The 115,343-nt window shown below is 45.2% G+C and carries 91 protein-coding genes, 2 tRNA genes, 2 rRNA genes and 2 other annotated features (2 of these 97 only partly in view); of the genes, 36 read left to right on the forward strand and 59 right to left on the reverse strand.

Annotation, left to right across the window (positions count from 1 at the left end):
* The 7 genes from QMY49_RS12070 to rluD form a co-directional block, all read right to left on the reverse strand.
* Positions 1–2,514 (reverse strand): 23S ribosomal RNA (locus QMY49_RS12070); it reaches 376 nt to the left of the window's first position.
* Positions 2,515–2,779: 265 nt separating this feature from the next.
* Positions 2,780–2,855: transfer RNA gene (locus tag QMY49_RS12075), tRNA-Glu, on the reverse strand.
* Between the two features lie 40 nt (positions 2,856–2,895).
* Positions 2,896–2,971 (reverse strand) — tRNA-Ala (locus QMY49_RS12080).
* Between the two features lie 134 nt (positions 2,972–3,105).
* A 16S ribosomal RNA gene (locus QMY49_RS12085) occupies positions 3,106–4,657 on the reverse strand.
* The 16S and 23S rRNA genes sit together here with 2 tRNA genes alongside, the layout of an rRNA operon.
* Positions 4,658–5,219: 562 nt before the next feature.
* Entirely contained in the window at positions 5,220–7,793 is a 2,574-nt protein-coding gene (gene clpB / locus QMY49_RS12090; protein WP_005447963.1) for an ATP-dependent chaperone ClpB, read from the reverse strand.
* Positions 7,794–7,939: 146 nt separating this feature from the next.
* Positions 7,940–8,668 (reverse strand): peptidoglycan editing factor PgeF, encoded by a 729-nt coding sequence (gene pgeF, locus QMY49_RS12095; protein ID WP_017190120.1) that lies wholly within the window; start codon positions 8,666–8,668, stop codon positions 7,940–7,942.
* A gap of 1 nt (position 8,669) precedes the next feature.
* Entirely contained in the window at positions 8,670–9,647 is a 978-nt protein-coding gene (rluD, locus tag QMY49_RS12100; RefSeq protein ID WP_005447961.1) for a 23S rRNA pseudouridine(1911/1915/1917) synthase RluD, read from the reverse strand.
* Between the two features lie 136 nt (positions 9,648–9,783).
* Here rluD and QMY49_RS12105 point away from each other — a divergent pair, with 136 nt between their 5' ends.
* From QMY49_RS12105 to yjjX, 5 genes are all read left to right on the forward strand, one after another.
* Complete coding sequence (locus QMY49_RS12105) at positions 9,784–10,512, forward strand: outer membrane protein assembly factor BamD (protein WP_005447960.1); 729 nt, start codon at positions 9,784–9,786, stop codon at positions 10,510–10,512.
* Positions 10,513–10,633: 121 nt separating this feature from the next.
* Positions 10,634–12,118, forward strand: coding sequence for an MltF family protein (locus QMY49_RS12110; protein WP_009697650.1), 1,485 nt, complete (start codon positions 10,634–10,636; stop codon positions 12,116–12,118).
* A gap of 360 nt (positions 12,119–12,478) precedes the next feature.
* Complete coding sequence (gene hpf, locus QMY49_RS12115) at positions 12,479–12,805, forward strand: ribosome hibernation-promoting factor, HPF/YfiA family (protein WP_005447957.1); 327 nt, start codon at positions 12,479–12,481, stop codon at positions 12,803–12,805.
* Positions 12,806–12,913: 108 nt separating this feature from the next.
* Positions 12,914–13,035, forward strand: a sequence feature (Phe leader region).
* Positions 13,036–13,048: 13 nt separating this feature from the next.
* Positions 13,049–14,227: a prephenate dehydratase gene (pheA, locus tag QMY49_RS12120; protein WP_005447956.1), complete on the forward strand. Its 1,179-nt coding sequence runs from the start codon at positions 13,049–13,051 to the stop codon at positions 14,225–14,227.
* 24 nt (positions 14,228–14,251) lie between these two features.
* Positions 14,252–14,785: an inosine/xanthosine triphosphatase gene (gene yjjX, locus QMY49_RS12125; RefSeq protein WP_009697648.1), complete on the forward strand. Its 534-nt coding sequence runs from the start codon at positions 14,252–14,254 to the stop codon at positions 14,783–14,785.
* Positions 14,786–14,878: 93 nt separating this feature from the next.
* On the opposite strand, the gene trpR is transcribed toward yjjX, so the two are convergent.
* Both trpR and sltY read right to left on the reverse strand, forming a co-directional pair.
* Positions 14,879–15,181 (reverse strand): trp operon repressor, encoded by a 303-nt coding sequence (trpR, locus tag QMY49_RS12130; RefSeq protein ID WP_005447954.1) that lies wholly within the window; start codon positions 15,179–15,181, stop codon positions 14,879–14,881.
* A gap of 13 nt (positions 15,182–15,194) precedes the next feature.
* A complete protein-coding gene (sltY, locus tag QMY49_RS12135) occupies positions 15,195–17,141 on the reverse strand; it encodes a murein transglycosylase (RefSeq protein WP_017190117.1) in 1,947 nt (648 codons plus the stop codon).
* A gap of 375 nt (positions 17,142–17,516) precedes the next feature.
* Between sltY and ettA the strand changes: the two genes are divergently transcribed.
* The 3 genes from ettA to QMY49_RS12150 all read left to right on the forward strand — a co-directional run bounded on the left by ettA (position 17,517) and on the right by QMY49_RS12150 (position 20,841).
* A complete protein-coding gene (ettA, locus tag QMY49_RS12140) occupies positions 17,517–19,184 on the forward strand; it encodes an energy-dependent translational throttle protein EttA (RefSeq protein ID WP_005447952.1) in 1,668 nt (555 codons plus the stop codon).
* A 257-nt stretch (positions 19,185–19,441) separates the two neighbouring features.
* A complete protein-coding gene (locus QMY49_RS12145) occupies positions 19,442–19,810 on the forward strand; it encodes a PilZ domain-containing protein (protein WP_009697646.1) in 369 nt (122 codons plus the stop codon).
* 29 nt (positions 19,811–19,839) lie between these two features.
* Complete coding sequence (locus tag QMY49_RS12150; protein ID WP_009699373.1) at positions 19,840–20,841, forward strand: M23 family metallopeptidase; 1,002 nt, start codon at positions 19,840–19,842, stop codon at positions 20,839–20,841.
* A gap of 79 nt (positions 20,842–20,920) precedes the next feature.
* Here the strand turns inward: QMY49_RS12150 and tyrA are convergent, their stop codons facing one another.
* From tyrA to nagZ, 3 genes are all read right to left on the reverse strand, one after another.
* Positions 20,921–22,048 (reverse strand): bifunctional chorismate mutase/prephenate dehydrogenase, encoded by a 1,128-nt coding sequence (gene tyrA, locus QMY49_RS12155; RefSeq protein ID WP_005447947.1) that lies wholly within the window; start codon positions 22,046–22,048, stop codon positions 20,921–20,923.
* 24 nt (positions 22,049–22,072) lie between these two features.
* Positions 22,073–23,146 carry a 3-deoxy-7-phosphoheptulonate synthase gene (locus QMY49_RS12160; protein ID WP_005447945.1) on the reverse strand — a complete coding sequence of 358 codons (1,074 nt, stop codon included), beginning with the start codon at positions 23,144–23,146 and terminating at the stop codon, positions 22,073–22,075.
* 238 nt (positions 23,147–23,384) lie between these two features.
* A complete protein-coding gene (gene nagZ / locus QMY49_RS12165) occupies positions 23,385–24,368 on the reverse strand; it encodes a beta-N-acetylhexosaminidase (RefSeq protein WP_069218182.1) in 984 nt (327 codons plus the stop codon).
* Positions 24,369–24,468: 100 nt separating this feature from the next.
* Between nagZ and QMY49_RS12170 the strand changes: the two genes are divergently transcribed.
* On the forward strand, positions 24,469–25,581 hold the full coding sequence (locus QMY49_RS12170; protein ID WP_026138182.1) for an anhydro-N-acetylmuramic acid kinase: 1,113 nt from the start codon (positions 24,469–24,471) through the stop codon (positions 25,579–25,581).
* A gap of 64 nt (positions 25,582–25,645) precedes the next feature.
* Entirely contained in the window at positions 25,646–26,572 is a 927-nt protein-coding gene (murQ, locus tag QMY49_RS12175; protein WP_199479708.1) for an N-acetylmuramic acid 6-phosphate etherase, read from the forward strand.
* A gap of 86 nt (positions 26,573–26,658) precedes the next feature.
* Here the strand turns inward: murQ and QMY49_RS12180 are convergent, their stop codons facing one another.
* Positions 26,659–26,988 (reverse strand): hypothetical protein, encoded by a 330-nt coding sequence (locus tag QMY49_RS12180; RefSeq protein WP_005447939.1) that lies wholly within the window; start codon positions 26,986–26,988, stop codon positions 26,659–26,661.
* Between the two features lie 110 nt (positions 26,989–27,098).
* A complete protein-coding gene (locus QMY49_RS12185; RefSeq protein WP_005425322.1) occupies positions 27,099–27,440 on the reverse strand; it encodes a DUF2799 domain-containing protein in 342 nt (113 codons plus the stop codon).
* Between the two features lie 316 nt (positions 27,441–27,756).
* Between QMY49_RS12185 and QMY49_RS12190 the strand changes: the two genes are divergently transcribed.
* The 3 genes from QMY49_RS12190 to btsR all read left to right on the forward strand — a co-directional run bounded on the left by QMY49_RS12190 (position 27,757) and on the right by btsR (position 31,801).
* Positions 27,757–29,241, forward strand: a complete 1,485-nt coding sequence (locus tag QMY49_RS12190) for a carbon starvation CstA family protein (protein ID WP_009697641.1) — start codon at positions 27,757–27,759, stop codon at positions 29,239–29,241.
* A gap of 128 nt (positions 29,242–29,369) precedes the next feature.
* On the forward strand, positions 29,370–31,040 hold the full coding sequence (locus QMY49_RS12195) for a sensor histidine kinase (protein WP_009697640.1): 1,671 nt from the start codon (positions 29,370–29,372) through the stop codon (positions 31,038–31,040).
* A gap of 32 nt (positions 31,041–31,072) precedes the next feature.
* The gene (btsR, locus tag QMY49_RS12200) at positions 31,073–31,801 is read left to right on the forward strand and encodes a two-component system response regulator BtsR (RefSeq protein WP_005447935.1); all 729 of its coding nucleotides are present in this window, start codon (positions 31,073–31,075) and stop codon (positions 31,799–31,801) included.
* Positions 31,802–31,914: 113 nt separating this feature from the next.
* Here btsR and ispH read toward each other — a convergent pair whose 3' ends face one another.
* From ispH to murJ, 6 genes are all read right to left on the reverse strand, one after another.
* On the reverse strand, positions 31,915–32,880 hold the full coding sequence (ispH, locus tag QMY49_RS12205; RefSeq protein ID WP_017190109.1) for a 4-hydroxy-3-methylbut-2-enyl diphosphate reductase: 966 nt from the start codon (positions 32,878–32,880) through the stop codon (positions 31,915–31,917).
* Between the two features lie 24 nt (positions 32,881–32,904).
* Complete coding sequence (gene fkpB / locus QMY49_RS12210; protein WP_005447933.1) at positions 32,905–33,336, reverse strand: FKBP-type peptidyl-prolyl cis-trans isomerase; 432 nt, start codon at positions 33,334–33,336, stop codon at positions 32,905–32,907.
* Positions 33,337–33,496: 160 nt separating this feature from the next.
* Positions 33,497–34,003 carry a signal peptidase II gene (gene lspA / locus QMY49_RS12215; RefSeq protein WP_005440576.1) on the reverse strand — a complete coding sequence of 169 codons (507 nt, stop codon included), beginning with the start codon at positions 34,001–34,003 and terminating at the stop codon, positions 33,497–33,499.
* A 73-nt stretch (positions 34,004–34,076) separates the two neighbouring features.
* Entirely contained in the window at positions 34,077–36,905 is a 2,829-nt protein-coding gene (ileS, locus tag QMY49_RS12220; protein WP_050938492.1) for an isoleucine--tRNA ligase, read from the reverse strand.
* Positions 36,906–36,969: 64 nt separating this feature from the next.
* Positions 36,970–37,905, reverse strand: a complete 936-nt coding sequence (ribF, locus tag QMY49_RS12225) for a bifunctional riboflavin kinase/FAD synthetase (RefSeq protein WP_005447930.1) — start codon at positions 37,903–37,905, stop codon at positions 36,970–36,972.
* A 70-nt stretch (positions 37,906–37,975) separates the two neighbouring features.
* Positions 37,976–39,538 (reverse strand): murein biosynthesis integral membrane protein MurJ, encoded by a 1,563-nt coding sequence (murJ, locus tag QMY49_RS12230; protein ID WP_045490847.1) that lies wholly within the window; start codon positions 39,536–39,538, stop codon positions 37,976–37,978.
* Between the two features lie 294 nt (positions 39,539–39,832).
* On the opposite strand from murJ, the gene rpsT reads away from it, so the two are divergent.
* A complete protein-coding gene (gene rpsT, locus QMY49_RS12235; RefSeq protein WP_005447926.1) occupies positions 39,833–40,093 on the forward strand; it encodes a 30S ribosomal protein S20 in 261 nt (86 codons plus the stop codon).
* A 131-nt stretch (positions 40,094–40,224) separates the two neighbouring features.
* On the opposite strand, the gene QMY49_RS12240 is transcribed toward rpsT, so the two are convergent.
* Entirely contained in the window at positions 40,225–40,530 is a 306-nt protein-coding gene (locus QMY49_RS12240) for an ArsR/SmtB family transcription factor (protein WP_005447923.1), read from the reverse strand.
* A gap of 127 nt (positions 40,531–40,657) precedes the next feature.
* Positions 40,658–41,548, reverse strand: a complete 891-nt coding sequence (nhaR, locus tag QMY49_RS12245; RefSeq protein ID WP_005447920.1) for a transcriptional activator NhaR — start codon at positions 41,546–41,548, stop codon at positions 40,658–40,660.
* Between the two features lie 386 nt (positions 41,549–41,934).
* Here nhaR and QMY49_RS12250 point away from each other — a divergent pair, with 386 nt between their 5' ends.
* Positions 41,935–43,080, forward strand: a complete 1,146-nt coding sequence (locus tag QMY49_RS12250) for a Na/Pi symporter (protein ID WP_026000321.1) — start codon at positions 41,935–41,937, stop codon at positions 43,078–43,080.
* 373 nt (positions 43,081–43,453) lie between these two features.
* Here QMY49_RS12250 and QMY49_RS12255 read toward each other — a convergent pair whose 3' ends face one another.
* From QMY49_RS12255 to rppH, 5 genes are read right to left on the reverse strand one after another with little or no spacing between them, the layout of a single operon-like run.
* Entirely contained in the window at positions 43,454–44,305 is an 852-nt protein-coding gene (locus tag QMY49_RS12255; RefSeq protein ID WP_005434888.1) for a thymidylate synthase, read from the reverse strand.
* 9 nt (positions 44,306–44,314) lie between these two features.
* Complete coding sequence (gene lgt / locus QMY49_RS12260; RefSeq protein ID WP_005447915.1) at positions 44,315–45,136, reverse strand: prolipoprotein diacylglyceryl transferase; 822 nt, start codon at positions 45,134–45,136, stop codon at positions 44,315–44,317.
* Positions 45,137–45,175: 39 nt separating this feature from the next.
* Complete coding sequence (locus tag QMY49_RS12265) at positions 45,176–45,967, reverse strand: sulfite exporter TauE/SafE family protein (protein ID WP_005447912.1); 792 nt, start codon at positions 45,965–45,967, stop codon at positions 45,176–45,178.
* 7 nt (positions 45,968–45,974) lie between these two features.
* Positions 45,975–48,221: a phosphoenolpyruvate--protein phosphotransferase gene (gene ptsP, locus QMY49_RS12270; RefSeq protein ID WP_005447910.1), complete on the reverse strand. Its 2,247-nt coding sequence runs from the start codon at positions 48,219–48,221 to the stop codon at positions 45,975–45,977.
* Between the two features lie 9 nt (positions 48,222–48,230).
* Positions 48,231–48,749, reverse strand: coding sequence for an RNA pyrophosphohydrolase (gene rppH, locus QMY49_RS12275; RefSeq protein ID WP_005434895.1), 519 nt, complete (start codon positions 48,747–48,749; stop codon positions 48,231–48,233).
* A 618-nt stretch (positions 48,750–49,367) separates the two neighbouring features.
* Here rppH and mutH point away from each other — a divergent pair.
* On the forward strand, positions 49,368–50,048 hold the full coding sequence (gene mutH, locus QMY49_RS12280; protein ID WP_009697634.1) for a DNA mismatch repair endonuclease MutH: 681 nt from the start codon (positions 49,368–49,370) through the stop codon (positions 50,046–50,048).
* A gap of 139 nt (positions 50,049–50,187) precedes the next feature.
* On the opposite strand, the gene QMY49_RS12285 is transcribed toward mutH, so the two are convergent.
* Positions 50,188–50,499 carry a DUF6482 family protein gene (locus tag QMY49_RS12285; RefSeq protein ID WP_005447906.1) on the reverse strand — a complete coding sequence of 104 codons (312 nt, stop codon included), beginning with the start codon at positions 50,497–50,499 and terminating at the stop codon, positions 50,188–50,190.
* 154 nt (positions 50,500–50,653) lie between these two features.
* Between QMY49_RS12285 and QMY49_RS12290 the strand changes: the two genes are divergently transcribed.
* Positions 50,654–51,688, forward strand: a complete 1,035-nt coding sequence (locus QMY49_RS12290) for an NADP(H)-dependent aldo-keto reductase (protein WP_005447904.1) — start codon at positions 50,654–50,656, stop codon at positions 51,686–51,688.
* Positions 51,689–51,830: 142 nt separating this feature from the next.
* Here the strand turns inward: QMY49_RS12290 and QMY49_RS12295 are convergent, their stop codons facing one another.
* From QMY49_RS12295 to xerD, 7 genes are all read right to left on the reverse strand, one after another.
* Positions 51,831–52,082: a hypothetical protein gene (locus QMY49_RS12295; protein ID WP_005447902.1), complete on the reverse strand. Its 252-nt coding sequence runs from the start codon at positions 52,080–52,082 to the stop codon at positions 51,831–51,833.
* Between the two features lie 527 nt (positions 52,083–52,609).
* Positions 52,610–53,944 (reverse strand): cyclic-di-GMP-binding transcriptional regulator VpsR, encoded by a 1,335-nt coding sequence (gene vpsR / locus QMY49_RS12300; protein WP_283311760.1) that lies wholly within the window; start codon positions 53,942–53,944, stop codon positions 52,610–52,612.
* Between the two features lie 246 nt (positions 53,945–54,190).
* The gene (lysS, locus tag QMY49_RS12305; protein WP_005447896.1) at positions 54,191–55,708 is read right to left on the reverse strand and encodes a lysine--tRNA ligase; all 1,518 of its coding nucleotides are present in this window, start codon (positions 55,706–55,708) and stop codon (positions 54,191–54,193) included.
* Positions 55,709–55,742: 34 nt separating this feature from the next.
* Positions 55,743–56,841, reverse strand: a protein-coding gene (gene prfB / locus QMY49_RS12310) for a peptide chain release factor 2 (RefSeq protein ID WP_100208484.1) whose coding sequence is annotated in 2 segments (ribosomal slippage) — positions 55,743–56,765 and positions 56,767–56,841 — 1,098 coding nt in all. Because the reading frame shifts where the segments join, the coding sequence is not laid out codon by codon here.
* Positions 56,842–57,014: 173 nt separating this feature from the next.
* A complete protein-coding gene (gene recJ / locus QMY49_RS12315; protein ID WP_283311763.1) occupies positions 57,015–58,754 on the reverse strand; it encodes a single-stranded-DNA-specific exonuclease RecJ in 1,740 nt (579 codons plus the stop codon).
* Positions 58,755–58,800: 46 nt separating this feature from the next.
* Positions 58,801–59,589, reverse strand: coding sequence for a bifunctional protein-disulfide isomerase/oxidoreductase DsbC (gene dsbC / locus QMY49_RS12320; protein WP_009697631.1), 789 nt, complete (start codon positions 59,587–59,589; stop codon positions 58,801–58,803).
* Positions 59,590–59,650: 61 nt separating this feature from the next.
* Positions 59,651–60,568 (reverse strand): site-specific tyrosine recombinase XerD, encoded by a 918-nt coding sequence (xerD, locus tag QMY49_RS12325; RefSeq protein ID WP_005447892.1) that lies wholly within the window; start codon positions 60,566–60,568, stop codon positions 59,651–59,653.
* Between the two features lie 158 nt (positions 60,569–60,726).
* Here xerD and fldB point away from each other — a divergent pair, with 158 nt between their 5' ends.
* The gene (gene fldB / locus QMY49_RS12330) at positions 60,727–61,245 is read left to right on the forward strand and encodes a flavodoxin FldB (RefSeq protein WP_005447890.1); all 519 of its coding nucleotides are present in this window, start codon (positions 60,727–60,729) and stop codon (positions 61,243–61,245) included.
* Between the two features lie 92 nt (positions 61,246–61,337).
* On the opposite strand, the gene brnQ is transcribed toward fldB, so the two are convergent.
* On the reverse strand, positions 61,338–62,651 hold the full coding sequence (gene brnQ / locus QMY49_RS12335; protein WP_069687549.1) for a branched-chain amino acid transport system II carrier protein: 1,314 nt from the start codon (positions 62,649–62,651) through the stop codon (positions 61,338–61,340).
* 330 nt (positions 62,652–62,981) lie between these two features.
* Here brnQ and QMY49_RS12340 point away from each other — a divergent pair, with 330 nt between their 5' ends.
* Both QMY49_RS12340 and srmB read left to right on the forward strand, forming a co-directional pair.
* Positions 62,982–63,701 carry a tRNA1(Val) (adenine(37)-N6)-methyltransferase gene (locus QMY49_RS12340; protein ID WP_283311773.1) on the forward strand — a complete coding sequence of 240 codons (720 nt, stop codon included), beginning with the start codon at positions 62,982–62,984 and terminating at the stop codon, positions 63,699–63,701.
* A gap of 107 nt (positions 63,702–63,808) precedes the next feature.
* Positions 63,809–65,032 carry an ATP-dependent RNA helicase SrmB gene (srmB, locus tag QMY49_RS12345; protein WP_005447883.1) on the forward strand — a complete coding sequence of 408 codons (1,224 nt, stop codon included), beginning with the start codon at positions 63,809–63,811 and terminating at the stop codon, positions 65,030–65,032.
* Positions 65,033–65,092: 60 nt separating this feature from the next.
* On the opposite strand, the gene QMY49_RS12350 is transcribed toward srmB, so the two are convergent.
* The 3 genes from QMY49_RS12350 to QMY49_RS12360 form a co-directional block, all read right to left on the reverse strand.
* Complete coding sequence (locus tag QMY49_RS12350; protein WP_005447882.1) at positions 65,093–65,728, reverse strand: alternative oxidase; 636 nt, start codon at positions 65,726–65,728, stop codon at positions 65,093–65,095.
* Positions 65,729–65,930: 202 nt separating this feature from the next.
* Positions 65,931–66,707 carry a peroxide stress protein YaaA gene (gene yaaA, locus QMY49_RS12355; RefSeq protein WP_005447880.1) on the reverse strand — a complete coding sequence of 259 codons (777 nt, stop codon included), beginning with the start codon at positions 66,705–66,707 and terminating at the stop codon, positions 65,931–65,933.
* Positions 66,708–66,824: 117 nt separating this feature from the next.
* Entirely contained in the window at positions 66,825–68,261 is a 1,437-nt protein-coding gene (locus tag QMY49_RS12360) for an alanine/glycine:cation symporter family protein (protein ID WP_005447878.1), read from the reverse strand.
* A gap of 722 nt (positions 68,262–68,983) precedes the next feature.
* Here QMY49_RS12360 and QMY49_RS12365 point away from each other — a divergent pair.
* A complete protein-coding gene (locus QMY49_RS12365; RefSeq protein WP_005447876.1) occupies positions 68,984–69,169 on the forward strand; it encodes a DUF3545 family protein in 186 nt (61 codons plus the stop codon).
* A gap of 229 nt (positions 69,170–69,398) precedes the next feature.
* On the opposite strand, the gene QMY49_RS12370 is transcribed toward QMY49_RS12365, so the two are convergent.
* The 3 genes from QMY49_RS12370 to nfo form a co-directional block, all read right to left on the reverse strand.
* Complete coding sequence (locus tag QMY49_RS12370) at positions 69,399–69,950, reverse strand: hemerythrin domain-containing protein (protein WP_005434924.1); 552 nt, start codon at positions 69,948–69,950, stop codon at positions 69,399–69,401.
* Positions 69,951–70,092: 142 nt separating this feature from the next.
* Complete coding sequence (gene ung, locus QMY49_RS12375; RefSeq protein ID WP_009697626.1) at positions 70,093–70,773, reverse strand: uracil-DNA glycosylase; 681 nt, start codon at positions 70,771–70,773, stop codon at positions 70,093–70,095.
* Positions 70,774–71,177: 404 nt separating this feature from the next.
* Positions 71,178–72,065: a deoxyribonuclease IV gene (gene nfo / locus QMY49_RS12380; protein WP_005447864.1), complete on the reverse strand. Its 888-nt coding sequence runs from the start codon at positions 72,063–72,065 to the stop codon at positions 71,178–71,180.
* 326 nt (positions 72,066–72,391) lie between these two features.
* On the opposite strand from nfo, the gene grcA reads away from it, so the two are divergent.
* The gene (gene grcA / locus QMY49_RS12385; RefSeq protein ID WP_005434930.1) at positions 72,392–72,769 is read left to right on the forward strand and encodes an autonomous glycyl radical cofactor GrcA; all 378 of its coding nucleotides are present in this window, start codon (positions 72,392–72,394) and stop codon (positions 72,767–72,769) included.
* A gap of 111 nt (positions 72,770–72,880) precedes the next feature.
* Here the strand turns inward: grcA and QMY49_RS12390 are convergent, their stop codons facing one another.
* The 4 genes from QMY49_RS12390 to thrA all read right to left on the reverse strand — a co-directional run bounded on the left by QMY49_RS12390 (position 72,881) and on the right by thrA (position 78,394).
* The gene (locus tag QMY49_RS12390) at positions 72,881–73,540 is read right to left on the reverse strand and encodes an NADPH-dependent FMN reductase (RefSeq protein ID WP_283311779.1); all 660 of its coding nucleotides are present in this window, start codon (positions 73,538–73,540) and stop codon (positions 72,881–72,883) included.
* Positions 73,541–73,680: 140 nt separating this feature from the next.
* On the reverse strand, positions 73,681–74,961 hold the full coding sequence (gene thrC, locus QMY49_RS12395; protein ID WP_029789794.1) for a threonine synthase: 1,281 nt from the start codon (positions 74,959–74,961) through the stop codon (positions 73,681–73,683).
* Positions 74,958–75,914, reverse strand: a complete 957-nt coding sequence (gene thrB / locus QMY49_RS12400; RefSeq protein ID WP_152163862.1) for a homoserine kinase — start codon at positions 75,912–75,914, stop codon at positions 74,958–74,960. The genes thrC and thrB overlap by 4 nt, the downstream gene beginning before the upstream one ends.
* Before the next feature lie 20 nt (positions 75,915–75,934).
* Positions 75,935–78,394, reverse strand: a complete 2,460-nt coding sequence (thrA, locus tag QMY49_RS12405; protein ID WP_152163677.1) for a bifunctional aspartate kinase/homoserine dehydrogenase I — start codon at positions 78,392–78,394, stop codon at positions 75,935–75,937.
* A gap of 53 nt (positions 78,395–78,447) precedes the next feature.
* Positions 78,448–78,564, reverse strand: a sequence feature (Thr leader region).
* Positions 78,565–79,005: 441 nt separating this feature from the next.
* Here thrA and QMY49_RS12410 point away from each other — a divergent pair.
* Entirely contained in the window at positions 79,006–79,476 is a 471-nt protein-coding gene (locus tag QMY49_RS12410; protein WP_005447857.1) for a hypothetical protein, read from the forward strand.
* Here the strand turns inward: QMY49_RS12410 and QMY49_RS12415 are convergent.
* Together QMY49_RS12415 and QMY49_RS12420 are read right to left on the reverse strand one after the other, a co-directional pair.
* Positions 79,473–79,955: a putative 4-hydroxy-4-methyl-2-oxoglutarate aldolase gene (locus tag QMY49_RS12415; protein WP_005447855.1), complete on the reverse strand. Its 483-nt coding sequence runs from the start codon at positions 79,953–79,955 to the stop codon at positions 79,473–79,475. The genes QMY49_RS12410 and QMY49_RS12415 overlap by 4 nt on opposite strands.
* 54 nt (positions 79,956–80,009) lie before the next feature.
* Entirely contained in the window at positions 80,010–80,417 is a 408-nt protein-coding gene (locus QMY49_RS12420) for a DUF3293 domain-containing protein (RefSeq protein ID WP_005447853.1), read from the reverse strand.
* A 361-nt stretch (positions 80,418–80,778) separates the two neighbouring features.
* Between QMY49_RS12420 and arcA the strand changes: the two genes are divergently transcribed.
* A complete protein-coding gene (gene arcA / locus QMY49_RS12425; protein WP_005447851.1) occupies positions 80,779–81,495 on the forward strand; it encodes a two-component system response regulator ArcA in 717 nt (238 codons plus the stop codon).
* 104 nt (positions 81,496–81,599) lie between these two features.
* Here arcA and QMY49_RS12430 read toward each other — a convergent pair whose 3' ends face one another.
* Together QMY49_RS12430 and arcB are read right to left on the reverse strand one after the other, a co-directional pair.
* Positions 81,600–82,049 carry a hypothetical protein gene (locus QMY49_RS12430; RefSeq protein ID WP_005447850.1) on the reverse strand — a complete coding sequence of 150 codons (450 nt, stop codon included), beginning with the start codon at positions 82,047–82,049 and terminating at the stop codon, positions 81,600–81,602.
* 1 nt (position 82,050) lies between these two features.
* Positions 82,051–84,420, reverse strand: a complete 2,370-nt coding sequence (arcB, locus tag QMY49_RS12435) for an aerobic respiration two-component sensor histidine kinase ArcB (protein ID WP_283311783.1) — start codon at positions 84,418–84,420, stop codon at positions 82,051–82,053.
* Between arcB and QMY49_RS12440 the strand changes: the two genes are divergently transcribed.
* Positions 84,410–84,604 carry a hypothetical protein gene (locus QMY49_RS12440; protein WP_005447847.1) on the forward strand — a complete coding sequence of 65 codons (195 nt, stop codon included), beginning with the start codon at positions 84,410–84,412 and terminating at the stop codon, positions 84,602–84,604. The genes arcB and QMY49_RS12440 overlap by 11 nt on opposite strands.
* A gap of 39 nt (positions 84,605–84,643) precedes the next feature.
* Here QMY49_RS12440 and QMY49_RS12445 read toward each other — a convergent pair whose 3' ends face one another.
* Both QMY49_RS12445 and mnmL read right to left on the reverse strand, forming a co-directional pair.
* Positions 84,644–86,389: a sensor domain-containing diguanylate cyclase gene (locus QMY49_RS12445; protein WP_283311785.1), complete on the reverse strand. Its 1,746-nt coding sequence runs from the start codon at positions 86,387–86,389 to the stop codon at positions 84,644–84,646.
* A 50-nt stretch (positions 86,390–86,439) separates the two neighbouring features.
* Entirely contained in the window at positions 86,440–87,384 is a 945-nt protein-coding gene (mnmL, locus tag QMY49_RS12450) for a tRNA modification radical SAM protein MnmL/YtqA (protein WP_017190093.1), read from the reverse strand.
* 554 nt (positions 87,385–87,938) lie between these two features.
* On the opposite strand from mnmL, the gene gltB (QMY49_RS12455) reads away from it, so the two are divergent.
* The 10 genes from gltB (QMY49_RS12455) (at position 87,939) to QMY49_RS12500 (ending at position 105,064) form a co-directional block, all read left to right on the forward strand.
* Positions 87,939–92,489 (forward strand): glutamate synthase large subunit, encoded by a 4,551-nt coding sequence (gene gltB / locus QMY49_RS12455; RefSeq protein ID WP_283311787.1) that lies wholly within the window; start codon positions 87,939–87,941, stop codon positions 92,487–92,489.
* The gene (locus QMY49_RS12460) at positions 92,489–93,958 is read left to right on the forward strand and encodes a glutamate synthase subunit beta (protein WP_283311790.1); all 1,470 of its coding nucleotides are present in this window, start codon (positions 92,489–92,491) and stop codon (positions 93,956–93,958) included. Before gltB (QMY49_RS12455) ends, QMY49_RS12460 begins: the two co-directional genes overlap by 1 nt.
* 452 nt (positions 93,959–94,410) lie before the next feature.
* Positions 94,411–98,874, forward strand: coding sequence for a glutamate synthase large subunit (gltB, locus tag QMY49_RS12465; protein ID WP_017190091.1), 4,464 nt, complete (start codon positions 94,411–94,413; stop codon positions 98,872–98,874).
* A gap of 20 nt (positions 98,875–98,894) precedes the next feature.
* Positions 98,895–100,307, forward strand: coding sequence for an FAD-dependent oxidoreductase (locus QMY49_RS12470; RefSeq protein WP_009697616.1), 1,413 nt, complete (start codon positions 98,895–98,897; stop codon positions 100,305–100,307).
* A gap of 91 nt (positions 100,308–100,398) precedes the next feature.
* Positions 100,399–100,827: a DUF1499 domain-containing protein gene (locus QMY49_RS12475; protein WP_283311795.1), complete on the forward strand. Its 429-nt coding sequence runs from the start codon at positions 100,399–100,401 to the stop codon at positions 100,825–100,827.
* Positions 100,828–100,892: 65 nt separating this feature from the next.
* The gene (gene mtnN, locus QMY49_RS12480; RefSeq protein WP_005447825.1) at positions 100,893–101,588 is read left to right on the forward strand and encodes a 5'-methylthioadenosine/S-adenosylhomocysteine nucleosidase; all 696 of its coding nucleotides are present in this window, start codon (positions 100,893–100,895) and stop codon (positions 101,586–101,588) included.
* A 14-nt stretch (positions 101,589–101,602) separates the two neighbouring features.
* The gene (locus QMY49_RS12485; protein ID WP_009697615.1) at positions 101,603–102,556 is read left to right on the forward strand and encodes a cobalamin biosynthesis family protein; all 954 of its coding nucleotides are present in this window, start codon (positions 101,603–101,605) and stop codon (positions 102,554–102,556) included.
* Positions 102,556–103,380, forward strand: a complete 825-nt coding sequence (gene btuF / locus QMY49_RS12490; protein WP_283311797.1) for a vitamin B12 ABC transporter substrate-binding protein BtuF — start codon at positions 102,556–102,558, stop codon at positions 103,378–103,380. The genes QMY49_RS12485 and btuF overlap by 1 nt, the downstream gene beginning before the upstream one ends.
* Positions 103,381–103,457: 77 nt before the next feature.
* Positions 103,458–104,078 (forward strand): TRIC cation channel family protein, encoded by a 621-nt coding sequence (locus tag QMY49_RS12495; protein ID WP_283311800.1) that lies wholly within the window; start codon positions 103,458–103,460, stop codon positions 104,076–104,078.
* Between the two features lie 125 nt (positions 104,079–104,203).
* Positions 104,204–105,064: a LysR family transcriptional regulator gene (locus QMY49_RS12500; protein WP_283311802.1), complete on the forward strand. Its 861-nt coding sequence runs from the start codon at positions 104,204–104,206 to the stop codon at positions 105,062–105,064.
* Here QMY49_RS12500 and QMY49_RS12505 read toward each other — a convergent pair.
* On the reverse strand, positions 105,000–105,779 hold the full coding sequence (locus QMY49_RS12505; RefSeq protein WP_017190087.1) for a TSUP family transporter: 780 nt from the start codon (positions 105,777–105,779) through the stop codon (positions 105,000–105,002). The two genes, QMY49_RS12500 and QMY49_RS12505, sit on opposite strands and share 65 nt — an antisense overlap.
* A 424-nt stretch (positions 105,780–106,203) precedes the next feature.
* Between QMY49_RS12505 and QMY49_RS12510 the strand changes: the two genes are divergently transcribed.
* Positions 106,204–106,632, forward strand: coding sequence for a DUF1240 domain-containing protein (locus QMY49_RS12510; protein WP_152163681.1), 429 nt, complete (start codon positions 106,204–106,206; stop codon positions 106,630–106,632).
* A gap of 738 nt (positions 106,633–107,370) precedes the next feature.
* On the opposite strand, the gene QMY49_RS12515 is transcribed toward QMY49_RS12510, so the two are convergent.
* From QMY49_RS12515 to secA, 6 genes are all read right to left on the reverse strand, one after another.
* Complete coding sequence (locus QMY49_RS12515; protein ID WP_259344220.1) at positions 107,371–107,568, reverse strand: carbamoyl-phosphate synthase large subunit; 198 nt, start codon at positions 107,566–107,568, stop codon at positions 107,371–107,373.
* Positions 107,569–107,727: 159 nt separating this feature from the next.
* A complete protein-coding gene (gene carB, locus QMY49_RS12520) occupies positions 107,728–110,961 on the reverse strand; it encodes a carbamoyl-phosphate synthase large subunit (protein WP_005447814.1) in 3,234 nt (1,077 codons plus the stop codon).
* Between the two features lie 16 nt (positions 110,962–110,977).
* Positions 110,978–112,132: a glutamine-hydrolyzing carbamoyl-phosphate synthase small subunit gene (gene carA / locus QMY49_RS12525; protein ID WP_026000315.1), complete on the reverse strand. Its 1,155-nt coding sequence runs from the start codon at positions 112,130–112,132 to the stop codon at positions 110,978–110,980.
* Between the two features lie 481 nt (positions 112,133–112,613).
* Positions 112,614–113,423: a 4-hydroxy-tetrahydrodipicolinate reductase gene (dapB, locus tag QMY49_RS12530; protein ID WP_009702641.1), complete on the reverse strand. Its 810-nt coding sequence runs from the start codon at positions 113,421–113,423 to the stop codon at positions 112,614–112,616.
* 113 nt (positions 113,424–113,536) lie between these two features.
* The gene (gene mutT / locus QMY49_RS12535; RefSeq protein WP_009697612.1) at positions 113,537–113,935 is read right to left on the reverse strand and encodes an 8-oxo-dGTP diphosphatase MutT; all 399 of its coding nucleotides are present in this window, start codon (positions 113,933–113,935) and stop codon (positions 113,537–113,539) included.
* Between the two features lie 338 nt (positions 113,936–114,273).
* On the reverse strand, positions 114,274–115,343 hold the end of the coding sequence (gene secA / locus QMY49_RS12540; RefSeq protein WP_009697611.1) for a preprotein translocase subunit SecA. 1,660 nt of this gene lie beyond the right edge of the window; only the last 1,070 of its 2,730 coding nucleotides appear in the window; its start codon lies beyond the right edge, outside the window; its stop codon occupies positions 114,274–114,276.

The raw sequence follows: 115,343 nt of genomic DNA on the forward strand, positions 1-115,343 counted from the left end.
AGCCCCAGGATGTGATGAGCCGACATCGAGGTGCCAAACACCGCCGTCGATATGAACTCTTGGGCGGTATCAGCCTGTTATCCCCGGAGTACCTTTTATCCGTTGAGCGATGGCCCTTCCATTCAGAACCACCGGATCACTATGACCTGCTTTCGCACCTGCTCGAACCGTCATTCTCGCAGTCAAGCGGGCTTATGCCATTGCACTAACCTCACGATGTCCAACCGTGATTAGCCCACCTTCGTGCTCCTCCGTTACGCTTTGGGAGGAGACCGCCCCAGTCAAACTACCCACCAGGCACTGTCCGCAACCCCGATTAGGGGTCAACGTTAGAACATCAACACTACAAGGGTGGTATTTCAAGGACGGCTCCACACAATCTAGCGACTGTGCTTCAAAGCCTCCCACCTATCCTACACATGTAGGGTCAATGTTCAGTGCCAAGCTGTAGTAAAGGTTCACGGGGTCTTTCCGTCTAGCCGCGGGTACACTGCATCTTCACAGCGATTTCAATTTCACTGAGTCTCGGGTGGAGACAGCGTGGCCATCATTACGCCATTCGTGCAGGTCGGAACTTACCCGACAAGGAATTTCGCTACCTTAGGACCGTTATAGTTACGGCCGCCGTTTACCGGGGCTTCGATCAAGAGCTTCGACCGAAGTCTAACCCCATCAATTAACCTTCCGGCACCGGGCAGGCGTCACACCGTATACGTCATCTTACGATTTTGCACAGTGCTGTGTTTTTAATAAACAGTTGCAGCCACCTGGTATCTGCGACTCTCAATAGCTCCATCCGCGAGGGACTTCACCGTCGAGAGCGTACCTTCTCCCGAAGTTACGGTACCATTTTGCCTAGTTCCTTCACCCGAGTTCTCTCAAGCGCCTTGGTATTCTCTACCCGACCACCTGTGTCGGTTTGGGGTACGATTCCTTACAATCTGAAGCTTAGAGGCTTTTCCTGGAAGCATGGCATCAATGACTTCACTACCGTAGTAGCTCGACGTCGTGTCTCAGCCTTAAAAAGAGCCGGATTTACCTAACTCTTAAGCCTACGCACTTGAACCTGGACAACCGTCGCCAGGCCCACCTAGCCTTCTCCGTCCCCCCATCGCAATTGTAAGAAGTACGGGAATATTAACCCGTTTCCCATCGACTACGCCTTTCGGCCTCGCCTTAGGGGTCGACTTACCCTGCCCCGATTAACGTTGGACAGGAACCCTTGGTCTTCCGGCGAGGAGGTTTTTCACCCCCTTTATCGTTACTCATGTCAGCATTCGCACTTCTGATACGTCCAGCATGCGTTACCACACACCTTCAACCGCTTACAGAACGCTCCCCTACCCAATGCACTAAAGTGCATTGCCGCAGCTTCGGTTTACTACTTAGCCCCGTTACATCTTCCGCGCAGGCCGACTCGACCAGTGAGCTATTACGCTTTCTTTAAATGATGGCTGCTTCTAAGCCAACATCCTGGCTGTCTGAGCCTTCCCACATCGTTTCCCACTTAGTAGTAATTTGGGACCTTAGCTGGCGGTCTGGGTTGTTTCCCTCTCCACGACGGACGTTAGCACCCGCCGTGTGTCTCCCGGATAGTACTTACTGGTATTCGGAGTTTGCAAAGGGTTGGTAAGTCGGGATGACCCCCTAGCCTTAACAGTGCTCTACCCCCAGTAGTATTCGTCCGAGGCGCTACCTAAATAGCTTTCGGGGAGAACCAGCTATCTCCAGGTTTGATTGGCCTTTCACCCCTAGCCACAAGTCATCCGCTAATTTTTCAACATTAGTCGGTTCGGTCCTCCAGTTGATGTTACTCAACCTTCAACCTGCCCATGGCTAGATCACCTGGTTTCGGGTCTATATCCAGAGACTGAACGCCCAGTTAAGACTCGGTTTCCCTACGGCTCCCCTAGATGGTTAACCTTGCCACTGAATATAAGTCGCTGACCCATTATACAAAAGGTACGCAGTCACACCACGAAGGTGCTCCTACTGCTTGTACGTACACGGTTTCAGGTTCTATTTCACTCCCCTCACAGGGGTTCTTTTCGCCTTTCCCTCACGGTACTGGTTCACTATCGGTCAGTCAGTAGTATTTAGCCTTGGAGGATGGTCCCCCCATATTCAGACAGGATATCACGTGTCCCGCCCTACTCGATTTCACTTTATATGCGTTGCCGGTTACGGGGCTATCACCCTGTATCGCACAACTTTCCAGAAGTTTCACCTGACGCATAAAAAGCTTAAGGGCTAGTCCAATTTCGCTCGCCGCTACTTTCGGAATCTCGGTTGATTTCTTTTCCTCGGGGTACTTAGATGTTTCAGTTCCCCCGGTTCGCTTCGCTGCGCTATGTATTCACGCAGCGATACTAGCTTATGCTAGTGGGTTTCCCCATTCGGAAATCCCAGACTCAAATGGTTTTTACTACCTAATCTGGGCTTATCGCAAGTTAATACGTCCTTCATCGCCTCTGACTGCCAAGGCATCCACCGTGTACGCTTAGTCACTTAACCATACAACCCGAAGGAGTTTCGAGTTGATGAACAAGTCACCAAAGTTGTCTGCAATTTTTATACATGATGCAGACTCGATTTTGCCGGACTCAAATTCCAAGAACACTTGAATGTGTTGTATTGGTGTTTGTCATAAAGACAAACATTGAGAACTTTACAAACAAACTTAAAAGTTTGTTTTGTCAGCTTTCCAAATTGTTAAAGAGCTAATCACTTCTAATGAAGTAACCATTTTTAAAAACTCTCAAGAGAGAATGTTTAAAGATGGTATCCCGTAGGGGAGTCGAACCCCTGTTACCGCCGTGAAAGGGCGGTGTCCTAGGCCTCTAGACGAACGGGACACTGTAGAATGCTTTGCAAAATACAAAACAATGTAGCTAGTGGTGGAGCTAATCGGGATCGAACCGATGACCTCTTCGCTGCCAGCGAAGCGCTCTCCCAGCTGAGCTATAGCCCCACATAAATCGCTTCAGCATTTTATGCAGAACCAATCTTTGCTCTGAAATCTAAACCATATCAATCTGTGTGGACACTCATCGTGACTCATTTGTCTTCACTTTTTAAAAGTGAAAGCAAACTATCCGTATCGAATAAGGAGGTGATCCAGCGCCAGGTTCCCCTAGCGCTACCTTGTTACGACTTCACCCCAGTCATGAACCACAAAGTGGTAAGCGTCCTCCCGAAGGTTAAACTACCTACTTCTTTTGCAGCCCACTCCCATGGTGTGACGGGCGGTGTGTACAAGGCCCGGGAACGTATTCACCGTGGCATTCTGATCCACGATTACTAGCGATTCCGACTTCACGGAGTCGAGTTGCAGACTCCGATCCGGACTACGACGCACTTTTTGGGATTCGCTCACTCTCGCAAGTTGGCCGCCCTCTGTATGCGCCATTGTAGCACGTGTGTAGCCCTACTCGTAAGGGCCATGATGACTTGACGTCGTCCCCACCTTCCTCCGGTTTATCACCGGCAGTCTCCCTGGAGTTCCCACCCGAAGTGCTGGCAAACAAGGATAAGGGTTGCGCTCGTTGCGGGACTTAACCCAACATTTCACAACACGAGCTGACGACAGCCATGCAGCACCTGTCTCAGAGTTCCCGAAGGCACCAATCCATCTCTGGAAAGTTCTCTGGATGTCAAGAGTAGGTAAGGTTCTTCGCGTTGCATCGAATTAAACCACATGCTCCACCGCTTGTGCGGGCCCCCGTCAATTCATTTGAGTTTTAATCTTGCGACCGTACTCCCCAGGCGGTCTACTTAACGCGTTAGCTCCGAAAGCCACGGCTCAAGGCCACAACCTCCAAGTAGACATCGTTTACGGCGTGGACTACCAGGGTATCTAATCCTGTTTGCTCCCCACGCTTTCGCATCTGAGTGTCAGTATCTGTCCAGGGGGCCGCCTTCGCCACCGGTATTCCTTCAGATCTCTACGCATTTCACCGCTACACCTGAAATTCTACCCCCCTCTACAGTACTCTAGTCTGCCAGTTTCAAATGCTATTCCGAGGTTGAGCCCCGGGCTTTCACATCTGACTTAACAAACCACCTGCATGCGCTTTACGCCCAGTAATTCCGATTAACGCTCGCACCCTCCGTATTACCGCGGCTGCTGGCACGGAGTTAGCCGGTGCTTCTTCTGTCGCTAACGTCAAATAATGCAGCTATTAACTACACTACCTTCCTCACGACTGAAAGTGCTTTACAACCCGAAGGCCTTCTTCACACACGCGGCATGGCTGCATCAGGCTTGCGCCCATTGTGCAATATTCCCCACTGCTGCCTCCCGTAGGAGTCTGGACCGTGTCTCAGTTCCAGTGTGGCTGATCATCCTCTCAGACCAGCTAGGGATCGTCGCCTTGGTGAGCCATTACCTCACCAACTAGCTAATCCCACCTAGGCATATCCTGACGCGAGAGGCCCGAAGGTCCCCCTCTTTGACCCGAAGGTATTATGCGGTATTAGCCATCGTTTCCAATGGTTATCCCCCACATCAGGGCAATTTCCTAGGCATTACTCACCCGTCCGCCGCTCGACGCCGTTATCGTTCCCCGAAGGTTCAGATAACTCGTTTCCGCTCGACTTGCATGTGTTAGGCCTGCCGCCAGCGTTCAATCTGAGCCATGATCAAACTCTTCAATTTAAAGTTTTTGATCCCCTAAATAAATAGGGAGAGGCTCAATGAATACTGACTTCAAAACTACTAATGTAATTTTAAAGCTATTATCGTTCCAACAGAACGATAATGAATTGACTGTGCCAAGTCCGAAGACTTGATTGGTCACTTCGTTTCATTGAAACCTAATTTGAAGCCGAAGCTTCTAATTGGATTATCATCAACGAGTGCCCACACAGATTGATAGGTTCTTATTTTTAAAGAGCAGACTTTGAAGTTCTCTTCAAAGTGGACGGTCATTTTAGCGAGATAACTTGCCGTGTCAAACACTTTTTTAAGTTATTTCTCTGTGAGTTAACTTCTAACTCACTGACCTTGTCATCTTGGTTTCGCTTAGCTTGCTTTCCTGTGACAACGGAGGCGCATTATAGGGAGTTCCCTAAGGAACACAAGCCTATTTTTCAAAAAAACTTGGCTTTTTAGTTCGTTCGTATAGAAAACAAACAAAACTCAATAAAAGTGTATTAAAAAGGGGGCTATCGCCCCCTAAAGTTTGAACTTTATCCCACTTTTCAGTGCATCAATGCAATTATTGATGAGCAATGATTTGGTCATTGCTAACAATCAGCTGTACTTTCTTGTCTGGTAATATCTCTCCAGCCAAAATCGACTTCGCTAATGGGTTTTCTACATTCTGTTGAATTGCACGTTTTAAAGGTCGTGCACCATATACTGGGTCGAAGCCAACTTGGGCGATCAAATCGAGGGCTTTATCAGATACCTCAAATTGGTAGCCTTTTTCTTCTAAACGTTTAGCCAAACGTTCTAGTTGAATAGACGCAATAGATTTAATGTGTTCTTGACCTAGTGGGTGGAAGACGACACTTTCATCAACACGGTTTAAGAATTCCGGACGGAAGTGTTTGCTTACAACATCCATCACCTCATTCTTGATTCCTTGGTAATCCAGAGTAGCAAAGTTCTCTTGAATACGAGCCGAACCTAAGTTCGATGTCATAATGACGACCGTGTTACGGAAATCCACCGTACGACCTTGTCCGTCAGTTAAGCGTCCGTCATCTAATACTTGCAGTAGAATATTGAACACATCAGGGTGAGCCTTTTCTACTTCATCTAATAAGATGACGGAATAAGGTTTACGACGAACCGCTTCAGTTAAGTAGCCCCCCTCTTCATAGCCGACATAACCCGGAGGCGCACCAACCAGCCTTGCCACAGAGTGTTTCTCCATGAACTCTGACATATCGATACGTACCATGGCATCTTCACTATCAAACATGAAGCTAGCGAGTGTCTTACACAGCTCTGTTTTACCTACGCCTGTTGGACCTAAGAATAAGAAGGAACCAATTGGTTTATTTGGATCGGATAAACCAGCTCGGCTACGACGGATAGCATTCGATACCACCTCAACCGCTTCAGCCTGGCCAATGACACGTTTATGCAGAACATCTTCCATACGGAGTAATTTCTCTTTTTCTGCTTCAAGCATTTTTGAAACAGGAATACCCGTCTGCTTAGAAAGCACTTCTGCAATTTCATTGTCAGTAACCTTATTACGCAGTAGCGTCATCTCTTGCATTTCTGCTTGAGTTGCTAGGTCTAATTGCTTTTCTAATTCAGGAATACGTCCATACTGCAGCTCAGACATACGGTTTAAGTCACCAGCACGACGAGCAAAGTCCATATCCATACGAGCTTGTTCTAACTCACCTTTAATATGTTGCGTACCTGATAGTGCTGCTTTTTCAGCATTCCACACTTCTTCAAGCTCTGCATACTCACGCTCTTTCTCGTTCAACTCATCGTTAAGCACATCCAAACGTTTTTCACTCGCTTCATCATGCTCGTTGCTCAGCGCTTGCTGTTCGATTTTCAGTTGAATGATTTTGCGCTCAAGTTTGTCTAGCGACTCTGGTTTAGAGTCAATTTGTAGACGAATACTAGAAGCGGCTTCATCAATTAAATCGATCGCTTTGTCGGGTAGTTGACGATCAGAAACATAACGATGCGACAAGCTAGCCGCCGCAACAATCGCCGGATCTGTAATTTCTACGTGATGGTGAAGCTCATAGCGTTCTTTTAAACCACGCAGAATTGCAATGGTATCCTCAACACTTGGCTCATCCACCAGCACTTTTTGGAAACGACGCTCAAGTGCAGCATCTTTCTCTATATACTGACGGTATTCATCTAGTGTTGTAGCGCCCACACAATGAAGTTCACCACGAGCCAGCGCTGGTTTTAGCATGTTACCGGCATCCATAGAGCCTTCACCTTTACCTGCGCCAACCATAGTATGAAGCTCATCAATAAACAGAATGACGTTGCCTTCTTCTTTGGCTAGTTCATTCAATACCGACTTCAAGCGCTCTTCAAATTCACCACGGTACTTCGCGCCCGCAACAAGTGCGCCCATATCTAATGAAAGCACTCGGCGACCACGTAGCCCCTCTGGAACTTCATTATTAATGATGCGCTGAGCCAAACCTTCTACGATTGCTGTTTTACCAACACCTGGTTCACCAATGATTACAGGGTTGTTTTTAGTACGGCGTTGCAATACTTGGATGGTACGACGAATTTCGTCATCACGACCAATAACCGGATCCAACTTACCCTGCTCTGCACGTTCAGTAAGGTCTATGGTGAACTTTTCCAACGCTTGTCGAAGTTCTTCCGCATTCGGGTCATTAACCTTTTGGCCACCTCTGATCTTTTCGATCGCTTGACTCACTTTTTGCTCGGTCAAGCCCATCTCTTTCAATAACTGACCAAGTGGACCACGGTCTTCTAATGCTGCAAGCAAGAAGACTTCGGAGGAAATGTAGGAGTCCTGACGCTTTTGAGCCACTTTGTCACACAAATTGAAAAGCGTACCCATAGAGCTAGACAGCTGAACATCACCACCGATGCCACTGACTTTAGGCAGTCGATCTAACATTTCGCTCAATTTAGAGCGTAGATGAGTCACGTCGACATCTAACATTGTTAGCAGTGGACGAATTGGGCTACCGTTCTGATCAAGCAATGCCACCATTAGGTGCACTGGTTCGATATATTGATGATCGCGCCCTAACGCTAGTGACTGAGCATCAGAGATAGCGATTTGAAACTTGCTTGTGAATCTATCAAGACGCATATCTTCCTTCCTAACCTCAACTGAAGAAAATTCTTTTGACAGTTAGAAAGATGGATACGCAGAGAGGGAATTTCAAGGGAGAGAATTAATAAAGATAGCTTTGCAAAAATGAAGCTATGCATCTTTGTACTTTTGGGTTGTAGTGGTTAGTCCTCGATCCAAATAAAAGTCGCTTGTCTACCCGTCACACCATCACGACGATATGAGTAAAAATCTTCTCTATTTTGGAAAGTGCACAATCCGGAATCAAATACTTGAGTGACCCCAGCTTTGTTAAGACGTTGAGTTGCAAGCTTGGACATATCAGCCAGCCACTTACCTTCAACATTACGAGGTGTAAATGCTTGATGCGCTTGAGAATCAAAATCTAAAAAGGATTGTAAGACATCCTCACCCACTTCAAATGCTTGAGGTCCAATTGCAGGACCAAGCCACGCTATTACTTCACCAGAAAATAGCGCTAGTGCATTTTCAACAATACCATTTGCTAAACCGCGCCAACCAGCATGCACGGCTGCCACTTGGCTGCCCTGTGTATTGGTTAATAGAACAGGTAAACAATCTGCAGTCATCGCAGAACAGACAATATTATTTGAAGAAGTAAACACACCATCAGCGTCAAGTACTTGTGTTGTTGGTGTGCTTACTTGAGCTACCACAGTAGAGTGAGTTTGATTCAACCAAATTGGCGCATTTGGCATATTCGCTTGTTGCGCCAACCAATTACGGTTCTTCTCTACTATAGACGCATCATCCCCAACATGCGTACCAAGGTTCAACCCTTGATATGGCGAAGTCGAAAAGCCTCCGACTCTTGTAGAGGCGAAAGCTTTAACATTTTTCGGCGCGGACCAATTGGGAACAATCGTCTTCATATTAGAACTCGTCAGGTAGACCGAACTCTTCTGTATCTTTACGCAGCGCTTCTGTCATCTCTACCATGTCATCAGGAACTGGAGCGTGGAACTCTAGCTCTTCACCAGTGATAGGATGTTCGAAACGTAGCATTACCGCGTGCAATGCTTGACGATCAAAACCACGAATCATGGCTGTTAGCTCTTCCGATGCACCTGTTGGGATACGAGCACGACCGCCATAAGCAGTATCACCGAGTAGCGGATGCTGTAGGTAAGACATATGAACACGGATTTGGTGCGTGCGACCGGTTTCTAGACGAAGACGGATACGTGTGTGTTCACGGAAATGCTCTGCAACACGGTAATGCGTTACCGCCGGTTTACCCAGAGGCGCAACTGCCATTAGCGTACGCTTAGTCGAGTGACGGCCAATTGGCTGATCCACTTTACCACCCGCTGTCATACGACCGATTGCAATCGCTTCGTACTCACGGGTGATGTTACGTTTTTGCAAAGCGCGAACCAGACGAGTTTGTGCCGGAACAGTTTTCGCAACCACCATCAGACCAGTGGTGTCTTTATCTAGACGGTGTACGATACCTGCACGAGGTACTTCGGCGATGTCTGGGTAGTGATGCAGCAATGCGTTTAGTACTGTGCCGTCTGGTGTACCCGCTCCTGGGTGTACAACAAAATCACGAGGCTTGTTGATTACGATGATATCTTCATCTTCGTAGACGATATCTAGCGGGATATCTTGTGCTTCCCAGCGTTCTTCATCTTCCAGCTCGGCTTGCAAGGTAATTTCCTCACCACCCATTACTTTGGTGCGAGGTTTAGTGACAACTTCACCATTCACTTGTACCTTCCCGTCAAGCAACCACTCTTTCAAGCGAGAACGAGAGAAGTCCGCGAACAATTCGGCGATAGCTTGGTCTAAACGTTGACCTAACTGGCTATCTTTTACGGTGTTGGTTAAAACAATCTGCTGAGCCATATCGAACTTTTTTAAAAACTGTGAGACTAATGCTCACGACTGTGGAAAAATAGACTATTACGTCATTGTATCTGTTACTGGAAAGAAAGTAACGGCAGCTTAAGAAATATTTAGATTCAAGGAACAGACTCCTGATATGAAACATCAGACTTTAACAGGCCTTTTAGCGGTATCCCTTCTGTTTGGCTGTGCAAGCAAAGAAGAAATCGTTCCTGATGTGCCACCTTCTGAACTGTATGCAGACGCGCAAACTTCTCTGCAAAGCGGTAACTGGCTTTCTGCCATCGAGAAATTAGAAGCTTTGGATTCGCGTTACCCGTTTGGTGCCTACTCTGAGCAGGTACAACTTGACCTTATCTACGCGTACTACAAAAACGACGACCTAGCACTCGGTCTAGCAACTATTTCTCGCTTTATGCGTTTGAACCCGACTCATGAAAAAATGGACTGGGTATTGTACATGCGTGGTTTGAGCCACATGGCACAAGATCGTAACTTCATGCATGACCTATTTAACGTTGATCGCAGTGACCGTGACCCAGAGCCCGTTAAGAAAGCATTTGATGATTTCAAAAAACTGCTAGAGCGTTACCCGAACAGCCCATACGCGGAAGATTCACAGAAACGCATGGTGGCGCTGAAGAACCGTCTTGCAAACTACGATCTTGCGACAGCAGATTTCTACTTGCGTCGTGAAGCTTGGATTGCGGCGATTAACCGTTCTCAAGAGCTTCAAAAGACTTTCCCTGATACAGAAGCAGCTCGCAAGTCGCTTGAGATTCAACTAGAAGCTTACAAACAGTTGAAACTGGATGACGCCGTTGCCAGAACGGAAGAGCTTATCAAGCTAAACCCAGCAAACTAATCCTCAACCGCCACAGCTCAAACTGTGGCGGTTTTGTTTTCCCTTCTTATTTTTGCTCCACCCGCTAACTTGATGATTTTTTGAGCGCTACTTATGCTTAAAGTTCTCCTTCACCATCAACATGGATGTGAACGTGACATTATCAAAGTTATGGATAGGATTGCTGCTTCTACTCTCAGCATCGAGCTTTTCTCTTGAGCTCTCCCCTCTTAGACAACCACCTTACACGGGGGATCTGGATGTCATTAAAGAGAAAAATGTTTTACGCGTATTAGTGTCTGCCGACCTTGGTTTCTATTACATAGAAGGTGGAGAACCAAAAGGCATTGGTGCAGAACTATTGGCTCATTTCGAAAAAGAGCTCCGTAAGCTCAAACCAAAACTCAACATTCAAATTATCCCAGTTTCACGCGATGAGTTGCTACCTTCTCTTGAGCAAGGTTTAGGGGATTTAGTGGTTGCCAATCTCACCATTACCGATGCACGCAAGAAGCTGGTCGATTTTAGCGATCCTGCTATTACAGGGATTGAAGAATGGGTCATCACTAACAAAAAAACACCAGCAATGACGAAGATTGAACAACTGAGTGGCAAAGAAATTTGGGTTCGTGCCAGTTCAAGTTATTTCGAGAGCATTCAGGTATTAAACAAACAGCTTAATAAAAAAGGCTTACCACCAGTGGTGGTGCACTTTATTGAAGAGACGCTGCAAGACTATGAACTGGTAGGAATGCTAAACAATGGCTATATCAAAGCTATCGTACTTGATAGCCACAAAGCCAAGCTGTGGATGAACTTTATGGATGACATCCGAGCACACACCAAGATTCCGATTAGAGAAGGGGGTGAAATTGGTTGGGCCATGCGCCATAACAGCCCGGAGCTAAGAAAAGCGGTCAACAAGTTCATCCAAACTTCCAAGTCAGGAACACTACTGGGCAACGTCATTTATGGAAAATACATCGATAACACCAATTGGCTCAACAAAGCACTGAACCCCAAAAAGATTGCTCAGCTTGAAAAGCTCTCATCACTGTTTGCTAAGTATGGGGAGAAGTACGACTTTGACTACCTCCTCATCGCAGCGGTGGCCTATCAGGAATCAGGGTTCGATAACAGTCTAGTATCAAGCCGTGGTGCGGTTGGTATTATGCAAATCTTACCGAGTACGGCGAGTGACCCTAATGTGAACATTAAGAATGTCCGTAATCTAGAGAACAACGTTCATGCAGGGGTGAAATACTTAGCGTTTCTTCGCCGGTATTACTTCAGTGATAGCAACATAACTAAAGAGAACAAGCTCTACTTAACGTTAGCTGCATACAATGCTGGACCTGGAAACATTGAGAGAATGCGTAAACGTGCCGCTCAGCAAGGTTACGATCCGAATGTATGGTTCAATAATGTGGAGGTCGTAACACGTAGAAGCTTAGGGGAAACCATCAGGTACGTAACGAATGTGAACCGCTACTACGTGATCTACAAACAGTTAGAAAGTCTCGACCTAGCAAAAACTCTCGATAATGTTCTGCTTGTGCCTGATGACCCTGTCTTTATGACGCCATTGCGCAGCGTCAGCCAAACGCCTCAATTGAAAACACACTAGCTAGAAACCAAAAACGCCGCTCATTTGTTGAGCGGCGTTTTTGAATCTAACTTATTGTGCACTTTAAGAGTGATCTGATTCACATCTTTGATCTGGTTAATTTTTAACTAACTAGAATTACAGGCCGTATAACTCCCCTAAAAACGGGTTAGTTTTCAGCTCAGTACTCTATCCAATCTAATGATTTCGAATCCGATAACAAGCAATTTTCACATAAATCTCAGCAGTTCTTGAGTGAGATCACATTCATTTTTCATCTCGAAAAACCCATCCAAAAAAGCGATCTAGATCACATTCTTTTCTCCTCAAAGCGGTAATCTGAACTCAACCCATGAGGGATGAAACAGAGGAAAAACATTTATGACAATGAACATTACTGGTAAAAACATCGAAATCACCTCTGCAATCCGCGCTCATATTGAGAGCAAATTTAAAAAGCTGGAGAAATGGCAAGTAGACATCATTGGATGCCAAGCAACATTCAGCGAGGAACCAAACAAACAGAAGAAATTCGAAGCCGTTATTAAAGTTCCTAAAGGCCAGCTAATCGCCTCAGCAACTCACGAAGATCTTTACGCAGCTATTAATGAAGTGGAGCAAAAACTAGAACGACAACTGAATAAGCTGACCCACAAACCTGAAGCTCGACGTGCGAATAAGCCTGAGCTAGTGGAAGAAGAAGAGTAAAACGTCCAGATTGAGGAAGTAGCGCCGAAAGGCGCTATTTTTTTGCTTGACGCTCCCCGCCTGCTTGCTTATTGTGTTTAAACACTCACAAATTAAGCACTATTTATGCACTCAACTAACCTGTTTCTTTTTGACTTCTTTTTCCTTCCATAGTTGGAGGGGCTAACTCGTTTGTGAAAGAAAAGTCAAAAACAAACAGAAAGCCTCCCAAATCGGGGGGCTTTTTTTATAAGGAAAGAATTGATGACTGACCAACCTATTTCCCTGGAAGAAATTCGTTTACGTTTGAATGAACTCGATGACGAGTTATTAAGCCTGCTGTCCGAACGCCGTAAGCTCAGCATTGAAGTCGCTAAAAGCAAAGTTCAAACTTCGAAACCTGTTCGTGATGCCGTCCGTGAACAACAGCTTCTAGTAAAACTGATCACCAATGGTCGTGATAAATACGAACTCGACGCTCAGTACATCACCAAACTTTTCCATACCATCATTGAAGACTCGGTCCTTCTTCAACAAAGCTACCTACAAAACCTTGTTAACCCACAGCAAAGCCGTAAGCCACTTGCTCGTGTCGCTTTTCTTGGTGCGAAAGGCTCTTACTCACACCTTGCAAGTCGCGAATACTTCAGCCGCAAGAACACAGAGTTAATTGAACTCAACTGTGAACACTTCAAAGAAGTGACTCAAACGGTCGAATCAGGTCATGCTGATTATGGTGTGCTGCCAATTGAAAACACCAGTTCAGGCTCGATCAATGAAGTCTACGACCTACTGCAACACACAACGCTGTACATCGTTGGTGAACTGACTCAACCAATTGAACATTGCTTGGTGGCAACCAAAGACATTCGTCTTGAGAACATCAAAACGCTTTACTCTCATCCACAACCACACCAACAATGCAGCGAGTTCCTGAGTCGCATGAAAGGCGTGAAACTAGAATCTTGTGCAAGTACTGCAGATGCGATGCAAAAAGTGCAAGAGCTCAATCGTGATGATGTAGCGGCAATCGGTAATGCTTCAAGCGGTAAGCTTTATGGTCTACAAGCGATTCAGGGCAATATCGCAAACCAAACCGAAAACCACACACGCTTTATCGTAGTTGCGCGTAAACCAGTAGAAGTATCGACACAGATCCCTGCAAAAACCACACTGATCATGTCGACTTCTCAAGAAGCAGGCTCACTGGTTCAAACGCTATTGGTACTTCAACGTTACGGCATCAATATGACCAAACTAGAATCACGTCCAATCATGGGTAACCCATGGGAAGAAATGTTCTACGTTGACCTTGAATCTCATCTTGGTTCGAACGAAATGCAACAGGCAATTGATGAGCTAACTAAAATCACTAAGCACTTGAAAGTACTAGGTTGTTATCCAAGTGAGAACGTGAAACCGACTCAAGTTAAACTGAGCTAAAAGACATCCATAGGTAAAAAGATCATGGCAGGCCAAAAAGTCGTTATCGCATCACTTAACCCAGCGAAAATCAAAGCCGTAGAGAGTGCTTTTCACAGCGCTTTCCCTGAGCAGAAGTTTGAATTCATTGGGGTCAGCGTTCCAAGTGAAGTCGCAGATCAACCAATGACAAATGATGAAACGCACCTCGGAGCTCTGAATCGCGTTCGTAACGCTAAAGCCGAAATAACGAATGCCGATTTCTATGTCGGTTTAGAAGCAGGTATTGAAGGGAAAGTCACATTTGCTTGGATGGTGATTGAATCTGATACGCATCGCGGGGAATCTCGCTCTGCAAGCTTGATGTTGCCACCAGAAGTACTACAGAAGCTTAAATATGCCAATGAACTTGGTGATGTGATGGATGAAGTGTTTGGTACCGACAACATCAAACAGAAAGGCGGTGCAATTGGGTTGCTAACTCAAAACCAACTGACTCGTAGCTCGGTGTATCATCAAGCTTTGATTCTGGCGTTGATTCCATTTACGAATCCCGAGCACTTCCCTGCGAATTTATAACTGCTTTTAGACTCATGGCTAAATAATACACGAATTAAAAAGGGCGGTTTTTCCGCCCTTTTTACTGTCTATGATATAGAAACTCAAACGACCTTACTGAGCACCTTGCTCGAGCAACGTCTTGAGTTTGTCCTTATCGACTTCCGACTTTGACTTCAACTCATTTGAGCCGCGAGTGATCGTTGCTATGCCAACCCCCAGCATTTGACTGATTTGACGTTGAGAAAGCTCACCTTTCAGCAATTCATTCAGAATGTTCACACGTGCGGTGAGTGATTCTCTCTCATCCGGTGTCATTAGCATGGTCAACAACATCTCATGTTGCTGGTTATCCACACTTGAGCGGATCAATTCAACAATCTGCTGCCAGTCTTTGTACTCAGGTTCGTGTGACATCAAGTTACCTCACTCAATACTTGGTATTGATCTCATTTGGGGTCAAGAACGCACCATCGACACCTAAAAGGTCACGGTAATACGTTTCAAACATCAAAATGTTCTGCACATAACCGCGAGTCTCTTTAAACGGAATCGCTTCAATAAAGGAATAAGCGTCCACTTTTCCTTGGGTTCGCTCTCGCCACGTTTTTACTCGGTTAGGTCCTGCATTATAAGCGGCGAGCGCAAAAATACGATTATTATCGTAATCCTCCATTAACCCTTGTAAGTAATGGCTACCGATTTCAATATTCTTACCTACATTGTACAAGTCTTCCGTACCTTGGTATTTAAGCTTGTATTTACGAGCAGTGTACTTCGCGGTTGCAGGCATAATTTGCATCAAGCCACGAGCACCAACGGGTGAGCGAGCCTCAGAGTCCAGTGCACTTTCTTGTCGAGCCAAAGACATCATAGTAATAGGATCGATGTTATGTTTCTCGGCATAGAAATTAAACCACCAGCGGTGAGCGACAGGAAAACGCAGAGGTATGTTGTCCCACATTTTAGCTTGAATACTCGCTGTTACCGTTAAATTATGCCAACGTTTAGAAGCAGCATAAGCCGCCAACATCTTTTTCTCTTCTTTACCAACACGACGCAGCAAATGTGCCCATTCACTTTTGGCAGCAGCAATTTTGTCGGTTTCAATCAACTCTTCAATTCGCACTAACGATTTTTGGTAAGGTTGAACAACCTTTTTATCGAGCTTCACGGTACTCGATGGATACTTAATCGACTGACCAATCGCATTCGCTGCAGCAACACTATAAAAATTCCGTTGACCCGCCAATTTAGCCAAGCGCTGTTTGCCCGCGACTTTATCACCCAACGCCATCTCACTGCGTCCTAACCAGTATTGCCACCGAAGCGTCGCTTGTTCTTTTTCATTTAAAACTGCAATCCACTTCTGTACCCCTTTCCAATCACCATTTTGAATCGATAAACGAATGCGGCTTTCAATCAAGGGTAAATTCTTACTCGATTTCGTCTTATCATCACGCCATTGAGCCAACGAATCTGACTCGGTACGAATCAAACGAATCGCAATATAGTCAGCTAATGCTTGCGCTTTCTCTGGTGAAAACTTCTGTCCTTTCACAACGATTGCGTAAGCGTCTTGCGCCTTTTTTGTATCCTTACGCGCTAGTTTTTCTAACGCGAATTCACTTTGAGCACGGTTGAAATCATTAGCAGGTTGTTTCTTAGCAAATGCAGCGACCGTTTCTGGTTTATCAAACAGTGCCTTCATCGCTTTGGCTTGCTGCTGCGCCTTGCTTGATTTAGGCAGTTTTTGTAGGTAACTCAATAAACCACCGTTACGCGCATCAAACGCCAGCAACATGCGTTGTAAGATAAGTTCATCAGAGCGCTCACCCGCTTTATCCCACGCAGAGAATAATGGGTCACACTCATCTGCAATGCTGCTGCCACGCAACCACATGTGTTCTGCACCTTTGAACGCAGCCACTTGTTTGCCTTGATTTAATTGGGCGACGTAAAAAATACATTGATAGCGCTCACCACTTGGTTCCACTCTCTGAAACTCAGTAATGGTTTTCCAATCTTTCTGACGATAAAGGTTATCTAAGTAAGGGGCACGAATTCGACGTGAGAATGGAAAAGCCTCATGGTCTTTAATAAATTCGTCTACCTGTTGTGGAGACTTACTCGATAATTGCCTCAGAAACACCCGATAATCCACATAAGGAGTCAGTGGATAGTTGGCGATTTTTGAACGGATAGATAAGTAACCATCAATGTCATTCTTATCTAATAGGTCTTGAGCTTGTTCATAGACCTGGCGCTGCTTTTCTAAACTCAGCGCAGCGTTTGCTGATACGCTAACCGCACATAAAGCGGCTGCATAACATACTCTTTTAGCCAATTCAGATACGTTGAATCTCATGTGCGTCATTTTCCTCAGACGTTTATCACTCCATGCCTTACTAATGAAGAATACAAAGCGTAGTAAGTCATAAAGCATATGCATCTATTTACACCGTATTAAGTTCTCATTGTAAAGCGACTTGATGTAATAAATGTTGTACTCGTGAAACTTTAGAACCCTTAAAGACAAATAGATTCCCAACAATCCATTCTTCCTGATGAATCGCAGCACATTGAATTAAGGGTGAACAAGAAAAGTGTATACCCTAAAGTTGTGAGTTTCCGGTCAGCAATGAAGAAGAAATCACATGAGCGGCGAATTTCTTGCAATGCGGTAACAAAACTCAAGGAGTTGGTATAAAATAGACGCTTTGAATGACAGTTAATTTAGGAACGATCGGCAATGGCTGAATACGTATATACCATGTCGCGGGTGAGCAAAATCGTGCCACCTAAGCGTCAAATTCTTAAAGACATCTCTCTAAGCTTCTTCCCAGGTGCAAAAATCGGTGTTCTAGGTCTGAACGGTGCGGGTAAATCAACTCTGCTACGTATCATGGCGGGCATCGATACTGATATCGATGGTGAAGCACGTCCACAACCTGGTCTAAACGTAGGTTACCTACCTCAGGAGCCAGTACTAGACGAATCAAAAACCGTTCGTGAAGTGGTTGAAGAAGCGGTATCTGATGTTGCAGACGCGCTGAAGCGTTTGGATGCGGTATATGCTGCGTATGCAGAACCAGACGCAGACTTCGATGCACTTGCAAAAGAGCAAGGCGAACTAGAAGCGCTAATTCAAGCGAAAGACGGTCATAACCTAGACAACGCGCTAGAGCGTGCGGCTGATGCACTTCGTCTACCTGAGTGGGATCAAAAGATTGCAAACCTATCTGGTGGTGAACGTCGCCGTGTTGCTATCTGTCGTCTTCTTCTAGAGAAGCCAGACATGCTACTACTAGACGAACCAACCAACCACTTGGATGCTGAGTCTGTTGCATGGCTAGAGCGCTTCCTAGTTGATTACACAGGCACTGTAGTTGCGATTACCCACGACCGTTACTTCCTAGATAACGCTGCGGGTTGGATCCTAGAACTTGACCGTGGTGAAGGTATTCCATGGGAAGGTAACTACACGTCTTGGCTAGAGCAAAAAGATGCACGTCTACAACAAGAAGCATCTCAAGAAAAAGCTCGTCAAAAGACCATTGAGAAAGAACTTGAATGGGTTCGTCAAAACCCTAAAGGTCGTCAAGCGAAGTCTAAAGCACGTATGGCGCGCTTTGAAGAGCTGCAAAACACTGACCACCAAAAACGTAACGAAACCAACGAGCTGTTCATCCCACCAGGTGAGCGTCTAGGTGATAAAGTTATCGAAGTGAACAACCTGACGAAATCATTCGACGGTCGCGTTCTTATTGATGACCTATCATTCAGCATGCCTAAGGGTGCAATCGTAGGTATTATCGGTGCCAACGGTGCTGGTAAATCGACCCTATTCAAGATGCTAAGCGGCACAGAACAGCCTGATTCAGGTACGATTGAGCTAGGTGAAACCGTGAAGCTAGCGTCTGTTGAGCAGTTCCGCGACTCAATGAACGACAAGAACACCGTATTCCAAGAAATTTCTGAAGGCGCTGATATCATCAAGATAAACAACTTCGAAATTCCTGCACGTGCTTACTGTTCTCGCTTCAACTTCAAAGGTTCAGATCAACAGAAGATTATCGGCGAACTGTCTGGTGGTGAGCGTAACCGTGTACACCTTGCTAAGCTTCTTAAAGCTGGCGGTAACGTACTATTACTCGATGAGCCAACCAACGACCTTGACGTTGAAACACTACGTGCGCTAGAAGAAGCTCTACTAGAGTTCCCTGGCTGTGCAATGGTTATCTCGCACGACCGCTGGTTCCTAGACCGTATCGCGACACACATCATCGACTACCGCGATGAAGGTCAAGTTAACTTCTACGAAGGTAACTATAACGAGTACATGGAATGGCTGAAGAAGACGCTTGGTCCTGAAGCGGCTGAGCCACACCGTATCAAATACAAGCGCGTATCGAAGTAATTTCGACCGCAGGTTGATGTGCGGTATTTCACCTTACATCTCACCTTTGCTTGTAATTCGTACAAAGGTCGCTATCATAGCGACCTTTGTTGTATGTGTTGCATAAATAGCTCAAATGCCCTTGTAGCATGTAAAGAGCCTAACCTTTAGCCAGCATAACTCTGTAGCATTTTCGACATTTCAAACACAAAAATCGAACATTTTTTGTTCTATTTGGTATAGTCTTGCCATTGTTTGACACTTTACGAGAAAGCTCTATGACGGAAAGACGACGCTTTTCACGCATCATCTACCAAGTACCAGCCTTAATTGAACAGAGAGATTTGGTAATACCAGCTACCATTCAAGACCTTTCTTTACATGGCTTGTTATTAAAAGCTGAAGATGCAAAAAAACTGAATTTATTACAGCCCGTAGAAGTCGGTTTTTCGTTTATTCAATCAGAGCAAACCATGCGATTAAATGCTGACGTCATTTCAATTGCAGACAATGAAGTTCGGCTAAAGATCAGCAACATAGACATCGACAGTATTAGCCAATTAAAACGATTCATAGAATTGAATGTAGGCAATAACGAGCTCCTAAATCGAGAGTTAGAACACCTTTCGGATTTAGGGGAAGAATAAACTGAACGCCTGCTTTAGTAACAATAATCATGTCTAGAAAAATCATCATGCAGATCCCAACCAAAGATGGGAATCAGCAATTTCATTTGGGTCGCCTTTCGATCCTAACCATTTGCGCATCGGTCATTGCGCTACCGGCTGTCATTGGTGGCGCTTGGTATATGAACCAAAAACAGGTTCATGACGCACAAACATTAAACCAGACCATCGCAAAGCTTGAGAGCGAGAAAGCACAAATCACTGCATTGTACGAAGAGCAGTTGGACACCAACCATTCATTATCTCAGTCTCTGACGGACAAAAATAACCAAATACAACTTCTCGGGAAGCGCGTATTTGATGTTGAATCCGTACTCGGCTTGGCAGATGAAGAGTTAATAGGTGAAGAAAGCAATCTCGCGTTAGAAGAGCGGATCGATGCAGCTGCGATAGACTCAGCGGTCAGAGCCACCATGTTTCGCTTGATACCAAACGACAGCCCGATGACCTACCAACGTATTTCATCTTCATATGGCAGTCGTATTAACCCTATTTCTGGTAAACGTCATGTTCACACCGGTATCGATCTCACCTGCAAACGCGGTGAAGAGATCCTGGCTCCAGCCGATGGGGTTGTGGAGACAGTACGACCAAGTAACAGAGGTTACGGCAACTACCTAACTCTGCGTCACTCTTTTGGTTTCTCGAGCTCTTTTGCCCACTTAAACCGTTTTAAAGTGAAAAGTGGTCAGTTCGTAAGTAAAGGTGATGTGATTGCACAATGTGGTAATTCAGGTAACTCAACTGGACCACACTTACATTATGAGGTGCGCTTCTTAGGTCGTGCGTTGAATCCTCAATATCTGATGGATTGGACACCAGAAAACTTCAACTACGCATTCGAGAAAGAGAAAAAGGTGAAATGGGGACCATTGGTTCAATTGATTGATAATGTCGTTCGTCTGCAAATCAATCTGACTAACTCACCTTACCGTGATACTAGCATCAGCACCGTATCAAGCGAAGATAAGACAGGAACCGCAACCAACTAAGGTTTTGCGCTCCTTTTCTTCACTTCACATATAAAAAGAGCAGCCTCAGGGCTGCTCTTTTTATCTATCAAATCGGTGTTTATCCACGATGGATATTGTCATTCGCTTGTTTTAGCAGATTCTGACTCTCGTTCATAAATTGTTGAGAGTACTCACCAAACCAATCACTGACTTGTTCAAAGCTTTCAACAAATTCCGCTTTGTCTTTGCTATCCAAAATGCTCAGCGCCTCACCAAAACGTTGGTGGAATCGCTTAATCATATCGATGTTCTCTTGCGACGAAAGAATAATGTCACCGTAGAGGTTTGGATCTTGACCAAACAAACGCCCTACCATCGCTAACTCCAAGCGGTAAATTGGCGAGCTCAACTTTAACAACTGTTCAATGTTTGGATTCTCTTTACTTAGGTGCATACCGTAAGCAAACGAAGTGAAGTGGCGCAGCGCCTGAATCAATGTCATGCCATGATCGTGCTCTTGCGCATCAATTTGGCACAGGCTTGCGCCCCAAATCCCAAATTGTTGCAATAGCCATTGGTATTGTTCGTTACCACGACCATCACAGTACACAATTACCTGTTTCGCTAAGCTTGGCACATCTGGACCAAACATAGGGTGTAAACCAACAACCGGACCTTGGTGCACATTCAACATTGCTTGCAATGGCTTAGACTTGATGGAAGTCAGGTCACAAAGAATGCAGTCTTTTGGTAGGTTGCCTAGCTTTTCAATCACACCTTCTGTCAGGTGAATCGGAACAGTAACCACCACCAGCCCAGCATCTTCCAAGATGTCGTCTGCATGATCCCAGTCTTTACTGCCCAGCACTTTAACTTGGTAACCAGACAGCTTAAACATTCGACCAAACAGACCACCTAACTGACCATTACCACCAATAATAACCACTGAGCGCAATTCTGGGTTCAAACACTTAAAACCGGAATCTTTCTCGCTGGCATAAGACTCACGCATTGTTCGACGAAGAATGTCTTCAATCAGTTGTGGAGGGATCCCCATTTTTTCAGCTTCAGCTCGTCGTGATGCCAGCATTGCCGCCTCACGATCTGGGGCATAAATTGGCAAACCGTGTTCGCTTTTTACTTCCCCTACTTTCTCTACTAGAGCCAAACGCTGAGCTAATAGCTCCAACATTTGCTTGTCGACTGCATCAATCTGATCGCGTAATGCGTTAAGTTCAACTGCCATTGATGTTCCTTAAATCCCGTGTTGTTAGCCTTTTAGACGATTCTCTAAGAAAGGCACCAGCTCTTCGTGTGCATGACGTAATAGTGCCTCAGTTGAATCCCAATTGATACATGCGTCGGTGATCGATACGCCGTATTTCATCTCTTCGAGTGGCAAGTCAGAAGATTGATTACCTTCATTGATATGGCTCTCAATCATCAAGCCAATGATTGACTTGTTTCCTTCACGGATTTGATGAATCACATCTTCTGCGACCAATGGCTGACGACGGTAATCTTTACGCGAGTTCGCATGGCTACAGTCCACCATCAGCGAAGCATCGAGACCAGACTTCGCCATTTCTTGCTCACATTCAGTCACTGATACTGAATCGTAGTTGGTTTGCTTACCTCCACGTAAAATGACATGACCATTTGGGTTGCCTTGTGTCGTTAGCAGTGCCACTTGGCCTTCACGGTTGATTCCCATGAAACGATGACTAGAAGAAGCCGCTTGCATCGCGTTAACAGCAGTTGCCAAGCTACCATCCGTACCATTCTTAAAACCAATAGGCATAGAAAGACCACTTGCCATCTCGCGGTGAGTTTGTGACTCCGTTGTGCGAGCACCGATCGCCGCCCAGCTAAAAGTATCCGCAAGGTATTGTGGGCTGATTGGATCAAGAGCTTCTGTTGCTAGCGGGATTTCCATCTCTGCCAATTCAACCAGCAGTTCACGACCAACATGCAAACCATGTTCAATGTCGAAGCTACCATCTAGGTGTGGGTCATTGATCAAACCTTTCCAACCAACCGTGGTTCGAGGTTTTTCAAAGTAAACACGCATTACAATATACAGTTGGTCGCTTAGTTGTTCTGAAAGGGCTTTTAGGCGCTTAGCGTAGTCCTTCGCTGCCTCTACGTCATGAATAGAACATGGTCCACATACAACAAGCAGACGATGATCTTTCTTGTGAATGATGTCAGCGATGGTTTGACGAGACTCTTGAATGAAACGACGTGCCTTTTCACTCAAAGGAAGCTTAACTTTTAGCTCCTCAGGCGTGATCAGTACTTGTTCTTCGCTGATGTTGATGTTGCTCAATTCACTTCTTTGCATAACTTCGACCTGTATATTTTTGTTTACACCCAACCAATTCCTTGGTGAGACAACTAAGCTCTATCGACAAGATAACAGGCTACAAAAGAAATACAAGCGTACACAATAAAAAACATTTAATGTAAACTTAAATTTACACACAAAGAAAAAGCCGAAATGCAGGGCACTTCGGCTTAAAATAGGTGTTTTCGACAGTTTACGTATCCCCCAAGTAAACCAATACTCAAGGTTTACATGGCTAACCAATCAATCGCTTCATGGCTTCAGTAGCGTCTTTCCACTCTTGAGACAATTTTAACTCGCTTAGTGTAAAGTTTTGTTTTTTCAGCAAGGCATCAGCAAGAGGAACGGAAGTAGTTGGCAGGTTATCGAGAACTTCCACCTGTGCATCGCGCTTGTTACAAACTAATAGCATGTCACAACCTGCTTTTAATGCCTGTATGCCTCGCTGGGCAGGACCACCCATAATTGCGGCACCTTCCATGGTCAAATCATCAGAGAAGATCAAACCTTTAAAACCAAGTTGTTGGCGCAAGATTTGTTTTAACCAGTACTCTGAACCACTTGCAGGTTGATCATCATAATTGGGGAAAATGACATGAGCAGGCATCATCGCATCTAAGATGCCGGAATCGATTTGCGCTTTGAAAATAGCCATATCTTGCTCAAAGATATCACTGCGCTCATCGTACGGAGTCTCTAGGTGTGAATCAGCAATCACACCGCCATGACCAGGAAAGTGCTTACCCGTTGTTGCCATACCGACACTCTTCATGCCATGCATGTAAGCAGAACTGTGACGCAAAATTGTGTCCATATCCTCACCAAAAGCTCGACTGCCGATCGCTTTACACTGATGACCTTTATCCAGCACAGGCGCGAAACTTAGGTCAATGTCATGAGCTATCAGCTCTGCGGCCATCAACCACCCCCCCATGCGTGCCAGTTCCTCACTATTTTGGTGCTTGGCATATTCGTCAGCCGCTGGAATGAGAGAGAAACCTTCACGGAAACGCTGAACGCGCCCGCCCTCTTGGTCAACACCAATCAAAATCGGACGTTTCGCCGCTTTACGGATAGACTGGGTAAGAGCTTGAAGCTGCTTGCTGTCGTGGTAGTTACGTGTAAATAAAATCAAACCACCAACCGTTGGATGTTCCAAAATTTCTCTGTCTTCTGCAGTCAGTTCGTAGCCTGCAACATCAACCCATAACGGTCCCATTGTTTCTCCTCAAAATCGGCTGAATATCTCGTATTCGATGAGGTTATTCGCTTCAGAATTGCTTTACAATAAGTGAATCGAAGAATTGACGGAATCGGCTGTGAATCTTAACAATCTGTACATTGGCGTAATGTCTGGAACCAGCATGGACGGTGTGGATACGGCACTGGTAGAAATTGAAAATGACCATGTTTGCCTAATTGCGCACGATGATTACCCAATGCCGCCTCACATTAAACAAATGCTTCTGTCGATTTGCACAGGACAAGACACTAACCTGAAAGCACTTGGCGAACTGGACCACCAACTCGGGCATTTGTTTGCCGATGCCGTATTACAACTACTGAATAAATCTGGCTATTCCGCTGAGCAAGTCCGAGCCATTGGCAATCATGGTCAAACCGTTTTCCACCAGCCAACTGGCGATCTGCCCTTCACCACTCAACTGGGTGATGCCAACATCATTGCGGTCAAAACCGGTATTGATACCGTGGCAGATTTTCGACGCAAAGACATGGCGCTAGGTGGACAAGGTGCACCACTTGTTCCTGCGTTTCACAAAAGTATCTTTGCGATGCAAGACTCCACAACGGTAGTGCTTAACATCGGTGGTATTGCCAATATCTCTGTATTACATCCCGAGCAGCCGGTGATTGGTTATGACACCGGTCCGGGTAATATGTTGATGGACGCATGGTGTGAGCAGAATACTGGACAAGGCTTCGACAAAGACGCCCAATTTGCTCTGCAAGGTAAGATCAATGCAGCTTTACTGGCTCAACTGTTGGAGGCTCCTTATCTTGCGATGCCACCGCCTAAAAGCACAGGGCGAGAACTGTTCAATATCGATTGGTTACATCAACAGCTAACGAATCACCGTGTCTCTGTACAAGATGTACAACGCACACTTTGCGAATACTCGGCAATGACCATTGCTGTCGAAGTGGAAAAGTTCACTCATGGTCAAAAGCCTCAGCTTTTAGTGTGTGGTGGTGGAGCAAGAAACCCACTATTGATGCAACGTTTGGCAGCCCTTCTCCCTCAGTGGCAAGTCGCAACAACCAACGACAAGGGTGTCGACGGAGACTATATGGAAGCCATGGCTTTTGCTTGGCTTGCACAGCGCCACGTTCATGGATTGCCAAGCAACTTGCCAGAAGTGACAGGGGCAAGTCGTCTTGCTTCACTCGGTGTGCTCTATCCTAAAAACTAAATGAGTTGTTCTAAATACAGCTTAAAGATGAAACGAATTCAGTATTCAAAAGGCTTAAATCACTATGACAAATGACGCGCTTATTGCCGCTCTCGCTCACCTTGTTTCAGAAGGTCGCAACCCAGATACGATGGACATCGACTTATTACCATCTCTGGATATTGTTCAGCGTCTTAATCAACAAGACAAACTCGTTCCACTTGCCGTTGAGAAAGCGTTGCCGGAGATCGCCCTCGCGGTAGATAAAATCACCGACGCATTTAAGGTAGGCGGTCGTTTGGTTTACATGGGCGCAGGCACCAGTGGTCGTTTAGGGGTGCTTGATGCATCAGAATGCCCACCAACATTTGGTGTGCCTGACAAGATGGTGGTTGGCTTGATTGCAGGTGGTCCAGAAGCCATCCTCAAAGCGAAAGAAGGCGCAGAAGACTCTCCAATTTTAGGTGAACAAGATTTGAAAGACATCGAGTTCACTCATCATGATGTCGTGGTCGGCATCGCCGCTAGTGGACGCACACCTTACGTGATTGGTGGTTTGGAGTACGCCAACGAGATAGGAGCGACGACAGTGGCACTGTCTTGTAACCCAGACTCACCAATTGCAGAGATCGCTAGCATCGCCATTTGTCCTGTCGTAGGTCCTGAAGCTTTAACCGGTTCAACACGTTTAAAATCAGGAACCGCGCAGAAGCTGGTTCTGAATATGCTGACCACAGCGAGCATGATCCGTTTAGGTAAAAGTTATCAAAACCTGATGGTCGACGTGAAAGCGACCAACAACAAACTGGTAGCGCGCGCCGCACGCATCGTTATGCAAGCGACCGATTGCAGCAAAGAACAAGCAACCGAAGTACTTAAGCAAACAGACTATGAAGTAAAACTGGCGATCTTGATGATCCTGACCGATCTTGATATCGATTCAGCTCGTGCGCATCTGCATCATCAAGATGGCTTCTTACGTAAAGCCGTTGAAAGTCACCAGCCAAAATAACGGGTGAGATGGTTAACCAGATTGACCAACACAAGAAAAACAAAAAGGAGACCTCAAGGTCTCCTTTCTTATTCTGATATCGAGAATCAGTCTTCATATAGCCACTCATCAAACTCTTGGTTAAGCTTGTCATTCGCTTTGCGCTTGATTTGATCAGGATTCGTCATGTTTTTCACACGGTCGACCTTATTGGTGTACTTGCTAGTGGTATTGTTTACCTTGCGCTTAACCTGGTTCTCCACATAAGTGCCATCGGTGATCTCTTTGATATTACGCTTAGTGTGATTGATGGTGTTGGTTATATGATGCTTGTCATGGTCATACTTTCGCTTCATCTTGATCGACTCTTTCAATACATTGGTTGCGCCAACGGTCAAAGGGAACAGTGCTAATACGACCAAAAAGACTTTTTTCATGCTTCCATTTCACTTCTGATTGAATCTAATCATATCAGTACATCAAAGCGATAAAATTCAAATGTCAGAAGATTAACAAGGCAAATTGCTGTCTTGATTATGAAACAGAACTAGTTACTGTATTCGTTCCAACCGCGTTGCCATTCCATTCGAAACTTCTGCGCTTGTGGTGTGCCTTCGCATACACCTTCATAGTACTGACCAGACAATCCCATCTGGTAAGCGAAATCAGGATTACAGTATTCCGTCACCCCTTCGAGATAACCTTGGTCGTAGTCACCTTGCTTAGCATTACCGAGTTGATTGAGTTCTTTCACCGTACGAGAAGTATGCCCTGCAATGCCATCTTGATAACCGATCTGATACCAATCACCAGATTGCGCTAATTCTTCCGTGGTCGCCGCACAGCCTGCCAATAAAGCCAGCGCCAAACCTAACGTTGCCTTTTTCATGATTCTTCCTTAACTAGTTGTTTTCCAAACAAGCTTACCACTAAAGCCCGTAATGTGCCGCTTATCTGTCGATTTCGCCACTTAACTCTTAAGGTAACCACTTACCCTTAATCACAGCCACTCAATGGTGAATAGAACCACTTAACCCATCGTGCTACCACTAAGCAAACGATAAAACCACTTAATCTTTATATCGACCACTCGCTTCTCTATTCGACCACTCATCCACTGAGCGAATGCACTTATCAAAAGAGGCGAATACCATACATCCTGAGCTTAAAAAATTACCCTACCTAATAAACCAAGGACAATTGCTATGATGTGGTTTCTAACCTGTGTCGCAGCCCTTATCGGCGGATACTTCATCTACGGTGCTTTCGTTGAGAAAGTTTTCGGTATCAATGAGAATCGCCAAACTCCTGCCCATACAAAAACCGACGGTGTTGACTACGTTCCAATGTCAACCAAACGCGTTTACCTTGTTCAACTACTCAACATTGCTGGTGTTGGTCCTATTTTCGGTCCAATCATGGGTGCCCTATACGGTCCTGCCGCTATGTTGTGGATTGTTGTAGGTTGTATCTTTGCAGGTGCAGTACACGATTACTTCTCAGGCATGCTTTCTGTTCGTAATGGTGGTGCATCAGTACCAACGATTACAGGTCGCTACCTAGGTAATGGCGCAAAACACTTTATGAACATCTTTGCCATTGTCCTGCTGCTTCTTGTTGGTGTGGTATTCGTATCTGCGCCTGCTGGCATGATCACGAACCTAATTAACGACCAAACTAGCCTAAACGTCAGCATGACAACGATGGTTGTATTGATTTTCGCTTACTACATCATCGCTACAATTGTTCCAGTTGATAAAATCATTGGTCGCTTCTACCCACTGTTTGGCGCACTACTGATCTTCATGTCTGTTGGTCTGATGACAGCTGTCGCGTTTTCTAGCGAACACACAGTGATGGGTGATTTCCAAGTAAGCGATATGTTCACTAACTTGAACCCTAACGACATGCCTCTATGGCCAGCGCTGTTTATCACTATCGCATGTGGCGCTATCTCTGGCTTCCACGCAACTCAGTCACCACTGATGGCTCGTTGTATGGAAAACGAGAAAAACGGTCGCTTCGTTTTCTACGGTGCGATGATTGGTGAAGGTGTTATCGCGTTAATCTGGTGTGCTATCGCTCTGTCTTTCTTCGGTACGCTTGACGGTCTTGCAGAAGCAGTGAAAAACGGTGGTCCTGGTAACGTGGTATACAGTGCTTCATTTGGTCTACTAGGTGTATTCGGTGGTGTGATTGCCTTCCTAGGTGTTGTAATTCTGCCAATCACATCAGGTGACACAGCATTCCGCTCTAGCCGTCTGATTCTTGCTGAATACTTCGGTATGGAACAAAAAACACTACGTAACCGCCTTCTAATGGCTGTACCACTATTCGTTATCGGTGGCGTTTTGACTCAAGTAGATTTCGGTATCATTTGGCGCTACTTCGGCTTCGCAAACCAAACAACAGCAGTAATGATGCTTTGGACTGCATCGGCTTACCTATTACGCCACAACAAGTTCCACTGGATCACGACTGTCCCAGCGGTCTTCATGACAACCGTGTGTGTTACGTTCATTCTAAACAACAGTACATTAGGCTTTGGTCTGCCAATGCAAATCTCGACCATCGCAGGTATTCTGTTCTCACTAGCCGCAGCTGGCTACGTAATTAAAATCTCTAAAGGTAAAGGTGAGACTGAGCTTGCTGACGAAGAGAAACCACAAGCTGCTTCAGAAACTGCATAATGAATACCTTCGCTTGCTAACCGATTCATTATCAATGACTGGATAAAACCAAGAGCCTGCTCACCGCAGGCTCTTTTTGTTTCTCTTCTACGTTACAATAACAACATCATTTTTAGGTTAGGTTCGCTATGGAACTGGTCATCTCCCTTTTACAACAAATGTGTGTTTACTTAGTGCTGGCTTACATGCTGAGTAAAACGCCGATCATTTTGCCCCTGCTGAGTATCTCCTCTCGCCTCAGTCATCGGCTCATTTGTTATGTACTCTTCTCTGGCTTTTGTATTCTCGGCACCTACTTCGGCTTGCATATTAACGATGCTATCGCCAATACGCGTGCCATTGGTGCGGTGATGGGTGGGCTGTTTGGAGGCCCTGTGGTCGGTTTTGCTGTGGGGTTAACCGGTGGTATTCACCGCTACACACTTGGCGGTTTTACCGATTTAGCCTGCGCGATTTCTACCACGGCTGAAGGCTTGATTGGCGGCTTGCTGCATGTCTACCTTATCAAGCGTAACAAGGGAGCCATGTTGTTCAATCCAAGCGTGGTATTCAGTGTCACTTTCGTAGCAGAAATTGTGCAGATGATTCTGTTACTCGCTGTAGCCAAACCTTTCGACCAAGCCTATGCGCTTGTCTCAGCGATTGCAGCTCCAATGATCATTGCTAACTCGGTTGGTGCGGCACTGTTTATGAGTATCCTGCAAGACCGTAAAACCATTTTCGAAAAATACTCAGCCACCTTCTCCCGCCGAGCATTAAGCATCGCCGATCGCTCAGTTGGTATTCTAAGTACCGGCTTTAACAGTGAGAATGCAGATAAAATCGCCCGCATCATCTACGACGAAACCAAAGTAGGTGCCGTCGCGATCACCGACCAAGAAAAGATCCTAGCTTTCGTTGGTATCGGCGATGATCACCATAAGCCAAATACTCCTATTTCATCGCAAAGCACGCTAGATTCGATGGAAAAGAACGACATCATCTACCTTGATGGTAGCGAACGACCGTATCAATGCTCATTAGCACAAGACTGTAAGTTGGGCTCTGCATTGATCATTCCTCTGCGTGCAGGCAAAGAGGTGGTGGGAACCATTAAGCTTTATGAACCAAAACGCAAACTGTTCTCTACTGCGAATATGTCAATGGCAGAAGGGATTGCTCAGCTTCTTTCAAGCCAAATCTTGTATGGTGATTATCAGCAGCAACAAACTCTACTGGCTCAGGCAGAAATCAAACTGCTGCATGCTCAGGTGAATCCACATTTCTTGTTTAACGCGTTAAATACCATTAGTGCCATCACTCGTCGTGATCCTGACAAAGCACGAGAACTGATCCAAAATCTGTCTCATTTCTTCCGCAGTAACTTAAAGCAGAACATCAATACAGTGACGCTAAAAGAAGAATTGGCGCACGTGAATTCCTACTTATCGATCGAAAAAGCACGTTTTACCGATCGCCTAGAAGTTGAGATTGATATTGAACCAGAATTACTGGATATCAAGCTGCCGAGTTTTACTCTTCAACCTCTGGTCGAAAATGCCATCAAGCATGGTGTTTCTAATATGTTAGAGGGAGGAAAAGTGAAGATTTATAGCCAAGCACACCCTCAAGGTGCGCTGATAACGGTTGAGGACAACGCAGGTAGTTATAAGCCGCCAAAAGAGAATCATTCTGGTTTGGGTATGGAAATCGTCGATAAGCGCTTGTCGAATCAATTTGGGCGTGATTCAGCGCTAAAAATTACCTCTCAGCAGCATCAATTTACTAAAATGAGTTTTATCATTCCCCACTCGCGATAAGCGCAATGAAAACGCACAAAAGGTAATCTTGGATGTTAACCGCCCTCGTCATTGATGATGAACAGTTTGCTCGTGAAGAGTTGGCAGAGCTATTGGATGAAACGGGTCAAATTGAGGTGATTGGCGACGCGTCAAACGCCATCATGGGACTGAAGAAAATCAATGAGCTGAAACCAGATGTGGTGTTTCTCGACATCCAAATGCCTCAGGTGACGGGCATTGAGCTGCTGGGAATGTTAGACCCAGAAACTATGCCTTATGTGGTGTTTGTGACAGCTTATGATCAATACGCTATTCAAGCCTTTGAAGACAATGCCTTCGATTACTTACTCAAGCCCGTTGATCCATGTCGTTTGACCAAAACCGTCAAACGCCTTAGCAAGGTGATGAGTCAATCTGCACTCACTCAGCAACTGTCAGCCATCGCACCAGAAAACCTCGACCAAATTCCATGTATTGGGCACAACCGCATAGTGATCATGGCGACGGAGACAGTTGAGTGTGCTTACAGTGATATTAGCGGTGTACATGTGCGCTCCACCAGCCAAACCGCAAGTACTCAATTGACCCTGAAAACCTTGGAAGAGAAAACGCCACTGGTACGTTGTCATCGACAATATCTCGTAAGTATTAAAGCCATCAGCGAGATTAAGCTATTAGAAAACGGGCTGGCAGAAATCATTACCAAAACAGGCTTTGAGATCCCCGTGAGCCGCCGCTATTTAAAAGTACTCAAAGAGCTACTCGGCATTAGTCATTAGGGTATATACCAAAATACCCCCGAAATGGCTGGGTATAAACCATCACGAGTAGATAGAAACCACACAATCAAAAAAGGCGACCTTCTGGTCGCCTTTTGCATATTTTCATCGCCTTAATCAACTTGCTTGATTTGTAGCTCTTTTGGTACTTCGAAGAACATGTTTTCTTCGCGACCAAGCACTTCATCTACGGCTTGCGCCCCAACCAACTCTTTGATGCGATCTAGGATTTGATTAACCAGCTCTTCAGGCGCAGATGCACCAGCAGTCACACCAACCTTGCCTTTACCTTCAAACCATTCAGGCTTAATGTCTTCAGGACAATCTGTTAGGTATCCTGGCGTACCTAGCTTTTCAGCGAGCTCTTTTAAACGCGTTGAGTTTGATGAATTCTTGGAACCTACCACGACCATCACATCTACGTCAGCAGAAAGCTCACGCACAGCATCTTGACGGTTTTGCGTCGCGTAACAGATGTCATCTTTACGAGGACCTTGAATGTCTGGGAATACACGGCGTAGCTCTTCAATTACGTCAGCGGTTTCATCAACAGACAGTGTCGTTTGACTCACGTAGTGTAGATCAGATGGATCCTTTACGATCGCTTTTAGCTTCTCAACATCCGCAGGTGTTTCCACAAGGTACATACCGCCTGTATCACTTGAATACTGACCCATTGTGCCTTCCACCTCTGGATGACCAGCGTGACCGATCAATACCACTTCCATATTGCGACGGCTTGCACGTGCAACTTCCATATGTACTTTGGTTACCAGCGGACAGGTCGCATCAAACACTGTTAAATCACGAGACTTCGCTTCTTGGCGAACCGCTTGAGATACACCATGAGCGGAGAAAATCACAATGTTGTTGTCTGGCACTTCGTGCAGTTCTTCAACGAAGATAGCACCACGCTGTTTTAAACCTTCAACCACAAAGCGGTTGTGCACTACTTCATGTCGAACATAGATAGGTGGCTGATACATCTCTAGCGCACGTTCTACGATGCTAATCGCGCGGTCAACACCAGCACAGAAACCACGTGGGTTAGCTAACAGGATTTTCATTTCATTGCTCATGGAAGTTATCTTTTATTTGGTTCGCTATTCTACTGACAAAATTTCGACTTCGAAAGTCACGTCTTGTCCCGCGAGTGGATGGTTGAAGTCCACTGTTACTGAGTCGCCAGCAATCTCAGTAATGATGCCTGGGATTTCCATACCATCGGGACCACTGAACGCCATAATAGTGCCGACTTCAACTTCCGCTTCGCCCACAAATTTAGTGCGATCCATATGGTGGATATGGTCTGGATTCGGCATGCCAAAAGCGTCAGCCGCTTTTAGTTCAATTGCCTTTTGTTCACCTACTTGCAAGCCTAATAGGCACTGCTCAAAGTTCTCACTTAAGCTGCCGTCGCCCATCACGAACTTAGCAGGCTTGCCCATGTTATGTGTGCTGTCCGCTACAGAGCCATCTTGCATTTTGATGGTGAAATGCAGTGTTACTGCTGAATCTTGATTTATTGTTGTCACGTTACTGCTTCCTTGTTCTTGGGTTTTCCAGCGCTCTATATGATCACTCACCGTGATTACTTTTATTGTACGAAGATACGCGGATTGCGCTCCAACATAATAAAAAGCGTCATCCGAATCAACGGATGACGCTTAGGGTTATTCGATATATCGCAAAAGATTACTTGTCAGCGTCCTTTTTGCGGAAGCCATCAAGAATGATCATTGCCGCACCAATACAGATAGTTGTATCTGCAAGGTTGAATGCTGGCCAATGGTAGTTACCCCAGAAGAAGTCTAGGTAATCAACAACAAAGCCATGAACAACACGGTCAAACACGTTGCCCACTGCACCACCAATAATCAGTGCGTAAGCGATGTTGTTCCATTTTTCTTTCGCTGGAAGCTTGCTCATCCAGTAGGTCAAAAGACCTGTAACAACAAACGCGATACCTGTGAACAACCAGCGCTGCCAACCCGCTTGATCGCTCAAGAAGCTGAATGCTGCACCGTAGTTATGAACATAAAGTAGGTTGAAGAATGGCAGCACCTCAATTCGGTTTGCCCATCCATAGCCCATGTTGTCCATCACCACCAATTTGATGCCAATATCTGCAATAAATACCAGAATTGCTAACCACAGCCAGCGAACTCCAGATTGCTTTAACGTCAGTGCTTTTTCACTCATTACTTTACCTACAAACAGCCCCAGTAAATACTGGGGCTGTTAATTTTAAAAAAAGTTCAGTTGTACTGGGTAATTACGCGAATTTACGTACTTCACCTTCGCCGTCAACGTTAGACACACAACGACCACAGATCTTCTCGTGACCTTCGATTGTGCCTACGTCTGGCGTGTGGTGCCAACAACGGTCACACTTCTCGCCTTCAGCGGCTGCCACTTCAACAAACAAGCCTTCGATATCTGTCGCTTGTGCTGCATCAGTCTTCTCACTTAGAGACTTAACTTTCGCAGCAGAAGTTAGTAGAACAAAGCGCAGTTCATCTTCTAGTTTGTTGATTTTCGCCGCTAGAGCGTCATCAGCAAATAGCGTCACTTCAGCTTGTAGTGCACCACCGATGGTTTTCTCTTTACGCGCATCTTCTAGAAGTTTGTTTACTGCACCACGAACCGCTTGGATCTCAGTCCAAAATTCGTTGTTCAGCTCTTCACCTTCAGCAAGACCGAATAGGCCATCGAACCACTCACCAGTGAATACGAACTTGTCGCGCTCGCCTGGCATTTCGTTCCAGATTTCATCTGCAGTGAACGACATGATTGGCGCCATCCAACGAACGAGCGCTTCTACGATGTAGTAAAGTGCAGTCTGACAGCTACGTTGAGCGTTACCGCCACGTTTTGCTGTGTACTGACGGTCTTTAATTACGTCTAGGTAGAAAGAACCCATTTCGATTGAACAGAATTGCATTAGACGCTGAGTCACACCGTGTGTGTTGTACTCTTCGTACGCTTTAACAATCTCTTCTTGTGCTGCTAGCGCACGACCAACTGCCCAGCGATCTAGCGCAACCATCTCTTCAACAGGAACGATGTCTGTTTCTGGGTTGAAGCCGCTCAGGTTAGCTAGGAAGAAACGCGCTGTGTTACGGATACGACGGTACGCATCTGCGCTGCGTTTTAGGATTTCATCAGAAACCGCAACTTCACCAGTGTAGTCAGTAGATGCAACCCATAGGCGAAGAATGTCAGCACCTAGCTTGTTCGTTACGTCTTTTGGCGCAACCACGTTACCGATAGATTTAGACATCTTACGACCGTGACCATCAACCACGAAACCGTGTGTCAGAACTTGCTTGTATGGTGCTTCGTCTTTCATCGCGATAGATGAAATTAGCGAAGACTGGAACCAACCACGGTGTTGGTCAGAACCTTCTAGGTATAGGTCTGCACTGTTGCCGTTGTACTCTTCACGAGCATCAACAACAGAGAAGTGTGTTACACCAGAATCGAACCATACGTCTAGCGTATCTAGTACTTTTTCGTACTGGTCAGCGTCAGCACCTAGTAGTTCTGCTGAATCAACATCCCACCACGCTTGAATGCCTTTCTCTTCAACCAACAGAGCAACCTTCTCGATAAGCTCTAGTGTGTTTGGATGAAGTTCTGCTGTTTCTTTGTGAACGAACAGAGCAATTGGCACACCCCAAGTACGTTGACGAGAGATACACCACTCTGGGCGACCTTCGATCATACCTTCGATGCGGCTTTGACCCCATTCAGGCATCCACTCTACGTTCTTGATTGACTCTAGTGCTTTAGCACGTAGGCAAGCTTGGTCCATAGATACGAACCATTGAGGCGTAGCACGGAAGATGATTGGAGTCTTATGACGCCAACAGTGTGGGTAGCTGTGCTCGTAAGCGTGGTGGTGTAGTAGTGCACCTTTTTCTTTCAGTACTTCTACTACTGCATCGTTCGCTTTAAATACGTGCTGACCAGCAAATAGCTCAGTGTCCGGTAGGTAAACGCCGTTTGAACCAACTGGGTTTGCTACTTCTAGGTTGTACTTGTTACCAACCGCGAAGTCTTCTTGACCGTGACCAGGAGCAGTGTGAACAACACCAGTACCTGAATCAGTTGTAACGTGATCACCAAGGATCGCCGGTACTGTGAAATCGTAGAATGGGTGTTGGAACTGAGAAAGCTCTAGATCCGTACCTTTTGCAAAGCCTAGGTTGTGGAAGTGCTCGATACCAGCACGATCCATTACGTCTTTCGCTAGCTCAGCAGCAACGATAATACGCTCAGCGTTGTCGCCTTCTGTTTGGATAAGTACGTATTCTAGATCATCACGTAGACATACTGCGCGGTTTGCAGGCAGCGTCCAAGGCGTTGTTGTCCAGATAACGATAGACACGTCACCTTGACCTTCATGACCTTCTGTCAGTTCAAACTTAGATAGCAGTGCCGCTTCGTCAGCCGCTTTAAAACGAACGTCGATAGATGGCGATACTTTATCTTTGTACTCAACTTCTGCTTCAGCAAGAGCTGAACCACAGTCTGTACACCAGTGAACTGGTTTAAAACCTTTCAGTAGGTGACCTTTGCTTGCGATCTTACCAAGAGCACGAATGATGTTCGCTTCAGTTGCAAAATCCATAGTGCGGTATGGCTTGTCCCACTCACCCATGATACCAAGACGCTTGAAGCTCTCTTTCTGACCTTCAACCTGACCGGCCGCGTACTCACGACATTTCTCGCGGAACTCAGCAGCTGTCACTTTTTGTCCTGGTTTGCCAACTTTCTTCTCTACCATCAATTCGATTGGTAGACCGTGACAGTCCCAGCCTGGGATGTAAGGTGCGTCAAAACCTGAAAGTGTTTTGGATTTAATAATAATGTCTTTAAGAATCTTGTTTAGTGCGTGACCAATATGAATGTCACCGTTCGCGTAAGGAGGGCCATCGTGCAGTACGAATGACTTTTTGCCTTTCTTAGCTTTACGGATTTCACCGTAAAGATCTTCTTTGTACCAACGCTTAAGCATTTCTGGCTCACGATTGGCCAGGTTGCCGCGCATTGGAAACCCTGTTTCAGGTAAGTTCAGGGTATCTTTATACTCACTCATCGATTCTTAATTCCGTTATATTGGGCGAAAATTAGACATTATGTTGCACGGTGGAATAAACCGCTCAACGCTTAAGCTGACGCAGCCACACCCTTGCTGCTTCAGCATCCAATTCGATTTGTTGTTTAAGTGCTTCAAACGACTCAAACTTTTGCTCATCTCGAAGTTTGTGCAAAAGTTCCACTTCTAGCTGCTTGCCATATAAATTAGCGTGAAAGTCGAATAAGTGTACTTCTAACTGCTGGCGAACACCATTTACTGTTGGTCGTTGACCAATATTAGCGACACCGCCAACTGGCTTATCTCCTAAGCCAAGCGCTTGAACAACATAAACTCCGGAAACCGGAGAAACACAGCGTTTCAAAGGAATATTTGCAGTAGGGAACCCAATGGTTCGACCTAGCTTTCTTCCATGAGAAACACGACCGCTGATGCTGTAATCTCTTCCCAGCATCTCTTGCGCGGAATGCAAATCATCACGAGCCAGCGCTTTACGAATAGCCGTGCTACTCACTCGCAATTGCTGTAAACAAAAGCTTTGGGTACTCACGACTTCAAAGCCGTACTTTTTCCCCGCTTCTTGTAACATTGCAAAGTTTCCTGTTCGACCTTTGCCGAAACAGAAATCATCACCAATGACAAGAAACTTAACACCCAATCGACCAACCAACAAGTCACGGATAAACTCTTCCGCCGTTAGGTCAGCAAAATGACGATTGAAGTTAACACACAGCAGACGATCGATGTCGAGCTTACTCAGCTGAACAAACTTATCACGCAGTCGCGTTAACCTCGCAGGTGCCTTATCTCGAGCAAACAGCTCCATCGGCTGAGGTTCAAAGGTCATCACAACCGAAGGTAACGAAAGTTTCTCCGCTTGTTCAGACACTTGCTGCAATACTTGTTGATGACCTCTATGCACGCCATCGAAATTGCCAATAGTCAGCACGCACCCATGATGGTGCGACTTGATATTGTGAATGCCTCTAATCAGTTCCATTGGATACTGCTTTATGCCTCTGTTTTTACTTTGCACTGTGTGAAACTGACGGATTATATACCAATCAACCTTATTCTGTCCCAGCTTTTAGGTCTTTTAAACGTACACCGAGTAAAAACACGACGGCTAGGTAAACACCTGCACCAAGCGCAATCAGCATTCCTAATACGCCACTGCGATGAGCAAAGCTCCAATCTAACCATACCGACATGTCTTCTAGCTGCCACAAAATAGCCGCAACCATCGCAGCTCCCGCGATCATCAAACGTATAATAAAGAGGACTGTACGTTTGGTCACTTGGTACACACCTGCGATATGGAGACCACGGTAGAGTAATGCCATATTTACAAAAGCAGAGAGCGCAGTCGCGATAGCCAGACCAACATAGCCATAGAAATAAGCAAAGATCGCATTGAATACCATGTTAGTTAGCATCGCAATGATGCCGTATTTCACTGGCGTTTTCGTGTCTTGACGAGAGTAGTAACCCGGAGCAAGAACTTTGATCAGCATAAAGTTAAGCAAGCCAGAAGCATACGCTAATAAAGAGAGAGAAGCTTGATGCACATCCTGCGGAGAAAACTCACCACGCATAAACAGCACCATTAACATCGGCTTCGCCAGTACCATTAAACCAAGCATTGCTGGGATACCCAGTAAGGTCACCATACGAATGCCCCAATCCATGGTGTGTGCAAAGCCTTCACTGTGAGCATCTACGTGCTTACGTGATAACGCGGGGAGAATCACCGTCGCTATCGCAATACCAAACAGGCCTAACGGGAATTCCAACAATCGATCGGAATAGTACAACCAACTGATTGAACCGGTTTGTAGAAAACTGGCAATAAAAGTGTCAAACAGTAGATTAATTTGGCTTACAGACACACCAAATAAAGCAGGAATCATCAAGGTACGGATCTTCACCACACCCGGATCGTGCCAACCCCATTTTGGCTTGACCATAACTCCCGCTTTAATAAGGAAAGGGATTTGAAATAAGAACTGAACCAACCCACCAAGAAAAACACCAATGGCAAGACCAATCTCTGGTTGTGACATCTGCGGAGAGATAAACCACGCAGCCAAAATGATCATCACATTGAGGAAGACGGGAGTAAAAGAAGAAACCGCAAACTTACCTAGTGTATTGAGAATGGCTCCCGATAAGGCAACAAAAGTGATGAACCATAAATAAGGAAAGGTAATCTTGAGCATTACGCTGGCAAGTTCAAACTTCTCAGCCGCGGGACCACCATGCATCCAGTCTAAAAACCAACCAAAACCAAATAAAGCAGTCACGACGCCAGAGCCAAGAACACCAAGGATGGTAACAATAGAGACAATCACACCCAATGTACCAGCAGCACGAGCAATCAACTCACGAGTTTTGTCCATGTCCCCTTGTGCGTGACTTTCAGTTAATACAGGAACGAAAGCTTGAGAAAATGCGCCTTCAGCAAACAAACGGCGTAAGAAATTAGGAATTTTATTGGCAAAGAAGAAGACGTCGGCACTCGCGCCTGCCCCCATCAAGTTTGCTACTACTACATCACGAACTAAACCTAGGACGCGCGAAATTAATGTCATGGCACTGACGATCATGCCAGACTTGAGCAGTCGTTTACTCACTGTAACCTCGGAATATCACCAAAAGATAGCCAACCCTATTCCTCTAAGCCTTTGAAAGCTACAAATGGGCGTTAAAAATATATCCGGTTATTGTTAGATCTAAGCGGATAATTATTAGCAATGGTCTAAAAATGCTGTTAGAATCCCCGCCATCTTAACCGCGATAACCTTTCTTACCAAAACTTGTTTTGGCTTCGATGGGTTTTTGCACAAATCATTTGACATTTAGGCGCAAATGAGGGATAGTCCTCGCCCTTAAATTGTCACAGAACTAAGTTTTTGGGAGTTAGACCCTTGGCAAATAGTAAATCTGCTAAGAAGCGCGCTATCCAAGCTGAGAAACGTCGTCAGCACAATGCTAGCCGTCGCTCAATGATGCGTACTTACATGAAGAAAACTGTTGCTGCTATCGAAGCAGGCGACAAAGAAGCTGCAACTGCTGCATTCGCTGCAGTTACACCTATCCTAGACCGTATGGCGACTAAAGGCCTTATTCACAAGAATAAAGCAGCTCGTCATAAGTCTCGTTTCACTGCACAAATCAAAGCTCTATAATAGAGAATTGATTCTACAGTGAAGAAAAAACCGGCTAACGCCGGTTTTTTTATACCTAAAATTCAGCAAAGCTCGAATTCAAGACAATAAAAAAGCTGGCACTGCCAGCTTTTCTAATTTGTGACCTGTCATCACGCGGTTGCTTCTGCACAATAAAGACCATGAAGTGTTTGAATTAGCGCTTTCACTTCATCGCTCTTCAATGTGTAGTAGACCGTTTGCGCTTCTTTTCTTGTCGCAACTAACTCATCACGACGAAGCCACGCTAAGTGTTGAGACAATGCCGACTGGCTCAACTCTAGTTTTGCGCAAAGTTCCCCGACCGAAAGCTCTTGATTATGCAGCATGCAAAGGATTTGTAGGCGTCTCTCGTTTGCCATCGCCTTGAGCAGCACGACAGCCTTGGCGGAGTTTTTCTCCATTTCTTGTAGATTCATGCGTTGGACCTCTAGCTACAACTTACTTTTCCCAACCCTGGCCAGTTTGTTGTGTGTTACAGAATTTTATAATTTCGAGTTATAATTTTATCGATAGTAATCTATTTAATTGAGCAACGGAACGTGTTCATTCAAACATTTGGCTAAAATCTGCATCACATACGTTCTTAACCGCTGGATGTTGTATCATTCGTTCCGCAAAAATGACGTAGTACTCTTCTTTTAAGTCTTCAACGTGACCAATCAGTTGTAAGTTTCGGTCATCTTCAATCTCCGACATATAAACTGTTGGAGCCAAAAAGATCACATCATCGCGGTAGCGTGCAAAAGCTTTCATGAGTGCCACATCGTCAAACTCACCCAATACATCCGGTTGTAAGCCTTGGCGATCAAACCACTGCAATACTTTACGACCCATTGCCGTTCGGCTTGCCGGGATCAACAACTTTTTCTTCTCTAAGACTTCAGGAAAGCTCACTCCTGCGATTTCAGACGAAGCAAAAAAGCTCATACTACTTTCACCCAACTTCTTACTGTACAGACCCGGGCTTTGTGTCGAATCTACTGGGCAATCGGAAAGGATCATATCGAGTTTATGTTGTGACAAGCGCTCCAACAGCAACTCGTGTGTTGATTCATAACAACGTAAATGAATGCTGTTGTCTTCAGGAACTGTCGTCATCAAGACTTTGCTGACAAGACGTTTAGAAAGCGCATCGGCGACGCCGACTTCGAAAAGGATATTAGAGTGTTGGCTATAGTTAACAATATCGAGCATTTCGTAGCTCAAACCAAACATACGGTCGGCATACTTAAAAACTAACTGCCCAAGTTCTGTTGGTTCAACTGTACGTCCATTCCGTTTGGTCAACTTCCCCTTCATACGGTCTTCAAGTGCTTTAATTTGTCCGGTAACCGTTTGAGGTGTCAGGAATAACGCATCTGCTGCTTTTGTTACCGAGCCTTGTTTACACACCATCCAGAAGTAATAAAGGTGGTTGTAGTTTAAATGTGACATAGCCAATCCCTATAAAGAAGATGACACTTTTTATATCAAATGTGACACCGACAAACAATAAGTTCGACAAAACCTACATAAAGCTACAAAACATATGGTTTTACCGAAAATATAAGATTCACACTGTCATAAAACTTGAAGCCAAACGCACTTTTTTGATCTTACCCAGAAATAAACCCGCCGATCTATAAGCAATAAATACCCTTAACAATCAACATCTTAATTTGATGTGAAATTTTCTTCACGGATAACTATCAAAAAGAATAATAAAAATCCTCTATAGAAACCTAACTGTAATATTACTGAAATATTTCATCTCTAACATCGCCCTCAGTTTCAACAACAGACCAAATAAACGAACTGAAAGGTCCACGGAGAAAATTATGATGAACCAAGCTACTTCTACAGCAGCACCAATCTCGAGCACGACTCGCTGGTTACGCTGGGCTAACTTGGCATTCATGTTGTATCTGCTTCTTCTAGCAGTATCTATGGTTGGTAGCGGCTTCAAATGGGCGACTGGCGATCAAGCTAAAGTACTCTTTGAATTTGCGTCTCACCCAGTCGCAGGTCTAATGATCGGTTTGGTGGCTACGGCACTGATCCAATCTTCCAGTACCGTAACTTCTATTATTGTAGGTTTGGTTGCAGGTGGTCTACCTGTAGAAACCGCTATCCCTATGGTAATGGGTGCGAACATCGGTACAACCGTAACAAATACACTGGTTTCGCTTGGTCACGTTCGTTGTAAAGACGAATTCAAACGTGCATTCGCAAGCGCAACAATCCACGATTTCTTCAACTTACTTGCAGTACTGATCTTCCTACCACTGGAAATGATGTTCGGCATCCTAGAGAAAATCTCTCACTGGTTGGTGTCACCATTACTAAACACAGGTGATATGAGTATGAAAGGCTTTGATTTCATCAAGCCAATCACGAAACCAGTAGTAAGTGCAATCAAAGAGCCACTAGCAACATTTGGCGACACTATGGGTGGCGTAGCGCTAATCGCTCTAGGTATCGGTACTATCTTCGTAGCTATCACTGTTATGGGTAAGCTAATGAAGAGCCTAATGGTTGGTCGTGCACGTGACATCCTTAAGAACGCAATCGGTCGTGGTCCTATCCACGGTATCGTATCTGGCTCGGTAGTAACTGTTCTTGTTCAGTCTTCTTCTACGACAACAAGTCTAATGGTTCCACTTGTAGGCTCAGGTGTTCTAAAAGTACGTGACATCTACCCGTTCACTCTTGGTGCAAACATTGGTACATGTATCACGGCTCTACTAGCAGCAACAGCGGTATCTGGCGAGTTCGCAGTATTCGCACTACAAATTGCACTAGTACACCTAACGTTCAACATTCTGGCGACACTGTTCATCTTCGGTATCCCGTTCCTACGTGAGATTCCAGTGAAATGTGCAGAAGTGATTTCAGAAATGGCGATTAAGAACAAAGCAGTTGTAGCAGGTTACCTACTAGCAGTATTCATCGTGTTACCAGGTTCTATCCTTGCTCTGACAGCATAATAATAAGATTACCATCGCTTATTTAGGCTCCACTTCGGTGGAGCCTTTTTTCGTTTTGGGGAAGCAAGAAGCGCTCTCATTTCTTAATCACGCAGTAAACTGTGGTAAAAGAGATTCCCGACGACGTACCTTCGTCGCTTTCGGGAATGACACCGTTTGATTTCAGAGTGATTGAACGTCATCCTCAAGAGCGCGGCACGAGCGAGTTGGGGATCTTTTATTCCCTCTCACGTCTCGAAGCGAAGCGTTCCTCAGGGCAAAGTCCGCTCTCGAAGCGCAGCGTTCTATAGGGTGAAGCCCGTTCCCTTCTTTCCCTACCCTTCAGGCGTAAAAAAGCCGCCATGCAGGCGGCTTAGAAAACTCAACATACTCGTTAAACTGAGAACGGGTACTGAATTGGATCGTGATGCTCGTAACCTTCTACCCAGAAGTCATCTAGGGTTACCCATGTTTCTAAATCTTCTAGCGATTTAATTTCTGGGTTGATGTGGAAAGTTGCGGCTTTTAGTGGCTCACGTTTCAACTGAATGTCACGCATTGGTGCAAGCTGATCTTCGTAGATGTGTGCGTTAACAATCTTGTGGTATGCCTGACCAGGTTTCTTGCCCGTGATTTGCGCCATGATTGCCAAGAACACATACACTTGAACCATATTGAAATTCAGACCTAGCGGGACATCACAAGAGCGTTGCGTGCTGTTTAAGTAGAGCGTGTCACCTAACAGTGAGAAGTGGTGGCTGTACATACATGGACGCAAACAACCCATGTGGAATTCACCCGGGTTGTAGAAGTTTAGGATTTCACCACGGTCATCAACACCACGCGTTAAATCATCCACAATCTTACGCAGTTGGTCGATATGACCGCCATCTGGCTTCGCCCATGAACGACCTTGAACGCCATATACACGTCCCATGTCATCTTCACCTTTGCGGAACGGGTTGTTTAGCCATGCTTCATTTAGGTTTGCGTTCGCATCCCACGTTTTCGTACCTAGCTTACGGAAATCTTCTGCGTTGTCGTAGCCACGAATGTAGCCAAGTAGCTCAGCAACTGCCGCTTTCCAAAAGCTCTTACGTGTCGTAACTAATGGGAATTGGTTGTTGGCAACATCGTAGGTCAAGTCTGCGTTGATCACCGTTAGGCAGCGTTTGCCTGTGCGCTCGTTTTCAACCCAAGTGCCTTGGTCAACGATACGCTGACACAAATCTAAATACTGTTTCACACCAATTCCTTACTTCGTTTCTGCTTGGACTTTGTCTTGGTAAAGACCACGTTTGTACGCCCAAACCATCATAAGAACACCCAGAATGATCATCGGTGACGATAGGATTTGTCCCATCGAAATGTAACCACCAAATAGACCAAGCTGTGCATCCGGTTCGCGAACAAACTCAACTAGGAAACGGAATGTACCATATCCAGCTAAAAATAGCCCTGATACCGCACCTAAAGGACGAGGCTTTTTGATGAACCAGTTGAGAATGAAGAACAGCACAATGCCCTCTAGGAACATCTCATAAAGCTGAGATGGGTGACGAGGCAGTGGGCCACCATTCGGGAAGATGATCGCCCATGGCACATCTGTTACGCGTCCCCAAAGTTCACTGTTCATGAAGTTACCCATACGCCCCATGCCAAGACCAAACGGCACGAGCGGAGCCACAAAGTCAGCCACACCGAAGAAAGTTCGACCATTCTTATGTGCGTACCAGAACATTGCCGTGATAACACCTAACAAACCACCGTGGAATGACATGCCGCCAGTCCAAACTTTAAATAGGTATAGGGGGTCTGCTAAGAACAAATCAAAGTTGTAGAAGATAACGTAGCCAACTCGACCACCAATCACTACCCCAAGGAAACCAGCGAACAACAAGTCTGAAACTTGTTCACGCGTCCAACCACTACCCGGTTTATCTGCGCGACGATTTGCCAACCATAGTGCGAACATAAAGCCGACTAGGTACATCAAACCGTACCAACGAACAGAAACAGGACCAATAGAGACTAAAACCGGATCAATATTGGGAAATTCTAAGTATCCCTGAGACATAACTCATTCTCTTCTTATTACTAATAAAACAGGTGGACTTTACAGCAGCATGGTCGCTGCAACAAACATCAAGAACACAGCAAAGATCTTTTTTAAGACTGCCGTAGGAAGGTTGGTTGCCATTTTAGCGCCGACTTTCGTCGTGAGCATCGACGTCATCGCTATCGCCGCTAAAGCTGGTAAGTAAACATAGCCAATACTGTAGTCAGGTAACCCCTCAACTTTGTAGCCATGCAAGATAAATCCAATCATGCCTGAAATCGCAATGACACAACCGCATACCGATGAGGAGCCAACCGCTTTGCGCATTTCAATGCCATGCTTGTTTAAGAAAGGCACCGACAGAGAACCACCGCCAATACCAGCAAGACTAGAGACTACACCAATTCCCGTTCCGTACATCATAGTGACCGGACTACTCGGCATTGGCTTCTCACTTTTCGTCTTGATGGAGCGAAACATTTGTATTGCTAAGCACAGCACAATCACACCGAAGACTTTCGGTAGGTAATGAGTCGGGATCCATTCCGCGATATTAGCCCCAACAAAACCACCGATAACCACGCCAGGCATCAACCATTTGACGACAAACATATCGACATTTCCAAGCTTCAGGTGGTTCAGTGCAGAAGAACCTGACGTGACAATGATACTCGCCAATGACGTTGCTAATGCCATATGCATGCTCATTTCAGGAGAGATACCAGCAAGAGGAAGAAGGTATAGTAACGCAGGTACGACAATCAGCCCGCCTCCGATACCAAGAAGCCCCGCCATCACGCCTACAAAAGCGCCTAGCGCGAGCAATAATATAAATAAAGAGATGGTCACTGTTACCCTACTTCTTACCTGCACGAATAAAGCCGGCAAAGCCTTGCTGGATAAAGAAATCATGCATCATTTGATGGATTTCTTGCCCGTAAGAGCATGACATGGCTTTCTCGACGAGTTTTTCTAGTTCTTTTTGTTGGCTATGACGAATCAAATACTTCACCTTAGCCACGTTCGAGGTGTTCATACTCAAACTGTTGTAGCCTAAGCCCAACAGGAGCAGCGCACCAAATGGATCACCTGCTAGCTCACCACAAATACACACAGGTACTTGATACTGGAGGCAAACATCGTGAATTTGTTTTAACGCTAACAACACCGCCGGATGCATGGATTCATAGACATCCGCAACACGGGAATTGTTCCGATCAACTGCCAACAAATATTGCGTTAAGTCGTTTGTACCCACCGAAACAAAGTCAACACGATGAGCAATGGCCGGTAACAAGTACACCATTGATGGGACTTCTATCATCACCCCAACCTTTGGTGCTTGAATTCGCTCATCCAGCAACACGACTTCACTGTACGCTTGATTGATAAGCGTAATCGCGTCATCGAGCTCTTTTATTCCCGAAACCATAGGAAGCAAAATACTTAAGTTGCCGCTTTCAGCACTCGCCCTTAGCATCGCTCTCAGTTGGATCAAAAAGATATCCGGATGATCCAAAGTAAAACGAATACCGCGCCAGCCCAAGAACGGATTATCTTCATCAATCGGCAGATACGGCAATGGCTTATCACCACCAATGTCCAAGGTACGCATCACAACGCGCTGATTCGGATAACTATTAAGAATTGCTTGGTACTGATGATACTGCTCATCTTCAGAGGGAAAGTGATGCTGAAGTAAAAAAGCGATTTCTGTTCGATACAGACCAACACCATCGACACCTGAGTTGATCGCGATATTGCTATCGGCACTCAACCCCGCGTTAAGCATCACTTCAATGTGGCAATCGTCTTTTGTAATGGCTGGCAGTGCCAAGTCTTTGTTCACCATGGCGAACAGTTCAGACTCTTCACTCACAAGGCTACGATACTCGCGTAGAAGCTGCCTGTTAGGTTCTAAATAGATCTCACCAGTGTAACCATCCACAATCCCCTTCTTGCCATTCACGACACTGGTGTTAATGTTCGCGCCCATGATGGCAGGTACACCCAATGCCCTTGAAAGAATCGCCGCGTGAGAGTTCGCTGCACCTTCCAATGACACGACCGCTAAAAGGTGTTGTTTTGGAATCGACGCTAATAACGTGGCCGTCAGTTCATTGGCAACCAAGATCACCGGACGATCGATCGAGGCATGTTCTTGCTCGCTATTGTGCAAGAAATAGAGCAGGCGTTGTCCTAATTCACGAATATCTTGCGCACGTTCACGCAGGTACACATCCGACATACGTGCAAAGCGGTTCGAATAGGTCTCAACAACTTGTCGCAACGCCCAATCTGCTCGGTCGCCTTTCTCGATCTGCTTCTTCAGATCACCACGCAACATTGGATCGTTAAGTAAGTGGGTAAAAAGGTCGAAGATCGCCAAGGCATCTTTATTGATTTCGCTGTCGAACTTTTTCCGCATACGGCGAAAATCACTCAATGCCCTTTCTACTGCAACCGCTAAAAGTTCATGCTCACGCTCTTTATCTAACGCAGACGCAGGAAACACATCATTTAAGTTTGGTTGTGTATTATCAAACCAGAACTCACCAATCGCTACCCCAGTTGAAGCCGGTAGGCCTTTGATCACCGTAGGTTTGGAAGCAAGTTGCCAATGACCGAGGTTTTGCGCATGGGCAATGAGCACCGCAAGCTGTGCCGATAGGGTAACAAGGAAAGACTCTTCCATCTCACTGAACAAACGCGGTGTTTTCTGCTGGATAACCAACACGCCAAGTACTTGTTTGCGATGAATGATTGGCGTACCAAGGAAGGAGTGGTAAACCTGCTCGCCTAATTGAGGGAAGAATTTGAAATCAGGGTGAGTGGAAGCTTCTGCTAAGTTAAGTGGCTCTGCACTGCGCTTCACCAAACCAACCAAGCCTTCATTGAAGTTGATATGGATGCTATCGCCTTCAAAAATAAGGCCTTGAGTTGCCATTAACTCAAGGCGCTGCATTTCTTCGTTAGCAAGATAGATAGTACAACATTCAGTGCATAGGGCGGCACAAGTCTCTTTTACCAATATATCGAGTGCCAGATGCACATCATCGACTCTGGAGACTTTCTCAACTATTTCCCTTAGCTGACTGAGCATGTTAACCCTCTATCTACGTTGCTTTTTTCTTTTCCCTTTCGTCTTACGCTCTCGAAAAGGCATGGCTAAAGATGCAAACTCTTTCATTGCTCGACGGTATACGTCACGCTTGAAAGAAACAACTTGCCTAACTGGATACCAGTAGCTTACCCAGCGCCAACCATCAAATTCAGGGGATTTCCCGCGCTGCATATTGATGCGAGACTCATCGCACTCTAATCGCAGCAGAAACCATTTCTGTTTTTGGCCGATACAAACAGGCTTGGAGTCCCAACGCACCAATCGCTTTGGTAGCTTATATCTTAACCAATGACGACTTGTAGCGATGATCTTAACGTCTTTTTTCGTCAGACCGACTTCTTCATATAACTCCCTGAACATGGCTTGTTCAGGTGTTTCACCTTCGTCAATCCCACCTTGTGGAAATTGCCATGAGTGTTGCCCGTATCGTTTAGCCCAGAAGACCTGACCATGGTTATTACATATCACAATACCAACATTGAGTCGGTAACCATCGCCATCTATCACTGGCTAACCTCTATGAATAATTTTTTATTACCGTGATTTTTCCACATATCCCCATTACTAGCAAACTTACTGATGTGATATGAGCAAGATTTATTACCTTTCGCCCCGTTTTGGATATCTTTTGAACAGACATTATTTTATCAACACAAGTTTGAGACATAGCCCACATTTATTCACCTTTTCTGTGAATAACTTTGTGAAGAAAACGCTATCAACAAAGAATTTTGTTCAAAACCATTATTGTCGACATTTATAAAGGCTCAACCAAAAATAGATAACTAAATGATTAAAAAGGAATAAAAAGCAATATTGATGATTTATTGATCTTATTTGCCTTGATGATCTTTTCATCAAACACAGATCGGTCAAAGATCGCACAATCGGTTATTTATCCACATTCGACAGGTAGGACTTCATGGCATCTCAATAAAAGCAAGTCTCAATCGCTACCTAAACCCCTGTTTATTCATCCAGCTCAGCTAGAGATCCTATTGGTCACTTCCTAATCTGTGGATAAGTTATGAATTGATCATTCTTAATCCAGCTCGATGAAATCTTAGACAGAGGATTTTATTCAAATTTGTTAGACTAGATGTTTTCCAATACCACCTTGTCATTATGAAACCAGAACCACAATCCGAAGCTGAACTGATGGAACGCGCGCACGACATTGCTGGCTTAAGCTTTGCTGAGCTTGCCGAAGAGGCTGGCATGACCGTTCCAGAGAACTTGAAACGCGACAAAGGTTGGGTTGGTCAATTGCTTGAATGGCATTTGGGTGCGCCTGCGGGTAGTAAGCCGCAACAAGATTTCGCTAAACTTGGGATCGAACTAAAAAGCATTCCGATCAGTTATTCTGGTAAGCCATTAGAAACCACTTTTGTCTCTGTAGCACCATTGACTGGTGTACAAGGCTTAACATGGGAAACCAGTCACGTACGCAACAAACTTTCCCGCGTACTTTGGGTTCCCGTGGAAGGCGAGCGCGAAATTCCTTTAGCAGAGCGACGAGTTGGCAGTCCATTGATTTGGTCACCAGACCAGGAAGAGGAGCTAGTCCTAAAAAACGATTGGGAAGAGCTGATGGAAATGATCGTGTTAGGTAAGTTTGATCAAATTTCCGCCAGACACGGAGCGGCACTGCACTTACGACCGAAAGCTGCAAACGCAAAAGCTTTAACAGAAGCATACAGTTCAAATGGTAAACCGATCAAAACCCTGCCTCGCGGATTCTACCTCAGAACACAGTTTACTGAGCAGATCCTAATGAAGCACTATATCAACGCTCAATCCGAGTAACTAGGTTCTGTTGGTCTTTTGCGATTCATTTCTACAGCGTTATCGGCTTCTCATGTAGGCTAGCTACGCTTCAAAGCCTTTGTCTTGTAGAAATTTCCCACAAAGTGCGGCAAAAATCAGCTCAAAAGATCAACAGCCCCTAATGCGTTACCAGTGACAATTCAATATCACAATATGAAGCTGCGCCATCGCTACCAAATTCATCGTACGCGTTGTGCAGTCTTAAATAAGCTTTATCAATCCCCAACCTAAGCAGTTCTTCTTTCACCAAGTCTAACGATCCAAAGTGAATCGGATCTTCGCCATCTTTGATCGGCTCAAGTTGGTGTTTGTACTCCACTGCTAATAGATAGTCAGAGACATCAGAACAACCTATCACAAAGACCTTCGGTGTTTTGTAGGAGTCTTTGTGGTGGCCATGCAACCACATGTCGAGTTGATGCTTCTGCATAATGCACCTCCTTCACAAGATCTTTTAAGTCTAGTTACCGTATTGATAACTTTCGAGTTAACTACAAAGCGAAAGTTAAATCATTTGCGACAGCGACTAAAAATCCCCTATATTGGAATGACTTATTCAGTCGGTAATTCTTCAAGGACGTGAAATGCAATATACAAAACTACCGCACTCATCACTCGAGATCAGTAAGATCTGCCTTGGCACTATGACGTTTGGTGAGCAAAACACCGAACAAGAAGCGTTTCAACAACTCGACTTCGCCCTCGACCGTGGCGTGAACTTTATTGATACTGCAGAGATGTATCCCGTTCCACCAAAAGCAGAAACACAAGGACTCACTGAGCAATATATTGGAAATTGGTTAGCGAAAAGTGGCAAGCGCGAAAAAGTGGTATTGGCAACGAAAGTCGCTGGTCCACGCAACGTGCCTTATATTCGAGAGAACATGAGTCTGAATCGTCGCCATATTCATACCGCTATCGATGACAGTCTCAAGCGTCTACAAACCGATTATGTCGATCTATACCAATTGCACTGGCCACAACGCCAAACCAACTGCTTTGGTCAACTCAACTACCCTTACCCAGATAAGCAAGAAGAAGTCACACTGATCGAAACACTTGAAGCACTGACCGAACTAGTTAAAGCAGGCAAGGTACGTTACATAGGTGTATCGAACGAAACCCCATGGGGTGTGATGTCACTGCTGCGTTTAGCAGAAAAACACGATCTGCCTAGAATAGTTTCAATCCAAAACCCATATAACTTGTTGAACCGCAGCTTTGAAGTTGGTTTGTCTGAAATCAGCCATTATGAAGGTGTTCAGCTACTTGCTTACTCACCTCTAGCCTTTGGTTGTTTAAGCGGTAAATACCTCAACGATGCGAAGCCAGAAGGTGCCCGATGCACTATTTGGGAACGCTTTGCTCGTTACTTCACTCCACAAGGCGTGAAAGCAACAGAAGCATACGTCAATCTAGCTCGTGACCATGGTTTGGATCCTTCGCAAATGGCACTTGCCTTCGTCAATCAGCGACCATTTGTGGGTTCTAATATTATTGGCGCTACTAACCTAGAACAACTTAAATCCAATATCGACAGTATCGATGTTCACCTCAGTGAAGCATTACTCAATGACATCCAAGCAATTGGCACCACTTACTCAAACCCTTGTCCGTAAGACTTCATGTTGACGTGACCAACACACTAAAGTAACGGACACTAAAAACAAAACGGGCTGACCATAATGGTCAGCCTGTTTTGTTTCTATCAAGCCCAAATTGAACCAAGTACATTAAGGAAAGTTCAATTTGGGCTTTTGATTACGTCAGTATTCGCGAAGTTAAAACTCGGCGAAGATGGCGAACTCGACGATCAACTTTTACGGCGTCTGGGACGCTAGTTCGAGTTGAGCGGCCGTCTTTATCTAAGCCAATATCTTTTAGCAAGTGTTCGTTAGTCCATGGAATATCATGTGAGCTACGACGAACCATACGTTGCCATTGTTTTTCTTCACGTTTTAGATCTGCTTTCAATAGCACAGTTGCTAGTTTCAGATAGATAGAGTGACGCATAACTTATTCTCCAAATTGCGATAAAGGATCGACTGGGAAAAATAGTGCGTAATTGGACAGAAAAATTCTGTTGAGACTAAGCCGCTACTTTTCCGCAGCCTAGTAAAAGAGATAGGTTACGGATTAATTTAATCTAATGAGCCAGTGGCATCCTGTTTAGTCGCATCAAAGGTTGAGCGAACAGCAGGCATACGATCAGCGCAAGCAGTGGTGTTAACAACGTAATGTTTCATCTTGCGCCTCCTAGCTAAAAATTAATCCGTGATTGATGTGGTATAACTCTTTGAGTTACGGCTAAATTGTAAGCAACGGAGGATATTTATCAAACAATTTTTATCCTTTCGATTAAAAACAAACCAATGACCTAAAATTAGGTTTCATATGGTTTTTTGAATAACATATTCAACTAAGGAATATATAAAACATCGAGTTTTATAAATAACCGAATTCTATTCACAAAAAAGGAGCGCATATGCACTCCTTTTTGGGATAAGTTGTTTCGTCAGCACTTACTGATTCAAATTAGATTAAACCGTCTGCTCTGAAATCAAATTATGCTTGTTCAATAGTCGATACATGGTTGCGCGCGATACGCCAAGCTCTTTCGCTGCGTTCGATACCTGACCGGAATGTGATTCCAACACAACAAGCAATGCATCACGCTCACTCTTTTCACGAATTGACTTCAAGCTACGTTTAGAATCATTGCGTTGCGGAAGATCAAGATGATGTTCTTCAATCATTACGCTATCCGACATCAGTACAGCACGTTTGACTTGGTTCATCAACTCACGCACGTTACCTGGCCAGAAGTAACGTGTCAGTGCTTTCAGCGCATCTTCAGAAAAGCTTTTCGCCTGCGAGTTATATTCTTTTGAGAACTCTTGTAGGTAGAAGCGCGCTAATAGTGCGATATCACTTGCGCGTTCTTTCAAGCTTGGCACATTAATGCGAAGCACATTGATGTAATGGTAAAGCTCTTCATTGAAGTCACCATCAATCAGTGCTTTTTCAACATCAGAAGAGTTAGCAGCAAGAATACGAACGTTAACATTTTTCGCACCTTCACGAGTTTCAATCGTGCCTTCTTGCAAGAAACGCAGAAGGTTCATCTGCTGTTCTTTAGAGATGGTCAAGATATCGTTGAAAAGCACGGTACCACCATCAGCCTGCTCAAGCAGACTTGCTTCCATATCGTCATCAGCATCAATGCCAAAGACTTCGGCTTGGAAGCGTTGCTCGTTAAGCGCGCGACAGTTAATTGATAGGAATGGCTTGTGAGAACGTGAGGATACTTTATGAATCGCACGTGCAACAGCTTCTTTACCTGTACCGCTTTCACCATAGATTAGAATACTTACATCGGTTGGACCGATACGTTTCACTTGGTCACGTAGACGTTTCATTGGGATAGATTCGCCGATCAGCCCCATGTCTAAGCTGCTACCAAAGCTTGGCCATACTTTTTTCTCTAGCTTCAACATACCAAGTTGGTGACCAATGGTACTCAATAGCTGTGCATCAGGGATTGGTGCCGTGAAAAAGTCGATACAGAAGTTCACAATGAACTGACAGATGGTATCAGTTCCGAGTTGAGATTCACGGATGAAGGCTAACCAACGAACGTGCTTGTGAGAACTCACTAAGTTCGCCAAACCATTAAGACTGAACTCGTCATGGCTAAGGTCAACTATACCAATACATGGACCAATATCTTCTAACAATGTGTTGGCTTTACGTAAATCACCCACTTGGTGACATTTCCATCCCACTTGCTCTAGCACCGAAAGCCAAGGTTCATAAGTACCGCCAACTACTACAAGCGATCCCGGAATGGAATCCATCTTAAACTGCCCAGCCATTCTCTAACCCTTATTGATTGTTCATAGAAATTTCGCGCCACAAACCCATCTTTGCGAACGGGTAACATTATCGAGACTACGCGCGCTGAAGTCTGTCTCAATATTAAGACTATGCAACAGATTGAGATTTGGCGAATGCTTATTTAGACCTCTTATATACAATCAAATGCAAACAGTTGAATTTATTCAAATTAAAGATACAAAAAAACCACCCGAAGGTGGTTTTTTCATTACTCAGCGAGGAGATTACGCTTGTGGGCGCATCGCTGGGAATAGGATCACGTCACGGATAGTGTGCGTGTTAGTCAGCAGCATAACTAGGCGGTCGATACCGATACCTTGACCTGCTGTTGGTGGTAGACCGTGCTCTAGTGCAGTGATGTAGTCTGCATCGTAGAACATTGCTTCGTCATCACCAGACTCTTTCGCTTCCACCTGTGCTTTGAAACGCGCGTCTTGGTCTTCTGCATCGTTAAGCTCAGAGAAGCCGTTTGCTACTTCACGACCACCGATGAAGAACTCAAAGCGGTCTGTGAAGAATGGGTTGTCATCGCTACGACGAGCCAGAGGAGAGATGTCCGCTGGGTAGCCAGTGATGAACGTTGGCTGCATTAGCTTAGGTTCTGCAGTTTCACCGAAGATTTCTTCAAGAAGCTGACCACATGTCCAGAAAGGTTCGACTTCAACGTGCACTGATTTCGCGATAGAAACCATTAGGTCACGGTTTTGAATGTCTTCTTCTGTTAGCGCTTGGATTTGTGCGTGGTCTGGGTTGTAGTGCTTGATTGCTTCAAACATGCTCATACGAGTGTAAGTGCCACCAAACTCAACCGTGTCATCACCGTAAGGCATTGACGTTGAACCTAGAACTTCTAGAGCGACTGAGCTTAGTAGTTCTTCAGTTAGGTCCATAAGATCTTTGTAATCCGCGTACGCCATGTAGAATTCCATCATTGTGAATTCTGGGTTGTGACGTGGAGAAAGACCTTCGTTACGGAAGTTACGGTTGATTTCGAATACGCGATCAAAACCACCAACAACTAGACGTTTCAGGTATAGCTCAGGCGCGATACGTAGGTACATTGGCATGTCTAGTGCGTTGTGGTGCGTGATAAATGGACGCGCACTCGCACCGCCAGGGATAACGTGCATCATTGGCGTTTCAACTTCCATGAACTGTTTAGAGATCATGAAGTTACGGATTGCAGACATTACTTTAGAACGTACTACGAACGCTTGACGAGAATCTTCGTTAACGATTAGGTCAACGTAACGTTGACGGTAACGCATCTCTTGGTCAGTTAGACCGTGGAACTTCTCTGGTAGTGGACGAAGTGCTTTAGTTAGCAACTCGTACTCTTCCATGTTCACGTATAGGTCGCCTTTACCTGATTTGTGCAGCGCACCTTTAACACCGATGATGTCACCGATATCAAGACCTTGGTATTTGTCTTTTAGTACTTTTTGAACCGCTTTGTCAGCGTAAGCTTGAATACGACCAGAAGTCTCTTGGATTACTAGGAATGGACCACGCTTAGCCATGATACGACCAGCGATTGCAACTACGTGGTTAAGCTCTTCTAGCTCTTCCTTCGTCTTTTCACCGAACTCTTTTTGAAGGTCGCCCGCTAGTGCGTCACGACGGAAGTCGTTTGGGTGGCCATTTGCTTTGCAGCTCTTTCGGATTTCATCCAGTTTAGCGCGGCGTTCAGCAATTAGCTTGTTTTCTTCTTGTACAGTTTCGTTTTGAACAGCATCAGTCATTTTCGATGTATCCTGTTTTTGTCGGTGAAAAGCTTTATAGACCTGATTTCAGGCTAGCTTCAATAAATTTGTCCAGATCGCCATCAAGAACCGCTTGAGTATTACGGTTTTCAACGCCCGTACGGAGGTCTTTAATGCGTGAGTCATCCAATACGTAAGAACGGATCTGGCTACCCCAGCCAATGTCAGACTTAGCGTCTTCATTAGCTTGTTTTTCCGCGTTTTGCTTTTGCAATTCAAGCTCAAATAGCTTCGCTCGAAGCTGTTTCATTGCCTGATCTTTGTTCTTATGTTGAGAACGGTCATTCTGACACTGAACCACTGTGTTCGTTGGTACGTGTGTAATACGAACCGCAGATTCGGTGGTGTTTACGTGCTGACCACCAGCACCTGACGCACGGTAAACGTCGATACGTAGGTCAGATGGGTTAATGTCGATATCAATGTTTTCATCAATCTCTGGGTAGATAAACGCAGAAGCAAATGAAGTATGACGACGACCGCCTGAATCGAATGGCGATTTACGAACTAGGCGGTGAACGCCTGTTTCTGTGCGTAGCCAGCCGTAAGCGTACTCACCAGAGATCTTCACTGTTGCGCCCTTAAGACCCGCAACTTCGCCTTCCGATACTTCGATCACCTCAGATTTGAAGCCTTTTGCTTCAGCCCAACGTAGGTACATACGTAGCATCATGTTGGTCCAGTCTTGTGCCTCTGTACCACCTGAGCCAGCTTGCAAATCAATGTAACAATCAGAGCTGTCATGGTCACCAGAGAACATTCGACGGAATTCAAGCTGTTCTAGCTTCTCTTCCAACTCAGCAAGTTCTGGTTCGATTTCGTCAAACGTTTCTTGATCTTCTTCTTCAACCGCAAGCTCAAGAAGACCTTCAACGTCCTCTACACCTTGCTCTAGTTGATCGATAGTTTCAACAACCGCTTCAAGAGATGCACGCTCTTTACCTAGTGCTTGTGCACGTTCTGGCTCGTTCCATACATCTGGTTGTTCAAGTTCTGCGTTGACTTCTTCTAGACGCTCTTTCTTAGCGTCATAGTCAAAGATACCCCCTCAGGACATTCGTGCGCTCAGACACGTCCTGTAGACGGTTTTTAATTGGATTGATTTCAAACATGTTGGCTCAACATTTTAGAATAGAATTTAACCGAGAAATTCTACTCAAAAATGTGACCGAGATACAGGAAAATTTCGGCTGGGAAATCAGATTGCAATTAGAGAGAGCACGGTCATAAAATTTTTGCCCCACAAAAAGGCGACCGTACTCTAAAAGAAGTGACTTTCTAGGTCCTACTTAGCTTCAATGTGATCAATCATTAACTGTAATGATTGATTGCCGCGAAACTCATTCACACCCAACTTATACGCGAGGCGTACTGTTTTCACTGATGCATCCGGCCAACGACGCAAGTCAACATTAAATGCAATACCATCGATCATGACGTTTGTTGGATGACCTTTGAAAAGTGGTTCTAGCATCAGCTTAAGGTGCTTCTCACCGACCAGTTTCTGGTGCAATACTTTGAACTCACCATCAAAGATAGGTTCTGGGAACGCTTGCCCAAAAGGACCACCTGAGCGCAATTGTTCAGCAATATTCATCGAGAACTCTTCGGGTTTAAGCTCGCCGTCCGACATTACCACACCTTTCAGCGCCGCTTCGTCCAGTTCTTTCTTCACGACTTCATCAAACAAACGGCTAAAGCGCTCGAAGTCTTGTTCTTTGATGGTCAAGCCTGCCGCCATCGCGTGTCCACCAAATTTGATGATCAAGCCTGGGTTTTGCGTATCGATGAAATCCAGCGCGTCACGCATGTGTAGCCCCGGAATAGAGCGACAAGAACCTTTAATTGTCCCCTCTCCGCCATCGGCAAAGGCGATAACAGGACGATGGAACTTCTCTTTAATGCGCGAAGCAAGAATACCGATAACACCTTGGTGCCAATCACGTTGGAACAGTGCTAAACCGTAAGGCAATTCACTGTTTTCACCAAATTGAAGACGCTCACAAAAAGCCATCGCTTCTTGCTTCATCCCTTCTTCAATCTCTTTACGGGTTTGGTTCAAACCATCCAACTCACTCGCCATACGACGCGCCGCATGGATGTTGTTACACATCAGTAGTTCAACACCGAAAGACATGTCATCCAAACGACCTGCGGCATTAATACGAGGACCAAGTGCAAAGCCAAAATCAGATGCAACCAAACGACGAGCATCTCGCTTCGCGACTTCAATCAGAGCTTGAATTCCCGGGCGTGCTTTGCCTGCACGAATACGCTGTAAGCCTTGGTGTACAAGAATGCGGTTATTTTCATCCAGCGGCACAACGTCGGCGACGGTGCCGAGAGCAACCAAGTCGATCAACTCCATCAACTTAGGCTCTTGCATGCCTTGCTGCGCGAACCAATTTTGTTTACGCATATACACACAAAGCGCCATCATCAAATAGAAAGCAACGCCAACCCCTGCCAATGCTTTCGATGGGAACGCACAGCTGTCGAGGTTCGGGTTCACCATGGCATCCACATTCGGCAGCTCTTGCCCTGGTAAGTGATGGTCAGTAACCAGTACAGTAATGCCGTTTTCTTTGGCGTAGCGAACCCCTTCAATCGACGACACACCGTTGTCTACCGTCATAATCATCTCAGCACCCAGCTCTAACGCCTGGTCCACGACTTCAGGACTGAGGCCGTAGCCATCTTCAAAGCGGTTCGGCACCAAGTAGTCCACGTTATTACTGCCAAGCATACGTAGGGCAAGCACTGACAACGCCGAGCTAGTCGCGCCATCGGCATCAAAATCGCCAACGACAATAATGCGCTTTTGCTCATTAATGGCTTGGAACAACAACTCAACCGCCTGGTCAATGCCACCCAACTGTTGGTAAGAATGTAAGCCACGAGCAGAAGTCTCTAACTGTGCTACATCTGTGATACCACGGTTAATGTAGATGCGCTTGAGAATAGGTGGAATGGAATCGGGAAGAAGAGAAAGATCCGGTTCAGGACGTCGTTGAATTTCTATCATGTTTGAAAAGAGCCAACGAATACCGCTGGCTCTGCTCCTTAAAGGATTATTGTTGCTCTAAACGTTTTAGTAGTTCAGCCGGTGGAAGGTAACCGCCTACGAGTTCACCACTTGGTAGGAAGATTGCTGGCGTACCAGAAATACCAAGTTCACGACCTAGGTTGTAGTGCGCTTGAATGGTTTCTTTGCACTGTTTTAGATCTTTCGCTGGATTGTCGAAAGTGCGCTCAACTTTTGCATTGTGCATTGCTGATTTCGGATCTTCTGCACACCAAATTGTCGCCATTTGTTCAGCAACTGGACCTGTTGCACCTTGACGAGGGTACGCCATGTAACGAACAGTAATACCCAAGTCGTTGTAACCTTGCATCTGGCTGTGTAGACGTACACAGTAACCACACGTGATATCGGTAAATACCGTCACCACATACTTCTCGTTGTCCGCTTTGTATTCAATCACGCTATCAGAGAACTTCGCGATTTTCTCTGCGTTCAATGGTGCTTGACGCTCAGCAATCACGTCTTTGTAGCCGCCGTTATCATCGATGGCGTAAAGTGTACCGGCAATAAAGTGGTTGCCATCGTTTGATGCGAACAACACACCACCATTGGTTTGGATTTCTAATAGTCCAGCAACGTCTGATGGTTGGATATCAAGAATAGACACACCCAGCTTAGAGAACTTCGCTTTTAGCGCAGCTTCATCAAAGTTCTGTTTTGCCGCTGGCGCGACTTGTTGTGCAGGAGTTTCCGTTTTTGCCTGACTTTCTTCAGCACCACAAGCGGTTACGAAAAACGGTAAAGTCAGCAGAGTTAGTCGGCGTAATACGCTCATTAAATTCACCTTAAAATAAAATCTTTTCATCCAATGAGACAAAGGATGAACCAAACCATCATTATGCTCTTGGGTGGTGTTGACTGTGGATCTGTTTCAATCGTTCAGTCGCCACGTGAGTATAAATTTGCGTTGTCGATAAGTCACTATGCCCCAACAGCATCTGTACGACCCTGAGATCTGCGCCATAGTTCAATAAGTGTGTCGCAAAAGCATGGCGCAATACGTGTGGAGACAGTTGGTCGGTATCAATACCCGCTATCACAGCGTAGTACTTGATACGGTGCCAAAAGGTCTGACGGGTCATTTGTCTCGCACGTTTACTTGGGAATACCACATCCGACGTAGTCTCTCCCAATAGAGCAGACCGACCTTGCTGGATAAAAGTTTCAATCCAATCGACCGCGTTTTCTCCCATAGGAACCAGGCGTTCTTTACCACCTTTACCGGTCACGCGCACTACCCCTTGACGCAAACTGACGTTTTCCATTGTCAGACTGACCAACTCTGTCACACGCAACCCAGTCGCGTAGAGTAGCTCAAGCATGGCTTTGTCTCGCAGCTCAACGGGATCATTAGGATCTGGCGCATCAAGCAGTGCGTCCACTTGCTCTTCACTGATGTCTTTAGGCAGACGCTGAGGCAACTTGGGGCTGACCAACAGCGCACTCGGATCATCGCCGCGTACTTTTTCACGGTGAATGTATTGGAACAAGCGACGAATCGCTGACAACATACGCGCGCGGGATGTCTGCTTGTAATCTAAATCAACGAGGTAACTTTGATACTCTTGCAGACCAGACAAACTGATGAAATCTAGACGGTAGCTATGTTGCTCCATCCACGCGAGCAATTTCATTAAATCATTTCGGTAGGAAGCCAACGTGTTCTCCGATAGACCACGCTCCATCCACATTGCATCTAAGAATTGTTCAACCAGACCAAAATCTTGTTGATTGACAGGCTGTTGTGCCGTCATGAACGCTTCCTTATCTGTTTATATTTACAGTATTGAGAGTAAGGCAACTGCTCAACCAATACCATAAAAAAATCATCTCCCGCGGGATATTCGCTGCAATCTTCCCCGATTTATGGTTAGAATCTGCCACAACAGCAACATAAAAAACGACGAATATAATGAAAATCGGACTCTTTTACGGCTCAACAACCTGCTACACAGAAATGGCAGCAGAGAAAATTCGCAATATCATTGGTGAAGACCTTGTCGACATTCACAACGTGAAAGAGACACCGCTGTCGCTGATGGCAGATTACGATTTACTGCTAATTGGTATCTCTACTTGGGACTTCGGTGAAATCCAAGAAGACTGGAGCGCTATCTGGGAAGATATTGCAACCACACCGCTAAAAGGCAAAGTCGTAGCTTTATTCGGCTTGGGAGACCAAGAAGGCTACGGCGAGTGGTACCTTGATGCGATGGGTCTACTGCATGACGAGCTAAAAGCAACGGGCGCGCAGTTTATTGGTTACTGGCCAAACGAAGGCTATGAGTTCGAAGCATCAAAAGCACTGACAGAAGATGGCAGTCAATTTGTCGGCTTAGCGTTGGATGAAGATTCCCAGTACGAACTCAGTGATGAGCGCATCGAGAAATGGTGTGAGCAAGTCTTAGTAGAGTTCCACGACACACTTTAAGTCATACGGCATCCAGCACTTGCTAGACAACAGATAAACAAAAAGCCCGGCGAATCACTTCACCGGGCTTTTTTTGTTTTGCTAGTCAGCAATTATGCAGTTTCTTCAGTCAACTCTGGTTGTGAGGACTTAGCAATAAAGAACATGCAAACAATCGCTGCAAATGTTGGTAGAACCCAACCCATGCCCACTTCAAATAGCGGCAGCATGTTGAATGCAGACACGTCTAGACCCGCAACTTTCGCAGCATCAATCAATGCAAATAACAGTGATACTAGCAGTACAGAGCGGTAAGCCACTCGTGGGTTTGGAAGCTTGCTACGTACAAACGTTAGCGCAACCAATGCTACTGCTACTGGGTATAGCGCAAACAGAACCGGAACTGATAGAGAAATTAGCTGAGACAGACCAACGTTTGCAATCAGTGCACAAGCCGCACCGTTGATAATAACCCACTGCTTGTAAGTCAGTTTCGTTTTAGAGCTGAAGAAATCTGAACATGCAGAGATAAGACCGATAGCCGTCGTCAAACATGCAAGCAATACGATGATTGAAAGTACAACCTGACCGTAAGGACCAAATAGCGCCTGAACGTATTGGCTCAGCACAGCACCACCGTTGTCTGCGCCTGCTGCAATAGTTGAACTCGTCGCACCTAGGTAGAACAATGAGATGTATACGAACGCAAGACCTGCAGCGGCAATACAGCCAGCACAGATTAGGTATTTTGTCGTTGCTGCACGCTCAGTGATGCCTTTACTGCGAAGTGCGTCCACCATTAGCATACCGAACATCAACGATGCGAACGTATCCATGGTGTTGTAGCCTTCAAGGAAGCCCTTAGTCAATGGTTGAGTTAGGTACTCGCCGTGCGCGCCCATCATTTCGCCTTGTGGGTCAATGAATACCGCAATAGCAAGAACGATAAGACCAAGGAACAGAACTGGCGTTAGCACTTTACCAATCAAATCAATCAAACGACCTTGGAACCAAGCGAAGATCATAGCCACCGCAAAGAACAAGATTGAGAATGATGTTAGATGCGCTTGAGAGGCATCTAGGAAGAATGGTTTCACTGCCATTTCATATGCTACAAGACCTGTACGAGGTGCAGCAAATGCAGGACCAATGATGATGAAGATCAACGCCGCCATCAGCACTGCTGCTTTCTTAGGAAGATCTTGAGTCAAGTGATCCCAAGAGCCGCCTGCCACAGCAATAGCAACGATAGTAATAAGAGGTAGACCTACCGCTGTTAGCAAGAAACCGAACATTGCTGGCATCAGGTGATCACCGGCTAGCTGACCCGCTAGTGGTGGGAAAATGATGTTGCCAGCACCCAAAAAGAACGCAAATAGCATAAAGCCTACTGCGATAATATCTGTTAGTTTTAACGTCTGCTTCACAGATAACCCTTTTTCTCTAATTGATGAATGTTGTGTATGCATCGACCACTTTTTTGTATACCCAAAGTTAATGAGTACCAGTGGTTCAATCTATAAATTTCCGCCGCATAATGACGAAGTACCCATCATTTGGCAACCTTTAAGAAAAAAACACCATATTAATTTAGTTCGTCAACTTAAAAGCAGTGAATATCACTACCTATAGATTTGAGACCAGTTCATTATCTCGATCAAATTGAAATACAATTTAATAACCAACAAGATAACAATCTATACAATTAAGAAACAATAGAGAAATTAACTCTATTATTGAGTAAAAATAAAACAATCATGAAGAGCGAAAGATTTCAGACTAAGGACTTCAAGTTCAAGCAGTTTTCGATTCACGGCGGTGAAAGTGGCATGCCTGTCAGCACTGATGGTGTGATGCTTGGCGCTTGGGCAAATTGCTCACCACAGAGTAAAATTTTGGACATTGGTACAGGCACGGGCTTGCTAGCACTAATGTGCGCACAGCGATTTCCTGCCGCACAGATCACCGCTCTTGATATTGAAACATCAGCGGTAGAAGCAGCGCAGCAAAACTTCACCCTATCCTCTTGGTCCGACAGGCTTCACATCCACCACGCTGATGTATTGCAGTTTGAACTAACACATCGCTTCGAGCACATCATCTGTAATCCGCCCTACTTCAACAGTGGTGAGCAATCGAAGCAAAGCCAACGTGCAACTGCTCGACACACGGATACTTTGCAACACGCTTCATTACTTAAACGCTGTAATGAACTACTCGAAGAAGACGGTACTGCCAGTTTTGTTCTGCCGATTACAGAAGGCGAATTGTTTATTGCCATGGCTAAACAGCAAGGATGGTTCTTATCGCGCATCTGTCGCGTGCAACCATCACAGAAAAAGCCAGTCCACCGTTTACTGTTTGAATTAGCCAAACAAGCTTGTGATACTCAAGAAACGCACTTGATCATTCACTCAAACGAGGGTTATAGCGACGACTTTACTCAGCTAACTCGCGAGTTTTATCTTAAGATGTGAAATAACATGTGATCCTTGTCACCAATCACTTTATAATGTGCGACCTTTTTATATTCTATGCTGCTGTGGCGAACCATTAACCAAGCTTTGCTTGTGGAGAACTCATTGTGATCAGAACCTTTGCTGAACTTGATCTAGACCAAAACCTACTTGAAGCCATTGACGAGATGGGCTACGAACGCCCAACTAAAATTCAGGCAGAAGCGATTCCACAAGCGTTAGATGGTCGTGACATTCTAGCGTCAGCACCAACTGGTACTGGTAAAACGGCAGCATTCGTCCTGCCAGCACTGCAATACCTGCAAGATTTCCCACGTCGTAAACCGGGACCTGCACGTATTCTGATCCTAACCCCAACTCGTGAACTTGCGATGCAGGTAGCGGATCAAGCTCGTGCTTTAGCGAAAAACACCAAGCTAAACATCTTCACCATCACTGGTGGTGTTCAATACCAAGAGCACGCAGATATCCTAGCAACGACACAAGATATCGTGGTAGCAACACCAGGTCGTCTACGTGAATACATTGACGCAGAACGTTTTGACTGTCGTGCGATTGAATGGCTAATCCTTGATGAAGCAGACCGCATGCTAGACATGGGCTTTGCTCCAACTGTTGACCGTCTGTCTAACGAATGTCGCTGGCGCAAACAAACCCTTCTGTTCTCAGCAACACTAGAAGGCAAAGGCGTAGAGGGTTTCACAGCAGACCTACTGAACGAACCAGCAGAGATCGACGCAAAATCACCACTACGTGAGCGTAAGAAGATCGCACAGTGGTACCACCGTGCTGATGACGCAGAGCATAAACTTGCTCTACTAAAACACATCATCACAGAGCAAGCAGAACGCACTATCGTATTCTTGAAGACTCGCGAGCGTTTAGCAGAGCTTCGTGCCCAGTTAGAGAGCGCACAGATTCCATGTTCTTGGATTCAAGGCGAAATGCCTCAAGATCGTCGTAACAACGCGATTTCTCGCTTCCGTGAAGGCACTGTAAACGTGCTATTAGCGACAGACGTAGCGGCACGCGGTATCGACCTTCCTGACGTATCACACGTAATCAACTACGATATGCCACGCACGGCAGACGTGTACCTTCATCGCATTGGTCGTACGGCTCGTGCAGGTAAAAAGGGTAATGCTATCTCAATCGTAGAAGCGCACGACCAACCAATGATGGATCGCGTTGCTCGTTACGTGAAAGAAGACATCAAAGAACGTTTCGTGAAAGAGATGCGCCCTAAACACAAAAAGCCTGTGTTTAAGAAGAAAAAGAAAAAAGACGATAAGAAGAAAGTAGCGAAAAAGAAAACCGCTAAGAAGAAGTAATCACGTCTGATTGATTTCAAATCTAAAAGAGCCGCAATCGCGGCTCTTTTTGTTTTTCATCTATAGTTGATGAGCAGGCAAGGTTTTGTCTTCATAGGCATCAGCGAAGCCATGGTTACGGTCACGGTGCCCCGCTTCATCCTCTCGAATACGCAAAATCACATCTCTTAGCATCGCATCAGTTGGCAGCTTGTAGTAATCAATCGCCAGAGTCGGGGCTGGTACGTTCTCCACTTCCCCGCTATCAATTTTCTCTAGGTACTCAGTGTAGCTGTTACACGCTTCTTCTTCGAAGTAACCAACAACACGGTGAGCGATTTTAGAAGACAGCAGATAGATGAAGCTGTACACAACAATGAAAACACCTTGTCCCAGCAACACCAACAAACGCTCAACCAAACTTGGCTTGGCAATATCGAGGAAAATCATCAGGTGCATGCGCTCGTTCTCAGCCTCATCGAGAAGTTCTCGGATCCAGCCTTCATCATCTTTCATTCGGCGTAGCGCTTTCAAGTGATTGAACATCCCAGCTACCATGCCCGGCACGGCTGCGATGGTTTCGAGAATTACCGCTCGTTTCGCGTATTTCTTGCCATAAAAGATGTTCAGAGTGAATTTCAGCAATTTGGTAATACGCAGTGCAACGTACTCCGATAACTTAGAGGCTTTTTTGTGTGTGAGCTTGAAGTCTGACATAGGAGAACTCCTTATTTTTAAAGTTGCATTTAAAATACAACTTCAAACTTTATTACTCAACTATTTTTTAAGATATAAACTTTTTATGTAAAAAATTCGATTAAGATCAGATCGAATAGGCATAAAAAAAGCCGGATAACTATCCGGCTTTTTGGCGTACTTTATTTCGCTGAATCATCAACTCGCGATTGACTGACTTCAATCAGTTTTGCTCTTCTCGTTTGAAAACTAAGTCTGTTGGTGTCGACTCTTCTTCAACGAAGTAGTAACCCGCAACATCAAACTTAGTGAGGTCAGCAACACTTTCGATACGGTTTTCGATGATGTAGCGAGCCATCATGCCGCGCGCTTTCTTCGCGTAAAAGCTGATCACCTTATATTGACCATTCTTACAGTCTTTGAAGATAGGCGTGATCACTTGTGCATCCAAGTTCTTTGGCTTCACCGCTTTGAAATATTCATTTGATGCAAGGTTAATCAATACGTTGTCGCCTTGCGCAGCAATCGCTTCATTCAGCTTATCGGTAATGACATTACCCCAGAACTGGTAAAGGTTAGATCCCTTGTCGTTCGCCAGCTTAGTGCCCATCTCAAGACGGTATGGCTGCATTAAATCGAGTGGCTTAAGCAGACCGTATAGACCAGATAGCATTCTTAGGTGATCTTGAGCGTAGTCAAAATCAGCGTCAGAAAGGGTTTCCGCTTCAAGACCTGTGTACACATCGCCTTTAAATGCCAAAATGGCTTGGCGTGCATTATCTGTGGTGAAAGTTTCACTCCACTCTTGGAAACGGCCAACGTTCAAATCAGCGATTTTGTCGCTCACTTTCATCAGTGATGCAACATCGGCAGGTGTTAATTTACGGCATACCTCGATCAGCGCTTTTGAATAGCTAACCAAGTCAGGTTGAGTAAACTTCTCGGTCGCGAGTGGTGATTCGTAATCGAGCGTTTTAGCTGGAGAAACTACGATGAGCATGACTTTAACTTCCCTAATTCTATTTTCCATTTAGAGTACAAAAAAAGCCATGCATTGTCTGCATGGCTTTTTGAATCGTGTTGATAGCTTTCAACAATGATTGGCAGTGAACATCACTTAGTCTTCTTTTTTCGTGTTGTCCCAAATGCCATCTTCTAGCTGAGACTTCAGCTCAGGGAAGTCATTTGCATCAAACGTCGGCACTTTACCTTCGCTTAGCTGGCGGTTGTAGTCTTTCGCCAGTTTAATCACGATACCAGATAGCAATAGAATCGCCACCAAGTTCACTATCGCCATCAAACCCATTGATACGTCAGCCAGTGACCAAACCACAGGTAGTGATGCTAGCGCACCGAACATAACCATACCCAATACAATGATACGGAAGATGCCTAGACCTGCTTTGTGGTTGTGCTCTAGGAAGATTAGGTTCGTTTCAGCGTATGAGTAGTTCGCAATAATCGAAGTAAATGCGAAGAAGAAGATCGCAACAGCAACAAAGATGCTGCCCCAATCACCAACTTGTGAGCTCAATGCACGCTGAGTTAGCTCAATACCGGTCACTTCCGTTGCTTGACCAACGTACTCACCTGACATAAGGATGATAGCCACTGTCGCAGAACAGATAACAATCGTATCCATGAATACGCCTAGCATCTGAACGTAACCTTGAGATGCAGGGTGCGGTGGATAAGGGGTTGCAGATGCTGCTGCATTTGGTGCAGAACCCATACCAGCTTCGTTCGAGAACAGACCGCGTTTGATACCGTTGATCATCGCTTGTGCGATTGCGTAACCAAGACCACCCGCAGCTGCTTCTTGCAGACCAAATGCGCTCTTGAAGATAAGCATTAGCACATCTGGTAGTTTGTCTAGGTTAGAGAACATCACAAACAACGCTAGTAGTAAGTATGCTAGTGCCATCACTGGAACAATCAGTTCAGCTACTTTTGCAATACGCTTAATACCACCAAAGATAACGACGGCTGACAGTGCTACAACAGCAATACCAACATAAAGGTCATTCCAACCAAATGCAGTGCTCATTGCGTTTGCAATTGAGTTTGCTTGAACGGCATTGAATACCAAACCAAAAGCGATGATTAGGAAAATCGAGAACAGCACGCCCATCCAGCGCATGCCCAAACCTTTTTCCATGTAGTAAGCAGGACCACCGCGGTAGTTGCCATCATCATCTTTGGTTTTGTATAGCTGCGCTAGCGTACTTTCCGCAAACGACGTCGCCATACCAAGCATTGCAATCAACCACATCCAGAAGATTGCACCAGGACCACCTGCTGTCAAAGCAACAGCAACACCCGCCATGTTACCTGTACCTACACGTGCAGCAAGACTAGTACAAAGCGCTTGGAAAGAAGAAATACCAGCTTTGTCTGCTTTACGGCTGTTCTTCAGAACAGAGAACATGTGGCCGAAATGACGGAATTGAATGAATCCCAATCGAACGGTGAAGTAGATTCCTACACCAACAAGAAGATAAACCAGAATCGAACCCCAAAGGAGATCGTTCATCAAATTGATTAAGTCTGTCATGTGTACCTCAAAGTGAGTTGCGCCGGTCTTTGCTTCCAAGCCATCCACCAGATTGCCTGCTAAGTGTCAAAGTGTGCTTAGCTTTTTGAGTAATGTTTATTGCGCAATCTAGAATCGTAAACGTCGCTTCATGCATCCATTTTACGTACCAGCGTATTTTTTGACGGGCGGATAATGCAGCCTCGAAAAGCAAAAATCAATATGCAACAAGTAAAATAACCTTGTTATTTTTCACTAGAAAGTCACCAAAAGTTAACATAAAAGGAAAACTTAACGCTCACAAACAGCAACATCTTGTTTATCAAATCTCAACATAAATAGCCCTTCCATCATTAACAAAACGCAATACCATTTATTTTTGATGAGGCTAGTTATCACAAGGTATCTGAGAAAAATTTCTTACTCCGCTTTGTTACGATTGGATACATTTTAATCAAAGCGATGCTATGCAACCTTAGTATTCAAAAATTGAGTAAAATGAGCCCTTCGAATTAACATACCAAATCTCTTCATTTAATCGTTTTCGTGAGTTCGTTCGCTTATTTTTTGTCCACTTCAGATATGTGCAAAATGTGATTCTGTGAGTATTTTTACGCGAAAATGTCATGTTACCGACACAAATGCGAAATATATCATGGTTATTCTCACGCCTATTGTGGTACTTAAAAAGCTCCACAAGGACTGGATATAACAGTTTAGATAGAAAAAGGTAAAGGTGGCTTATGGAAGGCTTTCAACTCGATGACCTATTTGGTCTGGATACTACCTCAACAACCAAGTCTCGCTCAAAACCAGTGAAGCGTAAGTGGCGAGAAATCGAAGAAATGAACGATAGACGCAATTTGCTCAAAGAGCTGCGCGAACTCGATGTCTGCAACGACATCACTCTGGATGACATCAAACTATAATTCGCACAAAAGGCACCTCAATGGTGCCTTTTGTCATTTATAGAGAGGACAAAAGTGGGTGATTTTCATGCTGATTTTATTGGCATGACGCCCATTCTTATCCATTGAGAATTTCCCTCAGTTTTCACTCATATTTTAAACGAGACAATTTCTAAACAATTCCCATCAGACAAGAAAATGACGAAACAAACTACGCAAACGCAATCGATTACTTCGTCATTTTTATGTTTTAGACAAACTCAGCGTCGTTCTGACGCACTCGATCTGCAAGTTGCTTGTAGCGATCTGCAATAGTATTACCAAACACAGGATCGTCTTCGTTCTCATGCCATAGGCTTTCAACATATTGCCAGTCTTGCGAAGTGAACAACTCTTCAATTAGAGGTAAGATTTGGCGCTCTTCTAACTCGAGGTGGCGCTTTTGCGTCACGATGAAGTCTTCAAGCTGAGCAACGAACATATCTTGAGGGACAACAGCATCCTGCAAAATCATCTCAATCAACATTGAAAACGCTTTAGTTTTGTCCGCCAGCTCTTGATGTTCCTGTTCCAAGTTTTCCATGGTCTTTTGCTGACCATAATGCTCTAGGAAGTAGCGATAGAGAATGTCTTCTTTAGGATGGTGAATTTTTTCTGAATGGTTAGAAAGATAATCCACGATCTCACTCACCAACGCATAGTTGATGGCGCGTTCTTGTTTAATCTCATTCAATTTGTGGCGCAGTATTGCCAGCAGACGGACCATATAGCCGTGTTCGCGTCGAATTCTTTCGATCATCATAGCGTCTCTCCTTAACACCTACTTTTAATAAGTGTATATGAGAAAGCGAAAACCTGACTCGACGGTGTTCAAAAAAACAGCGATCGTGATGTCACGATCGCTGTACTGATTGCTCTCTCCTTATATAAGAGGAAAGTGCACTTTACACCGCCATTGGTAGGTGCCAATTGATGACCTCTTTGCCTTGCTGAGAGAGGATCTGGTTCGCTTGTGAAAATGGTTTGCTACCAAAGAAACCTCGGTGAGCAGACAACGGTGATGGATGCGGTGCCGTTAACACATAGTGTTTGTTACGATCGATAAAGCGACCTTTCTTCTGCGCGTGTGAGCCCCACAGCAGGAACACCACACCTTGTTGATGCTGGTTAATCGCTTCAATTACGCGGTCAGTAAAGGTTTCCCAACCCGTTTTTGAGTGCGAGTGTGCTTTGCCCTGCTCTACCGTCAATACGGTATTAAGTAGCAACACACCTTGCTCTGCCCAACTTTGCAAAAAACCATGTTGAGGAATTTGAAAACCTTCGATATCTTGCGCCAACTCTTTGTACATATTCACCAAAGATGGTGGCGTTTTAATGCCGGGCAACACAGAGAAACACAAACCATGCGCTTGATTAGGACCGTGGTAAGGATCTTGCCCCAGAATCACTACCTTAACGTCTTTGAACTCGGTAAAACGAAAAGCGTTAAATACGTCTTTGGCTGGCGGATAAATGGCTTTGCCTGCCGCTCGTTCTGCTTCAACAAAATTCAAAGTATCGACAAAGTAGCTCTGCTCTTTCTCTTCGCCGATCACATCGTGCCAAGTGGGTAACTGATTCATGGAAAGTTCCTGTCCTAATGTTTCCCTCTATTCTAACGAGCGAAACTCAAACAAACAAAAACTTACCACCAGCTTGAGACGGCTTCTCAAAAACTGATGAACAGACAATCCGTATTGACCTTGCTGGTTTGGCTAAACCCAAAATAACCAATACTAATAATGATGACGTTAATTACGCTGCGGCGTTCGAAAGTGCCCTTGTCCTGAGATATGGCGGTTTGGAGTGGGTAAACGTAATACTCGTCGAGAGTGTGTCGCTGGGATAAAAGAAACTGGTCGAGACATATTGTCATCCTCCTAACTAGCTTCGCCTAACTACAACGTTGAGTTCAGGCGTTTAAAACAAGCGCATAACCGCTCAATGTACTTAGCTAAGAAAGAAGGATGCCAACTTTGCCATCCCGTTAGGAATTAACCATTTCTTCTATGTGGAATTGGCGTAAGGTGTTGATTTCTTGCTGCCAAATATCTGGATCAATTGTTTCTAAAATCAGAGGGATACCATCAAAACGTGGATCTTTAGCGATGTACTCAAAACAGCTCCAGCCGATCTCGCCTTTGCCTAATGAGTGGTGACGGTCAACCTTGCTAGCGAATTCGACTTTTGAATCATTTAGATGCATTGCTCTTAAATAGTGCATACCAACGATACGATCGAACTCAGCAAAGGTATGCTCACAATCCTCTTTGGTACGCAGATCGTAACCGGCAGTAAACGTGTGGCAAGTATCAAGACACACGCCAACGCGTTCTTTGTCTTCTACTTGATCGATGATTTCAGCAAGATGCTCAAACTTCCAACCCAAGTTAGTGCCCTGACCTGCAGTGTTCTCAATCACTGCGATCACATTCGGCACTGCTTTGTGCGCAAGATTAATCGACTCAGCGATCGTCGACAAACACGCCTGTTCTGACACTTTCTTTAAGTGGCTACCAGGGTGGAAGTTGAGCAAGGTTAAACCTAACTGGTTACAACGCTCCATCTCGTCAATAAATGCCGCGCGGGATTTATTCAGCTTTTCTTCTTCCGGCGCCCCCAAGTTAATCAGATAAGAGTCATGGGGAAGAATGTGTTCGGCGCCGAAGCCAAGCATTTTGCAGTTTGCTTTGAATGCACTAATGGTTTTTTCTTCGAGTGGTTTAGCAACCCATTGACGCTGGTTCTTAGTAAACAGAGCAAACGCATTCGCACCAATCTCACGAGCACGAAGAGGCGCTTGATCGACTCCTCCAGCCGCGGACACGTGAGCACCAATAAATTTGTTTCCAAACTTGTTTTTCATGTTTGTCATTTAATCACTTTAGACTTTCAGGATGACTACCTAAATACAGGCAGTTGCGTTACCAAGATTAATTTTTGAGCTCATTTTGTAGTAAATTTACAACAAAATTAACTTTTAAATATTTTTTATATTATCAAATAAATTGTAAATAGTATGTTTTCAAACGTTTTATTGATTTAACTCAAGAAAATCACCTTCAAAAAATTAAGGTTTTTGGTTGTTTTTTGACTTAAATCAATATTAAAATAATGGATATTGGCTATATAATACTTAGCTCGACAAAAATTCGAAAATTAACACCAATAATCACCACGTAAGTGGTCTAGGAGATAGTGATGATCCAAGGTATCCAAATTACTAAAGCAGCTAACGACGAACTACTAAACTCAATCTGGCTACTAGATAGCGAGAAGAACGAAGCGCGTTGTGTTGCTGCAGCATCAACTTACGAAGCAGACCAAGTTATCGCAATCAGCGACCTAGGTGAATACGAAAGCCGTGAAGTAGCAATCGAAACTGCTCCTCGCATCGAAGGTGGTCAACACCTAAACGTGAACGTTCTTAAACGTGAAACTCTAGAAGATGCAGTTGCACACCCAGAGAACTACCCACAGCTAACTATCCGTGTTTCTGGTTACGCAGTACGTTTCAACTCGCTAACTCCAGAACAGCAACGTGACGTAATCGCTCGTACTTTTACTGAGTCTCTATAATCTCTCAGTAAACTAGTTTGCTAGAATTTAAAAAGCTTGGTCAGCAATGACCAAGCTTTTTTTGTTTCTGGATCCTTCGAAACCCTTCCGATAGTAAAAAGCAACTCGCCTTCAAGGTGCATTTCTTTGCGAAGGATCTTTCTGAAACGCTTGTGCCAACGAAGTTGGATCAAGCCTATCTCTTTGCAGTGACGCCCCTTCTGCCCACCAAATCAGTTGATACATAGTACGATTCATATAGCAGTCCCACTGCGCCTGCTCCGACTCATCCGCAGCAACGCCCTGTTCATCAAACACCTCTTGTGCTTTCGGAATGTGGATCATTGCAGACACAGGCAAGCAGCCCAACTCAGATAAGAAAGTACGCATCGACACTGCAGCACGAGCACCACCCCATTGCCCGGCAGAGTAGGTCACGATAGCACTTGGCTTATAGGAAAACAGCGAACTGCCAAAGTGATTAAGCATGTTTGCCAAAGCTGGGCTCATCGAATGGTTGTATTCCGGGCTAACCATCACATACCCATCGGCCTGTTTGATTTTGTCTGCCAACTCACTTAGGTGCTGCGGCACTTTAGAGCGGTGATAAGCAAACTCGGGCTTAAACACATCGCCAAAGTCATAGTTCAATGGGTCAATGATTTCGACAGTATGTTGCGAATGCTGACTCGCGATAAGTTTTTCACACGCTCTACTGACTCGCATTCCTAAACGGGCTGGTCGTGGTGGCGTGCTGTCTCTCACTGAGCCAAGAAAAATCAAAAAATGCATGCTTCTCTTTCCATCTCATTTAGTTAAGTTCGTTTCTCAATCATAAAGAGAGTTAAAACTTACCGGCAATAAAAAAGGTGAATGATTGCTCATTCACCTCTCGTTATTTGTGTTTTTGATACTTACTGTGCTTTTGAAGCTTACTGCACGCGGCGCAGTACTTGCTTCAGTGCGTCAAAGTCTGCGTCGAGATCTTCCGATAGCAACTCCATCGCAGCGTGCTTCGCTAGTGGCGCAGGAAGGTCGATATCTGATTCTAGAATGTCATCCACCACTTCTTTGAACTTCGCAGGGTGTGCAGTACATAGGAACAGACCGGTCTCACCATCTTGCAGTTGCTCTTCAAGAACACGGTAAGCAATCGCACCGTGCGGTTCACACAGGTAACCTAAAGCATGTAAGTCTTTCACTGACTGAGCGCTTTGCTCATCAGATACAGCACCTTTTCCTAGCGTCTCCAAGCCCCACTCTTTCACGCGACACAACTCTTCGATACGAGGCCAGTTGTTTGGTTGACTCACGTCCATCGCGTTCGATGTCGTTGCAACCGTTGGTTTTGGCTCCCACTTACCCGTTTGTAGGTAACGCGGTACCGTGTCATTAGCATTAGTTGCAGCGATAAAACGTTTGATAGGCAGACCCAGTGCTTTTGCCAGTAGACCAGCAGTTAGGTTACCAAAGTTACCACTTGGTACAGACACGACTAGGTTTTCACGCTCTTGCTTACTCATTTGCGCGGCAGCTTCAAAGTAGTAACAGATTTGTGCCATCAAGCGGCTGATGTTGATTGAGTTTGCAGAGTTCAGACCGATCTCTTCACGCAATGCCGAATCATCAAAAGCTTGCTTAACCAGAGCCTGACACGCGTCGAAGTCACCATCGATCGCGACAGTGTGAATGTTTTTACCAAGCGTACAGAATAGCTTTTCTTGCAGTGGGCTGATCTTGCCTTTCGGGTAAAGAATCACAACGTTGATGTCTTCCATACCGTAGAAAGCATGCGCAACGGCTGCGCCAGTATCACCAGAAGTTGCAGTCAGAATGGTGATCTTGCCGCCGTCCGAAACGGCTGCAAGAGATTGCGCCATAAAGCGACCACCAAAGTCTTTAAATGCAAGCGTTGGGCCATGGAACAGTTCCAGAGCGTAAACACCGTCTTTCACTTGATTAATTGGCGCAGGGAATTGGAATGCAGCGTCAACCAATGCGTTAACTTGCTCTTCCGCCAGCTCATCACCAATCAGTGCAGATAGGATTTTCGTGCTACGAGAGACAAAGCCTTCTGCCAGTAGCGCATCAACGTCTTCAAATTTTGGTAGTTCCGATGGGAAAAATAGACCTTGGTTACGACCTAACCCTTGGCGAACGGCTTGACCAAAGGAAACTTGTTCATCATTTTCTTTTATATTGTAAAGCTTCATAGCTCACTTCCTGTTACTTTCGAACCCTGCTTATCTAGACGACAAACGTGGACGAATCCTTCTTTGTTTTGTACGTAGTTCTGTTCTAACCAGCGAGCAACTCGCTCAGCGACATCTTTCTCTTTGCAAATACTGAACAGTGTCGGACCACTGCCAGAAATACCGGTTGCCAATGCACCCGCAGACGCTGCGTATTGACGTGCATTTGCAAAACCCGGGAGCAGTTTCTCACGATACGGTTCTGCGATCACGTCTTTGATCATTTTTGCAGCAAGTTCTGGCTGACCAGAATGACACGCATGAATAAAGCCCGCAAGATGGCGACCATGAGCAATGATATCTTGTCGGCGATATTGAGATGGTAGGATCTCACGCGCTTCTGCTGTTGATACTTTGATACCCGGATATGCCATCACCCAGAACCAATCATCAAAGCAAGGCACTTCTTGGCTGATGATACCCAACTCTTCAAGCATCAATTGCACACCGCCAAGGTAACACGGTGCGACGTTATCGTAGTGAATACCACCAGAGATCTTACCTTCCATTTCTCCCATCAGCGCCAGTAACTCTGTCTCGTTAAGCGGCTGACCATGGAATCGGTTCAATGCATCTAATGCAGCAACGATAGAACATGCACTTGAGCCTAATCCAGAGCCGATTGGCATGTTCTTTTCTAGTGTCATTTCAAGTGGCTTTAGCTCGACGCCTTTCTTGTCTAGCTCGCGAGCAAACACTACCCAACAATCGTAAACGATGTTCTCTTTTGGCTCAGTTGGTAGCTTCTCAACAAAATCACCAGCCGTCTTTAGGCTGAACGGCTCAGCCCCAGACTTAACCAATACACGGTCACCCAATAGTGTGCCATCAACTGGGGACACCGCCGCCCCCAGAACATCAAAACCAACGCTTACATTACCAATTGATGCTGGGGCGTAGACCACTACATCCATATCACTTGAACTCATTGTCGTTATACCCCTAGCTTCCAACCTAAAGTACGCATCACATCCGAGAATACGCCCGCTGCCGTAACCTCAGTACCCGCACCGTAACCACGCAATACCAGTGGAATTGGTTGGTAGTAGCGGCTGTAGAATGCCAGTGCGTTTTCACCATCTTTGATCTTAAACATCGGATCATTTTCATCTACGGCAGCAATGCTTACCGTGCATTTACCATCAACAATTTCACCCACATAACGCAGCACTTTGCCCTCTTCCGCCGCTTTAGCTGACAGATCTTTAAAGTACGCGTCCGCCTCTGGTAAACGTTCCATGAACTCTTCAACGCTGCCTGAGTCGTCAAAACCTGGTGGCAGAGCTTGATCAACCACAACGTCTTCTAGTTCTAGGGACATACCAGCTTCACGAGCAAGGATAAGTAGCTTACGCGCAACGTCCATACCCGATAGATCATCACGAGGGTCAGGCTCGGTAAAGCCGTTTTGCTTGGCGATGTTAGTTGCTTCACTTAGGCTCATGCCTTCGTCTAACTTGCCGAAGATGTAAGAAAGAGAGCCAGAAAGGATGCCGCTGAAGCGCTCTAGTTCATCACCTGCTGAGATTAAGTTTTGTAGGTTTTCGATTACCGGTAGACCTGCACCTACGGTTGTTTCATACATCAGCTTACGACGAGAGCTGCGCGCAACATCGCGAAGTTGATGGTAGTAGGCCATGCTTGCTGTGTTTGCTTTCTTGTTTGGCGTGACTACGTGGAAACCTGCTGCTAGGAAGTCTGCGTATTGATTCGCGATATCTTCACTTGAAGTACAGTCAACCAATACTGGGTTGATGATGTGGTTGCGTTGCACTAAAGAAATCAGACGCGCTAGGCTGAACTCTTCTGTCGCTGCCGACATACGGTCACGCCAATGCTCCAGTGGCAGCCCTTCACTATCAAGTAGAAGACCTTTACTGTTTGCTAAGCCGCATACGCGAATCACAATGCCTTTTTCTGCAAGCTTCGCTTGTTGACGCTCGATCTGATCCACCAGTTCACCACCAACGCCACCAATACCAACCACGAATACATCTAGGAAGTGCTTAGAGTTGAATAGGTTCTCGTGACAGGCTTTGATCGCTTCAGAGATTTTATCTTCAGGAATCACGGCTGAGATTGCACGCTCAGATGAACCCTGTGCAATGGCGACAATGTTTACGTTCACTTCAGCAAGAGATGAGAAGAAACGAGATGCAACACCGCGTGATGTACGCATACCGTCACCCACAAGTGTCACAATAGAAACATCGTCAATGAACTCGACTGGTTCAAGTAGACCGTCTTTTAGTTCAAGTTCAAACGCATCCGCCAATACTTGTTGTGCTTTTGCTTTGTCTTGCGCTTCGATACAGAAGCTGATGCTGTACTCAGAAGAAGATTGAGTGATCAGAACGATAGACACACCAGCTGATGACATTGCACCAAATACTCGGCTTGCCATGCCAACCATACCCTTCATACCAGGACCAGACACGTTAACCATCGTTAGGTCGTTCAGCGTCGTGATGCCTTTGATAGCGAGGTTATCTTCGCCAGTGTCTTGACCAATCAACGTACCTGCCCCTTGTGGGTTAAAGCTGTTTTTGATCAGACAAGGAATATGGAATTGTGCGATTGGTGCGATGGTTTTCGGATGCAGAACGGATGCACCAAAGTAAGAAAGCTCCATCGCTTCTTGGTAGCTCAGTGATTTAAGAAGACGAGCATCTTCCACCAAACGAGGGTCACAGTTGTAAACACCATCAACGTCAGTCCAAATTTCACAGCAATCTGCGCGCAGACACGCAGCAAGAACCGCAGCAGAGTAGTCAGAGCCATTACGACCAAGTGTTACTAACTCACCTTTCTCATTACCTGCGGTAAAACCAGGCATGATATTTACGTGACCTTGAGGAAGAGGATTTTGGCGGAAGTTCTGAGTAGAGACTTCAACATCGACCATCGCTTCTAGGTGATCGCCTTTTGCGTATAGATACTCGACTGGGTCGATAAGATGCGCAGGTTGCCCTTTCGCTTCTAATACCGCTTTCATCAACTGAATCGAGACGCGCTCACCTTTACTAATGATGCGTGCGTTGACGTTGTTTGGGCACATACCAAGAAGATTGATGCCATGAACGAATTGGCGAAGCTGAGAAAGTGAAGTTTTTACTTGGTTATCAAATGCAGCACCATCGATGTTTGGCAATACATTTTGGATATCTGAAAATAATGCTTTGAACGAAGCTTCAAGTTCATTGATTTGCAACTCAGCTTCACCATTGCGAAGTGCACCTTCAATCACCGCGACCAGTTTATTGGTCGTTTTGCCTGGTGCTGAAAGTACCACTGCGACTTCTTCTTGCTGCGCATTGTTGGCGATGATATCCGCCGCTCTTAGAAAGCGATCTGCATCCGCTAATGATGAGCCGCCAAACTTTAATACTCGCATCCCTTCCTCCGATGTATCTTCTTAGATCTGTCTAAATTCTTTATAAAAAAGCATAAAAAAAGGCCTGTATCTTGTTGGATACAGGCCTTTCTTGTGAATTTCTTTCGCTCAGCAGCCTGCCCCAACATTGGTCGTGTCGGTAATAATAATGGTTGTGGTCATTACTACTTGGCTGTGAGATGTCATAAATAAATATTCAACGATAGTTGTGTGTTTTCTTAACTCTACGTTTACCGAGTTTCCGAAACAGAGTCAACAAAAAATTGTGTATTTTCCGGCCTTGTAGAGATTTCTGCTGCGCAATGTCGTTGATATTTAAGTGTAATTACAATGAGTTAGTCTGCTTACGATTTTATTCTTTTTTTTCAGTCATTCGCTCATGGTTCTTACAGATCTATTAGGATGAAGATCCTATGTAAGATCTTGATGCAAATATGCACAATCGAAAACTGATCTTTGCAGGTTCTATTTAACAACAACTTAACTGTGATCAAGGTTCCTAGGATCGAATTAAGTGGAAAATAAATGAGCTGGCTTTCATATTCTATGCTTTAATAGTGAGAAGCTTTTAGCACATACTAATAACAAAGTTAGACACAAGGAGTGGTCACATGAAAAAATGGATTTTTCTGTTGCTATTCGCCGTGCCTAGCGTTTGTCTTGCTAACGATCTTCCGCCTCTTCCAGGCAAAACTTCTTCGTCTCCACACAAGCTTTTCATCTCTAGTGAAAACTATCAAACAGATAGCTTCGATGTATGGAACATAGATGGTGGTTACTCATACGAGCTGTTTGATTCTGTTGATCTTTACGTTGGTGCGCGAGTCAACAACTCGCCAACAAAAAACCAAAGCGGTTTTCTTAGTGGGATCAGTTATCACTTTAATGATCGAGTAACAGTGAAAAGTACTGTTAGATCTTATAAAGCTGAAACGGCGGAAGGTATCCGAGAAGAAGACAGTAGCCTTGCTGCTGAAGTCTCAAGTCGCGTGAAAATCACCGAGAATTTGGATCTTCACGCCACTCTAGATTACCAAGATTGGCAACAAGGCTTCGAAGTAGGATTAGGTTTCCGCTTCTAGAAGTCCAGCGCTTCTTTCGAAATCAAAACCCCATTCCAGTCTGCGTAAACATAGTGTTTTGGCTGCACGATTTGGTTTTGCATCGTCAATGTCACGTTGACTTCTCCCACGCCACGTTTCTCTGTTTTAAACGGGCATGTACCCAAAGCTTGAACACCAATATCCATTTGTGACATTTGTGCCACATCGCGAATCGCACCGTAAACAATAATGCCTTCCCAACCATTTTCGATACCGAGAATCGCGAGCTGATCACCTAGCAACGCTTTTTGACATGAGCCGTGTCCATCAACAATCAGCACTTTTCCAGTGCCATCTTCGTTCAGTACTTCGCGTACTTTGGAGTTATCGTGGTAACAACGTACAGTGACAATCTCGCCATGAAAGGCCGTACGTTGACCAAAGTTCTGCAATGGTAAGCTAAGCAGGATGACTTGGTCCTCAAACTGGTCACAAATGTCTGGTGTTATGTCTCTCATATTTCCTCCGTGAATTGTCTCACCTAAGCTGAAGCTCAGATAAGTAGTATCCTTCTAGACGAGTCGCGGCTGTATTGTTCCTAGCTTGTGCAAAACTTCAGGTTCTGAACAAGCAATCAAGTAAAGCTCGTCATCAATGACGTAATAAATCGCGTTTTGTTGAAATTGATTCGCCAGGTCTATTGCGGCTTGCGGTGTTAACTCAGCAGCATAGCTCTCTTCAAACCATTCAAATGTCTGATCGCCAACCGTGACAGGCACGTATTTAACGTGGTTTAATTGTTGTTCGAGTTTATGATTACTTATGCAGTTCTCTTCTTTTGACCGCAGATTACTGTAAGGGTTCCAAGCAGTTATCACCGCGTAGTTGGTTACCTCCCATTCAGCGTGAAAACGGAAGAAAGACTCTGAATAAGCATTCCATAACGATGCGTCTATGTTCGTATTACTTTTTTCTATCATAACTCTTAAACGATTAATAACAGTTACATTTCATCAATTGATGTAAATCAACAAACTGAATGGAATTAACATTTGAGCATTGTTAGCATGCTGTTAACAATATAAAATCCGCTCCATATCTTAGGGTGTTTACGTTTCAGGCTCCGTAATTACAGGGAATTGAAAGGTAAACAAGCCCTATAGAATAAACGTCGCCATCGGATACTGGTGAGTTGGCAAAATTCCAAGGAAGGCGGATAACTGAAAGAAGTGTTTTTTTGATCAACTTGATTTATTATCAAAATCACATTACCTGTATGTTATATTTTTGCCTAGAATTTATTCTATTAGCACAATTTTGTCACAAATTTAGGTACCGCCAATGCAAACCCCGCAGATTCTTATCGTAGAAGATGAGCAAGTAACTCGTAACACTCTTAAGAGTATTTTTGAAGCAGAGGGATACGCTGTTTTTGAAGCCAGTGACGGTGAAGAAATGCACCAAGTGTTGTCTGAAAATTCAATCAACTTGGTTATTATGGACATTAATCTTCCAGGCAAGAATGGTCTCCTTCTAGCACGTGAACTTCGCGAGCAAGCGAACATCGCACTGATGTTCCTGACTGGTCGTGACAATGAAGTAGACAAGATCCTAGGTCTTGAAATCGGTGCTGATGACTACATCACTAAACCATTCAACCCGCGTGAACTAACTATCCGTGCTCGCAACCTGCTAAGCCGCTCAATGAGCACTAACGCTGTACAGGAAGAGAAACGCTCGGTAGAAAAATACGAGTTCAACGGTTGGGTGTTAGACATCAACAGCCGCTCTCTAGTGAGCCCATCTGGTGACAGCTACAAACTGCCACGCTCTGAGTTCCGTGCTCTACTGCACTTCTGTGAGAACCCAGGTAAGATTCAAACTCGTGCTGACCTTCTTAAGAAGATGACAGGTCGTGAGCTTAAGCCACATGACCGTACTGTAGACGTAACTATCCGTCGCATTCGTAAGCACTTCGAATCAGTATCAGGTACACCTGAAATCATCGCGACTATTCACGGTGAAGGCTACCGCTTCTGTGGCGATCTAGAAGACTAATTTGCCCCAGCATAAACAATAAGGGCTTGCTCAATGAGCAAGCCCTTTTGCTATCTGTCACTTAGCAATGAATGCAAACTTAATGGTTAATACAAGCTTAGTGGCTAATACACTTTGTCGATCTTGATGCCTTTCTCGACTAACCACTCTTTCTTGCCTGCGTCATCTAACAATAACGCCAAATCGACCGACTTCTCCATATCCGCTTCGATTTGCCATACAAACGCCACTTCCCACTGATTTTCACTGTGGGTACGTAACTCTAATAAGTCACCATCAATTTCCCACTCTGAATCACCTTGCTTAATAATCAGAGCATCAACCGTTAAGTTTGCAGGCAGCTCATTATCTGCTTTTAGGTACAATGCGCCATGAACGTTCTGCTCTTGAACTTCACCAATGGTTGGCATCAGGTTTACCCATAGGTTGCTCTTTAGCTCAACGTTAACTGTATTCATCGTGACTTGGCTGCCTTGTTGCCATCCAACTTGAGGAGCAGAACTACAACCCGCCAGTAGCGCAATTGCCAGTGCTGCCGATGCAAATTTCTTCATTTTATTTCCTCTGTTTCAACCAACTCTTCAATACTTGAATATCATTTTGATATTCGTTTTTAATTTCTTCGACCCAATCCGATATGTTTTCCCACCAAGCAGGCATATCAGGAGATTGTGCTTTCTGTGCGACGCTTTGGATGTGTTTTAAACCAATCGAGCCTGCTGCACCTTTAATTTTATGTGCTTCAGAAACAATACCGTCTTGGTCTTTTGCCGTCATGTTTGAGTCCAACACCTCGATATAATCAGGCATCATGTCTTCAAACATCTTAATACTGTCATACACAGGCTTTACGCCAACGATATCCACGTAAGACTCTAGCATATCAAGATCCAGCAAGTGGGTATTGATGACTGGAGATGGCATCGGTGTCGCCTCTTCGATGACTTCAGCTTCTGCGATCTCTTCCATCACACTCTCATTGTTCTCAACGCGCTCAACGAAGAACTTATCGATCACCGCTTGTAACGCTTGAACTGCAAGTGGTTTGCTTATGGCATCATCCATGCCGTTATCGAGATATTCACGACGATCTTTCATGACATTCGCAGTCAATGCCACCAGCGGCGGTAGATTATCGTAGTGTTCACGGTAGTACTTAGCCACGTCAAACCCAGTCATGTCCGGAAGCTGAATATCAAGCAGAGCTAAGTCGTATTCATCCGGTACGAAGTTCACCAGCGCTTCCTCACCCGTCATTGCGACAGTAACAGAGTGCCCCAAGCTTTCGAGCAGAGATTTTGCAACAGTGACATTAAGTTCGATGTCTTCGACCATAAAGATATTAAGATGTACATTGTCGCGTTTTGCATCGATAACAGGTGCTTCTAACTCAACCACTGGCACGTGAATCGATACGGTAAAGGTACTACCGAATCCTTCCTCACTTGCTACGGTAATGTCACCGTCCATCATGTTGATCAGCTGCTTAGAAACCGCCAAACCGATACCAGTACCCACCGCATGCAGGTTATCTTTGCCAGATTTCACTTGGTAATACATCGCAAAGATCTTATCTAACTCCTCATCAGGGATACCGATGCCAGTATCTTCCACTTCCATAATGATGGTCGCATAATTATCTTCTACATCTGCACTCACCGTCATTACGACGCCACCTTCTTTGGTGAACTTCATGGCGTTGCTAACCAAGTTCCAGATAACCTGGCGTAGACGTGTCGCATCCACTTCTATCGCTTTTGGTAGCGAGCTCAAACGCTCTAGATCGAAGCGTAGCCCTTTCTGTTCAGCCATCAGAGCCGAGATACTTTCAATTTCAGCGACGAAGTCTTCAAAGTTCAATGGTGCAGGTAACAACTCCAACTTACGACGGTCAAATTTGTCCATGTCGATAATGTCGTTAAAGATGTTGCCCAAAGTAATGGCACTAACATTGATGGTTTGCATGTGCTTACGTTGCTCTTCAGTCAACTGACTATCAAGCAACATACGACTCAAGCCTACAATGCCGTTTAACGGTGTGCGCAGTTCATGACTGATAGTGGAGATAAAGGTGGTTTTATCACGGCTGGCTTTTTCTAATGATTCTTCATGACGCTTACGCTCGGTGATATCGCGACCGAAACCAACCAGACCAAGGTGGCGACCATCTTTGCTGTAGAACGGTACTTTGCGCAATTCAAAGTAATGTTTGCGACCATCAGGGTATTCTAGCCATTGCTCGTAGGTAATTGCTTGGTTATCAGCAAAGACTTTTTGGTCGGTATCGACGATATGCTCAGCCACTTCTTTGCTGTAGACATCCCAAGGGCTCAAGCCCACTAATTGGTGTTCTTTCTTACCAGTTAACTCTTCCATCGCGCGGTTACAGCCAGAAAAAACACCATCAGCGTTGCGGTAGTAAATCAAATCTGGAGATGCATCGATAAAAGAACGTAACAGCGCCGTACGCTCGGCAAGCTCAAGCTGAGTACGCTCACGTTGGAACACCTCATTCTCCAAGTCTTGCATCGCTTCTTCACGTGCTTCTTCTGCTTTAATACGCTCTTCAATTTCTTGGTTGAGCTTTTCAATGTTCTGCTGCAGTTGAAAGTTCAGCTCTTGGTCACGCGAACGCATGTCCTTAAGCTTAGATACTAACTTGGTCAGTCTTTGACGAGACTCTTCAAGCTGATCCACCACGACAGATAGGAAATACACCGCCCAAGGGGTAATAAGTAAACCAAAGAATACCGAACGAACGATATCTATATCGTCAACGTTACCCTTAAGCGCCAACGTGATACCAACTTGCACAACAACAGCCAGTGCAACCAGCGCCAACGCCAGTAGTATCGAGAAACGGACAATCCCCAGCTTAACCAATAGGTCAACATAGTACTGGGCGAGATTTTTCATGGGCTTCATTCACTACTCCATGGAACAAGCTAGACATCGAACCCTGATCAGTTTGAAAAGCAAAACCGTTAAGCGCAGTTACTCAACAGCATCAATGTTTGAAAGACACACAACTGAAATGGCGACGCTTCAGGGCTCATCAACGCCTCATGCTGTGTATTCGCAGTTTAACGTGTTTGATACGGTGATTTAAACCGCCTGCTCTCAACTTAGAGCAAGCGGTCACAAAGCGTTAATAAGAACCAGGATGAACTCGAGTGCAGTCACGCCCATCAGCCTTAGCTTGATAGAGTGCGCTGTCTGCCATTGCAACGCCCATTTCCGGTTCGTCACCATGATGCGGGATGTAAGAAACAAAGCCGATACTCACCGTCAACCGATCCGAAGTCGTTGAGTTACTATGTTCCACAGCAAGTTCGTGGATTTGTTCATGGATGCGTTTGGCAACTTTGTGTGCACCTTCCGTTGTGGTGTTTGGCAAGATAAAGCCAAACTCTTCCCCACCATATCGTGCTACGCAGTCCGATGACCGACTCACCACCTGTTGAAACGCCGCAGCGACTTGGACTAAAGCATCATCACCTTTTTGGTGACCATAGCAGTCGTTATAGTCTTTAAAGAAATCAATATCACACAACATGATCGTCAGCGGCAATTTCTCACGAATATGGTGATACCAAAGAGTATGAAGTTGTTCATCAAAGCGGCGACGGTTAGCGACTTTTGTCAGGCTGTCAGAGAAGCTTAATTTTTCTAACTCCAAATTCGCTTCCTCAAGCTTTTGCTCTGCAAGATAACGCTCAGAGATATCACGTGCCATAATCAATACACCGTTAGTACCCGATGCTCGGTCTTTAAACGGCGATTTCACCACATCAAACCAAGTATGATACCCATCAGTGCTGCTCACTTTATCGATGTAGCGTACAGGTTGTGTTTGCTGCAATGCTTGCATGTCACTAGCTTCCAAACGAAGGTAAATATCATCAGGCACTACGTCTTGTAGTCGCTTACCAATCAAATCCCCTACATCAGAAATGCCTAACGCATTCACAAATGGTTTATTACAAGCCTGGTAAACCATGTTTTCATTGAAGATACCGATAGAGTCTGGGCTGGCATCCAAAATGGTTTGTAAGATTGTATCGCGCTGTGCCAAGGCGACTTCGGTATCTTTACGACGTTCCATTTCGTCGCGCAAATTCTGCTGCATCTTGTGCCATTCAGTAACATCATGGCTGATAGATAAAGTACCAATCATCTCTCCGGACTGAGAAACCAAAGAACTTTGGTTTACTTCCAACAAACAACTTCGACCTTGCTGATCGGTTGTCCAACGCCTCTCAGTTTTACGTGTAGCTATTGGGTTCAGCTTGGAGGAGCAAGCTTCTTCTCTGCGCCCTTCCCAAAACAGGTCAAACGCACGGTTGGTTGTCAGTACTTTACCTTGCTTATCTTGCAGACATATCAATTCAGATAACGAGTCGAGAGCGGAACGAGCAATACCTAGCTGCTCTAATTCTTGTTGCTGCTCTTGGCGAGTAAACTGGTAAGGCTGAGCGTAAATAATCCATACGCGATGCCCACGAAGTAAGCTCTTTCGACCAGATAACTCAATCTTAATATTCTCTGTTTCAGACAACCGCCAATCAAACAGCTGCTGCCCAAAATGTCGGCTGGAAAAGCTATCAAGTAATGCAATTATCTCGTCAGTATTAAAAGAAGCAGGATAGAGAAACCCAGAACCTAAACGGCGGATACCAAGCAATTGCATGGCAGAATCATTGGAGAGCAACAATTGACCACTGCCCGCATCTAACACGAGAACAGGGTAAGGAGAGTCAGTAACGATAAGTTTTAAAGCAGATTGAAATCGTATATAGATCAGCGTAACTGTGATTACACATACAACAGAGAGCAGGACCACAAATCCGTAGTCGCCCTGCCCATCCCAGAGCCAATTGAGTAACTGATCCATTTTTCCGACCTTTCAAGCAAATCGGAGGAAATATAACAGTTATTAATCGATCATTCTGCCTTTAATTCTGGTTTGATATAGATGAAGGCATCACCAGTTAAGCTGCCTTGTGAGCCTTCTCGATCCAATGCACGACCAATTTCAGTCATCGCTAACCAGCGGTTTTCACACCACAACGGCGACAAAAGAGTAGGACGGCGAGCAGCTGAGGAAACGCGATGGAAGATCACTTCTTTAGGAGTCATGCGGATCATTTCACTGGCGATAGCAACATAATCTTCCAATTCTGGGGCTTCTAGCTTTCCGGCACGCCACGCTTTCGCCATCGTACTGCCTTCTACGATATGTAAACCATGCAGTTTGATACCATCTGTGCCGACGTCCAAAACTTTACGCAATGTGTCGATGTTGTCATCGCGTGTTTCTCTAGGCAAACCGACGATCAGATGAGTACAAACTCTAATACCTAGTGCCCGAGCGCGTTTGGTGATTTCTGCATAACACTCAAAGTCATGACCACGGTTGATACGCTTGAGGGTGTCATTGTTGGCAGTTTGAAGACCCAGTTCTAACCAAATCTCATAACCTTGATTCACGTAGTCCGACAATAGATCCAGTACTGCGTCAGGAACACAATCAGGGCGAGTCCCAACACACAAACCAACAATATCTGCAGCCTTGAGTGCTTCCTCGTACATGTTTTTAAGAACTTGCACTTCTGCATAGGTACTGGTGTACGCCTGAAAATATGCCAGATACTTCTTCGCCCTGTGGATCTCTCCAGCACGATCTTTCAATTGATCGTGGATACTTTTGATCTGTACTTCTTCATCCGCAAATGAAGCCACATTACAAAATGTGCATCCACCTCGACCAATAGTGCCATCGCGGTTTGGACAACTGAAACCACCGTGCAAAGTCAGTTTATGGACTTTTTCGCCATAACGGCGCTGAAGGTCTTGGCCTAATGTGTTGACCAACTCATGTAACTGCATAGATTCTCACCAATAGTAAACCGTAATAAATCTCACTACGATTTATGTAACTAAATTACATCCCTGCAAGAAAAAACAAATAATTCTAGTCAATTCAAACAAACAGGTGGCGGTGCGAAATCAATAAAACTGCATAAAACCAACTTAAAACCTGCAATGTTGCGTAAATGTTAAACAAAAAGTGAATATTTAAACGAAAAAATTGGGTCACAAAGACGACTTTTCGTTGCATTTCGAAGTCACAAAATTGTAGGATACTTACACAACCCCGTCGTTTTTGTGACTTTTATTACAACATCAACTGCGGGAATTGTCGGCGTTATCCCGCTCCCACCTATATAAGTCACTAAATTGTGGCAATAAATAAAGGGATATCACCAAGGATTGTTTTTCTCGCAAAATTTTTCCTGCGAGATACGGAAAGGAATCAAGACTGGTCAACCTCGATCAGTGGCGAATCATAAATATAAAGGACAAGACGTACAGAGCGTACCTAAGACAGTCGAGATCTGTCCGGGGTTCTTGCGTCGACATTGAACTGGAAGGATGTATCTATGGTAGATAGAGAGCAAAATTCACAGGGTCTGTACACTCCGGAACTGGAGCATGACGCTTGTGGTATCGGTTTTGTTGCTCACCTTAAAAACCGTAAATCTCATGAAGTAGTGACTCAAGCATTGGATATGCTGGCTCGCATGGAACACCGTGGTGGTCAAGGTTGTGACCCATGCAGCGGTGATGGTGCGGGTATCTTGCTACAAAAACCTCATGAATTCCTATTAGAAGAAGCCGTTAAGCTAGGCATTAAACTGCCTTCATTTGAAAAGTATGGTGTTGGTGTCGTTCTTTTCCCGAAAGACGAATACAAACGCGAACAATGCCGAGATATTCTAGAACGCAACGCACAGCGTCTAGACCTTGAAGTTATCGGCTACCGCGTTTTGCCAACCGACAACTCAATGATCGGTGCCGACCCGCTAAGCACAGAGCCTCAGTTTGAGCATGTGTTTATCTCTGGTGGTCCAGGCATCACACCTGAAGAGCTAGAACGCAAACTGTACGTACTTCGTAACTACACAGTGCGAGTTTGCCTAGAAAGCGTTTCGAACATTGGTGACGACTTCTACATTAACTCAATGTCTTACAAGACATTGGTGTACAAAGGTCAGTTAACAACCGAGCAAGTACCTCAGTATTTCCTTGATCTGCAAAACCCAACCATGGTGACTGCACTGGCACTGGTACACTCTCGTTTCTCTACCAATACCTTCCCGAAATGGCGTCTTGCACAGCCTTTCCGTTACATTGCCCACAACGGTGAAATTAATACAGTTCGCGGTAACTTGAACTGGATGAAAGCCCGTGAAGCAATCTTAGAATCAGACCTATTTACTCAGGCTGAAATCGACATGCTTCTTCCAATCTGTCAGGAAGGTAGCTCGGATTCATCTAACTTCGATATGGCACTTGAGCTCCTAGTTCTTTCTGGTCGTAGCCTGCCACACGCATTGATGATGATGATCCCGGAAGCATGGCAAGAAAACAAAAACATGGATCCTAAACGTCGCGCGTTCTATCAGTACCACGCGAACATCATGGAACCATGGGATGGTCCAGCTTCAGTATGTTTTACTGACGGTGTTCAAGTTGGTGCGACACTCGACCGTAACGGTCTACGCCCTTCTCGCTACACAGTGACCAAAGACAACTTCCTAGTGATGGCATCAGAATCTGGTGTGGTGGATATTGAACCAGAGAACGTAGAGTTCCGTGGTCGTCTACAACCAGGTCGTATCTTCGTTGCAGACCTAGAGCAAGGTCGCATCATCTCCGATGAAGAAGTGAAAGATACCATTGCAACAGCAAAGCCTTACGAGAAGTGGGTAGAAGAAAACCTACTGAGCTTGAAGAAGCTGCCAGATGCAAGCAACCAGTTCAGCCAACCTTCTCCTGAGCGTTTGTTGCACCGTCAACAAGCTTTCGGTGTGAGCACTGAAGAAGTGAACGAAATCATCGTTCCAATGGCGAATGATGCGAAAGAGCCATTATCAGCCATGGGTGCAGACTGGCCTCTTGCGGTTCTATCTCATCAGTCTCAACATCTTTCAAACTACTTCAAGCAACTGTTCGCACAGGTAACCAACCCACCGATCGACCCGATCCGTGAGCGTATGGTTATGTCACTGAACACTTACTTGGGTAAAGACCAAAACCTTCTGACTGAAACACCACTTCACTGTCAGAAAGTAGAATTGGAATCGCCTGTTCTGGCGAACTCTGAGCTTGAGAAATTGCGTGCGATCGATAACGAGCACCTACAAGCGAAGACACTGGATATCGTGTTCCAAGCCAATGAAGATCAAGGCAAACTTGAGCGCGCACTCAAACGTATCTGCCAATACGCAGAAGACGCGGTTATCGATGGTTACTCAATCATCCTATTAACTGACCGTGCAGTAAATTCAAACCACGCGGCGATCCCAGCAATGCTGGCAGTGGGCGCAGTGCACCACCACTTGATCCGTAAAGGTCTACGTGCGAAGTGTGACATCGTGGTTGAAACCGGTGATGCACGTGAAACGCACCACTTTGCAACGCTACTTGGTTACGGTGCGAATGCGGTTAACCCTTACCTAGTGATTGAAACCATCATTGAACTTCAACGTACAAAGAAGTTGGATCCAGAAGCGAACCCTCGCGATCTGTTCAACAACTACCGTAAAGCGATCAATGGCGGTCTTCTGAAGATCTTCTCGAAGATGGGTATCTCTACGCTACAGTCATACCACGGTGCGCAAATCTTCGAAGCCTTGGGTATCCACAAATCAGTGGTCGACAAGTACTTCACAGGTACGGTTTCTCGTATCCAAGGTCTAACCCTTGATGATATCGCCAAAGAAGTACTTATCCGTCACCGCATCGGTTACCCACAACGCGAAATCCCAATTCAAATGCTGGATGTAGGCGGTGTTTACCAATGGAAACAGCGTGGCGAGAAGCACCTCTTCAACCCAGAAACCATTTCTCTACTGCAAGAGTCTACGCGCAACAAGAACTACGATCAGTTCAAGCAATACGCGACAGCCGTAGATAAGCAAGGCGACAACGCGGTAACCCTGCGCAGCCAACTTGAGTTCATTAAGAACCCAGCAGGTTCTATCTCTATCGACGACGTCGAGCCAATTGAAAGCATCGTGAAACGCTTCGCGACCGGTGCTATGTCATTCGGTTCTATTTCTTACGAAGCACACTCCACACTGGCTGTTGCTATGAACCGCCTTGGCGCGAAATCGAACTCTGGTGAAGGTGGTGAAGACCCAATGCGTTTCGAGCGCAAAGACAACGGCGATTGGGAACGCTCTGCGATCAAGCAGGTGGCTTCAGGTCGTTTCGGCGTTACCTCTTACTACCTAACCAACGCTGATGAGCTGCAAATCAAGATGGCTCAAGGTGCGAAACCAGGTGAAGGTGGTCAGCTACCAGGTGATAAAGTAGATGACTGGATCGGTGCAACACGTCACTCAACTCCGGGCGTCGGTCTTATCTCGCCACCGCCACACCACGATATCTATTCCATCGAGGATTTGGCTCAGCTTATCTACGACTTGAAGAACGCGAACCGCGCGGGTCGTGTGAACGTGAAGCTGGTATCAGAAGCAGGCGTAGGTACGATCGCTTCTGGTGTCGCGAAAGCGAAAGCGGACGTTGTACTTATCGCAGGTTTCGACGGCGGTACAGGTGCATCCCCAATGTCTTCAATCCGTCATACAGGTCTTCCTTGGGAACTTGGTTTGGCAGAAACGCACCAAACGCTACTGAAGAACGGTCTACGTAACCGTATCGTGGTTCAAGCGGATGGTCAGATGAAGACACCTCGTGACCTTGCAGTGGCAACACTACTTGGAGCAGAAGAATGGGGCGTGGCAACCGCAGCATTGGTGGTTGAAGGTTGTATCATGATGCGTAAGTGTCATAAGAACACCTGTCCTGTTGGTATCGCGACTCAAAACAAGACACTTCGCGAGCGCTTTGATGGTCGCGTAGAAGACGTCGTAACCTTCTTCCAGTACATGGCACAAGGTCTGCGTGAAATCATGGCTGAACTTGGCTTCCGCACTATCGATGAGATGGTCGGTCAAGGTCAGAAACTGAAGATTCGCCAAGACGTTTCTCACTGGAAATATAAGAACCTAGATCTGTCTCCTGTTCTTCACGTTGAGCAACCACGTGAAGCTGATGGTGTATTCAACCAAGCTCAGCAGAACCACAACCTAGAAGAAGTACTAGACCGTAAGCTGATTCAAGCAGCGATTCCTGCACTCGAGAAAGGCGAAGCGGTGAATGCCGAGTTCCCTATCGTCAACACGGACCGCTCTGCAGGTACCATGTTGTCGAACGAAATCTCGAAAGTGTATAAAGATGCCGGTCTACCTCAGCCAATGAACGTGAAGTTCAAAGGTTCCGCGGGTCAATCATTCGGTGCATTCCTAGCTAAGGGCGTGAAGTTCGAAGTAGAAGGCGATGCGAACGACTACTGGGGTAAAGGCTTATCTGGCGGTACCTTAGTACTTTACCCAGACGCAAAATCAAGCATTGTCGCAGAAGACAACATCGTGGTTGGTAACGTGTGTTTCTACGGTGCAACTTCGGGCGAGTCTTTCATTCGCGGCATGGCTGGTGAACGTTTCTGTGTTCGTAACTCAGGCGCGAAAGTAGTAGTAGAAGGCGTCGGTGACCACGGTTGTGAGTACATGACGGGCGGTGCGGCAATAATCCTTGGTTCAACAGGTCGTAACTTTGCCGCAGGTATGAGTGGCGGCGTGGCTTACGTATGGGATAAATCAGGTGACTTTGAGTCAAAACTGAACCCAGAGCTAGTAGACCTAGATCCAATCGAGCAAGAAGACAGAGATCTATTACTCGACATGCTAACTAAGCATGTTCAATTCACAGGAAGTGAAGTCGCTCAGTCTTTCCTAGACAATTTTGAAGCTAGCCTAGCCTCTATGGTTAAAGTGATGCCGCGTGATTACAAAGCGGTTCTTCAAAAACGTAAAGCTGAAGCACAGTCTCAAGGAAACGAAACTCAAGCGGAGGCAGTATAATGGGTAAGCCTACTGGATTTTTAGAGCATGGTCGTGAACTACCACAGAAGATCGACCCATCTGAACGTATTAAGAACAATAAAGAGTTTGTTCTAAACGAGGAGTTTGGTGACAAAATCAATACTCAGGCTTCTCGTTGTATGGATTGTGGTGTGCCGTTTTGTCATAACGGCTGCCCTATCGGTAACATCATCCCAGAGTTTAATGACGCAGTTTATCGTGATAGCTGGGAAGAAGCATGGAACATTCTAAGCTCGACTAATAACTTCCCTGAGTTTACTGGTCGTGTTTGCCCAGCACCATGTGAAAGTGCTTGTGTACTTGGCATCAACCAAGACCCGATCACTATCTGTAATATCGAGAAAACCATCGTAGAAACGGCGTATCGAGAAGGGTACGCCAAACCAAAAGCACCACGCTCTCGCACAGGTAAAACTGTTGCGATCATCGGTTCTGGTCCTGCAGGTCTTGCGGCTGCCGAGCAGCTAAATAGCGCTGGTCATACTGTGACTGTATTCGAGCGAGACGAGAAAGTGGGTGGTCTACTACGTTTTGGTATCCCAGACTTCAAACTGGGTATGGATGTGATTGACCGCAAAATCAACTTGATGGCAGAAGCGGGTATCGAATTCAAAGTAAACCAACACGTTGGTGTCGATGTGAATGCTCAGCAACTACGTCAAGAATTCGATGTGGTTCTGCTGACTGGTGGCTCAACTGTTCCACGTGATTTGCCCGTTCCGGGTCGTGAACTAAAAGGCGTCCATTTTGCAATGGAGTTCCTAGGTCAAAACAACCGTCGTGCCAATGATATGGATCTTAAGGGTGAAGAACTTCACGCTGCGGGTAAGCATGTTGTGGTGATCGGTGGTGGTGATACCGGCTCTGACTGTGTGGGTACATCTAACCGTCATGGCGCAGCAAGCATCACTCAGGTTGAAATCATGCCGATTCCACCAGAGAAGCGCCCGGCTAACATGCCATGGCCACAGTACCCAATGATTCTACGTACTTCGACCTCTCATGAAGAAGGTGTTGATCGTCACTGGAACATCCTGACCAAAGAGTTCATTGGCAATGACAAGGGTGAAGTTACAGGTCTTCGTTTAGCTAACATCGTTTGGCAAGATGCGAAACCAGGCGAACGTCCGAGCTTCAAAGAAGTAGAAGGCAGTGAGCGAGTTATCCCATGTGATATGGCATTCCTAGCGATGGGCTTCCTGCACCCAGAACCAACAGGTGTACTTGCTCAATTGGATATTGCACTCGATGATCGCGGTAATGTAGCAACCCAAGGTTTTGCTACAAACCAAGAAGGCGTATTTGCAGCTGGTGATATGCGAACAGGGCAATCTCTGGTTGTTCGTTGTATCAACGAAGGTCGTGAATGTGCCCGTGCTATCGATGACTATTTAATGGGTGGCACAAACCTAGAAGCAAAAGCAGATTCACTGATGCTTTCTGCGTAAAGGGAGTGTTCTCACTTCCTCTTTCTGAGCATTAAACCAAGCCATCAGTAGTATCGATGGCTGGTAGCAAAGAAAGAAAACAGTTCCTTCCAACCTTTTTATTTTGACCAGCATTTTGTGCTGGTCTTTTTTATTCCTGCCAGAATCAAATGTTACTTTTTTGTAACAATCATTTTTCTATCTAACTGAATTTATTAGATTATTTTAGCCAATTAAATGGTAAATCGCATATTCACGTGATTATTCACTAATAACTTGACCTTTTTTACAATAAGCTATAGCTTGTGAAGTTGGTGAAAATAAAACACACAATTTTTGTTAAGATATTTGACGAATTTTATTGAATAGATATACATAAAACTTAGAAAGTGACGCATAGTTAGTCATCATTATCAACTTGAGCAGTGTTGATATATCTGTCGGGATGACAGATAAGCAAAGGGAGAATTGCAATGGCTCTTTATGATCCAAGTCTTGAGAAAGACAACTGTGGATTTGGCTTAATCGCGCACATGGAAGGCGAGCAAAGTCACAAGCTGGTACGTACAGCAATTTCTGCACTTGATCGCATGACCCACCGTGGTGGCATCGCCGCCGATGGAAAAACCGGTGATGGTTGTGGTCTTCTTCTACAAAAGCCCGATTCCTATTTACGCCTTATCGCCGAAGAAAATGGATTCAACCTTGGCAAGCAATACGCCGTGGGGATGATTTTCTTTAACCAAGATCCGGTGAAAGCTCAACTCACCAAAGACATCGTAAACAAAGAACTGGCTCAAGAGACCTTAACCGTAGCAGGCTGGCGGGAAGTTCCAACTAATTCAGAAGTACTCGGTCCGATCGCTGCTGATTCACTTCCAGACATTCAACAAGTCTTTATCTCTGCACCAGCAGGTTGGCGCGAGCGTGACATCGAACGTCGCCTCTATATCGCACGCCGTCGCATCGAGAAACAAATTACAGAAGATCCTGACTTCTACATCTGTAGCTTGTCAACGCAAGTTCTGGTGTACAAAGGTTTGTGCATGCCTGCGGACTTACCGCGCTTCTATCTTGATCTTGCTGATCTACGCATGGAATCTGCTATCTGCCTGTTCCACCAGCGTTTTTCAACCAATACTCAACCTCGTTGGCCTCTGGCTCAACCGTTCCGTTACCTCGCTCATAATGGTGAGATCAATACCATTGAAGGTAACCGCCAATGGGCTCGCGCTCGTGCTTACAAGTTTTCATCGCCACTGTTGCCAGATCTTCAAACTGCAGCACCATTTGTGAACGAGACAGGCTCTGACTCTTCCAGCTTGGATAATATGTTGGATCTCTTTTTAGCAGGCGGTATGGATATCTTCCGTGCCATGCGCATGCTTGTGCCACCAGCATGGCAAAACCACCCAGATATGGACCCAGATCTGCGAGCGTTTTATGACTTCAACTCCAAACATATGGAGCCATGGGATGGTCCGGCAGGTATCGTTCTGTCCGATGGTCGATACGCCGCATGTAACTTAGATCGTAATGGTCTGCGTCCTGCACGTTATGTGATAACTAAAGACAGGCTGATCACTCTAGCATCAGAGATCGGCATTTGGGATTACGCTCCGGATGAGGTTGCCGAAAAAGGGCGCGTTGGTCCAGGCGAACTGCTGGTTGTCGATACTCGCAAAGGCAAACTATGGCAATCAAGTGAGATCGATAACGATCTGAAATCTCGCCACCCTTATCGCGAGTGGATGGAAAACAACGTTCGCAAACTCACGCCTTTTGCTCAATTACCAGAAGAGCAAGTTGGCGAGCGCAGCTTTGATGAAGACTTGCTTAAGACTTACCAAAAGCAATTCGCCATGAGCAACGAAGAAGTCGATCAGGTGTTGCGCGTTCTCGGTGATATGGGACAAGAAGCGGTCGGCTCTATGGGTGATGACACCCCGATGGCCGTCTTATCCTCTAAAGAGCGCTTGGTGACTGACTATTTCCGTCAGAAGTTCGCGCAGGTAACCAACCCGCCGATCGATCCACTGCGTGAAAAACACGTGATGTCACTAGCAACCAGCATCGGTCAAGAGATGAATGTCTTCTGTGAAACTGATGGACACGCGCACCGAGTAACCTTCGATTCACCAGTGTTACTTTACTCAGACATGCAGCAATTACTCGAGCTTGGAGACAATTACTATCGTAATACCATTCTCGATATCAACTACGATCCACAACAGAAAGATCTTAAACAAGCCATTGATGATCTGTGTGAGCAAGCAGAACACGTGGTGCGTGAAGGCACTGTGCTAGTGGTGCTTTCGGATCGTGCTTTAGTCAAAGGCAAATTGCCAATTCCTGCAGCAATGGCGGTCGGTGCCGTTCAAACTCGCCTGATCGATGCGAACTTACGTTGTGATGCCAACATTGTTGTTGAAACAGCAACGGCACGTGACCCACACCAATTTGCAGTCTTGCTTGGCTTTGGCGCCACTGCGGTTTACCCATACCTAGCTTATGAAGCGCTAGGTAAACTCATTGATGATAAAGCGCTAGAAAAAGACTATCGCGATGTGATGCAAAACTACCAATACGGCATCAACAAAGGTCTGTACAAGATCATGTCGAAAATGGGGATTTCTACCATTGCCTCTTACCGTTGCTCACAACTGTTTGAAGCAGTTGGCTTGAGCCAAGAAGTGGTCGATTTGTGCTTTAAAGGTGTAACAACTCGTATTGAAGGCGCAAATTTCGACGACTTCCAACAAGACTTGTACAACCTTTCTCGCAAAGCTTGGGCGAAACGTAAAGCCATCGAGCATGGTGGTTTATTGAAATATGTCCACGGTGGTGAATATCACGCCTACAATCCAGACGTGGTTGGCACACTGCAAACTGCGGTGAAATCAGGCGAAAGCAACGATTATCAGAGCTTTGCTAAACAGGTGAACCAACGTCCTGTTGCCATGTTGCGTGACTTAATGGCGCTGAAAAAATCAGATTCCCCATTACCACTTGAGCAAATCGAGCCAAGCACAGAACTCTTCAAACGTTTTGACTCGGCGGCAATGTCCATTGGTGCACTTAGCCCAGAAGCACACGAAGCACTTGCAACAGCGATGAACCGCCTTGGTGGCTATTCTAACTCAGGTGAAGGTGGTGAAGATCCACGTCGCTTCGGTACAGAGCGTAACTCACGCATCAAGCAGATTGCTTCAGGTCGATTTGGTGTTACGCCTCACTACCTAACCAATGCAGACGTACTGCAGATCAAGGTCGCACAGGGTGCGAAGCCGGGTGAAGGTGGTCAGTTACCGGGACACAAAGTCACCGCAGAAATCGCAAAACTGCGTTATTCGGTACAGGGGGTGACTCTGATCTCCCCTCCTCCACACCACGATATTTATTCGATTGAAGACTTAGCCCAGCTGATCTTCGACCTAAAACAAGTCAATCCAAACGCATTGGTTTCGGTGAAGTTAGTTTCTGAGCCAGGTGTCGGCACCATCGCAACAGGTGTCGCGAAAGCTTACGCTGATCTCATTACCATCTCGGGCTACGACGGTGGTACTGCAGCAAGTCCACTAACCTCAGTGAAATACGCTGGTAGCCCTTGGGAATTGGGACTGGCAGAGACACAACAAGCACTGGTTGCTAATGGTCTACGTCATAAGATTCGTCTACAGGTAGATGGTGGTCTAAAAACCGGTCTGGACGTGGTGAAAGCGGCAATTCTCGGTGCCGAAAGCTTCGGTTTTGGTACTGCGCCAATGGTGGCAATGGGTTGTAAGTTCCTACGTATTTGTCACCTCAACAACTGTGCTACTGGCGTTGCAACTCAAGACGAGACGCTGCGTAAAGAGTACTTCAAAGGTCTTCCGGAAATGGTGATGAACTACTTCATTGGTCTGGCGGACGAAGTACGCGGATTACTCTCTGAACTTGGTGTTGAAAAACTGACTGACTTGATTGGTCGTACGGATTTGTTGGAAACCGTTGAAGGTCTGACAGCAAAACAAACCAAGCTGGATTTGTCGAATATCCTTGAGGCACCAGTCTCTCCAGAAGGACACCCTCTTTATTGGACACAGCCAAATACACCATTTGATAAAGCCGAGCTAAACAACAAGATCATTGAAGACGCGCTGCAAGCGGTTGAGAAACGTCAATCTGCTAGCTTCTTCTACAACGTGATCAACACCGACCGTTCTGTTGGTGCTCGTCTATCAGGTGAAATCGCTCAGCGTTACGGCAACCAAGGCATGGCGGCAACGCCAATCAAACTGCATTTGGATGGCACCGCTGGTCAGTCATTTGGCGTTTGGAACGCAGGTGGCGTAGAGCTTTACCTCACTGGTGATGCCAACGACTACGTAGGTAAAGGCATGGCTGGCGGTAAGGTGGTTATCAAACCTCACCTTGGCACTGCATTTAAGTGTAATGAAGCAACCATCATTGGTAACACCTGTCTGTACGGTGCGACCGGCGGTAAACTGTTTGCGGCAGGTAAAGCAGGTGAGCGTTTCGGCGTACGTAACTCAGGTACGATTGCCGTCATTGAAGGCGCTGGTGATAACGCTTGTGAGTACATGACCGGTGGTATTGTTGCCATTCTAGGCGCGACTGGCGTGAACTTCGGCGCAGGCATGACCGGCGGGTTTGCATACGTATTGGATGAGAACCAAGACTTCCAAGGTCGCGTGAACAACGAATCGGTTGAAGCGATATCTCTGTCAGATCTCTACATCCACCAAGAGCACTTGCGTGGTCTGATTGCCGAACATCTCGAAGAAACCGGCTCTAGCCACGCAGAAGATATCTTGGCGAACTTTGATGAATGGATTCCAAAGTTCTACTTGGTGAAACCACAAGCGGCGGACTTGCGCACGCTACTTGGTCACCAGAGTCGCAGTGCCGCAGAACTGCGCGTTCAAGCCCAGTAATCATGGAGGATGTTTGAATCATGAGTCAGAACGTTTATCAATTTATCGATGTTCAACGCGTAGATCCTGCGAAGAAGCCTATCAAAGTTCGTAAGATCGAATTCGTTGAAATCTATGAACCGTTTACCAAGCAACAAGCGACTGCGCAGGCGGATCGCTGCTTGGATTGTGGTAACCCATATTGTGAATGGAAGTGCCCAGTACACAACTACATCCCACAATGGTTAAAGCTTGCCAATGAAGGTCGTATCCTCGAAGCCGTAGAGCTATCGCACCAAACTAACAGCTTGCCTGAAGTTTGTGGTCGAGTGTGTCCGCAAGATCGTCTATGTGAGGGCTCTTGTACTCTCAATGAAGACTTTGGCGCCGTCACTATAGGTAACGTTGAAAAATACATTACCGACAAAGCCTTCGAAATGGGCTGGAAGCCTGACATGTCTAAGGTGGAGTGGACCGATAAAAAGGTTGCCATCATTGGTGCAGGTCCAGCAGGCTTGGCTGCTGCCGATATCCTAGTGCGCAATGGCGTGAAACCTGTCGTATTTGACCGCTACCCTGAAATTGGAGGCTTACTGACCTTCGGTATCCCTTCGTTCAAGCTTGAAAAAGGCGTGATGGAAAACCGCCGCCGCGTCTTCACCGAAATGGGCGTAGAGTTTCAGATGAATGTCGAAGTAGGTAAAGATGTGCAGATGCAAGAACTGCTTGATGAGTACGATGCCGTCTTTTTGGGGGTTGGTACTTACAAGTACATGCGTGCGGGACTAGAAAATGAAGGTGCGCCGGGTGTTTACGACGCTCTGCCATTCTTGATTTCAAATACTTACAAGGTCATGGGCTTGGAACACGACCAACCTTTTATCGACATGGCAAAGCAGCGCGTAGTTGTACTCGGCGGTGGTGATACCGCGATGGACTGTGTTCGTACCTCTATTCGCCAAGGCGCGTCAAACGTGGTATGTGCTTACCGTCGTGATGAAGCTAATATGCCCGGCTCTCGCCGCGAGGTGAAAAACGCCAAAGAAGAAGGCGTGAAGTTTATGTTCAACCTTCAGCCTTTAGGAATTGAAGTCGATGCGTCAGGTAAGGTCTCGGGTGTCAAAGTGGTGAAAACCGCTCTTGGTGAGCCTGATGAAGCGGGTCGTCGCCGTCCAGAGCCCGTCGAAGGCAGCGAACACGTTCTACCGGCAGACGTCGTGATCATGGCGTTTGGTTTCCAGCCGCACAAAATGGACTGGTTAGCTCCGTTTGATGTCGATTTGGATCAATGGGGTCGTATCAAAGCCCCTGCGAAACAAGAGTTCCAATTCCAGACCAGCAATGAAAAGATCTTCGCGGGTGGCGATGCGGTGCGAGGCTCTGATCTGGTCGTCACTGCAATTGATGAAGGACGAAAAGCAGCAGAAGGCATTCTCGATTACCTCGAAGTTTAATCACAGCTAACATCACAAAAAGGATCCTATTATTGGATCCTTTTTCTTTTGTATCCATATAATTAGAAGCAAAATTATAAGAGTAAATACAATGAAAAAAGCCGCTCTCCTTTCCATCACTTTGCTCGGCTTAACCGCTTGTAGCCAAGGAGTCACAACCATGACGGATCGTTCTCAATCACCTTGTGGTGACAAACCAAACTGCGTCTCCACTCAAGATACGCGTGCAGAATACAACCTAACGCCATTCACCCTGACTGATTCAGCGAACATCGATGCTATTGAGCAAATTACGCTTGAACTGCCAGGTGCGAAAACAGCGGTGAAAGAAGGCAACTACATACGCGTAGAGTGCACATCTAAAATCATGCGCTTTGTGGACGATTTAGAACTTAAGGTAGAAGGCGATCAGCTAATTGTTCGCTCAGAATCTCGTGTTGGCTATTCAGACTTTGGCGTGAACCGTAAGCGTGCTGAACAATTACGTTCACTGCTGATGAATGCTGAGTTAATCAAATAACGACCACATATTGGTGCAGAGTGGTATACTCTCGCCAACTTAAATTTTTATCGAAAGAGAGTGTTATGAAAGTTGGTATCATCGGTGCGATGGAACAAGAAGTCACCATCCTGAAAGAAGCAATGACAAACTGCCAAACAGTGAACAAAGCAGGTTGCACGTTTTTCTCTGGTCAGATTAACGACGTTGATGTGGTACTGCTTCAATCTGGCATCGGTAAAGTAGCAGCAGCAGTTGGTACAACCATTCTGCTAGACGAATACCAACCAGATGTGGTTATCAACACTGGCTCTGCGGGCGGTTTCGACTCAAGCCTAAACCTAGGCGACGTTGTTATCTCAACAGAAGTTCGTCACCACGATGCAGACGTAACCGCGTTTGGCTACGAAATGGGTCAAATGGCAGGTCAACCAGCGGCATTCAAAGCAGATGAGAAGCTAATGGACCTTGCTGAAAAAGCACTGGCTCAAATGGAAAACACTCACGCAGTTCGCGGCCTGATCTGTACTGGTGATGCGTTTGTTTGCACGGCAGAGCGCCAAGAGTTTATCCGTAAACACTTCCCTTCAGTTATCGCTGTAGAAATGGAAGCATCTGCTATCGCTCAAACTTGTCACCAATTCAACACGCCGTTTGTTGTTGTGCGCGCTATCTCTGACGTAGCAGACAAAGAATCACCAATGAGCTTCGAAGAGTTCTTACCGCTAGCGGCGAAAAGCTCTTCAGAAATGGTATTCAAAATGTTGGAACTGACTAAGTAAGTCTGTCGAATTTCATGGAAGAAACCTTTCAGCAGTTTTATGCCAATGGTGCGCTCCTCGTCATGTGGGGCGCATTATTATTCCATCTCCTGCTCCCCATACCGCACGCTGCGCATCCAGTGACGCTTTGGCATAAATTCGCCGAGCAACTGGCTAACAAGGTCAATAACAACCACAACTACTCGCAAAGTATCATCTCTGGCGGACTCGCACTTCTTCTTATGCTTGTGCCTTGCTTGATATTACTGCTCGCGATGAAGCCTTTAGTTTGGCAAGCACCGCTATTTGAGCTGGCATTACTGCTGATTGCTCTTGACTGGCGAAACAATGAATCACTTGCTAAACAACTCGTCACCGCAATGTCGAATGAGAATAAAGTACAATGCCGAGCACTACTCAAGCCTTACCTGAACCGCGATACAGAGAGCTTATCGCTACTAGGCATTGGTAAAGCTGGAGCAGAAACCATCATCATGGGTTACGGACGTAACGTAGTGTGTGTGCTGTTTTGGTATGGAGTAACTGGTGGAATTGGCGCGTTGATGTATCGTCTTACTGCTGAGTTAGCTCGAGCATGGTCTCCTAGTCGACGTCAATATTCACCATTTGGCAAACCAGTTATTCAATTAACGGCGGTCCTAGAAATCATTCCATTACGCTTATTCGCGATGTTTATTGGTGCGGGTAAAAACGTATCAAGCGTTTCAACTGCTATGCTTCAACAAGCGAAATCTTGGCCGCTTCCTGGACCGGCATGGTTGTTGTGCTCGATTGGTAACAAGCTTCAATTGTCACTTGGTGGTCCAGCTTTATATCAAGGACTGCGAGCCGAACGTGCAAAACTTGGGGGGCGTATTGCACCATCAGCCATTCATCTAGCGCAAATCCAAACACTGATAGTTTGGCGTATCTTTGCTTGGATAGTTATCCAAAGCCTAATTCTCGGATTCATTTATCAAGGACTATAATGAAAAATCTTTGCTTTGCCCTTCCTCTTATCTTCTCTGCTGTTTCTTTTGCCAATGAACCTGTTCAACGAGTCATCAGCCTAGCGCCACATGCAACAGAAATCGCCTATGCAGCTGGTCTTGGAGACAAGCTGATTGCGGCCAGTGAGATGAGTGACTACCCCGAGCAAGCCAAAGACCTAGAAAAAGTATCAAACTATCAAGGCATTAAACTCGAACGCATCATCGCCCTTCAACCCGATTTAGTTATCGCTTGGCCTGCAGGTAATCCAGCCAAAGAACTTGATAAACTCAAGCAGTTTGGCATTCCGATTTACTACTCAACAACAGGAACGTTAGAGGATATTGCCAAGAATATTGAACAACTCAGCCGATACAGTGAGAAGCCGGAAGTAGGACAAAAAGCCGCTGAAGATTTTCGTGCACAGTTAGAAGCGTTAAAAGAAAAGTACAATACCGAAGATAAAGTTAGCTACTTCTATCAGTTGAGTGAAAAACCGATCATCACCGTTGCGGGCAAGAACTGGCCAAGTGAAGTCTTCACCTTCTGTGGTGGTGAAAATATCTTTGCCAAAGGCAGTGCCCCTTACCCACAAGTCAGCATCGAGCAAGTGATTACTCGCCAGCCTGAAGTACTGTTTACCTCTCGCCATGCCATGAGTAATGATGGAATGTGGGCAGAATGGAAGAGCGACATCCCTGCATTAAAAAATGGTCATGTTTGGTCACTTAATTCCGATTGGATCAACCGCCCGACCCCAAGAACCTTAAACGCGATCACAGAGGTGTGTGAACACTTTGAAAGCGTTCGGCAAAAACGCTAACGTTTTCGTTGGAAATCCCGTACAATTTCCGTCCCATTTCTGTTCCCCCACAATTTGTTTATAAGGTACCAAGTAACATGGACTCCATGCTGCTTTATATGATCGATTTATTCGGTACTGCTGTCTTTGCGGTTTCTGGAGTTTTGCTCGCAGGCCGATTAAAGATGGATCCTTTCGGTGTGATCGTGCTCGGTAGTGTGACTGCTATTGGCGGTGGCACTATTCGTGATATGGCGCTTGGCGCTACCCCTGTATTCTGGATTACTGACACGACCTATCTATGGGTAATTTTCATTACCTGTTTATTAACCATGATTTTAGTTCGTCGCCCTAAACGTCTACCTTGGTGGGTCCTTCCTGTATGTGACGCAATTGGTTTGGCAGTATTTGTTGGTATCGGTGTTGAAAAAGCCCTAGCTTACAATGCATCCGGCATGGTGGCAGTTATCATGGGCGTCATTACTGGCTGTGGCGGCGGCATCATTCGCGATGTGCTAGCACGTGAAGTGCCGATGGTTTTGAGAAGCGAAGTCTATGCAACAGCATGTATCATCGGTGGTATTTTTCACACGATCGCATTGAGCATGGGTCATGACCACTCTTTCGCCCTACTTGCAGGCGTCGTTTCAACATTGATTATTCGCCTTGGGGCGATTCGCTGGCACTTATCACTGCCAACCTTCGCCATAAATCGATAATGTTCAACTTATTGATTGAAAAGAGCCTTCATAACCGACGGCTCTTTTTTTTGGTAAACGTCAGTCGCTTCTGATTCTGAGCTTAGTTATATTAAGGCTATTATTCCCAACATTCATGGATAGACATGTTACTGGAAGGCATCGAAACACTATTAGTTTTAAGCAAAGCGAAAACCATGAGCCGCACAGGGAGTTTGCTGTATATCAGCCAATCTGCGGTGAGTAAACGTATCGCGAACCTAGAGAAAAAACTGGGAAAGAAGCTAGTAGAACCGTCAGGGAGAACCATTAAACTCACACCTGATGGCATGGCTTTGATCGAGAATATTGGCCCATCTTTTAACGAGTTACGTGGTCTTATCTACGAACAGCAAGAGCTTGAAGACACATCACTGATCACCCTCGATAGCTCAAAGTCTCTTATTGCAGGTTATCTTGGAAAAACCATTGGTGATTACCTCAAGCAAGATCAGTACTTAACCATAACCACCAACCACAGCCCTAGAATCGTTGAGCGAGTTCAATCCGGTAAAGCGACCATTGGGCTTTGTGCTGGTTTGCTTCCACCACATCACGGCTTGATGGCTTTTCATCTGTGCGATGAACCTTTTTTCCTCGTTAGTGATCAACAACTGAATGAACTTCCGAAAAAAGTCATCACAAATGATTTAGCTAACCCGTCCAATAGCTACCAACTGCCTGCATTAGAGAAAATCGGCATCAAACCATTGATGGAAATGGATGCCTACACAGCGGCAGCCCAACTCGCACTGGGAGGAGCAGTTCCTGCATTAATCCCGCTATCAATCGTCAGAGCGTTGAAGATTCCTGGCGATAACTGCTTTATGTTTGAGCCACTGACCTCTTTGATTCGACCAATTCATATCTGCGTTAGGCAGAACGTGTACCAGTCACCAAGAGTTAAAACAGTGATAGAAACCATTGGTGATGTTGTTGCCAAAGAAGTTTTGTCGCCATCAACATAGACATGGTAATGACTAAAGGTCGAATCCATTTTTGACCTTTGGTGACGACAACTTTGGCACCAAGCTGAGCACCAATAAAGCCACCTACGGCCATGGTAAGGCCGATTTCCCACACAGGTAAACCAGCAAGAATAAAGAACAGTAGCGCCGCAATGTTTGAGGTGAAGTTAAGAATCTTAGTGCGGGCAGTCGCATCAACCAGTGAAAAGTGACCTAGTGCGACAAAACAAAGAGCAAAGATAGAGCCAGTGCCTGGTCCAAAGAAACCATCGTAGAAGCCTACGCCCCCACCAACACACAAAGCAAACATCGCTTCAGAAAGCTTGGGGTCACCTTCAGCCGCTTTCGAGGTTGAAGAAAGCAAAAAGTAGAGAGAAATCGCGATCAGCAAGACTGGGATAAGACTAGTGAGCACACCGGCATCGATAAACTGCACAGCCTCTGCACCAATGGCAGAACCAATAAAGGTACATAGAATCGCTAAGCGCATCTCTTTCAGGCTAACAATACCATTACGCACAAAGTACCAACTGGCAGAAAAGCTTCCAAACGAGCTTTGGAGTTTGTTGGTCGCCAATGCCTGAGTAGGACTTAACCCTGCGGCCAACAAAGCAGGGAGCGTCAAGAGACCACCGCCACCTGCCATCGCATCAATAAATCCCGCAGCAGATGCGACAAAAAACAATGCAATTAAGATTTCGAACGTAACTTCCACTTGTGCGTCCTTGTAAATATTTGTAACCAAGATGGAGCAACGATAGCACTGTCTGACAGACGAACAAAAGGAAACTCAAGACACCAACCTATTCCAGATTTTCATCATTTAACTTAAAAAACAATAAATAACAAAATAGATTATTACACAAAGACTTTTAACTCCGCCCATTAAATAACAAATATTCCTTATCCCCATCAATTAATTGATGCAAAATAATTATTAATCCATAAAAATAAAACGCTATGTATCATAGTAACTTCTCAAGATAAATTATCTAGAAAAATATATTCTTATATGACGTTTAATCTCTAAGTTAAGAAACTATTCAAAATATGATAAAGCTCAAACCTTAATGAGGACATTGGAAATTCAAATTAAATAATTTATAAAAATCAAAACTGGATGAGGAGATGTCTTTAAAATGAATAACAACAAAAAAAGGTTAGAAAACAAAACATATATATTTCTATCCGCTATAATTTTCTCCACGTTAGGAGTTTCAATGATACACATGTCATTTAATGAAATATTTAATTTCATCAGAAACATAGAGATTGAAGAGAGAAGTGTGAATTTTTCACGTTCATCCATAGCCTTAACTTCTGGGTCAATATTATTTATATTTTTCTCCTGCTACTCTTTAGTTGCATTAATTAGAGATAAAAAATTCTCCAAAGAAACAAATGAAGTGACATTAAAAATATTTTTTATAATATTCTTCACATCTATAATATCACCATACCCTGTTAGCTACTATTTAGAAAAAGTAGCACTAGAAAATGGATATAAATACTCAGAAAAATTAAGTCAATCCTGGCTGTATGATAAGAACTACGTTTATATAAAGTGATAAGAATTAGAAAACCAATATTATTTGGAGTAATCATCTTCTACATTCGATAAGAATAGGTTGTGATACTAGAAATGGAATATTAACACATTAGTAAATGGGTATTATGATGAAGCATGGTAACTACGATAGAACGCAAGCATTATTCTACTTGATACTCTTACTCACATCATCAATCTCTCTATTTATATACTCATTTAAAGGTATCGTCGACTTCTATGACAATATAGTCACCAAAAGTGAAATAGCAACCTTTGATCAAGTATATGTATATATGTTTGGAGCGAGTTTCATTCTTTTTGAATGCTTGAGAATACTAGTTATCTCAATTATATCAAACAACTTTTTGACTAAGGGCCAATTCAAAAAATCAAGTGAGATTTTTTTAGCACTCTCCATAACTACTTTTTTATCATTATACCCTGCAATTGTCTTAGCTGATGTATTTGCTAAGTCTAATAACTATATATTTAGCAAAGACGAATCAACTTACAATTTTTTATTGGAGAAAAGATCATACAAAATAAAAAATAGAGTTTAATGTATGGAGCGCGACTCCTTATAAATTACTCTCGAAATCGGATACATATCAAGTTTCAACTTAAGAATTAAAGAGGGTCGCATGACTAAATAGTTTCTCCCTATTGCTTTATATCTATGCTTGACTGCAGGTCTAGCAATAAGCCTAAACATCTGGAATGAATGGTTTTCTATCAAGCGAAGAATTGGGGTTGATATTTACTTAATTCTCTTCGGCACAATAACTGCAATAGTAATATGTGTTCCAAACATTCTAACGATTAGCAAAGGCTTGAGTATTGCAGCTAAGGTAAATTTGATCACTATTGCATTTATTCTGGTTACTTGTAGCTCTAATTTTGTTATTGCAAATGGCAGTGCTATTTCTTCATCTTTAGGGACGTTACTTTCAGCCATTAGTTTGATGCTGTACAAAAGTCCGCTCTATCAGGCTTTCTTAGCGCACTTCAATTCTCTCCATTTTAAGCAACCTTAAAGACAAAAAAGCCCGCTCAAATGAGCGGGCAATGAGGTTGTCATATAAGCCCTATTTTTCGGCTTACTGATTTTTATCTATTACGCTTCTAGGCTAGCTTTCACTTTTGCGTGTAGCTCTTGAACCGAAGTTACTGTGCTCTTCGCATCTGCCGTGTGTGCCATACAAGTCGCGAATGCAGCGTTTAGCGTTGTCGTGTAGTTCACTTTCTCAGCTAGTGCACCGCGACGCAGAACTTTAGAGTCTTCAATCGCTTGACGACCAGCAGCCGTGTTTACGATGTAGGTGTACTCGTTGTTCTTAATACGGTCAAGAATGTGAGGGCGACCTTCGTGTACTTTGTTTACTAGACGTGGGTTAATGCCCGCTTCACCAAGAATGACAGCTGTACCGTGTGTTGCATCCAACTGGTAACCAAGTTTTGTCAACTTAGACGCTAGGTCCACAACGCGCTCTTTGTCACCTGCACGAACAGAAAGAAGTGCACGACCACCTTCTGGGTAAATGTTGCCACAACCCAATTCTGCTTTCGCGTAAGCTTCTGCAAACGTCGCACCAACACCCATAACTTCACCAGTAGAGCGCATTTCAGGACCCAACAGTGGATCAACACCTGGGAACTTGTTGAATGGCAGTACAACTTCTTTTACAGAGTAGTACGGTGGGATGATTTCTTTCGTAAAGCCTTGAGACTCTAGCGATTGACCCGCCATTACACGCGCAGCAATCTTAGCGATTGGCGCACCAGTTGCTTTAGATACGAACGGTACCGTACGCGCTGCACGAGGGTTAACCTCGATTAGGTATACTTGGTTGTTCTTAACCGCGAACTGCGTGTTCATCAGACCACGAACACCCAATTCAAACGCTAGCTTTTCAACTTGCTCACGCATTACGTCTTGGATTTCTTGGCTTAGCGTGTATGCAGGAAGAGAACATGCTGAGTCACCTGAGTGAACACCCGCTTGCTCGATGTGCTCCATGATACCGCCGATAACCACACGCTCACCGTCACAGATAGCATCGATATCGACTTCAACTGCGTCGTCTAGGAAGCTATCTAGTAGTACTGGAGATTCGTTTGATACGCTTACTGCTTCGTTGAAGTAGCGACGTAGATCTTGCTCGTCGTATACGATTTCCATCGCACGACCACCAAGCACGTAAGAAGGACGTACAACCAGTGGGTAACCGATTTCACGAGATTTCTCTACTGCTTGCTCCATCGTCGTTACTGTCGCGTTCTCTGGCTGTAGAAGACCTAGACGGTCGACAGCAACTTGGAAACGCTCACGGTCTTCTGCACGGTCGATTGCATCAGGGCTAGTACCGATGATTGGCACGCCAGCTGCTTCAAGTGCACGAGCCAGTTTAAGTGGTGTTTGACCACCGTACTGAACGATAACGCCTTTTGGTTTCTCAACACGTGCGATTGCTAAGACGTCTTCCAGTGTTACTGGTTCGAAGTACAAACGGTCAGATGTATCGTAGTCTGTTGAAACAGTCTCAGGGTTACAGTTAACCATGATAGTTTCGTAGCCATCTTCACGTAGTGCTAGCGATGCGTGTACACAACAGTAGTCAAATTCAATACCTTGACCGATACGGTTTGGACCACCGCCTAGAATCATGATCTTGTCTTTGTCTGTTGGGTTAGCTTCACACTCGTCATCGTAAGATGAGTACATGTAAGCTGTATCAGATGAGAACTCTGCCGCACACGTATCAACACGCTTGTACACTGGGTGAATATCGTACTGGTCACGTAGACGACGGATTTCGCTTTCCGCAACACCTAGAATCTTAGATAGGCGCGCATCAGCAAAACCTTTACGCTTCAGCTTGTTAAGTTCTTCTTTGTTTAGACCAGCGAAACCTTTTGCTTTTAGCTCTTGCTCAAGCTTCACAATGTCTTCGATTTGAACTAGGAACCAGCGGTCGATTTGCGTTAGGTTGAATACGCCATCGACTGACATACCCGCACGGAATGCATCCGCGATGTACCAAATACGCTCTGCGCCTGCTTCTTTCAGCTCATGACGAATTTTCGTCAGTGCGTCTGGTGCATCTAGGTCAACCATCTCGTCAAAACCAGTCGCGCCAACTTCTAAACCGCGAAGTGCTTTTTGTAGTGACTCTTGTTGGTTACGACCAATTGCCATTACCTCACCAACTGACTTCATTTGCGTCGTTAGACGGTCATTAGCACCTGCAAATTTCTCGAAGTTAAAGCGAGGAATCTTAGTTACTACGTAGTCGATGGTTGGTTCGAATGATGCTGGTGTAGCGCCACCAGTAATGTCGTTCATTAGCTCGTCTAGTGTAAAGCCAACAGCCAGTTTCGCTGCAATCTTAGCGATTGGGAAACCTGTTGCTTTCGATGCTAGAGCAGAAGAGCGAGATACACGTGGGTTCATCTCGATGATAACCATGCGGCCATCTTTCGGGTTAATACCAAACTGTACGTTAGAACCACCAGTTTCAACGCCAATCTCACGCAGTACTGCTAGAGATGCGTTACGCATTAGCTGGTATTCTTTGTCTGTTAGTGTTTGCGCTGGTGCAACCGTGATTGAGTCACCCGTGTGGATGCCCATTGGATCGAAGTTTTCAATCGCACATACGATGATACAGTTGTCCGCTTTGTCGCGAACCACTTCCATCTCGTACTCTTTCCAACCAATAAGAGACTCATCGATTAGAAGTTCGTTAGTTGGCGACAGGTCTAGACCACGACGACAGATTTCTTCGAACTCTTCTTTGTTGTATGCGATACCGCCACCAGTACCACCCATAGTAAATGATGGACGGATGATACAAGGGAAGCCAACCATATCGAGTACAGCGTAAGCTTCTTCCATCGTTTTTGCAGTATCCGCACGTGGACACTCAAGACCGATAGACTTCATCGCTTTATCGAAACGAGAGCGGTCTTCCGCTTTGTCGATTGCATCAGCCGTTGCGCCAATCATCTCAACGCCGAACTCTTCTAGAACGCCGTATTTCTCTAGGTCTAGAGCACAGTTCAATGCAGTTTGACCACCCATTGTAGGTAGTACTGCATCTGGCTTTTCTTTCGCGATGATGTTGCGAACCACTTCCCATTGGATTGGCTCGATGTAAGTTGCATCCGCCATGTCTGGGTCAGTCATGATGGTTGCAGGGTTAGAGTTTACTAGGATAACTCGGTAACCCTCTTCACGCAGTGCTTTACACGCTTGTGCGCCAGAGTAGTCAAACTCACATGCCTGACCGATAACAATCGGACCAGCACCAAGAATAAGAATACTTTGAATGTCAGTACGTTTTGGCATTATCTACTACTCCGAATTAAGCGCTGTGTTTTTTGATTAGTTCGATAAAGTGGTCAAATAGCGGTGCCGCGTCGTGTGGACCTGGGCTCGCTTCAGGGTGACCTTGGAAGCTAAATGCTGGCTTGTCTGTACGGTGAATACCTTGTAGAGAGCCATCAAATAGCGATACGTGAGTAGCACGTAGATTTTCAGGTAGTGTTGCTTCGTCTGCGGCAAAACCGTGGTTTTGCGACGTAATCATTACAACATTACGCTCCAAATCTTTTACTGGGTGGTTTGCGCCGTGGTGACCAAACTTCATTTTCACTGTTTGTGCACCCGATGCTAGCGCAAGGATTTGGTGACCTAGACAGATACCAAAGATTGGCAGGTCTTTTTCTAGGAATACTTTTGTCGCTTCAATCGCGTAAGTACATGGTTCTGGGTCACCAGGGCCGTTTGATAGGAAAACGCCATCTGGGTTTAGAGCCAGAACTTCTTCTGCTGAAGTTTCAGCAGGAACAACCGTTAGGCGGCAGCCTCGGTCAACCAACATGCGCAGGATGTTACGTTTTGCGCCGAAATCGTAGGCAACAACGTGATATGGTAATTCGCTGTCGTCTTTCGCTTCTGGAAGTCCACCCTCAAGCGTCCACGAACCTTGTTTCCATTGATACGCTTCTTTTGTTGTAACCTCTTTCGCAAGATCCATTCCTTTCAAACCAGGGAATTCTTTTGCTTTCGCTAGTGCCAAAGCTTCGTCTAGATTCTCTCCGTTTATAGAAGAGCCAGCTACGATACAACCGTTTTGAGCACCTTTTTCACGCAGGATACGAGTTAGCTTACGCGTGTCGATGTCTGCAATGCCGACGATGTTTTGCGACTTAAGGTAATCAGAAAGGGATTGTTCATTACGGAAATTAGAAGCGATAAGAGGGAGATCGCGAATCACAAGGCCTTGTGCGTGGATTGAAGAAGATTCTTCGTCTTCGGAATTGGTTCCGGTATTGCCAATGTGAGGATAAGTAAGAGTAACGATTTGTTGAGAATAGGAAGGATCAGTGAGAATTTCTTGGTACCCCGTCATCGAGGTATTAAAAACAACTTCACCAACGGAAATACCATCTGCTCCAATGGAAACACCGCGGAACACTGTCCCATCTTCTAGGACTAACAGTGCTAATTTACCCAAGACAACCTCCAGAATAAAAATGCATAAAAAATAAATTAAGCTGCAAATTTGCCTTCCTTTACCTTGATAATTTACATAAACAGGTATTTTTGACAAATTGGCGGTATTCTAAAGACGGACTTTGAAACTGTCAACACACATTGAAAAATAAATTGGTACTTTCTAGCGAGTAATGACGTTTCAACAGAAAAAGCCCTAAAAAAGTAAGTTTTAGCTATCTACAGATCACTTACCATGACTTTTTTGTGAATTTTACAAATTTGAACTTATTGAAGATCACAAAATTTTGTGAGATTTTTGCGCAAACGTTCATCCTGCAAATTCAACTACAACTTTTAGGGCTTACAGCCATCTTTACACACCAAGCGCACAAAATAATAACAAAACTATGAGAAATCTTGCGACCTTATGGAACCATTTTGTTTACATAATTTTCTCCAAAAACAAAAAAGCCGGCTTACGCCGGCGAATAATTATGTATTTACAGTTCATTAAGCCCGAGAACATCAGTCATGGTATAAAAACCTGCTGGCTTAGCATGCAACCAAACTGCGGCTTTTACCGCCCCATTAGCAAAGGTCATTCGGTCGGTCGCTTTATGAGTAATCTCAACGCGTTCACCAATGTCAGCAAACATAGCCGTATGTTCACCTACAATATCCCCAGCACGGATCGTAGCAAAACCAATTTCATCTTTTGTTCGCTCACCCGTAATACCTTCACGAGCGTAAACGGCAACATCGCTTAGCTTATTGCCCATCGCTCCTGCGATCGCTTCCCCCATACCAATCGCGGTACCAGACGGAGCATCAACTTTGTGGCGGTGATGCGCTTCAACAATCTCAATATCACAGTAATCCCCCATCACTTTGGCCGCTTTCTCGAGAAGCTTAAAGACAAGGTTCACACCGACTGAATAGTTAGGAGCCATCACAACTGGCACTTGCTTCGCAGCAGCATCGATCAATTCACGCTCTTCTTCGCTAAAGCCAGTCGTGCCAATGACGATACTCTTGCCATGTTGTTTGCAAAGCTCTAGATTCGCTAGCGTGCTCACTGGAGCCGTAAAGTCGATAACAACATCGAAGTTGTCGACCTCTTTTGCTAAATCATCCGTCAGAAAGACATCAAACTTACCTTCACCGCACAACTCACCAACATCTACGCCAACTAGCGAAGACTCTGGACGTTCAGATCCCGCAGTCACGGATGCTTCTGAGTTTAAATGCGATGCTTTAACTAGGTTGCGACCCATGCGGCCAGCAGCTCCTGCAATTGCAATACGAACCATTGCGCTTTCTCTCCTTCTCTGGATAAACGAGGCTTGCCTCGTCCTCTTTCGTTTCGTCGAATCTTTTTAAACTAACAATATCCCGTGTTAACCACAAGATAGTTCGCAGCGAGTTAAGAAAACTCTTTAATCACTCGCTCTAGAATCGGTACGTTTGCCTCTGGGAAGGTGTAATCAAGTAATGCAGCAACATCAACCCAACGTCCTTCTTGACCTTCGCGACCATAAGGTTGGTTATCGAACTGAGATACTGTCATGAAATCAAACTTCAAAGACTTTTCTGGATAGTCATATTCCAAGTGTTCAAATAGGGATTGCTCTGTCACTGTGATACCAATCTCTTCTTCCAGCTCACGAATCATCGCTTGCTCAACACTTTCACCTTGCTCTACTTTGCCACCAGGGAACTCCCAGAATCCTCCTTTGTGTTTGTCATCTGGACGTTTAGTGATGAAGATTTGCGATTTATCTTGGTTAAAGATGATTGCCGCAACAATATGAATTCTTTTCATTAGATTCGTTCCTAGATCTATACCCAAGTGACTTCAAGATGCTAGATTCAGAGCGTCGTCACTGATTCAAGTTCAAGGAAAACAACGAAGCGGAATAGCACGCTATTTCCAAGTTGTTTGACGATGAAGTTGCTTCAGTGACACGCTCCCGAAGGGCGAGTTGCCTTGGTTCGCATGCTTCGTTAACAATTTTCGATTTAGAACCACTAGATCTTCAAATTGTTGCCTCGCCTTCAAACCAAGTCATTCTCGCTGAACCAAGCATCTCGAGGTTACTTGGGTATATCAATACAAAAAGAGCCGCCTAAGCGACTCTTTATCAATATTTTCGGACTGTATTAGTCAATTTTCCCGTGGCACTGTTTGTACTTTTTACCACTGCCACATGGACAAGGCTCATTCCGACCCACTTTACGCTCTTCACGAACCATTGGTTGGTTAGACGTTTCTTCAGACTCTTCGCCTTCAGTTAGTGGGTTTTGTGCTGCTGCGTGTTGAGCTTGGGCACGACGAGCTGCTTCTTCAGCTTGCGCGCGACGTTGCTCTTCCATACGCTCAACTTCTTCTTGTTGTTGAACACGTACGCGAGATAGCACGGTAATCACATCCGTCTTAAGCGCTTCTAGTAAACCTTCAAACAGTTCAAACGACTCACGCTTGTACTCTTGTTTCGGGTTCTTCTGCGCATAACCACGTAGGTGAATACCTTGACGTAGGTGATCCATTGCCGCTAGATGCTCTTTCCAAAGCGTGTCTAGCGTTTGAAGCATAACTGACTTCTCGAAGTTGCGAAGTACTTGCGCACCGACTACTTCTTCTTTCGCTTTGTAGACTTCAACTGCTAGGTTGATGATCTTCTCACGCAACGCTTCTTCGTATAGCTTGTCGTCTTCTTCAAGCCATTGCTTAATAGGCGCATCTAGATCGAAGTCCGCTTTCAAGCGCTCTTGAAGACCTTCCACATCCCACATATCTTCTAGAGATTGTGGTGGAATGTATTCATCGATGATCGCAGTAACGACATCTTCACGGTTTTGTTCGATCATATCGCTAATGTCGTCAACGCTCATTAGCTCATCACGTAATTCGTAAACTACTTTACGCTGATCGTTTGCTACATCATCGTATTCAAGAAGCTGTTTACGGATGTCGAAGTTACGACCTTCCACTTTACGTTGTGCTTTTTCGATTGAACGAGACAACATCTTAGATTCAATCGCCTCACCTTCTTCCATACCGCTTTGGATAAGGCTAGCCATACGATCTGAAGTGAAGATACGTAGTAGTGAATCTTCCATCGATAGGTAGAAACGAGATGAACCTGCGTCACCTTGACGACCTGAACGACCACGTAACTGGTTATCGATACGACGAGATTCGTGACGCTCAGTACCAATGATGTGCAGAC

Origin of the sequence: Vibrio harveyi, assembly GCF_030060435.1 — a bacterium.
In the GTDB taxonomy this organism is placed as follows: domain Bacteria; phylum Pseudomonadota; class Gammaproteobacteria; order Enterobacterales; family Vibrionaceae; genus Vibrio; species Vibrio harveyi.

Bases quoted from the DNA above. Each gene is read 5' to 3' on its own strand.
- pgeF (WP_017190120.1), bottom strand. From the start codon at position 8,668: ATGAAGACGATTGTTCCCAATTGGTCCGCGCCGAAAAATGTTAAAGCT.
- clpB (WP_005447963.1), bottom strand. From the start codon at position 7,793: ATGCGTCTTGATAGATTCACAAGCAAGTTTCAAATCGCTATCTCTGAT.
- QMY49_RS12285 (WP_005447906.1), bottom strand. From the start codon at position 50,499: ATGCAGAAGCATCAACTCGACATGTGGTTGCATGGCCACCACAAAGAC.
- nfo (WP_005447864.1), bottom strand. From the start codon at position 72,065: ATGACAAACATGAAAAACAAGTTTGGAAACAAATTTATTGGTGCTCAC.
- QMY49_RS12460 (WP_283311790.1), top strand. From the start codon at position 92,489: ATGGGTAAGCCTACTGGATTTTTAGAGCATGGTCGTGAACTACCACAG.
- lgt (WP_005447915.1), bottom strand. From the start codon at position 45,136: ATGTCTCAGGGATACTTAGAATTTCCCAATATTGATCCGGTTTTAGTC.
- murQ (WP_199479708.1), top strand. From the start codon at position 25,646: ATGACAAATGACGCGCTTATTGCCGCTCTCGCTCACCTTGTTTCAGAA.
- QMY49_RS12340 (WP_283311773.1), top strand. From the start codon at position 62,982: ATGAAGAGCGAAAGATTTCAGACTAAGGACTTCAAGTTCAAGCAGTTT.
- thrB (WP_152163862.1), bottom strand. From the start codon at position 75,914: ATGGATGTAGTGGTCTACGCCCCAGCATCAATTGGTAATGTAAGCGTT.
- QMY49_RS12150 (WP_009699373.1), top strand. From the start codon at position 19,840: ATGTCTAGAAAAATCATCATGCAGATCCCAACCAAAGATGGGAATCAG.
- QMY49_RS12475 (WP_283311795.1), top strand. From the start codon at position 100,399: ATGAAAAAAGCCGCTCTCCTTTCCATCACTTTGCTCGGCTTAACCGCT.
- ptsP (WP_005447910.1), bottom strand. From the start codon at position 48,221: ATGCTCAGTCAGCTAAGGGAAATAGTTGAGAAAGTCTCCAGAGTCGAT.
- QMY49_RS12500 (WP_283311802.1), top strand. From the start codon at position 104,204: ATGTTACTGGAAGGCATCGAAACACTATTAGTTTTAAGCAAAGCGAAA.
- QMY49_RS12160 (WP_005447945.1), bottom strand. From the start codon at position 23,146: ATGCAAAGAAGTGAATTGAGCAACATCAACATCAGCGAAGAACAAGTA.
- thrA (WP_152163677.1), bottom strand. From the start codon at position 78,394: ATGCGAGTATTAAAGTTTGGCGGCTCATCATTAGCGGATGCAGATCGC.
- ileS (WP_050938492.1), bottom strand. From the start codon at position 36,905: ATGAGTGAGTATAAAGATACCCTGAACTTACCTGAAACAGGGTTTCCA.
- QMY49_RS12145 (WP_009697646.1), top strand. From the start codon at position 19,442: ATGACGGAAAGACGACGCTTTTCACGCATCATCTACCAAGTACCAGCC.
- QMY49_RS12510 (WP_152163681.1), top strand. From the start codon at position 106,204: ATGAATAACAACAAAAAAAGGTTAGAAAACAAAACATATATATTTCTA.
- dsbC (WP_009697631.1), bottom strand. From the start codon at position 59,589: ATGAGCGTATTACGCCGACTAACTCTGCTGACTTTACCGTTTTTCGTA.
- mutH (WP_009697634.1), top strand. From the start codon at position 49,368: ATGAAACCAGAACCACAATCCGAAGCTGAACTGATGGAACGCGCGCAC.
- lysS (WP_005447896.1), bottom strand. From the start codon at position 55,708: ATGACTGATGCTGTTCAAAACGAAACTGTACAAGAAGAAAACAAGCTA.
- nagZ (WP_069218182.1), bottom strand. From the start codon at position 24,368: ATGGGACCGTTATGGGTTGATGTTGCAGGCTACGAACTGACTGCAGAA.
- QMY49_RS12430 (WP_005447850.1), bottom strand. From the start codon at position 82,049: ATGAAGAAATTTGCATCGGCAGCACTGGCAATTGCGCTACTGGCGGGT.
- QMY49_RS12370 (WP_005434924.1), bottom strand. From the start codon at position 69,950: ATGATGATCGAAAGAATTCGACGCGAACACGGCTATATGGTCCGTCTG.
- mnmL (WP_017190093.1), bottom strand. From the start codon at position 87,384: ATGCAGTTACATGAGTTGGTCAACACATTAGGCCAAGACCTTCAGCGC.
- mtnN (WP_005447825.1), top strand. From the start codon at position 100,893: ATGAAAGTTGGTATCATCGGTGCGATGGAACAAGAAGTCACCATCCTG.
- QMY49_RS12440 (WP_005447847.1), top strand. From the start codon at position 84,410: ATGGGCTTCATTCACTACTCCATGGAACAAGCTAGACATCGAACCCTG.
- QMY49_RS12295 (WP_005447902.1), bottom strand. From the start codon at position 52,082: ATGCGTCACTCTATCTATCTGAAACTAGCAACTGTGCTATTGAAAGCA.
- thrC (WP_029789794.1), bottom strand. From the start codon at position 74,961: ATGAAGCTTTACAATATAAAAGAAAATGATGAACAAGTTTCCTTTGGT.
- grcA (WP_005434930.1), top strand. From the start codon at position 72,392: ATGATCCAAGGTATCCAAATTACTAAAGCAGCTAACGACGAACTACTA.
- QMY49_RS12470 (WP_009697616.1), top strand. From the start codon at position 98,895: ATGAGTCAGAACGTTTATCAATTTATCGATGTTCAACGCGTAGATCCT.
- hpf (WP_005447957.1), top strand. From the start codon at position 12,479: ATGACAATGAACATTACTGGTAAAAACATCGAAATCACCTCTGCAATC.
- QMY49_RS12485 (WP_009697615.1), top strand. From the start codon at position 101,603: ATGGAAGAAACCTTTCAGCAGTTTTATGCCAATGGTGCGCTCCTCGTC.
- tyrA (WP_005447947.1), bottom strand. From the start codon at position 22,048: ATGGCAGTTGAACTTAACGCATTACGCGATCAGATTGATGCAGTCGAC.
- QMY49_RS12240 (WP_005447923.1), bottom strand. From the start codon at position 40,530: ATGAATCTACAAGAAATGGAGAAAAACTCCGCCAAGGCTGTCGTGCTG.
- QMY49_RS12110 (WP_009697650.1), top strand. From the start codon at position 10,634: ATGGATGTGAACGTGACATTATCAAAGTTATGGATAGGATTGCTGCTT.
- yaaA (WP_005447880.1), bottom strand. From the start codon at position 66,707: ATGCTCATCGTAGTTTCTCCAGCTAAAACGCTCGATTACGAATCACCA.
- arcB (WP_283311783.1), bottom strand. From the start codon at position 84,420: ATGAAGCCCATGAAAAATCTCGCCCAGTACTATGTTGACCTATTGGTT.
- btuF (WP_283311797.1), top strand. From the start codon at position 102,556: ATGAAAAATCTTTGCTTTGCCCTTCCTCTTATCTTCTCTGCTGTTTCT.
- QMY49_RS12515 (WP_259344220.1), bottom strand. From the start codon at position 107,568: ATGGCTGAAAGTAACGTCCCTAAAGATGAAGAAATAGCACTGCCATTT.
- QMY49_RS12445 (WP_283311785.1), bottom strand. From the start codon at position 86,389: ATGGATCAGTTACTCAATTGGCTCTGGGATGGGCAGGGCGACTACGGA.
- fldB (WP_005447890.1), top strand. From the start codon at position 60,727: ATGAAAATCGGACTCTTTTACGGCTCAACAACCTGCTACACAGAAATG.
- yjjX (WP_009697648.1), top strand. From the start codon at position 14,252: ATGGCAGGCCAAAAAGTCGTTATCGCATCACTTAACCCAGCGAAAATC.
- QMY49_RS12415 (WP_005447855.1), bottom strand. From the start codon at position 79,955: ATGAGAGACATAACACCAGACATTTGTGACCAGTTTGAGGACCAAGTC.
- sltY (WP_017190117.1), bottom strand. From the start codon at position 17,141: ATGACGCACATGAGATTCAACGTATCTGAATTGGCTAAAAGAGTATGT.
- QMY49_RS12195 (WP_009697640.1), top strand. From the start codon at position 29,370: ATGGAACTGGTCATCTCCCTTTTACAACAAATGTGTGTTTACTTAGTG.
- vpsR (WP_283311760.1), bottom strand. From the start codon at position 53,944: ATGGCTGGGCAGTTTAAGATGGATTCCATTCCGGGATCGCTTGTAGTA.
- QMY49_RS12420 (WP_005447853.1), bottom strand. From the start codon at position 80,417: ATGATAGAAAAAAGTAATACGAACATAGACGCATCGTTATGGAATGCT.
- xerD (WP_005447892.1), bottom strand. From the start codon at position 60,568: ATGACGGCACAACAGCCTGTCAATCAACAAGATTTTGGTCTGGTTGAA.
- QMY49_RS12290 (WP_005447904.1), top strand. From the start codon at position 50,654: ATGCAATATACAAAACTACCGCACTCATCACTCGAGATCAGTAAGATC.
- gltB (WP_017190091.1), top strand. From the start codon at position 94,411: ATGGCTCTTTATGATCCAAGTCTTGAGAAAGACAACTGTGGATTTGGC.
- arcA (WP_005447851.1), top strand. From the start codon at position 80,779: ATGCAAACCCCGCAGATTCTTATCGTAGAAGATGAGCAAGTAACTCGT.
- QMY49_RS12350 (WP_005447882.1), bottom strand. From the start codon at position 65,728: ATGTCAGACTTCAAGCTCACACACAAAAAAGCCTCTAAGTTATCGGAG.
- QMY49_RS12185 (WP_005425322.1), bottom strand. From the start codon at position 27,440: ATGAAAAAGGCAACGTTAGGTTTGGCGCTGGCTTTATTGGCAGGCTGT.
- lspA (WP_005440576.1), bottom strand. From the start codon at position 34,003: ATGAGTGAAAAAGCACTGACGTTAAAGCAATCTGGAGTTCGCTGGCTG.
- pheA (WP_005447956.1), top strand. From the start codon at position 13,049: ATGACTGACCAACCTATTTCCCTGGAAGAAATTCGTTTACGTTTGAAT.
- btsR (WP_005447935.1), top strand. From the start codon at position 31,073: ATGTTAACCGCCCTCGTCATTGATGATGAACAGTTTGCTCGTGAAGAG.
- QMY49_RS12360 (WP_005447878.1), bottom strand. From the start codon at position 68,261: ATGACAGACTTAATCAATTTGATGAACGATCTCCTTTGGGGTTCGATT.
- QMY49_RS12180 (WP_005447939.1), bottom strand. From the start codon at position 26,988: ATGAAAAAAGTCTTTTTGGTCGTATTAGCACTGTTCCCTTTGACCGTT.
- ettA (WP_005447952.1), top strand. From the start codon at position 17,517: ATGGCTGAATACGTATATACCATGTCGCGGGTGAGCAAAATCGTGCCA.
- nhaR (WP_005447920.1), bottom strand. From the start codon at position 41,548: ATGTCACATTTAAACTACAACCACCTTTATTACTTCTGGATGGTGTGT.
- gltB (WP_283311787.1), top strand. From the start codon at position 87,939: ATGGTAGATAGAGAGCAAAATTCACAGGGTCTGTACACTCCGGAACTG.
- ung (WP_009697626.1), bottom strand. From the start codon at position 70,773: ATGAATCAGTTACCCACTTGGCACGATGTGATCGGCGAAGAGAAAGAG.
- carB (WP_005447814.1), bottom strand. From the start codon at position 110,961: ATGCCAAAACGTACTGACATTCAAAGTATTCTTATTCTTGGTGCTGGT.
- trpR (WP_005447954.1), bottom strand. From the start codon at position 15,181: ATGTCACACGAACCTGAGTACAAAGACTGGCAGCAGATTGTTGAATTG.
- recJ (WP_283311763.1), bottom strand. From the start codon at position 58,754: ATGATAGAAATTCAACGACGTCCTGAACCGGATCTTTCTCTTCTTCCC.
- rluD (WP_005447961.1), bottom strand. From the start codon at position 9,647: ATGGCTCAGCAGATTGTTTTAACCAACACCGTAAAAGATAGCCAGTTA.
- QMY49_RS12410 (WP_005447857.1), top strand. From the start codon at position 79,006: ATGAAAAAATGGATTTTTCTGTTGCTATTCGCCGTGCCTAGCGTTTGT.
- QMY49_RS12105 (WP_005447960.1), top strand. From the start codon at position 9,784: ATGAAACATCAGACTTTAACAGGCCTTTTAGCGGTATCCCTTCTGTTT.
- QMY49_RS12390 (WP_283311779.1), bottom strand. From the start codon at position 73,540: ATGCATTTTTTGATTTTTCTTGGCTCAGTGAGAGACAGCACGCCACCA.
- QMY49_RS12495 (WP_283311800.1), top strand. From the start codon at position 103,458: ATGGACTCCATGCTGCTTTATATGATCGATTTATTCGGTACTGCTGTC.
- QMY49_RS12365 (WP_005447876.1), top strand. From the start codon at position 68,984: ATGGAAGGCTTTCAACTCGATGACCTATTTGGTCTGGATACTACCTCA.
- mutT (WP_009697612.1), bottom strand. From the start codon at position 113,935: ATGAAAAGAATTCATATTGTTGCGGCAATCATCTTTAACCAAGATAAA.
- QMY49_RS12190 (WP_009697641.1), top strand. From the start codon at position 27,757: ATGATGTGGTTTCTAACCTGTGTCGCAGCCCTTATCGGCGGATACTTC.
- ribF (WP_005447930.1), bottom strand. From the start codon at position 37,905: ATGGAACTGATTAGAGGCATTCACAATATCAAGTCGCACCATCATGGG.
- dapB (WP_009702641.1), bottom strand. From the start codon at position 113,423: ATGGTTCGTATTGCAATTGCAGGAGCTGCTGGCCGCATGGGTCGCAAC.
- QMY49_RS12250 (WP_026000321.1), top strand. From the start codon at position 41,935: ATGAACCAAGCTACTTCTACAGCAGCACCAATCTCGAGCACGACTCGC.
- ispH (WP_017190109.1), bottom strand. From the start codon at position 32,880: ATGAGCAATGAAATGAAAATCCTGTTAGCTAACCCACGTGGTTTCTGT.